Genomic DNA, 115,343 nt, shown 5'->3' with positions numbered 1-115,343 from the left:
CCCCGTCTCTTTCCACTGGAACCATATAGTTTAAAAATTCTTTTGCCTCCCCTGTTTTATTGCGCATTTTGAACTGCACACTGGGCCCTGCATTTTTGAATTTTTTAGTCGGGTCTTCTGATGGATTAATATTAAACAAACGAAAATCAGAGGTTTCTAGAATCCAAGGATTGCTATATAAGTTCATTTCCAACTCATCACCCACTTTAATTTCTATCTTTCTTGTTGCCTTAGCCGCACCCATCAATGGCCAGGCTAACAACTCTAGCTCAGAACCGCCATCAGAAAAACTCGCTTGATAGATAGAATAACCGTCGTAGATTAACGGGTGATTAACGGAAATAGTTTGCTCTAACGGTTGCTCCAAGCGTTTATCGTGTACAACTAAATCACTTTCGAAGGATTTTGGTTGACCACTATCATAATGCTCAATTCTAAAATCTTTTACTTCAACCGAAAACGGTAACTCTTGTACGAGGTAGCCGTCTTTATAATTAAGAAACAAAACATCGGTTTGACGACCCTCTGGAATCGAAACACTGCCGCGAAAAGACTGGTTATTAACCCCTAGGCGACTAATTTCAGGCACATCACTAGCGGCAATATTTCTTGTCTCTGGCGCAATTTGCCCCAGCATTTCTCTCGCCTTTAAAATGGCATTTCCATCAATCAAACCACCGATGCAGATCAACACGATCGCCATATGAGTAAGGATATAGCCTAGCCGACTACCGCCTCCCTTCATGCCCGAAATCAAGGTATAGCCATCGCCGTCTTTTAATCTTGCGCTATAGCCATTGTGCGAAAATATCTTTTTCCCCACATGCTGAATATCTTCCATTGATTGCGTAAGCGCCCAACGGTGCGTATTGGAATAATTCTCCAATGTTTTGAGCTGGATATTTTGCCGATATTCACGCATCTCACGCAACATATTCGGCGCATTTCTATAAATACACGTACTGGTTGAAAGAACTAAGAAAAACAAGATAAACAAAAACCAACTCGACGAGTAAACGTCATACAAACCAATTTGATTGAATACCTCGAACCAAAAAGGGCCAAACTTTATGATGTAGTCGGTATAGGGCTGATTTTGTTGTAACACTGTGCCTATGATGGCGGCGATAGATAGGCCCACCAATAGCGTTATCGCCAAGTTCATCGAACCAAGAAACTTCAACAACAATGCCGATGTTCTAGGGGGAAGCGTCTCTGTGGGTGTCACTGATTGATTATTCATAAAAAGTTTAATGAGCTTTGTAACTCACATTAACCTAAAACAAAAAAGGGCAACAAAGTTGCCCTTTTTTGAAGAATACGTTGACCTAGTGTAATCCTGAAATATATGACGAAACCGCCTCAATTTCTTTGTTACTCATGCGTCCAGCAATATCGCGCATCATCGCTTGGTGATCATTATCACGCGTTTCTGCTTTGAAATCTTTCAGTGCTTTAGATAAATAAGCCGCATGTTGACCGCCGATACGAGGGAACCGCGCAGGCGCACTACCGGCACCATTAGGCCCATGACAAGCGATACAAGCAGGCAAGCCATTACCAACTTTTCCAGCACGGTAGATTTTTTCACCCAATTTGATTTTATCGGCACTCGCCGCTTCAACGGTTGAAGGAACACTCGCAAAGAAAGCGGCTATGTTCTCAATATCAACATCATTCAAACCCGCCGCCATCGGCGCCATGGTTGCGTCGGTACGTTTTTTGTTTTGAAAGTCATGCAGCTCCTTTTCAATATAAAACGCATGCTGGCCGGCTAGTTTTGGCCATACTGGGTTTGAGCTATTACCATTTTGCCCATGACAACCTGCACACATCGCAGCTTTTGCTCTGCCAGCTTCAACATCACCTACAGCAAAAGCATCCATTGATACTAATGCAGTAAAAAAACAAATCACAAATATATTTAATTTCATCATTCCTTCCAACTAAACTGATTTTTATTTAATACCGGCATAATACGCAGCAAGGTTTGCCACGTCATCATCAGATAGCGCACTAGTCATCGCTTGCATCGTTGGGTCTTTACGTAACCCTGAACGAAAGTCGTTTATCTGCTTTGCCAAGTATTGTTCCTTTTGCCCCGCTAAGTTAGGGTAAAGCCCCATTGGGCTAATGCCTGCAGCACCATGACACGCGGCACATTGCGCCGCTTTTGCTTTACCAGCTACTGCATCGCCTGCCCATGATTGAGCAGAAGCTAATAAGGCCAACACTACTACCGCCAATGAAATTTTATTCACCCTTATTTCCTCGCTATATTTCGCTTAACGCTAAATTCAGCTGCTGATTTTACAATAATTCCACTTCAAGTTTAGTCTTTTTCTAGCACATTTGTTGTTATACACACTGCATTTCCTCACTCCGGTACAATAAAGCACTTTTCTAGCCAAACTTTCAATATGAACCCCCTTTATCACCGCGCCGAATACCTGCTTAATGCTCCCAATCTAAAAACCACCCCTGAAGGCATCGAATACGAAGTCGCCTTCGCCGGTAGGTCAAATGCGGGCAAGTCAAGCGCCATCAACACACTGACCAATCAAAAAAGCCTCGCTAGAACCAGCAAAACGCCCGGCAGAACTCAACAGCTTGTTTATTTCAAACTTGATGAGCAGCGCTGCTTAGTGGATTTGCCCGGCTATGGCTACGCTAAAGTGCCACCGAGCGTTCAACAAAAATGGCAAAAAGAGCTTGAACGTTACTTGGAAAAAAGAAAGGCGCTCAATGGACTGGTTTTACTGGTCGATATTCGTCGCTCGCTAGGTGAATTCGATATACAAATGATCGATTATGCCGCTCATTTAAATTTAGATGTTTTTGTGGCGCTAACAAAAGCCGACAAACTCAATCGCAATGGCGCTAAAAACACCTTATTTGCTGTTCAAAAACTACTTAAAGATTCGACCGCCAACGTTCAAGTGGAGCTATTTTCCTCTCTTAAAAAGGAAGGCATAGAGCAGATACATAATTGGTTAGATGAACACCTAAATGTGGCAGAAATTATAAGCAAAAAAAAGCCCTAGAGCCAAAAACAGCCTAGGGCTTCAGAATTCGGTTATAGCTAACCGAAAGAACTTGCTCAAGGGGAGGGGGAGATATGAGCAAGCATATCTAACTAGATACGGCTGTTTGACTAAATCTTTCTCAAAAAGTTCACTTTTTATTTTTTACTGCTTTTAGCTCAACAAAACCTTTATTTCTATCCACCCACTTTACTACCACGTAAAAGCACTTGTTTTCCCAACGCTATGTTTTATCTAGTGGGCCTCATCCCAGTTCTTCCCAGTACCCACGTCGACAACTAGCGGCACATCCAGCGCAGCCGCCTCGCTCATTTTTTGCCGAATAATATCGCTAGCCCGCTCCAAATAACTGTTTTCAACTTCAAACACCAATTCATCGTGCACCTGCATCACCATCCGTACCGGCGGCTGATCCACTTGCAACCAATCATCAACCAACAACATGGCTAATTTAATAATATCTGCCGCGGTACCTTGCATCGGCGCATTAATCGCCGTTCTTTCAGCATATTGCCTACGTTGACCATTTTTCGCATTAATGTCGGGTAAATATAAGCGCCGACCAAATAAGGTTTCAACATAACCTTGCTCACGCGCCAACTCCCTCGTCTCATCCATATAGCTTTTTACGCCTGGGTAGCGATCAAAATATAAATTGATATAACCCTGTGCAGCACCACGGTCAATATCTAGCTGCTTAGCCAAACCGAACGCCGACATGCCATAGATCAAACCAAAGTTGATCGCCTTGGCAGAGCGGCGCTGGTGCGTTTCGACTTGATCGAGCGGCACGCCAAATACTTCCGATGCGGTGGCCTTGTGAACATCCAAGCCTTCTTTAAAAGCTTGCAACAGCCCGGCATCTTGTGACAAATGCGCCATAATTCGCAATTCAATTTGCGAATAATCGGCCGCCAATACGGTATAACCCTGATCAGCGATAAAGGCTTGGCGAATTCGTCGTCCCTCCTCACTGCGCACAGGAATATTTTGCAAGTTTGGATCAGACGAAGACAAGCGGCCCGTCGCGGCAACGGCTTGGTGATACGACGTATGTACACGACCCGTTACCGGGTTAATTTGCTTGGGCAACTTGTCGGTATAGGTCGAGCGTAACTTACTGAGACTACGGTGCTCAAGAATCAACCGCGGCAATGGAAAGTCCAACGCCAAATCCTGCAATACACTTTCAGCGGTTGATGGCTGACCTTTCGGTGTCTTTTTTAGAACCGGCAAGCCTAATTTGTCGTACAAAATTTCTTGTATTTGCTTTGGCGAACCCAAATTAAACGGTTGACCAGCAACATCGTGCGCCTGCGTTTCGAGTATTTTGGTCTTCGATGCTAACTCAGCACTTTGCTGAAGCAACATCTGCTCATCCACCAACACACCGCTTTGCTCCATTCTTGCCAACACCGGCACTAACGGCATTTCTATCGTCTGATAAACCTTTTCTAGCGCCTCAGTTTTTTCTAACTTAGAGAAAAGCTGCTGGTGCAAACGTAATGTAATGTCTGCATCTTCAGCGGCATAGGGAGCTGCTATTTCAACCGGCACTTGATCAAAGCAAATTTGCTTTGCACCTTTACCCGCCACGTCTTCGTAATGAATGGTCTGCTGGCCTAAATATTTCTCTGCTAGCGCATCCATATTGTGTCGCGTTGCCGTGCTATTTAAAACGTATGACTGAAGCATCGTATCGTGCTGAATCCCAGCCAAGCGAATATCGTGATTTGCCAGCACGTTCGCATCATATTTAAGATTTTGACCGACTTTATGCGTGGTTTCAGATTCCAGCAGCGGTTTCAATTGATCTAAAACCCATTGCCTAGAGAGCTGTTCTGGCGCGCCCGGATAGGTATGCGCTAACGGCACGTATGCCGCGTGCCCCGCTTCAACGGCAAAGGAAACACCCACAATCAGTGCTTTGGTGTAATCCAAGTCGGTCGTTTCCGTATCAAAGGCAAACAAAGGTGCGTTAGACAACTTCTCTAACCAACCGTTAAAACTCGCCTCATCAAGAACCGTATCGACCTTTAATTCCACTGCTGGCGGCAGCGGGTCGTCATCTGCTTCTTGCGGCATCGTGTTAGCCGCCGTGGCTGTGACAGTTCCTGCGCCCAGTTGCTTCAACCACGAATTAAACTCAAAATGACTCACCATGTCGCGCAAAACCTCTGCATTAACGTCGACTCGAAGCAAGTCAGTTGGCGCTTCATTTAATGGCACATCGCATTTAATCGTCACCAACTGCTTTGACAAGGGAATAGCATCAAGATGCTCGCGCAGGCTTTCACCAACCTTGCCCTTCACCTCGTCAGCACAGGCTATTAATTCATCCAGTGAGCCGTATTTATTCAACCATTTTGCTGCCGTTTTAGGCCCCACCTTTGGCACGCCCGGAATATTGTCAGAGGTATCGCCCATTAACGCTAAATAATCAATGATTTGCTCAGGAAGCACGCCAAATTTTTCTTTTACACCCTCAATATCTAGCCACTGATTATTCATCGTATTAATCAATGAAATATTATCTGTCACCATTTGCGCGATGTCTTTATCGCCGGTAGAAATAACCACCTTAAGTCCTGCTGCTTCAGCTTGCTTGGCGAGCGTGCCAATCACGTCATCCGCCTCAACACCAGACTCCATCACAAGCGGCAAGCCCATCGCTTTTATCAATTCATGCAAAGGCTTTATTTGCTCTCGCAACTCTTCTGGCATGGACGCTCTATTCGCCTTGTATTCTGGGTACATATCGTTACGAAATGTCTTGCCCGGCGCGTCGAATATCACGCCTAAATAAGCCTCTGGATAAGTGGCCACCAGCTTTTTCAGCATATTCGTGACACCCAAAATAGCATTGGTGTATTCGCCTTTTGAATTGGTCAGCAGCGGCAATGCGTGGTACGCACGAAACAAGTAAGAAGAGCCATCAACTAGCACCAGCGTTTTTTCAGTCATCAAAAGTATCCAATAATTTTTATATTGCCGATTATACTGTCTGTATAAAGCCGAATTAGCCAAAAGTAATTTTCTTTTGGTTCAATGAGACTTATGCCTTGTGGCTATAAGTCATCATGTTATGAAAAACGAGGGCGTCAGATGAATAAGCAAAAACGTGAAGCGTGGAAAATATTTCAGATTATTGCCGAGTTTGTAGATGGTTTCGAACAACTCTCACACATCAGGCCTGCTGTGAGCGTCTATGGCTCCGCCCGACTTAAAGACGACCATCCCGACTATCAACGCGCCGAAGCTATATCTCTGGCATTATCGAATGCCGGATTTTCCGTCATCAGTGGCGGCGGCCCCGGCATCATGGAAGCAGCCAATAAAGGCGCATTCAAAGGCTCCTCTTCGAGTATCGGCTTAAATATTCAATTACCGCATGAGCAACAAGCTAACCCCTATCAAGACGTCAGCCTAAACTTTAGGCACTTTTTTGCGCGCAAAGTCATGTTCGTTAAATATGCCACCGCCTACATCGTATTACCCGGCGGCTTTGGCACATTAGACGAGCTAGCTGAAATTCTGACCCTAATTCAAACGGGTAAATCACGAAAAATCCCCATCATTCTGGTCAACAAGGACTTTTGGAGTGGTTTAATTGATTGGTTTTCAACGACCTTGCTAGACGCTGGAACCATCAAAACGGAAGATCTTGAGCTCTTTCAAATTTGCGAAACACCGGATGAAGTTTTAACCGCTATTTTTGACTTCTACGAACAACGGGGGTTTGCACCTTCTGCCGAAGAAGAGGAAGTATTGCTTGAACTCTAACGCCAGCCATAACAACCACGCCAAATTGTGCAAAACTCAACAGATAGTGGCATAATTAGGACGTAACCTGCACTCTAGCTCAAAGGAAAAAACATGCGCCGCCTATTACCCGTTATTCTAACTTTACTTTTTATGTATACATCGAATTCTGCGGCAGAAGACATTAAACCAGCCATTGTCCCTGAGCCCCCTGAGCTACCTTCTCAAATCGTTAGCGGTGAAAACATGTCACCCGACATTACGATTACCCGCAAAAAAACAAAAACCATTACCGAATATAGCGTTAACGGTAATGTCTACATGATTAAAATTTCACCAAAAAATGCACCCGCTTACTACATGGTCGACACCGATGGTGATGGCAATTTAGAAACACGTCGATCAGAACTTGAGAAGGGCATGAACATCCCTCAATGGTTACTGTTTAGCTGGTAAGTATCGTACGGCTTTCAGTTAATGTCTGTTTATACGCTTGTTGGGCGCACCCAACTGGTTGCTCATTTAAAGAGCTACTCATTAGGTGAACTGGTTGATTTTCAAGGTATCAGCTCGGGCATTGAAAACACCAATTATTTTGTCACCACCACCTCCGGTGAATACGTATTAACGCTTTTTGAAGAGTTAAAAGCAGAAGAACTACCCTACTTCTTAACCGTTATGGCCTTTGTGTCCGCCAATGGCGTACCAAGCGCCCAACCGATTCGCAATAATGACGGCGCTTACCTATCAACCTTAAATGGCAAACCTGCCGCTCTTGTAGAAAAACTAGCCGGTAGTGACGTTGAATCACCGAACCCAACGCAGTGCGCTGTCATCGGCCAAGCGATGGCAAAGCTCCACCTAGCCAGCTTAAAACTCGACATTCATCGTGACAATAGTCGCGGCGCGAATTGGCGTCAGCAAGCCGCCGAACTGTTAATACCTCTGATTAACGCCGACTGCGCTGAGCTTATCCGCGACGAACTGGCGTTTCAGGCTCAATACAATGCGTTAGATTTACCTAAAAGCGTCATCCATGCCGACTTATTCCGCGATAACGCCTTGTTTTCTGGCGATAAATTATCTGGCATTATTGATTTTTATTATGCTTGCAACGACTATTTTACTTACGATATCGCCGTTGCCGTGAATGACTGGTGCGCCACGTCTGACGGTCAATTAGACGAAGAACGCTTCGAGGCTTTTATCTCGGCCTATAGAGCCGTTCGACCACTGACTGAAAGCGAAATTACCCATTGGCCGATCGTCATACGCGCCGCTGCCTTTCGCTTTTGGTTATCAAGGTTACGCGATGTGCACTTCCCAAAAGAAGGTGAAATGACGCACCTTAAGGACCCCGATGCCATGAAGCGTATTTTAATGGCCCGACGTGAACTCCCCGACAATTACCGCTTAGAGTAAAACTCCTCCAGCACTGTCTCGGCTTCATTCTTGCCTATGAGTCGCGAATAAATCAATCACCTTACAACACCGTTTATTGCTCTGTTTCTAACCCCTGAGACTAGAATTTTCCGAATCGGCATAGCTTCTCGCAACAAGCCGTTTGCAACACACTCTTTTTTGTATTCAACAATACTAAGCGGCAAGCCTGTATTCGTTTAACAACACGTTGTAATATATCGCGGTCTTTCTAAAAACCAAGTCACATGCTCAAGAAGTTAATTGGCCTTATAGATGCCACTAACCAAGCTATTTCAACCCTCGTGTCTTGGTTGGTCGCGCTTATGGTGGTCACGATGTTTTGTATTGTTGTGTTGCGTTACGGCTTTAATATCGGCAACATCGCCGTGCAGGAGTCGATCACTTACATGCATGGCCTTGTTTTTATGCTGGCCATTGCACACACCCTTAAAACAAACGGACACGTTCGCGTGGATATTTTGTACCAACGTTGGGGCGCTAAAGGCCAAGCCATTGTTAATTTAATCGGCTCGATCTTTTTGTTACTCCCCGTTTGCATCTTCATTTTTTATATCAGTTGGGATTATGTCTCTGCTTCTTGGTCTTACTATGAAGGCTCAAGAGAAGCCGGCGGCATTGATGGTGTTTTTTTACTTAAATCACTCATTCCGCTAATGGCCATTTTGCTGTTTTTCCAAGGCCTCTCCGAAGCGCTGAAATCTATTAACGTACTTAGCGGGCAGCAGCATGGACGGTAGTATCGCTTTATGGATGTTTGGCGCGGTATTCATCGTTTTATTGATGGGCTACCCTGTCGCCATTAGCTTAGCGGGCACCGCCTTAGCGTTTGCCTTTGCTGGCGACTATTTTGGCACCTTCGACTCGGCCTTTTTAGAGGCCCTGCCCAATCGACTTTTTGGCATTATAGAAAACGACACCTTGGTCGCCGTGCCACTGTTTGTCTTCATGGGTGTGATGCTAGAAAAATCTAAAGTGGCCGAAAGTTTGCTTGAAAACATGTCTAAACTGTTTGGCACCCTGCCCGGTGGCTTAGGTTTTTCAGTCGTTTTGGTGGGCATGTTAATGGCCGCCAGCACCGGTATCGTCGGCGCAACCGTCGTCACCATGGGCCTATTGTCGTTACCCACCATGTTGAAACGTCAGTATGACCCTGCACTTGCTTGCGGCACCATTTGCGCCTCTGGCACGCTTGGACAAATTATCCCCCCCTCTATCGTTCTAGTACTGCTCGGCGATGTAATTTCATCGGCCTATCAACAAGCTCAGCTGGACATGGGAATCTTTTCGCCAGAAACGGTATCCGTTGGCGACTTGTTTGCAGGCGCTCTTATTCCGGGCATCATTCTCGTTCTCCTTTATTTGATTTATCTAGCAGGTATTGCCTTTTTTAAACCATCCGCCTGCCCTGCGCTACCCGTTGAAGAGGCCAGTAACTCACTCTATATAGATGTAGCCAAGGGCTTGCTACCACCCCTTATTTTAATTATCGCCGTACTGGGTTCCATCATTGGCGGCATCGCCACCCCAACAGAGGCGGCATCGGTCGGCGCGATGGGTGCTACCTTACTTGCTTTCCTAAAAAAACAGTTCAGCCTTCAGCAATTAAAAACCGTCGCGCAAGACACCACGCATGTCACCAGCATGGTATTTTTTATCCTCATCGGCGCGTCGCTGTTTTCCTTGGTTTTTAGAGGCTTTGGCGGTGATGAACTAATTGAAGAATTATTATCTGACCTACCCGGCGGTGTCTTCGGTGCCATGTTGGTGGTCATGTTGGTGATGTTTTTATTGGGTTTTGTCTTAGACTTTATAGAAATCACCTTTGTTGTCGTGCCGATCGTTGCACCCATTCTATTAGCCATGGGTATCAGCCCTGTCTGGCTTGGCATTATGATCGCGCTAAACCTACAAACCTCGTTCCTTACCCCGCCCTTTGGTTTTGCCTTGTTTTATTTGCGGGGCGTTGCGCCAGCCTCTATTAAAACCAGCCAAATATATAAAGGCGTTATACCCTTTATTTTGATCCAGCTCTGCTTATTGGGCATGCTAGCCATGTGGCCTAAGCTTGCAACTTGGCTACCAACGGTGATATACGGTAATTGATTTTAATCACCAAAAAACAAATCTTCTGTGTAATAACTTTGTTTTCAAACGGGTCAGTAATAGACTAACTCGACATAATAAAAAGGACCCAAGATGTCATCTTTAGCACAAGAAGTAAGCAGCAGTCCAAAAGTGACCAAAACGATTTTGCTTAACAGCGGCACTGTGGAGCAAAAAAGGGAAGAAATTCGTGACTATTTACACAAAACCTTTCAACTAGAAGAGCAGCTATACGAAGTACTCAGCAGTGAAGAAGCCTTCTATTTAAGGCCCGAATCACTGCGTCACCCACTGGTTTTTTATTATGGCCACACCTCTGCTTTCTTTGTTAACAAGCTAACACTCGCCTCACTCGTTCATAAACGCGTTAACCCCCGTTTTGAATCTATTTTTGCCATCGGTGTGGATGAAATGTCTTGGGATGACTTGAATGAGTCCAATTACGACTGGCCAAGCATTAGCGAAGTGCGTGAGTACAGACAGGCCGTACTTAACATCGTAGATTCACTTATTAGCACTATGCCACTTGACCTTCCTGTTACTTGGGAAAGCCCGTTTTGGCCTATTTTGATGGGCATTGAGCACCAGCGCATTCATATCGAAACCTCATCAGCGATTATTCGCCAAATGCCATTGCAGCACTTGCAACAGCACAGCACTTGGGACGTTTGCCCTCACGTCGGGGACGCACCCAGCAACCAGCTATTGGACGTTGCCAGCGGACAAATTAAATTAGGCAAAGACAAAGATCACTCAACCTATGGCTGGGATAATGAATACGGCAAAAAAATTGTCGACATCAACGATTTCTCCGCCAGTAAATACCTCGTCTCAAACGGCGAGTTTCTAAGCTTTATTAAAGACAACGGCTATCAGCAAAAGAAATTCTGGACCGACGAAGGTTGGAATTGGGTTCAATATAAAAAACCTGAGCACCCGTTGTTTTGGTCAAAAAAAGACGACCGATACGTTCTGCGCACCTTATTAGACGAACAAGACATGCCTTGGAACTGGCCAGCGGAAGTGAATTACTTGGAAGCCAAAGCGTTTTGTAATTGGCTAAGCGACAAAAAAGGAAAAACCATTCGCCTACCGAGTGAAGAGCAATGGCAATACTTACACCAACTTCACGACATTCCAGATCAACCGGAGTGGGATCGCGCACCCGGCAATATTAATCTTGAACATTGGGCATCCGCCTGCCCTGTTGATCACTTTGCTTTTGGCGAATTTCACGATCTAATCGGCAATGCCTGGCAGTGGACAGAAACACCCATCAGCGGCTTCGATGGTTTTGAAGTTCACCCGCTGTACGACGATTTCTCAACACCCACCTTTGACACGCAACACAACCTAATTAAAGGCGGCTGCTGGATTTCAACCGGCAATGAAGCAACCAAACACGCACGTTACGCCTTTAGACGTCACTTTTATCAACACGCAGGCTTTCGCTATGTTGAATCAAATCAAACCTTGGAAAAACCAACTGCTATGTACGAAACCGATACCGCCGTCTCACAATATTGCCACTTTCACTATGGCCCAACCTACTTCGATGTAGAAGATCTATCGGCGCATTGCGTCAGGCTTTGCATGGAAAAACTACAAGACAAAGCAACCGTACGCGCGCTCGATTTAGGCTGCGCAGTGGGTCGTGCATCGTTTGAACTCGCACAACATTTTGATGCCGTCACCGGTATCGACTTTTCTGCACGCTTTATCCGCATCGCACATCAAATGCAGCAAAAAGGAAACATTCATTACGAACTGATTGAAGAAGGTGAAATTGTTTCATTTCACGAGCAACAGCTCGCCAGCATGGGGCTTAATAAAAACCAACAAAACATCGAATTTATTCAAGGCGATGCAACCAACTTAAAACCCCAATTTACCGATTACGATTTAGTATTAGCAATCAACCTCATTGACCGATTGCGCACACCGGCCGTTTTCCTTGATGATATCCGCCATCGCATTAACGTAGGCGGCGTACTCGCCATCGCATCACCCTACACATGGCTTGAAGAATTCACACCAAAAGAAAACTGGCTTGGCGGTATTCGAAAAGACGGTGAGCCATTTTCAACATTAGATGGGCTAAAAGAGCACTTAGGTACGCACTTCAAACTCATTAATGACCCAACCGACGTACCCTTTGTAATTCGTGATACTAAACGCAAATTCCAACACAGCTTTAGCCAACTCAGTATGTGGGAGCGTATTTCTTAACCATGACTAATGGCTCAAATACACCCGTCACCGTATCAATTGCTCGAAAAGTACGCCTAGGAGCCGAGCAACAATATGAAGACTGGCTGCGCCGCATTTCACACGTTGCGGTTAAATTTCCAGGCCACCAAGGGGTTCACGTACTCAAACCATCCAGTCAAACGGCTGGCGAGTACGTGTTAATCGTTGGCTTTGACTCGTATGAGCACCAACGTATTTGGGAAGAATCGACAGAGCGCAAACGCTTCCTCGATGAATTAGATAACGCCGACTTAGTCGAAGGCGGCGCAAAAATAAAAAAGGTATCCGGCTTAGAGTTTTGGTTCAACCTACCCGAAATGCCAGCACACGCCGTGCCCAATCGCCACAAAATGGCATTGGTGCTTATGGTAGTTGTCTTCAGCTTATTATTTGGCATAAACCTAACGCTGGGGTATTGGCTAAACGCCCTACCCTTAGCCTTAAAACTCGGCGTTATGGTCATAGGGCAAGTATTGCTAATGACTTACCTAGTCATGCCAGCAGTCACACGCGCGCTTAAATCATGGTTATACCGCTAATATGCCATATGCATTTATTCGCAACACGAAACTATATTTATAAACACACCCTATCAAGCAAACAGCAAGGAACGCTTTATGTTGAACATCACAAGCCCCATCATTAACAGCAATTTATACTGCTTAGCGCTCACACCCGCTTATACACGCTAGGCAACTAATTAAATCAAGATGAAATTGTCTGGTTTTGACTTTATTGTCGTATTAACAGGAATTATCTGCCCACTATATATAGAAATTAAAGGGAATTATGTTTCCTGTTAATAACAAGTTATAAGTAAAGGATAGAAATGGACAGTTGGCTAAATGGTATAAACTGCAAGGAACTTCAATTTATAGCTACTCCTTTATCAATTCTTGATAGTGGGTCTGAAGAAGATTCTGAAATGGCTGCTAGCTTTTTATATAAAGATGGCCGTAGCCGACCAATGATGTCGGCTAATAAGAATAAAAAAATGATAGATTTTATTAAAAAAGAATTAGACGGCAGACCCCCAAAGTCTTATTGGGAACATGTTAAAAAAGAAATTTATCAACTTGTCTGCTCCAGTGATAAGAAATATGAAGCGCTAAGGAAGCAATTAAAGGCTGCAAAAGAAAAAGGAACAAAATCAATTGTCATAATAATTGCCAGTTATTTTGGTGCACAATTAGGTGTCGAGGCAGGTGCTATAGCTGGGTTTTGCGCTATAGCAATCAATTCGATAGTTAAGTTGGGCAAAGAAACTTATTGTAGTATTAATAAAGGTATTTACTTATAACAAAAATATCAAGGCGACGCGCTAAAAGACGCGCGCGTCTTATATAAAACGTTAGGCATCACAGGGACAGGTCATGGAGCAATTTAGAAAAATTGAGTACGAAAAAGAGGCGGTGGCTTATAGGGCAATAGTTGTTGCTCTTGCAATGGTCATATCTTTAGTTCCGTTGTTAGCTGTCTTTGGAGTTTTAAAGCCGGAGTATGAAAGCTCAGGTATATGGTTCCAGCGCTGCGGGTCAGTAGTGGTACTACTTGGCTCATTAGCTGAATACTTTTCTTTTAAAATGCACAATGTTTTTTCACCTGAACACATAGCAAATGAGCCAATATTTAATATCAAATTAAAATACCGTCTGCAAGCTAAACGCCTCATGGCTATATCAGCCTTATTCATCGCATTGGGCACTGTAATATGGGGGTACGGTGATTTATTTTTCAAAAATGCATAACAAAAAAATCAAGTTCGCCAGCAAAAATACGCTGGCTGGGACGCGGAAAAAGACCCGCTCCCCTTATTTAAAACGTTAGATGAAATCAAGGATCACCATGCTACCAAGACATGCCGCGGGCTCTTTTGAGCTGAAAGAAGGAACCGGCCCCATAACAGGGATGCAATCTTGTGGTGAGTTCCTTGAAATGTATAAAGTTGATAAGACCTTTCGCGTAAAATCACCTGAAAGCATAGACCCCGAAGAAACCAACCCAAACGCTATGTGGATAACCTCACCAACTGACAAGGATCAAGGGGTCAGCCAGCTTGATTTTCCGATAGCTATTTTTCAGGTAAAGATCTTGGTTATGCAACAACAATTTTTTGCCGCTTAGCAAAGCGTTAAACATACTGCTACGTAAGCGGTCTACCCTTTGGGCTTTTCAAAAATAAACAACTGATTGGGTTCTGACACAATATAAAGCCGACCATCATCTGCCATCGTTACACCTTCGGGCTGCCTGATAGAGTAAAAAATACCAAACGGGTCATATTCAAAAGACTTGCTTGAAAGCACGTAGCCCTTTGGTGATAACTCAAGCAGTAAGCGCGACTCTTCGCTGAGAAAAAGTGTATTACCGTTTGCTAAACTGTGTAAGCCTGCAACGTCGCCTAATTGCTTGCGCTGTATTGAGTTGTTTAAAAATGGGGTTAAATATTTGCCATCGTGTTGTTGCTGATCAAAGTGATAAAGCTGTTCTGGCTCATCTTCTTTAGCAATCAAAATACCTGCTTTTTTACTCCACGCTATCCCTTCTAAGCCTTTATTCTTCTCACCCTGCAAAGGCAGTTTATAGCCCTCACAATGCTCACGTTTAATTTCGTTGGTGTGTTTATTAATGTCAATAAAAACCACCTGCCGCTTACGCTCTTCTACTATCGCAAACCGATTACCACCTATATGGGTAATGCCTTCTGTATCGTCAAATCCTAATAAGGGGATCACCCTTTTTACTTTCCCTTCAAGAGACATTTCAACAATTTGTTCCGGTGCATTAGTGACCGCAAACAAGCTCTGAGTTAATGCATTAAAAGTCACTCCTGAAAGGTCATCAGTTATTTCTGCCACATCAATTCGAGACTGCAACTGATAAGCCTCTAGCTCAAGCGACCCCTGCGAACTTGGCCAACGACTTTGAGCCGCAATTGACACTGAAACAAAAAACACAACAACAAAACCTGCAGCTAAAGCCCACTTTTTCTTCAACACTAGTAATCTCCACTAAAAATATTTTGTGGAGATCATAATTTTTCAATGTAACAGTCTTGTGACAATAAGGTGATTGTTTTTTTACATTTCCAACAGATCAAGAGATCAAGGGGGTCGCCAGCTTGATTTTCAGCACTGTGGTATCTTTTAGCCACTAAAAACCGCCTCAAGCACGACGCATTATGAACGTTAGGGAAAATTAAAATTGATCGTAATATCCGCCAATAGCAAAGATATAAATATAGTCTTTATCGTACTTATAAATAACGCGGTCTTTCTGGCTTATACGGCGAGTCCATAAACCAGAGAGCTTATGTTTTAATTGTTCAGGTTTTCCCGTACCCACGCGCGGGTCATCACGAAGAATTTCTTTTAATACACGGCAAAGTGCTTTGTGCATTTTCTTATCTTTTTGCCTAAGCTCCTCGTAAGCGGCCTATGTATTACTTCAAAATACCAGTGATCTCATCAACTTCCTCAGCCGCAGGTTTATATCCTTTGTTCTTTTTATTAGTGGCTACAGATGCAGCAATTTGTTTCATCAAATCTGTGTTTTGCAATACATATAAGATTTCTTGTTCACGCTCCCAATCATCTGCGCTCAAAACCACAAAGTCATCGCCAGTTCGGCGAGTAACTTTCAGCGGCAAATGCTTTGTAAGCACTCGTTCTACAAAGTTTTTCATGTTTTCTCTAAATTTATTTACACTAATGCTATCCATCACTGCCACCTTTTTAACTTACGGGTATGCCGTACATAATGGTAATGCCCCCTAACAAGTCAATAAATAGCGAGCACTAAAAACGTGGCGCGTTATTTCAAACGTTATAGCGGCAGGCGAAACTATTAAAGGCTTTGCATTAGGAGCGTACAGGGAGTATTGTTTTTTAGACGACAATCGGAAGGTGAGGGTCAGTTGATGGTTACTTCAGCGTTTAGGTTTAACACCGCCATACTGTTGCTCGGTGCATTCTTTTTTGGTCCGGCCACGGTGCAGGCAAAAACCACCGGTAAGATGGACGTTAAGCCTGGAATGTATAAACTCAAATCGGGCAGTAAATTGCCCACAAAGGGCCCTGTCGTCCGGATCTATACCGCGGGTGCCAGCACCAAATACACTCATGTTGGCGATACCCATAAAACCCGACCCGTACTGGTTAAATATACCGCTTCATGTTCCAACAAGGGCAAGCTGACCGGCGGCAATGTTTCTATCGGCGATGCAACGGTGAGTATAAATAGCGGTGGTGGTTTCAGTAGTAAATCCGTGTGGGTTAACGTGCCTTACAACGCTATCGCCAAGATTAAACCGGCGAAACACTGTAATAAGCATGCCAAAACCCTGAGTTTGCAGCACAGCAAACCACTGGAGAAGATTGTTCAAAAGGGCTTTGTCATGAAGATACCCAATGTGCTGGAGGCCAAGGGTGTTGCATTTTGCACGGCGGCAGGCTTAGGTAAGGGTGATGTTGCAGGCGACACCACCGGCGGCTTAGGTATTTTCCTAGATTGCGCCGCCAACCCTAAGGCGCGCGCGCCACGAGGCACGACCAGTACCAGCAAATCAAAGCCAAAAGTCCCGAGCAAGACAACTCAGGTATTCAAGTCCGCCAAACTGGTAGCTAAAACACCTAATTATGTCGGTAAATGTCCGGTCGGCATGAAATATACAGGCAGCATTAGCGCTAGTGGGAAAGGCAAGGTTGAGTACCAGATCATGGGTGATGGCGGTTACAAAACACCGATGAAAACAATGCAATTTGGCAAGGCTGGCAGCAAGGACTTCCAATGGACGCGAATGGTCAGGCAAGTTGACGCAAGCAAAACACTCGCCATGCCAGGTAGGAAACCCGATACTGATCAGATTAAGGGCTGGATGCAACTGAAGGTGATTTACAAGGTCAGAAACAATATCGGTTCAGCGAAAAAGTCTTGGAAATCTAAACGACAGGATTTCAATATTAAGTGTGGCACTGCCACGCCCGCGAGAGTGCATACCTTGCCCACGCAGCCTGCAAAACCGGCAGTTATCCAATAATAACTTGCGCGTTAGGGCAACGCCGCGATAGTTAAGAGACTGACCTGTGCGAACAGGCGAGCTGAGCATTCAGCTAGGATCGATAAGCGATAGGAGCGTAGTTATATGATGGCCGATAGTCAGCTAGCAAAGCAGATTTTGGAGACCGCGCTGGGGGTGGCGGAATCGGATTCTTGGGAAAGTATGCACTTATATAGCATCGCCCAAGAGCTGGATGTCAGCCTTGAGCAAATACGCCGATATTACCCGCAAAAAGACGACATTGTCGAAGCATGGTTTGATGTTGCCGACAATGCCGTTTTAGCCCTCAAGCCTGAGCACGATTTTTTCGAACAGAGCGCAGCTGATCGTTTGCAGCAAATGATCATGACTTGGTTCGATGCCTTGGCAGCGCACAAGCGAATCACGGGCGAAATGTTGTTATATAAATTGGAATTCGGCCACATCCATTTGCAGGTACTGGGCATTATGCGGATCAGCCGCACCGTACAATGGTTTCGGGAAGCGGCTCGGATCGACACAACTGGGCTAAGGCGCATTTTGGAAGAAACGGCGACGACGGCGATCTATCTGGCAACGTTTGGCCACTGGCTGCGTGATGACTCGCCTGACGTTCAAAAAACCCGCGATTTCTTAAAGCAGGCGTTATTGAAGCCCAAAAACTGCGCCGCTAAGGTTGGCCTTAGCTGATACGCGTTGACGATTCTTCTTTACTGCCTTGCTGGTGACCATTGGACACCCTGACCCATAGTCTAATAGGTGCCGTTAGCGCGAGAGCGATCACTGGAAGTCGCTCGCACTGCTATATTTTGGTTACTGCTCTGGCGGCGGCCTTCCCCGATATTGACTATCTGCTGTTTTTGCTCAACCCGTATCAGCTTATAACCGAATGGCACCGCGGCCCAACTCATTCACTACTGTTGTTGCCGCTATGGGCGCTGTTATTGAGTATGCTGCTTTACCTACCGATGCGCAGGCAGGTACCCTTCCTCACCTTATTGCTACTGTGTTCATTAGGCCTGCTAAGCCACATCGGCAGCGACTGGTTGACGATTTTTGGCATCCAACTATTGGCACCGCTATCAGACCAACGTTATGCCCTCGGTCTGACATTTGACATGGATCCTTGGATAAGCCTCATCGTCTTATTTGCGTTGTGGAGCAGTTTCAAACAACGAAGAATGGCTGTTATTAGCGTATTGCTCTTCACCGGCTACCTGAGTTTCTTATACTACGGGCAACAAACTGCTTTACAGGCGATTGAAACCAGAATCAAACAGGAAAACATCAGCGTCCACAAAGTTCATGCACTACCCCAGCCGCTGGTTCCATGGCATTGGAGGCTGATCATCGACCGTCACGAATATTATGAAATAGCTCATCTGAGCTTGCAGGCGAAAGCCAGTGAATTGCTGCGGCCTTTCACGATCGGAGTGATTAGCAAAAGCCAATCAACACTTGAGGCTCACGCCGAAGGCACCGGCCAAAATAATGTTAAAGCCGCTTTGGGTTATCACCGAAATCAATCCAACCTAGTCTGGCGTAGATTGTATAAATTCGGCGCAAACAAAAAGCAGGCCGAGCAGCTAAAAGAGATTTGGCAACACCCGGATCTGGTTGCACTCCGACAATTTGCCACCCTACCATCGCTCTACCGTGTCGACAAAAGCGCGGAGTCAAGCTGTGTATGGTTTACCGACTTACGCTACATTTTCCCCATCATTAAACCGCTGTTCCGCTACGGTATGTGTCGATATGCAGCGGATAAACAATGGCGTGCATACCGGTTACAGCGCGGCAGCCATAATGATCGAGAACCAATCAAGCCGTCGCAGCCATTACTCAATTATTTGGGGAATTCATACAGCGAATAAAATCTTCGTTAACAACAAGTTGTGCGTAAAAAATGCACGTCTCTTATATAAAACCTTGGGGGGAATTTTTATCAAGTTCCCTTGCAATCCGAATAATTCACATTCTATACTCTAAAGTCTTTAGATAGAAAAGTGGAAAGCAAAGTATAAGAGTTAAGAAATCTACCTAAGAACGTTGTTCATTTCATTACACGACATCAAAAAGATGATCGCTTGGTGCTGTAAAGAAAAATGGTTGTTCAGGTCAATATAAACATTGCCCTCGTACAAGAAAAAATAATGTTTAAAACATAGGATGGATAGAAAAATGAATGATACAGACACACAAAAAGCCATTGATATCTTAAATAAGATAATGGAAATCGAATTGGCCGGCGTTGTACGCTATACACATTACTCCCTAATGGTCTATGGCTATGGCAGGATTCCTATCGTTAATTGGATGAAAGGTAACGCCGAAGAAGGGCTAACCCATGCGCATAAGGCCGGGGAATTAGTGACCCTATTGGGTGGTCACCCATCTCTCGGCATTGGCAAGTTACTTGAAACTCAACAGCATGATATTGGCGGCATTCTTCGGGAAAGTTTAGAGCATGAAAAGACTGCACTGGAAGCCTATTATCAATTATTGAAACTCACAGATGGCCGTGAGTCGGTGCTTTTGGAAGAATATGCTAGAGAAATGATCGTCGCAGAAGAGCTGCACCTTGACGAAGTAAACAAAATGTTAAGGCAGCCCGGCGATGTTAAGGCGTTCAAACCTTAGCTGGCTGCTTATTCATGAGTAGCAATAAGTAGGGTGTCATCCCGCGCTAGATAGAAATTTAGACGGTTCAATCGCTATCTAAACTGGCAGAATAAAAGCACTTAACAAAAACATGCGCATGGCTTCATCAATGCTTGAGTTTGGCGTAGGGCAAGGGCGCAAATTGAGAAAATGGCCCGCATTAAAATGCAACGAGGCGTTATGGTATGCCGATACATCAGGAAGTAAATTTTAAATGTAGCGCAAAGCGTATTTTCGATGCGCTTACTAAAGTCAACGATTTTGCAGAGCTAACAGGCGCGCCTACAGAAATAGATGCTAACGCTGGAGGTCAGTTTTCCTGCTTTGGCGGCATGATTACGGGAATGACTATTGAGGTCGTTCCAAATAAAAGATTAGTGCAGGCGTGGAAAGTAGCCGACTGGGAAGAAGGCGTTTATTCCATTGTTAGGTTTGATTTAGTAGAAATAAATAAATCAGAATCTATGCTTGTTTTTGACCATACGGGCTTTCCGGAAGAACACAAAGAAGACCTCGCTCGGGGTTGGTACCAGTGGTATTGGGAACCGATGAAAACCTATTTAGAGAAATAATTACCTAATAAAAAGCTCAAGCAGGATGCGTTAGTGGCCGCCCGCCTCATGTAGGCACTACTCACCTAACGGAAAACAATATGAATAAACATGAAAAAATAAGTTACGTTGAATTCCCGGCAAAAAACTTACAAGCTACAAAAGAGTTCTTTACCCAAGTCTTTGGATGGTCATTTCAAGATTTTGGAGCAGAATATACAGCCTTTTCAAACCAAGGCATTGATGGTGGCTTCTTTAAGTCTGAGCTATCATCTTCGACAAATAATGGTGCTGCGCTAATTGTGTTTTATAGCAACAACCTTGAACTAACTCTTGAGAAGATAACACGTGCTGATGGTCATATTATAAAACCAATTTTTCCATTTCCAGGCGGCCGTCGATTTCACTTTACAGAGCCAAGTGGTAATGAGTTTGCTGTCTGGTCAGATAAAATTGACCTAACAAAAACTCCCAGTTAGCTCGCTACTCCTCACTGGAGTCATTTTCCGCTGTTCAGAAATGCTAACAGCTTAGAACCGCGAGCCCTCCGACACCCTCTCTAACCACTCTTGTACTAACTATGCTTTTATGTTAGGTTTCTAGGACTAAGTTTCATTAGTTAGCGGTATTCTTGCACGGGTTAAGCGTCGGTGTTTAACGGCGGTAACCACAGCTGGGGCACAGAAATGAAGCAATCAAGGCAGACTAGTTTTAGCTGGGCTTGCACCCAAATACTTTTTTTGGTGGTTCTAGCGCTCGCGTCTCAGACAACAAGCGGTCTTACGCTATCGCTACCTGACCAGCACCCAGGCCAAATCGGATTGAATAAGGGCGGGCCAATGGCAAAAGCGGGCCCGATGCTTTTAAGGGCTCACTCAGAATACAGCGCCCACAAAAAGAGCGCAAACGTAACGTTATTTAAATCCAACAATCCGTTCCTCCAAATTAGACGCGGAAAAATCCTCATCGATGCCGTTGCAGCCAGTGATGGCGACCTCCTCTTAAGGGACCTAAACAGGCTGGGCCTGCAAAAAGGGGCTCGCTATGGGCGTATTGTTTCAGGTCGCCTACCACTAGCAGTTACCGACAAAGCAGCCGCATTGAAGAGCCTGCAATTTATATCTGCTTCCATTCCAATGAGCAATACGGGTGATGTGACCAGCGAAGGAGATATTGCCCAGCGTTCTGATATCGCACGATCCGGCGGTATTGATGGCACCGGCATTCTGGTAGGCGTTCTATCCGATAGCTATGACCAGCAGACATCGGGGATTACGGCCACCGACGATATAGCTAGTGGCGACCTACCTACAGGAAGCATAATCCTTGATGACAGCGCAGAGTGTACTAATGGAATTGAATCGCAGCCGTGCACCGATGAAGGCCGCGCCATGATGCAAATCATCCATGATGTCGCCCCCGGCGCAGATCTCGCCTTCCATACGGCCTTTGGCGGCATTGCGACTTTTGCCAGCGGCATAGAAGATCTTGCGGATGCCGGCGCTGATGTCATCGTCGATGACGTATTTTATCTGGGCGAGCCCATGTTCCAAGACGGTGCTATCGCCAAGGCCGTGGATAACGTTGCTGCTGACGGCGTCGTTTATTTTTCTGCGGCAGGCAATATGGCTCGTGATAGCTATCAGCATGACTATGACGGAAGCGGAGAGATCCTCTACATTAATATTCTCGGCATGGATTTTTGGGCAGGAGAAATGCATGATTTTGACCCATCCCCTGGAAGCACGGATACGCAACAACGCATCGACATCCCAGCGGGACAGTGCTTCATTCTGGTTCTGCAATGGGATTCACCCTTTGGTTCTGCAGCACTGGGTACCGGTACACAGAACGATCTTGATGTCTGGCTGGTTAATGCCGCTAGCACCGAAATTATTACCTACGATGCACACGAAAACATCCCTATAGGTGAACCGGTTGAAGCCATTCAATTTTGTAATGACGGGCTTTTATATCCTATACAACCTTATGTCCAACTCATCATCGCGCATTGGGATGGCCCAGCAGTGGGCCTGATGAAACATGTTGTTTTCGGCAATGCAACGCTCGAGTACCCCACCGATAGTGGAACGATTTATGGCCATGCCAATGCGGCTGGGGCTGAAGCGGTAGGTGCGGCCTATTACAAGGACACGCCAGAGTTTGGCGTCACTCCGCCGCTCATTGAAAGCTTTTCATCGGCTGGCGGCGTGCCAATTCTGCTCGACGGGAATGGCAACTTCTTGCCTACGCCAGACATACGCGTGAAACCAGGGATTGTCGCGCCAGACGGTGTTAATACGACCTTCTTCTATCCGAACAGTGACCGAGATGAAAATGGCCAACCGGACTTTTCAGGCACCTCTGCCGCTGCTCCACATGCTGCGGGGGTTGCTGCTTTGATGCTCGACTCCATACCCGCCGCCTCACCAACTGATATCTACACGGCGTTGCGATCAACGGCGATTGATATGGGCTCCTCTGGATTTGACTATGAATCAGGCTACGGATTAATTCAAGCAGATGCCGCTGTTGCTGTCCTGTCCGCCAGCGGTAACGCTGCACCAACCGCCGGATTTATTGTGCTATCGGTAACAGAGCTGAGTGTCGATTTCTCTGATACCAGCACCGACTCAGATGGTTCTGTTAGCGAATGGGATTGGGATTTTGGTGATGGGGCCTCTTCGAACGCGCAGAATCCATCTCACTCCTATGCCACTTCAGGGACCTATTCGGTCACACTCACAGTGACAGACAATGACGGAGACATGGGAGCCATCACTCAGGATGTAACGGTGAGTATTGCGGCATCCAATGCAGATCCCATCGCCTCATTTAGTTATTCTTGTGACGGAAAGGAGTGCGTCTTTAGCGACCTCAGTTCAGATCCTGACGCTGGAGATAGTATAGCGACATGGGGCTGGGACTTTGGGGATACAACAGGCACCTCATCTGGATCGAGCCCGACGCATACATACCCAAGTCAGGGAAACTATACGGTAACGCTTGAGGTAACCGATAATAACAGCGGTACCGGAACCGTAAGCACAACATTCCGCATTAAGAATCGGGGGGAAACCTCAGGAACCGCCGGCGGGGGAAGTGACCCTAGCGATCCCGGTGGGACCGTAGAGGCAGAAAAAGGCAAGAAGAAGTGCAACGATGGGATAGACAACGATAATGACGGTGATACCGATAGCGCAGATTCAGACTGTAAGTAAGAGACTGACTTTATATTTTGCACGCCGAGATCACTTGAGTACCGACCCAAACACAGTGTTTAACCTAGCCCGTGGTGGCAACTCTACTAGTGGCTTTTTCAGTCTTTGCTGAATATCCGTTTTGGCCATAAGTGGTCGTTCAAATTGAATGCTTGTGCTATGTTCATTGCATGACTCAACCAACATATAATGCGAACTTATGTTTCTTATAGCTGCCAAGAAAGGGGAATGCTCTGGTCATGTGCAGCAAAACTAGAAAATCAGCCATTATTGGTTGGAAAGCATCTAAAAAGAACCTTTAATGGATTTATTTAGTCAATTGGAAGAACCAATAACCCTGCTAGCTAACGGCGGCATGGTTCATTATTACGGCACACTGTTACCCCACTCCAAGGCAGATAACTATTTAACCTACTTGTTAAACGATATTGCTTGGAAAAACGATGAAGTCGTTATCTTTGGAAAACGTATTGTCACTAAGCGGAAAGTTGCTTGGTATGCCGACAACCCTGTTGAGTATACGTATTCAAACACCACCAAAAGCGCATTACCTTGGAGCAAGGAATTATTAGCATTAAAAGCCTTGGTTGAAGAGACGACCGGCGATACCTTTAACGCCTGTTTGTTAAATTTGTATCAAGATGGTAACGAAGGTATGGGCTGGCATAGCGACGCTGAAAAGGAGCTAAAAAAGAACGGGGCGATTGCCTCTCTGAGTTTTGGTGCTGAGCGGAAATTCGTTTTAAAACATAAAAAAACCAAGGAAAAAGTGTCGGTTGTTTTACAGCAAGCCAGTTTGCTTGTAATGAAAAACGAAACTCAAAGCAATTGGGCGCATTGCTTGCCCACAACAAAAAAAGTTGCTGAACCAAGAGTCAATTTAACCTTTAGAACTATTGTTGATAATTGAAACGGCTTTGCCAAAGGGGCTTTAAAGTAAATGCCTATTTTATTTACAGCGCTTGAAATCCCAGAGTCCATCCAAGCGTCTATATTAGACCTTCGTCCAAAAAACCTTGGTATCAATAAACCGGCTACTCTGCATATAACTTTGCACTATATTGGCATGGTGAATAATGTTCAGTCTGATTTGATACAGGCCAGCCTTTTAAACGTTAAAGCTAAACCTTATTCGCAAAAAATAAGGGGTGTTGGTGCTTTTCATCAAACTAGAGCCCCACATATTTTATGGGCGGGTGTCCATAAGTGTGAAGGACTTCTCAATCTACATGTATCAGTCGGTCAATATTTACAAGAGGTTGGGGTGACATTGGAAAATCGTCAGTATAATCCTCATATAACTGTCGCAAGAATAAAAAAGACTAACAAAGCTCTCGTTGGGTCTTATCTCAATAATCACCATGACTTTAGTGCTCATTTTGACGTAACAGGTTTCTCCTTATTTTCGTCAGAACGGACTAAATTAGGTGCTATTTATACAAAATTACATTCATATGATTTTTAGTTCATATCAATGAGCCTACTGTTTTAGTCGACGCCAATTATTAACGTAACAAAAGGTAAAAACCGGAGTTTTCCCGCTGGGAAAGTCCGCTTATCTCGATATTGTTTTTTCAAACACATCTAAAGGGAAATAAAATATAAATGAAGGAAATACACCCAAGTACATTAATTGATTTAATCGACAGCCAAAGATACGGGGTCGAGTACCAACCTATTATAGGCGTATCAAATAATGAGACTTATGCATACGAGGCCTTATCAAGGTTCTATGATGAATCAAAGCAAGCCATCGCGCCAGATACCGTTTATGCGGCACTACATGACAGCCCGTTGAGCCTATTTCAAGTTGAATACCAACAAAAATGCATTCAACTTTCATCGGCTCCCAATAATGAAAGGATTTTTATTAACCTTGATCAAGACTCCTATTTTGCCAGCGGCATTGCGACCGATGACAATCCATTTCTGCAATTATTTAACAGCCATTTAAAAAACGATATTACGGTTGAGCTTATCGAGAACTCGCATATTAACGATGCGAAAATGAGCCTAGAAATGATTAAAGTGATGCTATCTAATAATATTAAAAGCGCTATTGATGATGTTTTTGCTCCACTATCGATGCTTTCACTTGAGGTTATTCAGTTTGTTGATTATATAAAACTCGATAAATGCGTGGTTCAACGTAAAAATGATAAGCAATTCATAAAACTTGTTGAGTTACTCATTGAGCACGCTCGGTTCTCAGATAAAGAAGTGATTTTAGAGGGCATAGAAAACAAAGAAGACTTGGCGTTCGCCTCCACATTAGGGGTTGATTATGTGCAAGGCTTTTTATTCAAAGACAGGTTTATCACGTATTCCAATTAAATTAATTGGACATAAAAAATCGCTCAAGGACGGCGCGCAAAGATCTTGCGCGCCTTTTTATAAACCTTAAATTGACAGCCCCCGCGCCCGCATAAACGCGTATTCAGACACTTCCGACCACGGCATAACTTGTTGTTGGTAGCTGGAATACGATGCATACACTTTGCTTGAGAACGCTTCTTTTTCTGCAATTTCTTGAACAACTTTATTGGACAATGCGTGTAACTTTTTCAACACATCATCAGGCAATGGTTTTAGTAGTACGCCGTGTTTGCTCACCAAGGTATTAAGCGCTTGATTGTTTTTCGCAGTAAATTCAGAAACCATGTCCATATTAGCGGCCTTGCAGGCGTGTTTAACAATCGCTTGTAAGTCTGCTGGCAAGCTAGCAAAAGCATCCTTATTGATAAATGTTTCTAAAATAGAACCGGGTTCGTGCCAGCCTGGGTAATAGTAATTTTTAGCCGCCTTATACAAACCAAATGCCAAATCATTGTAGGGGCCAACCCACTCGGTTGCATCAATAGCGCCTGATTGCAGCGAGGTGAATATTTCTCCCCCGGGCAAACTAACGGGGGTGCCACCGGCGCGTTTTAGCACCTCGCCACCCAAGCCAGGAATGCGCATTTTTAACCCTTTAAGGTCATCGACAGAATTAATATCTTTGCGAAACCAACCCGCCATTTGCACGCCTGAATTCCCAATTGCGGTGGGTATCAAATTAAATCGGTCGTAGAGTTCGTCCCATAGCGCCATGCCACCGCCATGATACAACCAGCCATTCACTTCTTGTGCGGTCATACCAAAGGGAATCGCCGCGAAGAACTGCGTCGCCTCACTTTTGCCTTTCCAATAATACGCTGCACCGTGGCCCATTTGTGCCGTCCCGCGCGACACCGCGTCGAATGCTTCAAAAGCCGGGACTAATTCGTTTGCGCCATATACTTTGATACGAATCCGCCCACCGCTCATTTGCTCGATCGTTTTTGCTACGTAATTTGCATTGGTGCCAAGTACCGGAAAGTTTTTTGGCCATGTAGTGACCATTTTCCATTTAAATTCTGGCTTAGCGGCAAACGCTTCCCCACCCACCGCTAGCGTTGTGGCAGCTAATACACCCGTACCTAACGATTTCAGTACATCACGACGTTTCATTTCTTCACTCTCCTACAAGTATCTAGCACCAGCTCGCTGCTGCTTTTGGTTTACTGAGCAACTCTAAGACATTCGCTTCAATAACACGATATCCCACGTTACCATAAATCATTTGACGGCCTTCGTTAAACACAAGGGTTGGGCTACCCATCACACGGTACTTTTCTCTCAATTGCACATCGTTATCCAACGCGGCAAACGCTGCGCCAGTATCTATTTCTGCTTGAATTTTATCTATTGGCAAGCCCAGCCTTGCTGCAATATCCATCTGTGCTGATTGTGTTGATATATCAATCAAATTTTTGAAAAAATCTTGTCGCATAGTCCAGATCACTGTCTCAACAATAGAACCGCCAGTTTCTAATAGCGGCAGCCCTCCCTTCATTTCGACCAGCTGAACCGCTTTAAGAAACAGGTGGCATGATGCCGAACTAGTGGGTGTATTTTTAAGCCATATATCCTCATGCACTTCAATGTGATCAAATTTAGATGCCTCGCCGCAAACCAATTTGTTATAGGCCTCGATGCCGCCTCTATGGTTCCAGTTTTGCTCCATTTTGGATTTCACCGAACCGAAAACCTGAACAAAATGATATTGCAAATTAATGCTATCGCCAAATTTCGATTTCAATGTGTCCATACGTATTTGCGTTAAATAAGCCCATATACATAGCACATCTGAAAAGTGCATAATTGAAACGCTTTTAGATTCTGACATTTAAGCCCCTTTTTACATTATTGTCATTTCAAAAACTCTTATATTACCGGCTCTACACGATAGTGAGAAGTGTTAAACAATAGACATTAGGCCATGTATACTGGCTCATTAAAATCACCCGAAAGACGCTGATATGCCATCCATTGAAAACCGTATTGAAAAAGCACTCTACGCCGCTAGGTGGCTACTCGCACCGATATACTTAGGATTAAGCCTCGCGCTTATTTTACTCTCCATCAAGTTTTTCCAAGAAGCACTCCATTTCTTTCCGATTATATTATCCACCACCGAGTCTGACATGGTGCTTGTCATCCTCTCGCTAGTGGATATGTCGTTGGTCGGCGGGCTCATCATTATGGTGATGCTCAGCGGCTATGAAAACTTCGTGTCCCGAATTGATATAGACGAAGGCGAAGAAAAACTCTCGTGGTTGGGTAAGCTGGACTCCGGCTCACTAAAGCAAAAAGTTGCTGCCTCTATCGTGGCAATTTCGTCCATTCACTTATTACAAAAATTTATGAATGCTGAACACATCGCAAACGATAAATTGATGTGGTTCGTTATTCTCCACATCACTTTCGTTCTATCCGCCATTGGAATGGCATGGGTTGATAAAATGAACCAACACTAAAAGGAATTGACATGAAATATAAGCAACTGGGTAGAAGTGATCTTAACGTTAGCCTAATTGGCCTAGGCACCATGACATGGGGTCGCCAAAATACGCAAGATGAAGGCTTCGAGCAAATGGACTACGCCCTCGACCACGGCATTAACTTTTTTGATACCGCCGAAATGTACGCTGTGCCGCCGAACGCGGAGACCTATGGTAAAACAGAAACGATTATCGGCAATTGGTTCGAGTCTCGTAAAAACCGCGACAAAGTTATTCTTGCATCAAAAATTGCAGGCCCTGGCATGGCCTGGGTTAGAAATGGCGAAAACGTCATCGACCGTAAAAATATTTTGTTGGCCGTTGAAGACAGCTTAACGCGTTTAAAAACCGATTATATTGACCTGTACCAATTACATTGGCCAAACCGTGGCTCTTACCACTTTGGACAAATTTGGGACTACGCACCAGACTTTGATAAGCAAGCTGTTGAAGCTAATTTTATTGAAGTACTTGAAACACTGGCAGAGCTCATTAGCGCTGGAAAAATTCGTCACGTTGGTCTCTCAAATGAAACTGCCTGGGGAACCAGCAAGTGGCTCGAGTTGTCTGAAAAACACAACCTGCCACGCATGGCCACTATTCAAAACGAATATTCTTTAATGGCTCGCCATTTTGAACCCGACCTTAGCGAAATTGCGTTACACGAAGACTGTGGTTTACTTGCTTGGTCACCGTTAACACGCGGCCTAATCAGCGGAAAATACCTAAACGGTGCCATGCCAAAAGGTACCCGACTCGCTATTGATAGCCGCAAAGAACACCGTGCAAACCCACAAACTGATGCCACTATTGAAGCCTATATGGCCTTAGCTAAAGAACATAACCTTGATGTGTGCCAAATGGCACTGGCTTTTGTTAATCAGCAGCCCTTCGTGACCTCCAATTTGATTGGCGCAACGACTATGCAGCAACTAAAAAGCAATATCGACTCAATTAATTTAACCTTATCGCAAGATGTTCTTGAAGGAATTCAAGCTGTTCGAAGACGTTACCCTATGCCATTTTAGGTGTAACTAACCAGCATATAAACATCACCCCATATTACGCACCCGCCTTGTTTTGCGGGTGCGTGACAACAAAGTGTTGAAGGACAAGTTTAAGTTTAGCCGTTTGCACAGCATCCCCTTTCGCTTGCGCATTATTAAGGTCATCCAGAATAATTTTCTTAATGGCTGGAACGCCATCATCAGCTTCAAGCAAATAGTGCCCTAACTCCACAGCTATAATTCTAGGGATGTTCTCATGTTCAGCTATAGCATCTATTTCTTCACCTGTTAGGTCACTTAAATCAGCACAATCTTCATATGTAAGCATGACTTCCTCCGCACAATTATTAATCTTATTAACCTATTAATATAGACAAATAACTCTGCTCTTTTACGCCATAAACCTACTAACAAACTGGTGTTTATCTATAATATTTTGACCTAAATCAGATATTCCACTCAAACTCCACCTGCTTAATCATTATGCTGGCATCTCTCAGTGCTAATTCATCAAATATGCCTAAGTATTTATAAACCGATTGATTTATTTTAGTTACGTCATGCACTGCTTTCGTAACAATTAGTTGCCTCTAGCGTTAAGCAACAAAACATCCTCATTGCTAACAATAAAACTCAGGTTATTGTTATTTTATCGCTTGAACTTTCACATGTTGACATGTGTTGTTGCAGCAATCGCTGACCTGACATTCTCGGGTACTTATTGTGGCTTACTGAACATCTGAGAGCTTGATGATTTTCAGCTAATAACGACGCTGATGTGAAAACCAAGATTAACCCAAGCCACTTTTCTGCTACCCAGCCTGGCGCATACCTCCCACTATAGTTTTTCAAGCTTGGCGTACGCCAACATCAACCATTTACTGCCTTCTGATGAAAAGTTGACTTGCAAGCGCGCTTGCGCACCACTGCCCTCGTGGTTGAGCACGACCCCTTCCCCGAATTTAGCGTGCATCACACGTTGTCCCATTTTATAACCGCCGTCTGATTGCTCAGTTTTACTGGCTTTATAACTCGGTGCGACGGGTCTTGACACGCGCGCACCTAAACGCACTTCTTGCATCAAATCTGAGGGAACCTCACGAATAAAACGTGATGGCATCGGATAATTTTCTTGCCCGTGTAAGCGACGCGACTCAGCGTATGTTAGGTACAACTGCTCCATCGCACGCGTGATGCCCACATACGCTAGGCGGCGTTCTTCTTCTAATTTAGTAACATCATCTACTGAACGCTGACTCGGAAATAGACCTTCTTCCATGCCTGTCATAAAGACCAACGGAAATTCTAAGCCTTTCGCTGAATGCAAGGTCATCAACTGCACACAGTCCTCAAACTTATCACCTTGAGCATCGCCCGCTTCTAACGCCGCATGTGCTAAAAATGAGTCCAGCTCGCTCAACTCAACGTCACCATCAGCCTCGTAAGAGAATTGCCTAGCGGCATTACTGAGTTCTTCTAAGTTTTCTACGCGAGCTTCACCTTTTTCGCCCTTCTCTTTTTTATGGTGTTCAATCAAGCCGGAGCGGCTAATCACTTGCTCAACTTTTTCATGCAGGCTCATTGTCTGCATTTCCACAACAAGCTGGCGGATAAGGCTTAAAAAACCAGTTAGCGCATTGAGTGCACGACCACTAAGCTCTGTCCCTTCACACAATTTGCTAGCCGCCTGCCATAGGCTGATACTTTGTGCGCGTGCTTGTTCACGAATAATATCTAACGTCCGCGTACCTAAGCCACGTGTTGGCGTATTCACAATGCGTTCAAATGCCGCGTCATTTTCATGGTGTGTTGCCAACTGCATATACGCCAGCGCATTTTTGATTTCCATTCGCTCGAAGAAACGATGCCCACCGTATACCCGATACGGTATACCGGCTGCCATTAAGTATTCTTCAAATAACCGCGATTGTGCGTTAGAGCGATATAAAATAGCCGATTCTGCTCGCGTATGGCCGTTGCTGACCCAGTCTTTAATTCTATCGACAACAAAACGCGCCTCATCTTGATCGTTATAACCCGCGTACAAAGAAATCAACTCGCCGTCTTCGCCATCCGTCCACAGCTCTTTGCCCATTCGGCCTTCGTTGTTAACAATAAGCGCGTTAGCTGCCTTCAGAATAGTACTGGTTGAGCGGTAGTTTTGCTCTAATCGAACAACTTTATGCTCAGCATAGTCTTTCTGAAAGCGGTGGATATTTTCAATTTTCGCACCGCGCCAGCCGTAAATAGACTGATCATCGTCTCCTACCACATAGAGGTTTTCTGACTCTTGCGTCAGCAGGCGTAACCAAGCATATTGAATGGTGTTGGTGTCTTGAAATTCATCCACCAGTACGTGTTTAAAACGTTCTTGATAGTGCTGCCGTACCTCGTCGTTATCACGTAATAACTCATGTGCGCGCAGTAATAATTCTGCAAAATCGACCAAACCAGATCGTTTGCATTGCGCTTCATATTCAGCATAAATCTCTAGCATTTTTTGTTCAAAATGATCGCTCGACGGGGCAATATGCGCCGCCCGACGGCCTTCATCTTTTTGTGCATTAATAAACCACTGCACCTGACGCGGCGGCCAGCGCGAGTCGTCGACACTCATTGACTTGAGCAAGCGCTTAATCATGCGGAACTGATCATCAGAATCGAGCACCTGAAATGCATCGGGCAACCCCAGCTCTTGCGCGTGCATTCTCAATAAACGATGGGCAATACCATGGAATGTACCAATCCACATGCCACCAACGGGCGTTTTCAACATTGATTGAACCCGCTCGCGCATTTCGCCCGCGGCCTTATTGGTAAAGGTGACCGCCAAGATCCCAAAAGGCGAAACGCCTTCAACTTGCATCAACCACGCAATACGATGCACCAGTACCCGCGTTTTACCACTGCCCGCCCCCGCTAAAATTAGCGCTGCCTTTTCTGGCCCACTAACAGCATCACGCTGAGCATCATTTAAACCGTCTAATATATGTGTAATATCCATCCGAGTAGTTTATACCGACGACGCATAAGTTTCACCCTTCGGGCACACTGCATTTAAAGCAAATGCTGCCTCTTGCGCCGCCTTCAGTTGACATCCATAAGCAAACACCATTAGATGCACCATATGAATGACATTACTCACAAAGAAGGGACGACAATTGAGCATTATGAGAATAATGCCGAGGCATTTTGGGCGGGTACAAAAGACCACGATGTTTCACAAAATATTGATGCTTTTTTGGCCGCACTGCCAACAAACAAAGCTCTCGATATCCTCGATGTAGGCTGCGGACCTGGTCGAGACTTGCTGCGCTTTAAATCATTAGGGCACAAGCCAATCGGCTTGGACGGCTCTGCCACCTTTTGCCGAATGGCCACTGAACACAGCGGCTGCCCGACTCTCAATCAAACGTTCGTCAATATGGATTTGCCCGATGCCAGTTTTGATGGCGTATTTGCCAATGCATCGCTGTTTCACGTTCCCAGCAGTGAGCTTTTAAATGTATTGCGCAAACTACACGCTTGCTTACGCGTCGGCGGCATCTTATTTACCTCCAACCCACGCGGTAGTACCGAGGGCTGGCAAGGTCAGCGTTATGGCCATTACCTTGAGCTTGATTCCACTAAAGTATTTTTAGAACAAGCAGGGTTTGAATTGCTTGAGCATTACTATCGGCCGAAAGGCAAACCAATAGCACAACAACCTTGGCTCGCCATCGTCTCTCGCCGCCGCTAGCTTTTAATTCGACGTACTTGGCAATGCTTAACTCGTGCATGGTCGATACGATTCTTACGGAACGATCGTTCCTTTGGTTTTTTTCTTAGTCTAATTGCAGCAGTGCCTGAGAAATAACCTGTTTTAAGGCATCGAGGCTTAGCCCCGCCTTGGCCATGGTTTGGATACCGTAGTAAGTTGCCACTAAATTACTCGCTATTGCTTGAGCACTCGTATCCTTAGGCACATCACCCTTTCGCTGCCCAATCTCTATCACTTCTACAAACATCTCTTGCAATTGTTGCATGCCGTTCGTTACATGATCTAATACTGGCTGGTCGGCGCTTGAAAACTCCACTGCACAGTTACCAAACAGACAGCCGCCTTGCCCTCCAATAACACTGGCTATCGCTCGAGCAAACACTTGCGCGAGCAAAGCTTTCGAAGGCAAACCTGAGTCAGGCTCAATAACGTTGTATATTGCAGCCGTCTTATCGAAAGAGGCTAATGTCGCTAAAAAAAGCTCGTGCTTACTGCCAAATGTTGCATAAAAACTGCTACGGCTTAACCCCATCGCCTTCATTAAGTCCGCCAACGAGCTTGCATGATAGCCTTGCTTACGAAAAAGGGTTAGCGCTTGTTCCAGCGCTTTTTCCCCGTCAAACTGCCTAGCTCTAGCCATTCATAATCCCTTACTATCCTTTTGACGCCTTCACAGAAAGTGAAGCCCTTCATTGTAAAACAAACCTCGAGCTTCGCTAAATTACTTTGGCTGGTTGCTTTTATACAAGCCCGTATTAAATGGCTGCTTTAAAAGCCCCACAAAGTTATCCCAAGGTGTTTCGTCAAACTTATCGCCTAAACCAAACCTTATGTTTTGCGGGTCATCCCTTAAACGAAAGCTCCCAAAAATACGGTCCCATACAGACAACAAACTCGAATAGTTAGAATCCGTTTCTCTTTTAATATGCGAGTGATGCAGCCAGTGAATTCGTGGCGTGACAATAAAAAATCGCAGCAATTTATCCAACCTTGCCGGAACCATGATATTGCTGTGGTGAAATAAAATAACCGGTAACAATATCAACTCATACACCAGCAAATGCTCAATGCTTAAACCTATTAGCGGCAATATCAATAATCGAATCGCGCTGGAATAGATGATTTCTACGGTATGAAATCGAACGGCAGAACTCGCATCCATTGCCGCATCGGAATGATGAACCGCGTGGAAACGCCAAAGAAAGGGGATAACGTGGTTAATTCTATGCCACCAATATTGCCAGCAATCAAATAGCACTAAACCAATAATCATTTCTATCCACGGGTTTATTGCTAACACGCTTAGTAAGCCCAGTTGATTTTCGCTTGCCCACACCGTGATTACAAAAACTAAGTTTCCAAAAATAAACCCCGCTAACAGAGCATTTATTATGCCCACAGTGAAGTTGGTCATATCGTGTTTTAGCCGCTTATTCCTAAAATGAAACATTGGGTATAGCGCCTCTAGTGACCACAATACGCCAAAGATCGAACCCACAAGAATCGGTTTAAATAAAGGGTCTATTTCAAACATACGTCATAGTAACGTATATACAGCAAACTATTCCTTGTTTGCATGGAGCTTAATATTGGCGAGCTTACATAATAAGGTACGCTCAACAGCGTGCCCCCGTTAAAACACGACTTGAGAAGGGCCGTTAAGGCACATGAAACAAATCATTATCCGTAAAATACGTTTACCCTCTTCTCTAATGAAAGTAGTTAACACGAATTTGCCCATAAAATATTAGAAAACAAAATATTGATTTAAACAAAACTTGGTCTATACTTTTTTATGTAGCTCTATATTGATATTTCACACAATACGAGGGGAGTCGTCGCTATGGATGTTTTTCTATCTCGGTTATCCGATCTAACCACACAAACTCAACTTGAAAGGACAGCCCTTTCACTTCTCTCGAAAAAAACTCGCATACCCTTTACCCAGTCGCCGGAACTATACAGCTGCAAAATTATGCAAATTCAAGATCAGCACGGCGGCACCGAATACCACGGACTATTGAATATAAAGCCTGACAGCGCTGCAAAGTGGTTTATCAAACACAGCCGCTCTAAGAAAATTCACCACAAACAACTACTAGCTCATCAATACATAAGAAGGGATTCTAGTTGGCACCCTAACTATTCTATTGAAGCCGACCACCGACGGCCATCGTTAAAACTCAGGTATATCACCAGAAAACCACCCTCCTTAGTCACAGATGGTGTGGATTCGTTTCGAAGAGAATACTCAATCTAAATCAGCGGCTGAGATTTTCAATAAGCCGCTAATAAACTGTTGTATAAAAATCTTTATGTAAGATTTAGTTATTGCCCTAGGTCTTAAAGACAAGGACTCAAATGAAAGTCCTTTTTTCTTAACGTCTTTAATTCAGCAAGGAGCTCTACAATGAATACATACAAAACAGCAGGTATCGCTTTAGCAATGGCAGCAGCCGGAATGATGGCTACAACAACGGCCATGGCGAGTCCCGATTCCAGCAAAAGTGCGTCTAAAACAGTTCACTGCTATGGTGTTAATAAATGCGGTGGTCACAACGATTGCAAAACCGCTAAAAATGCTTGCATGGGTAAAGCATCCTGCAAAGGCACCGGCTATGTAAAAGTGTCAGAAAAAGCCTGTGACGACATTGGCGGCACTGTCGGCGAATAAAACTCATGTCATTAAGCCATGGCTTCGCCTCATACAGTGACGCCATGGTTTTATCTTTTTCAACTTAACTAACTGGTAAAACGATGATCGCCAATGCTAATCGCCCCTTTTTAGGGTTTGGTTTAGGCTTACGCACGGAGCATTATCAACACGTGATAGAGCATAAGCCTCAGGTAGACTGGTTCGAGATTCTTTCAGAAAACTACATGGTGCCGGGGGGCAAGCCGCTTGCAAATTTAGACAAAATTCGCGCCGATTACCCGATGGTGATGCACGGCGTCTCAATGTCGATTGGTAGCACCGATCCACTCAATAAAGGCTATTTAAGCGATTTAAAAAAACTGATTGAACGCATTGAGCCCTGTTGGTACTCCGATCATTTGTGTTGGACGCAATTTGCCCATACAAACAGCCACGACTTGCTGCCTCTCCCTTATAACGAAACAACTATTGAGCACCTTGCCAGCCGCATTAGCCAAGTCCAAGACTTTATTGGCCGACCCATGCTTATTGAAAACCTATCGAGCTATGTGACCTATAACGAATCGGTGATGAGCGAATGGCAGTTCTTGAATGAAATAGCCAAGCGCTCTGGCTGTTATATTTTGCTCGATATTAATAATATTTTTGTTAGCGCACATAACCACCATTTCAACCCTCAAGACTATATCAACGGCATTGATAAGGAACGTGTTATGCAATTTCACCTAGCCGGCCACAGCACTCAGGAAGGCATGCTTATCGACACTCACGACCACGAGGTATGCGATCCCGTTTGGCAGCTCTACGAATACGCGCTTAAGCGCTTTGGAGCCGTTAGCACGATGATAGAACGCGACGATAATATCCCCGCCTTCAGTGAATTAAGAGAGGAGCTTCGTATCGCTGAAAAAATAGCCACGAAAACCTTAAACTCCCGTGAATTACTTCTTAACCAACGAGCTATTTTAAAGGGTGTGACCTAATGTCCGAATTGCGCAATTTACAACAGGCTTTTATGGGGCATTTATTAGGCAAGACAACCGACATCGCCAAGCACATCCAATCAACAGCCAATTTATCTGCCAAAAAGCGCCTAGATATTTATGCTTACGCCTATAAAGAACGGTTAAAAGAAGCCATAACGACCGATTATGAAAAACTGCACGATTATTTAGGGGACGAACAATTTGAGCAGTTACTTGAACGTTACATTGAACATTACCCGTCACAACAGACAAATTTACGCTATTACAGCACGCAAATGGCAAACTTACTGCGCGACGAGGAGCCTTACCGGCAACACCCGATACTGACAGAAATCGCCGGTATAGAAGCCGCTTTTGCCGACAGCTTTGATGCGCAAGACAGCGAGCTAGTCTCTATCGATGCCTTAACATCTTTGCCCTCAGAGGCATGGGAAACACTCAGCTTTACGTTTCACCCCTCGGTACAAGCCCTAACGTTTAAGCTCAATAGCTTTGCTGTTTGGAAAGCACTGGCGAATGATATGCCACCACCTAAAACTGAACATCTCAGCACGCCCGACGTCTGGCTGCTATGGCGAGACAGCACATTAATTAGCCGTTATCGGCCTGTAAAAATTGCTGAGGCTAGTGCCTTGGAACTCGTCCTCGCTGGGCGGACTTTTGCTGACATGTGTGAACAATTATTAAATGATTTCAGCGAAGAAGAAGTACCCTCACAAGCAATCGCTTATTTGACATCGTGGGTCAACGAGGGCCTTATTGCTTCGCTCAATACCTAATAGCTCGTTTAACTAAACTTTCTTGTATATTTGCGCACCTTTGTTTTTAAACTCGTCGGCTTTTTCTGACAGGCCTTTAGTAACAACGTCCTGTTCATTCATGCCTTCTTTAGCTGCATAATCTCGCACATCTTGGCTAATTTTCATTGAACAAAAATGTGGCCCACACATTGAACAAAAGTGAGCCACTTTAGCTGAGTCTTTTGGTAATGTTTCATCGTGATATTCACGTGCGCGGTCTGGGTCTAGTCCTAAATTGAACTGATCTTCCCAGCGAAACTCAAAACGTGCTTTTGACAATGCATTATCACGAATTTGCGCACCCGGATGACCTTTGGCTAAATCCGCGGCATGCGCTGCGATTTTATACGTAATTATGCCAACCCGTACGTCTTCCTTATTCGGTAAGCCCAAATGTTCTTTTGGAGTCACGTAACAAAGCATCGCACAACCATACCAGCCAATCATCGCCGCACCGATACCGGAGGTGATGTGGTCATAACCCGGTGCAATATCTGTGGTCAGTGGGCCAAGCGTATAGAACGGCGCTTCGTCACAGCACTCTAGCTGTTTATCCATGTTCTCTTTAATCATTTGCATCGGCACGTGGCCAGGGCCTTCGATCATGGTTTGCACATCGTGCTTCCAAGCAATTTTGGTCAATTCACCAAGCGTTTCTAATTCGCCAAATTGCGCTTCGTCATTCGCATCGGCCAATGAACCCGGACGCAAACCATCACCCAACGAGAAGGATACATCGTAGGCCTTCATAATCTCGCAAATATCTTCAAAGTGTGTGTAGAGAAAGTTTTCTTTATGGTGCGCTAAACACCACTTCGCCATAATTGAACCGCCACGAGAAACAATGCCCGTCACACGCTTAGCGGTCATCGGTACATAACGCAAAAGAACACCGGCATGAATCGTAAAGTAATCCACCCCTTGCTCTGCTTGTTCAATCAAGGTATCGCGGAAAATTTCCCACGTTAAGTCTTCAGCCTTGCCGTTTACTTTTTCTAGTGCTTGATAAATTGGCACCGTACCAATGGGTACCGGTGAATTCCGTAAAATCCACTCACGTGTTTCGTGAATATTTTTACCCGTCGATAAATCCATAATGGTATCGGCACCCCAACGGATACCCCAAACCATTTTGTCTACTTCTTCTTCAATTGACGAAGTAACGGCTGAATTACCTAAATTACCGTTAATTTTAACTAAGAAGTTACGCCCAATAATCATTGGCTCAACTTCTGGATGGTTGATATTTGCAGGAATAATCGCTCTGCCACGGGCAATTTCTTCACGCACAAATTCTGCGGTAATTTCTTCTGGAATGCTGGCACCGAATGATTCACCGGGGTGCTGCTGCGCATTAATCTCAGATCGCTTCATGTTTTCACGTATCGCGATATATTCCATTTCAGGCGTGATGATGCCTTTTTTCGCGTAGTGCATTTGACTAACATTTTCGCCCGCTTTTGCTCGTCTTGGCGATTGAATATGTTCAAACCTTAAACTGGCCAACTCAAGTGCATTTTGCCGCTGTTGCCCAAAGCTAGATGTTGGCCCGTCTAATAGCTCGGTATCATTCCTGTCTAAAATCCATGGCGTCCGCACGTTGGCCAAGCCTTTACGTAAATCAATGACCGCATCAGGGTCGGTATAAGCACCCGAACAATCATAGACGTACACGTCTGGGTTCTTTTCTGCGCCAAAGCTTGTAGGGGTATCGGACAAGGAGATTCTGCGCATCGGTACGTTTATATCGTCGCGAGAGCCTTTGATGTAAACCTTTTCAGAGTTGGGCAATGGCTCAATAGCGGCCGCTTGCATGGCTTCGGTTTTCTTCTGAAACTCTTCTGGGATTGCACTCATAATAACCTCGTGTTGATGCGCGTAATTGACTATTGAATAGTCGGCATCTTATCACACACTGTTATAATTAATTCTGAATAACAACCAGGCTTTTCTAAATGAAAAATATTTCAGCAGCTGAATTAAATGCGCTTCTTGAGGACTCGAAAACACCCCCTTTTCTCTTGGACGTAAGAGAACCCCACGAATTTGAATATTGTCATATTAACAATAGCCATTTGATCCCCATGCAAAGCATTCCAAGCCGCTTAGAGGAACTGCCTGAAGACACCCCTATTATCACCATCTGCCATCACGGTATGCGAAGCCAACAAGTCGCACAATTCTTAATGCAAAATGGCTTTAAAGATATTACTAACCTCAGCGGCGGCGTTCATGCGTGGGCTGCCAGCGTTGATAATGAGATGCCAACTTACTAAGTGGAGACTCTCCCCGACATATTAAGTGAGCATTTAGACGTTTTATCCATTGGCTTGAATCCCTCCCTTCCGTCGGTGGACGCTGGGTTTTACTTTGCTAACCCTCGCAATCGCTTTTGGACGGCACTTAATGACTGTGGCTTTTTTGACAGCGAATTAAAACCCAGCCTTGAGAGTTGCCATCGTTTACACAGCCAATATCGCATTGGTTTCAGCGACCTTGTTAAACGTCCGACAGCAGGTTGCAAAGACCTAAAAGCCGCCGACTATCGCGCTGGTAGCGCACGCTTGCAGAACCTTATCGACAGCATACGACCTCGCATGGTTTGGTTTCACGGTAAATTAACCTGCCAAAAACACCTGCAATACAGCGCCGATAAAAGCCGACCTAGTCAATGGGGTTTGCAAAGCTGGAGCATTAATAGTTGCCCCGTTTACGTAACGCCCAACCCAAGCCCTGCAAATGCTGCTTTTTCATTATCCGTTATCACCGATAGTTACAAAGACTTGTTTCAGCAATTAGCAAAACAACCGCCGTGTTAACCGTTATTCAACGCGTCTCACACGCTAACGTTACTGTCGACAACATTATTATTGGGGAGATTAAACAAGGCATCATGGCCTTGCTGGCGATCGAAAAAGGCGACGGCGAAACAGAGGTAAAACAGTTAATTGATCGGATATTAAATTATCGAATATTTGCCGACTCCGATGACAAAATGAACTTGAACATTCGACAGGTAGGCGGCGGCTTATTACTCATTCCACAGTTCACCTTAGCCGCCGACACCAAAAAGGGCGCTCGCCCAAGCTTCACCCCAGCCGCAGCACCGAGTATATCTAAGCCTTTATTTGAATTCGCCGTGCAGTACGCAAAGCAACAATATGACAAGGTATCCTGTGGTGAGTTTGGCGCGGATATGCAGGTTTCTTTATGCAATGACGGCCCCGTTACATTCACACTAAAAACGAACAAATGTAAGCTTTAAGCTCACCTATTTGTCAGCTACATGCTAAAGTCATTGCATAAAATTAAGCCTTCAAGCAGCCATGAATCCATCTAAAAAATTATTACTAAGTGCCATTCTTTGTCTATACCCACTACTAAATTTCGCTCAACCTGTCGATTTAGTCAGCGCTTACAAACTAGCGCTAGAAAACGATGCAGACCTTCATGCCGCCTATAACCAGTTACTCGCATCAAAAGAAGCAAACCCGCAAGCATTAGCTGATTTACTGCCAAGTATTAATCTATCAGCCATATCGAATGACGTGCGCCAAGAAAGTGAAAGCAGTTTTTCCGGTGGCGGTAAAAGTACCAGCCAGTTTCGTGATGAAAGCTTTTCTGTCTCGCTGAAGCAGCCGTTATTCAATTGGGCTCACTTTACTCGTTACAAACAGGCTAATGAACGCGTTTCTAAAGCCGAGGTGGCGTACCAGCACGCCGAACAAGCACTTATTCTCCGGTTAACCGAGCGTTACTTAGACACGCTACGGGCTGAAGTAAACTTAAACTTAGCAAACGATGACGTTAACGCCTTTACACGCCAGCTTGAGCAGGCAACAGTACGTTTTGACGTCGGCCTTATCGCTATCACCGATGTCCACGATGCCCAAGCTCGATACGACTTATCGGTTGCAACCCAAATTGCCGCACAAGACCTCCTGTATTCAGCAAAAGAGGCGTTACGCGAAATCATTCAAACGGACGAATTAACGCTCGCCCCCTTGGCAGCCTCTTTTCCCTTGTCGACACCTGAACCAAATAACATTAATACTTGGGAAACATCTGCCGCTGAAAACAACCTCTCCCTTGAAATGGCAAGATATGATATCGACATTGCTAAAAAAGAAATTAACATTAACCGCTCTGCACACTACCCTACCATTGATATAGTCGCCTCTCACCGATACAGCGAAACTGGCGGCGGAAGCTTTGGCACAGGGTTTAGAAACGAATCAGACAGGCTCGGGCTAGAATTAAATATGGCGTTATTTGCTGGCGGCAAAACACTGTCTTTAACAAGACAAGCGGCCTTTAAGCATAAGCAATCAATCGATGTTTTACAGTCATTACAGCGCACAACGTTAAGAGAAACACGCGACGCATTTAGAGGCGTAACAACAAACTTGCAGAGAATTCACGCCTTAGAGCAAGCCATTATTTCAAATAAGAGTTCGCTAGACGCTAACGAGGTAGGCTTGGAGGTTGGCACCCGCACTATCGTGGACGTGCTTGATGCTCAGAGCAATTTATCGCGGGCAAAGTTTCAACTAATCGCCGCAAAAAGAAATTACATTCTTAGTATTCTAACGCTGAAAAATACCGCCGGATCACTGTCTGCAAGCGACCTTGAAACAGTCAATCAATGGCTTCAACATTAGTACTCATCGACTCACTTAACCACCTCTTCAGGCCAAAACCAGCAGTCTAAACCTCGCTCGTTTTGAACCTAGCAGCATTAATCACGCCGATTATTTGCTATCAAGCAAGCTGATATCTTCAGCTGCCCATTTTTTAATGGCTAAAATAACAAAAAAACCCAGTAACACAAAACCACTCGCCATATACAAAGACGCATCATAATTACCGGTCGAACCCGCTAAGTAGCCCGCTATCGTCGGTGCAATAATTTGTGGCACCCCATAACTCATTGTTAGCATGCCCATCAGCTTAGCCGGCTTCGTCGGGTAAAATCTACCGGCCATCGTTAAAACAATGCTAACGATTCCAACAAAGGTAAAGCCGTATAAGCCCGCGCTAAGCAGGGCGAACAACAACGTATCACTTAAGGCAGGCAACACAATCCCTAGCGAGTGGATTAAATATGCCAGTAATAATGCGTTTAAGATCCCCGTTTTTCTAGACACCAAGTCCCAGATAATGCAGGCAGGGGTAGCGCAAAGGCCTAAGATAAGAAACGTCATTTCGCCTTGCCCTTGCAATGCTGGCTGGCTCTCGACGATGGCAACAATATAGGTGGCGCTGATAACAAAACCAAATCCCGCACAAAAATACACCACCAACATTAACCTTAGAAAGAGCTTACTCGGTGGCTTATCATCAAGCACCTGTCCCGCCTTCGTTACACCGCTTGGGTCAGGCGGAGGTAGCCAGCGCCATGCCGGAATGGCAAGCCCAGCACCAACAACCGCGAGCAACATCCACTGTTCCGACCAGCTTAATTGATTCGTCCATTCAAGCAGTAGCGCCACCAAAACAATGCCTAAGCCTATGCCACTAAAGTGAACACCCATTTCACTTCGATGATGGTGCCTGATCAACCAGTTCAACATGAGGCCCGCACCGATCAATAAGCCTGCAGCGGAGCTAAACCCCGCAACAAAGCGTGAAACAGCCCACAGCCAAGGGTTATCAGATAAGCCCATCATTAGCGTTGTTATAATGGCGAGAATTAATCCCGTTCGATAGATTCGATCCTTGATGAGCAAGTTGCCGACCAGTGTCGCTGTTAAAGCGCCTAGCATATAACCGGCATAATTTATTGTCGCCAACCAGCCTGCCAACACCTTTGTTAGCCCGACTTGCTCGAACATCGCCGGTATCATTGGGGTGTAGGAAAAACGGGCTATACTCATTGTTAGTATTAAACAAAAAACACCCGAAGCGAGCACTTTTAGGCGGCTATTATCGTGCGCCATCTAGAGTACTTATAATGCGCTCTGCCACTTTATTCACCGCGCCTTTATTTTGTTCTACGAACTCGCGGCCCGCACTTCCCATCTGGTCTCGTTTCTCTGAGTGCTCTAGCAAACCAATCACCCTTGACGCCAACGCCGCTGCATCGTCTACTTGAAATGCCGCTTGCATTGATAGCAATCGCTCACTGATTTCTGTGAAATTATGCACGAATGGGCCAAAAATAACGGGCACCGATAGCGCCGCGGCTTCAAGCATATTATGCCCACCCGTGGGCACCAAACTACCACCAATAAAGGCAACGTCGACCGTTGCATAATACAACTTCAATTCCCCTAACGTATCCAGCAAAAACACATCGCTATTCACTCGCGCAGATTTTTGCTCACTTCGGCGCGTTATCGTCCAGCCCCTTTTTTCACATAACTTTGCAACCGTATTAAAGCGTTCGGGATGTCTAGGCACTAACACCAATAGCGTATTAGGCAGTTGCTTTTTTACCTGAGAAAAAGCCTCTAATACTTTTTCATCCTCGCCCTCGTGTGTACTCGCAGCAATCCAACTCGGTCGCTGTTGAAACCAGTCTCGTCGAATCACTTCTGCGTGCTCAAGCAAATGAGCAGGCATCTCTATATCAAACTTAATATTGCCCGGCACTGTAATGCTGTTTGTATCTAGCCCCAAGCGGGTAAAGCGTTCTGACGAGGCGTCGGTTTGCGCACAAACGTGCGTAATATCGGCCAATGTTTGCGTCATAAACGAGCCCAAACGAGCGTATCCTTTTGCAGATTTCTCAGAAAGCCGCGCGTTAACTATAATTGTCGGCACGCCATTTCGCTTGGCCTGATGGAGCATATTCGGCCAAATTTCCGTTTCTAAGATAATCGCTATTAACGGTTTAAAGCAGCGATAAAAACGCCGCATCGCATCTGGCATATCGTAGGGTAAATATACGTGGTGTACGCGATGACCTAAAAATGCCTTCACCCGCGCAGAACCGGTCGGTGTTGTTGTGGTCACCAAAATGGGCTTTTCTGGAAACCTTTTCGCAATCGCATCAATTAGTGGGAAGGCTGCTTCTGCCTCACCGACTGAAACCGTATGGAACCAAATGACGCCTTTCGGCTGAGCTTTTCCATACCAACCAAAACGCTCACCCCAACGACTTAAATACGCTGGCGCTTTGCGCCCACGCATCAGCAATCGCAGAATAAAAAATGGCGATAAGAAATACAGTAAGGCCGAGTACGCCAGTCGCATCGGACTAACTAGCGTTTAACCATTCCATATAACACTTCACACCTTCGTCCACGGTTTTAAAGGCATGGTCACAGCCCGCAGCGCGAAGTGCCGTTAAGTCTGCTTCTGTAAAACTCTGGTAATGCCCAACTAAATGCTCTGGAAATGGAATATAGCTTAAATGCCCCTTTTGGTGATAATCAAGAACACCGTTCGCCACGTCATTAAAGGGCTGGCTTTTACCCGTGCCACAGTTAAATATGCCGGACACTCTTGGGTTATCTAAAAACCATAAATTCACGTCAACCACGTCACCCACATAAACAAAATCGCGCACTTGCTCACCATCACCATAGCCATCACAACCCGCAAAGAGCTTTATTTCACCAGCATCGAGCAGCTGGTTGTTCAAGTGAAATGCCACACTCGCCATGCTACCTTTGTGCTGTTCACGCGGCCCATAGACATTAAAATAACGCAGCCCGACCACTTGGCTCTTTACCTCTTGATGGTTTTTTGCTTCTTGCGCGCGCACATATTGATCAAACAGGAATTTTGAATAGCCGTAAACATTCAGCGGCTCTTCGTTCGCCAAATCTTCCTTAAAAACGCTTCCCCCGCCATACACTGATGCGCTTGATGCGTAGATAAAAGGCACCCTTTTTTCTTGGCAAAAGTGGAAAATAGTTTTCGAATACTCATAATTATTTTCCATCATAAACTGGCCATCCCACTCGGTCGTGGAAGAGCAAGCCCCTTCATGAAAAATGGCCTCGATCGTTACATCATCAAAATCACCACCTAGCACGCTATCTAAAAAATCGTCCTTATCCATATAATCGGCAATACGCCCATCAACGATGTTTTTAAATTTCGTTCCGTCCTCAAGGTCATCGACCACCAAAATATTGTCGATTCCTCTGTCATTTAAACCTTGCACAATATTGCTGCCAATAAAGCCCGCACCGCCTGTTACGATTATCATTTTCGTTTACCTTTTATCGCTACTATCGCGTATATTTTTAATCAAATTGGTTGTTGAACAGCCATCCACATAGTCAAGCACGTAGGTTGAACCGCCCGCCTTCGCAACGCAATCATGCCCTTCAATGTCTTCAATGCATTTATAGTCGCCACCTTTCACCAATATATCAGGCAGGATTCGACAAATATGCTCGCGCGGCGAGTCTTCTGCAAAGGCGCAAACCCAATCCACACAGGCCAGTGCCGATAGCATTTCTGCCCGGGTTTCTAAATTATTGATCGGCCGTTCTGGGCCTTTAAGCCTACTCACGGACGCGTCATCGTTCACAAGAATAACAAGCCTGTCGCCGAGGTTTTTTGCTTGCTGCAAATAGCGTACGTGGCCTGGGTGCAAAATATCAAAGCAACCATTTGTTAAGACAATTTTTTCGCCATTAACCCGCGCCGTGCTAATCGCCGTCGCCAAATCATCCGCGCTGACAAACCCACGCGGCATCTCCTCTAGCGTATGCAACGTCGCTTTCAACTCTTGCTGAGTTATCGTTGCTGTGCCCAGTTTTGCCACAACTAAACCGGCGGCTTGATTCGCCAATACCGTCGCTTCGGTAAAACTTGAACCGGCCGCCAAACATGCTGCTAAGGTTGAAATGACGGTATCACCCGCACCGGTCACATCAAACACTTCTTGTGCCTGAGTTGGTAAGTGAATGGGTTCCTGTTCTGGCTGAAGCAAGGTCATGCCTTTTTCACCACGGGTCACTAAAAGCGCCTCTAGTTGCAGTTCTTCTAATAAAGCGGAGCCACGGCTAACAACATCGTCATCACTATGGCACTCACCCACAACTGCTTGAAACTCGCTCCAATTTGGCGTGATCAGTGTCGCTCCCTGATACTTCTTAAAATCCATTCCTTTCGGGTCGACCAGTACTTTTTTACCCGCCAATTTAGCGACTGAAATAAGCTGCTGCACCGACGCCAGTGTGCCTTTGTCATAATCAGATAAGACCACCACTTCATGCGACGGTAACGCCTGCTTAAAATCTTGCAGTAGTTTCTCCACAGGGAGGTCATGAAAGCTGTCTTCAAAATCTAAACGAATTAATTGCTGATGTCGGCTAAGAACACGAAGTTTAGTGATCGTCGGCTGCCCCGTTAATTGCTCAAATCGACAATTCACATTGGCCTGTTCTAACTGGCTTTTTAACACACCAGCCGCCTCATCATTACCGGTATAACCCAAGACAGTAACGGTTGAATCTAGAGCGGCGATATTGAGTGCAACATTACCCGCCCCACCCGGACAATCCTCAGTGTCTTTTATGTGAACAACCGGCACCGGCGCTTCAGGTGAAATACGCGACGTATCCCCTTGCCAGTTTCTATCCAGTATCAAGTCGCCAACGACCAAGACGGATGCTCGGCTAAAATCGGGTAGTTTCATCTTTGAGTTCTTAATTAAATGATCTGTTGGCCATCATATCACGCAGCAAGCGAAGCAGAAAAAGCCTACCGTAAATTAGTAGATAATTTATAATCCATAAAAATAATGACGAGGACATGACGTTGAGCATTAAAATCTATCACAACCCACGTTGCAGTAAATCGCGCCAAACGCTAAAGTTGCTTGAAGAAAGGGGCGTACAAATGGACATTATTGAGTACCTAAAAGAGGCACCCAGTAAAACCGAACTTGAGTCCGTCTTAGAGCTACTCAATATGGAGCCTCGTGAGCTAATGCGCAAAGGTGAGACGGTTTACAAGGAGCTTGACCTGAAAAATGAGAGCCTAAGCAGCGCTCAACTCATTACTGCAATGCTAGAAAACCCTATTCTAATAGAACGCCCTATCGTGTTGGCCAACGGCAAAGCGGCCATTGGTCGTCCACCAGAAAGCGTTCTGGATATTCTATAAATGAGCGTAGAAGTTCTGGTTTTATTTTATAGTCGCCACGGCGCTACCGCCGACATGGCAAGCCTTATTGCACGCGGCATAGAAAAAGTGGACGGTGTGCAGGCCAAGATTCGTACTGTGCCAGCCATTTCCAGCGTTTGCGAAGCAACACAAGATGACATTCCTAGCAGCGGTGCCTTATACGCCAGCTTAGATGATCTTAAACACTGTGACGGTCTAGTATTGGGTAGCCCAACCCGCTTTGGCAATATGGCCGCCCCACTGAAATACTTTCTTGATGGCACCAGCAACCTTTGGTTATCGGGTGCGCTTATCGGCAAACCGGCCGCGGTTTTCACTTCAACTAGTAGCCTGCACGGTGGACAAGAAACAACGCTCACCTCCATGATGCTACCGTTACTTCACCACGGCATGTTATTAGCCGGCTTACCGTATTCCGAAACAGCATTATTAGAAACCGCATCTGGAGGCACGCCATACGGCGCTAGTCATTTAGCCGGCGTCGATAATGCTCGAAAACTAGACGAACACGAGTCAACGCTTTGCATTGCTCTAGGAAAACGAGTGGCAACACTCGCTAAAAAACTCGCTTAACTATGAAACTACCTGGCAAAAAAGCCGCCTATTGGCTGCAATTATTAAGCTATCTTGGCTTAATTGGTTTTATTACTGCTTGGATTACCGTATTGGTTCCACCGCAGTCCTTCCCCATTGCTCTAGTCCTCATTGTTTGCGTAGTGCCGCTATTGCTACCCTTGATGGGCGTGTTACATGGGCGAGAAAAACCGGTAAATTGGGCCGCTTACCTCAGTTTACTGTACTTTATACACGGCACGATGGAAGCCTTCGCCGGCTCATCAACAAGGCTCTTAGGCATTATTGAAATCATTATCAGCTTGACCGTGTTCTTTAGTGCGTCACTGTATATTCGTCACGTCAGCAAACATTGATGCACCCGCAACTTCCGCTACCCTTCAAGTTACATGAAGACTTTAATTTTGGGAATTTTATTGCGACCGAAAACCAACTTATCGTTGATTCATTAAAAAACACCAACGAGCTTTTTGTTTTTCTTTGGGGCGCGACAGGCACAGGCAAAACTCATTTATTGCAATCTACTTGCCAACACCAAACTCAACTTGGTGGCACCGCCAGCTACCTACCATCAAAGGAACTGCTCACTACCTCACCTCAAATTCTAGAGGGCATGGCAAACGTCGGCGTAGTCTGTATCGATGATATTGACAGCCTTTATGGAAAAACCGATTGGGAAGAGGCACTGTTCAACATCTTCAACCAAATCAAACAAGCTGGCGGGCGGTTAATCGTCAGCTCAACCGCCTCACCTCAGCAGGCTCAAATAATACTGAACGACTTAAAAAGCCGCCTTAACAGCGGACTACCACTCAACCTCTTAACCTTGAGCGACGAAAGCACCTTGAAAGCGTTGCAAACACGTGCTCATAAGCTTGGTTTGGAGCTAAACAACGATACGGCAAATTATTTAATCACCCACTTTCCCCGTGATTTAGATACCTTATGGAGTCTGCTAAACCAATTAGACCAAGCTAGCCTTGCCGCTCAGCGAAAACTAACGATCCCCTTTTTGAAGGCAACTCTTTCAAGCCACATGTAAGCAACATGTGCGCGGTTAAGTTCGCGTTCAGCTTATGTAAATATGATACCGTCTTCATAATAAAAGGAGTTTTATATGCATCACCTACTAAAACGAACTATCTTCGTTACAGCTTTACTAAGCACACCGATTGTTAACGCTGGGTTTCTCGACTTTATTAAAGACATCGACGTAAACAAACTGGCGCTTCCAACGTCCACTCAATTACCTACAAACCTCAGCAGCACCGATGTTATTGCCGGACTTAAACAAGCACTTGAGAAAGGAACCAGTATTGCAGTTACAAACTTAAGTACTGACGGCGGCTTCTTAAATAGTGCCGATGTAAAAGTTCCCATCCCAAACAGCCTACAAGCCATTGCTTCTTCACTGAGGCTGCTTGGCCAAGGTAATTTGGTTGATAACTTCCAGACCACCCTCAACAGGGCAGCAGAACGAGCCGCGCCTGAAGCTGCAACTATCTTTTCCAACAGCATCCAACAAATGAGCATTGATGACGCTGCAAAAATCCTAAATGGCGCAGACGACGCAGCAACCGAATATTTTAAGCAGCATAACGCAGAGAAATTATTAGCAAAATTCCTGCCCATCGTAAAACAAGCAACCGATACATCCGGGGTTACATCAAGTTACAAATTATTAATTACCCACTCTGGCTCACTAGGTGACATGCTCGCCTCGCAATCACCTGATCTTGATACCTTCGTCGCACAAAAAGCAGTAGACGCCATGTTCATACGCATTGCAGAACAAGAAAAACTGATTCGTGAAAACCCAGCTGCGCGAACAACAGATTTATTAAAGAAGGTATTCACCCCTTAAACTTTACCTACATTAAAAAGAGATATTGAAATGGAAAATTTACTATCCGAAGACGCCCTCAAACAAATTCAAGAATTACTGACCGTTTATGGACTTAAAGTAATCGCTGCGCTCGCAATATTTATTATCGGTAAAATGGTAGCGAATATCGTTAGGTCCGGCATTACTAGGACAATGTCAAAGGGCAAATCTGACCCTATTCTAATTTCGTTTACCACGAATATAGTTTATGCCGCTCTACTCGCCTTCATTATCATTGCTGCTCTTGGCCAGCTGGGCATTCAAACCACTTCCTTCATCGCCATATTAGGTGCTGCAGGCCTTGCTATTGGCCTAGCACTTCAAGGCTCATTGTCCAATTTTGCGGCCGGCGTGTTAATGATCATCTTCCGCCCGTTCAAACAGGGCGATTTTATCGAAGGCGCTGGCGTTTCTGGCATCGTGGAAGAGGTTCACATATTTAATACCGTGCTACGTACTGGGGACAACAAAACCATCATCATCCCGAATGACGCCTTAATGGGCGGGAATATTGTTAATTATTCAAGCAAACCCACTCGCCGTATCGACCTAGTTATTGGCATCGGCTATGACGATGACATAAAAAAAGCCAAATCAATTTTAGATGAGCTCATGCAAAACGATGAGCGGATTCTAAAAGACCCTGCGCCCACTATTGGCTTGCTTGAACTAGCGGATAGTAGTGTGAATTTTGCCGTACGCCCGTGGGTCAACTCTGCCGATTACTGGGGTGTACACTTCGACTTGCTTGAAAGCATCAAACTGCGATTTGATGACGAAGGTATTAGCATCCCATACCCACAACAAGACATTCACTTGCACAGCGCAACTTGTGACAAACAATAGCAACCGAGCGATATTATTGCGGGCTTGATTTACTAGGCCCGTTTCGTTCTATTATTTGACACTCCTTTAACGTCAAGAATATATTGCTTTTTATTCCTAACAGCACTATCTTAAACGGTCAATTTTTTAACGCGCTTAGCGCATAACTTAACCACAAAAGGCTCAACTATCATGGCACATGAATTACCTGTTCTACCTTATGCAATTGACGCATTAGCACCACATATTTCTCAAGAAACTCTTGAATTTCATCACGGCAAACATCACGCAACATACGTCACTAAACTTAACGGCCTTATCCCTGGAACAGAGTTCGAAAACTCAAGCCTTGAAGATATCGTTAAAAACTCTTCTGGCCCTGTTTTCAACAATGCTGCGCAAATCTGGAACCACACGTTTTACTGGAATTGCTTAACACCTAACAGCACAGAAGCAACTGGCGATTTACTAGCCGCTATTAACGAAGCTTATGGCTCTGTTGACGCATTCAAAGCTGAATTCACAGACAAATCAATCAATTTATTTGGCGCTGGCTGGTGCTGGTTAGTTAAAAATGCTGACGGCAAACTTGAAATTGTTCAAACTAGCAATGCAGGTACGCCATTAACATCGGGACAAACTCCTTTACTAACTTGCGATGTTTGGGAACACGCTTATTACATCGATTGCCGCAACGCTCGTCCTGCTTACATGGACAAGTTTTGGGCTTTAGTGAACTGGGACTTTGTTGCACAAAACCTATAGTCACTGCTTATTACGATAAAAAAGGCGCCTTTCTAGGCGCCTTTTTTTATGTATTCGTATACAACTCGCTCTCTTTATATTGCTTATTAGCATGCCGCAGTAGTACCAATAAAACTGCCGCGACCGGTAACGCCAATAAAACACCCGTAAAACCAAACAATTGTCCGCCAGCCATCACCGAAAAAATAACAGCGACTGGGTGCAGCCCGATCTTATCGCCAACCAATATCGGCGTTAACACAACGCTTTCTAACATTTGGGCCACGCCAAACACTATTAGTATTGGCAATAAGCCACTGGCATCATGGAGCTGAAAAATAGATGCGGCGCAGGCCAAAACGACGCCGATAATTAGGCCTAAATACGGTACAAAGCTGACCAGCCCAATCAACAAACCAATCAACAAGGCGAACTCCAAACCCGCCAAAGAAAGCCCCGCATAATAAATAATCGCCAAACTTATCATCACCAGAACTTGTCCTTTAAAAAAGGCTCCTAAAACAGAATCAACTTCCTGCGTAATTGCCGTTAGCTTTCCTTCCATTCGACGAGGAAACGTATCATGTGTTTTTGCAACCATGGCATTCCAATCTCGCAGAAAATAAAACGTAACGACGGGGACCAATACAATATTAGCCAAGCCAGACAAAAGCGCCATCCCCGATGAGCTGATAGAGCCGAACACACTCGCTAAAACACTGCCGGCCCCACCGATATTTTCTTGTAATGTTTGCTGTAACTTATCACTATCAACTTGGCCAAACACACTTAAGCGCAGTTGCAACCAAGGCAAGGCTATTTCTTTAGCCCAACCAATAATGGCCGGTACTTTTTCTATTAACGCTGAGACTTGCTGCTCTATTAGCGGCAGCAGAATGATGACAACCGTCGTTAAGCTCGTAAAGATAATGGCAAAAACTAACGTCACCGCCAGAGTCCGGTGCCATTTATTTTTCTCTAGCCAATCCACAACTGGATTACCCAAGTAAGCCAAGAGCGCTGCACTTAAAAACGGCATCAAAATAGGCGACAGCAGGTAAATAACGCCTACCAAGGCAATAAAAATCAAACCGTATTTATTATTCTCGTTACCCATGCTAACCCTTAACTTTAATGTCCCAAGCCTTCAAACCCCAAACCCAAATATATTCTAAACCACTAATAGCGGTCGTTGCCGCAACCGAATACAGCACGAACTCTATCCAGTTTGCCGGTATATTAATAATGCCTTGGCTTGATATTAACATCACCAAATAAATGATTTGAAACGTGGTATTTAATTTACTGGAAAACGGTGGTGAGCCATGAAACTCTTCAAACATAAAATGGTATGCCAATGCGCCAAACGCAACAATTAAGTCACGCACCAAAATCAACACGAACAACCAAACAGGCACTAACCCAGTAAACACACAAACTAGAAAACAAGAGACGAGTAATAGCTTGTCAGCCAAAGGGTCAAGAAAAGACCCCAGCAGACTAGTCCAACCAAAGCGCTTAGCTAAAAAACCATCCAACGCATCTGATAGACCCGCAACAATAAATAGCACCAGCGCCATCTTATAGTTCTCACCTAGCAACAAATAAACAATTGGCACCACCAGAATTATCCTAATGCCACTAATCAAATTAGGTATATCCTTCCTGGTCATTTAGTTGGCTCGATAATAGAGCGTCGGCTCAGGCGGCTGACTAGGATTTACGTACATATCGAGCTGAACAGGCGTTACGCCCCTTGGGAAAAATTCTGGTATCAGCACTTCATTCAACGCAATAATATCTTTCAACACCGTTACATCACCCGATATCGTTAGTTCCAATGTAACCTTATTATCATTCAGCTGATTCCAAGCCAGTTTTTTCACCATATCAAGTGATGATAAATAACTCGTTACCTGAACAAATTGGGTTAAATCTTTCACACCGCTCACGTCCATCCTCAGCTGGCGGTCCAACATCGTTACGCCATAAGGCGCATAAATATCCGCCAAACTCTCGGATACTTGCGCAAAAGTCTGCTGCAAAATAATGGCCACATCGTTTGACTGTTCAAGCCCCACTTTTTGCCCTTCTTCGCTCATCAATGTCCAGTTAAGTCGCCAAGCCCCCTTGCTTTTTAAAAGCCGGCCAAACATCACTTGCTTAACGCTATAGCGTTGCGAAGCACGCCGTAACTGATCAGGAAAACCAGCCCACACATCGTTAAAACTTAAGGCCCTTTGGTCTGCCAAATCAAGCAAGGGCAAGGTCACCGCCAAACCTGCCTCCAATGCTTGTTGCTTAACCAGTTCAGCTACTTCTCCATCCAATTCAGTACTAGCAATATAACGCTGCTCAGCATCATCTACCGCAAGCCATAACAGTATATCCGGCCTATTGCCGCCCCAAACCGGCACGTCAAACTGTTGCAAGGTACGGTCTAAAGCGGCTTTTTGGAAACGAATAATCAGCCAATAGCCCGGCTCATCGTCTCTTTGTTTATATTGAAATTGTTCGACATATGAGCCTACATTAGACAATGCTGCCTGTAACGCGACATTACTCAGCGCACTGCGTCGGCCAGATACCTTTTGCACGACTTTATTCAATGCCAATCCAATCGCCGCACTACGCGTCGATTGCGTCTGGTCATCTACAGCCACTGACGCAGTGTATAAGCCTTCTAGCTGTACTGCATATAGCGGCAGCGATAATAGAAGCAACAAAAATCCAATCAAAAAACGTATCGTCACACTTGAACAACCTTTATTAACATAAGCCATAGCATAATATAGTTAGCCCTATTACTGCCAACAATTAACTCAACTGATATAATCCTCTTTTTTACAACCTAATAGAATTGATTTTGAGCGACTCGAAAAACGGCTTAAGCTATAAAGACGCTGGCGTAGATATTGATGCTGGCGCGCAACTCGTAGAACGGATTAAACCCATTGCAAAGCGAACTCAACGACCGGGTGTCATGTCTGGGCTTGGTGGCTTTGGTTCTTTATTTGAACTGCCTCTCGATCGCTATAAAAAACCTGTGCTTGTATCGGGCACTGATGGCGTTGGCACCAAGCTAAAATTAGCTATGATGCTCAACAAGCACGACACCATTGGCATTGATTTAGTGGCCATGTGCGTGAATGACATCATCGTCACCGGCGCAGAACCGCTGTTCTTTTTAGATTATTATGCAACTGGCAAACTGAACCTGGATGTCGCTAGCGATGTTATTTCCGGCATCGGTAAAGGCTGCGAATTAGCCGGTGCTGCCTTAGTTGGCGGTGAGACAGCCGAAATGCCTGGCATGTATGAAGGCGAAGATTACGACTTAGCTGGCTTCAGTGTTGGCATTGCAGAGAAAGACAACATTATCGACGGCTCAAGCGTTGCTGTTGGCGACGTCTTAATCGGACTCGCTTCATCTGGCGCACATTCGAACGGTTACTCTCTCATTCGGAAAGTCATTGAGCTTCAAGACAGCCTCGATCAAACCTTGGATAACAAACCATTAGCAGAGGTTTTACTCGAGCCTACTCGCATTTATGTGAAGTCGCTGCTTGAGTTGATCAGCAAACAGCCTATCCATGCACTGGCCCATATTACCGGCGGCGGCATCACCGAGAACCTACCTCGCGTATTACCAGACAACACCGTTGCCAATGTGACCTTAGGTAGCTGGCCAACGCTTGCCCTATTTGATTGGTTACAAGAAGAAGGCAATATTAGCGATGAGGAAATGCTTAAAACCTTTAACTGCGGCATCGGCATGGTGGTTTGTGTCGCAAAAGAAAATGTAGAGGCCGTCATGGCACAGCTAACCGAAAGCGGCGAGTCCGCGTATATCATCGGCGACATTGCTGAAGCGGATGGCGAGCCTAAGGTTCAATACCTATAACCCGTCATGCACTCCGATTACCGCATTATCGTCTTACTATCGGGTTCAGGAACCACTCTACAATCGATCATAGATACTGGCTTGCCCGCCACTATCAGTGCCGTCATTAGCAATAAAGCAGGCGTCATGGGCTTAGGCCGCGCTGAAGAAGCGGCCATTCCAACCCATGTCCTAGACCATACTGGCTACGCCTCACGCGAAGCTTTTGACCATGATTTACAAAAACTCATCGATCAATACGAGCCAGATTTGGTCGTTTTAGCTGGTTTTATGCGCATTCTTAGTGATAAGTTTGTCGATCATTATTATGGTAAGTTGATCAACATTCACCCTTCTCTACTGCCAAAATATAAAGGCATGCACACACACCAACGCGTGATGGATGATGGCGAACCTTTGCATGGCAGCAGTGTACATTTTGTTAATTCTGACCTAGACGGTGGCCCCGTTGTACTGCAAGCGCGCCTTCCCGTTTTACCCAGCGATAGCCCCGAGAGCCTTGAACTTCGCATTAAAACCAAAGAACACCTGATTTACCCAACAGCCATTAGCTGGCTCGCTGAGGGTCGGATCAAACTCAAAGACGATGACGTTTACATGGACGGTAAAAAAATGGCCGGCCCCGTAGTAATGGATTATATGTAAACCAGAAAAATGAATTTGTTGCTAAAAAAATTCGATCTTTGTCTTCTCTGCCTCTTCTTTGTTTTATCTTCCACTGGTGCTTTGGCGGTCAACCATTCAGTACCAATATTTAAGGCGGAATATAAACTCAGTCATAATAAAGTTGAAATTGGTCGAGTTTCGCTGTCTGTTACGCCCTTAGCGAATAATCAGTATCGGCTCAGCTCATCCACTCAAACCAGCGGCTTACTCGCCTTCGTTCGTGACGATGACGTACTTGAAACCAGCCTATTTGAACTAACCGAGGAACATATCAGGCCCTTATCTTATCAATATGCACAATCGCTGGGCGATGAGCAAAGAAATATAGGCTTACACTTTAACTGGCAAGAATTAACCTTAACTAATTCCTCAAAGGGACACGACTGGACCTTGCCTCTCACAAAAGGCGTGCTAGACAAGGCGCTAATGCAAGTCGCTTTAATGCTGGACTTAAACGACTCTGGGCAATCATTAAGCTATCAAATCGCAGACGGTGGAAGATTAAAAACATACACCTTCTCCCACCTAGGAAACGAAACAATCAAACTAGGGAAGACTTCTTATGACACCATTAAATTGGCCCGCAAAAAAGACGACAAACCACTAATAACTTATTATTGGTGCGCCAAAGACTTACATTACTTACCGGTACTTCTCCAACGCGAGAAAAAATACGGCACGTTTGAAATGCGCCTATTGACGGTCACATTTGAACATTAATCTAGCTGTAAACGATTAAGCCTTTGGCAGTGTGACGCCCGTTTGACCTTGATACTTACCGCCGCGGTCACCATACGAGGTCTCACAAATCTCATCTGCACCTAAAAATAAGATTTGCGCAACGCCTTCGTTAGCGTAAATTTTTGCCGGTAGCGGCGTCGTGTTTGAAAACTCCAACGTCACGTGCCCTTCCCATTCAGGCTCTAACGGGGTGACATTAACAATAATGCCGCAACGTGCATAGGTCGATTTTCCCAAACAAATAGTCAATACATCACGCGGAATTCGTAAGTACTCCACTGTTCTGGCCAAGGCAAAAGAGTTAGGCGGAATAATACAAACATCCGACTTAATATCTACAAAACTGTTTTCATCGAAGTTTTTAGGGTCAACGATCGCTGAGTTGATGTTCGTGAAAATTTTAAATTCATCAGAACAACGAATATCGTAACCATAACTCGACGTGCCGTAAGAAATCACTCGACCTTCATCCGAATTTCGAACTTGGTGTGATTCAAACGGCTCAATCATTTGTTTCTCTTGCGCCATACGACGAATCCAACTATCTGACTTAATACCCATTTCTAGACCCGATTAATTAATAACAATATTTGGAATTTTACTGCTAAAGTCTTTCGCCTTAACCGATAACGAAGCCGCTAGCTTTCTCGCCATCGTTCTATAAATGCCCGAAATTTGGCTCTCTGGGTCAGCAGCAACCGTCGGCTTACCACTGTCTGTGCTAGTGCGAATAGAAATATCTAACGGTAACGCACCTAAGAATTCCACACCGTATTCTTTTGCCATTGCCTCACCACCGCCTTGTCCAAAGATAGCCTCTTCGTGCTGACAGTTTGAGCAGATATGTAAACTCATATTCTCAATGATCCCAAGTACTGGGATATCCACCTTTTCAAACATTTTCAGCCCCTTCTTCGCATCAATCAAAGCGATATCTTGCGGCGTCGTAACAACCACCGAACCTGTCACGGGGACGGTCTGAGCTAAGGTCAAATGAATATCACCAGTACCCGGCGGCATATCAATGATCAAATAATCGAGATCATCCCAATTCGTATCATTCAACAACTGGCCTAAGGCTTGTGTCACCATAGGGCCACGCAAAATCATTGGGGTGTCTTCATCGACTAAAAAGCCGACCGACATAACCTGCAAGCCATGCCCTTCCATCGGTTGAATGGTTCTACCATCTGGTGAACTAGGGCGACCGGAAACACCTAGCATAGTGGGCTGGCTTGGCCCGTAAATGTCAGCATCAAGAATACCAACGCGCGCCCCTTCAGCAAGGAGCGCCAAGGCCAAGTTAACAGATGTCGTTGACTTACCTACGCCACCTTTGCCTGAGGCAACTGCAACCATATTTTTCACGCCAACCATCGGTTTAATACCTTTTTGAACAGCATGAGGCTTAATCAGCCAACTGATTGTTACATCGGCACTTTTAACACCTTCAAGTTGCTGCAAATGAGCACTGATATCGGCTTCTAATTGGTTTTTAATGCCCGCTGCTGGGTAACCAAGAACTACTTCCACTCTGAGCTCACCATTGACTAGCGTTAAGTTTTTTAACGCCTTATTAGGCAAAATACTGTTACCCGTTAGTGGGTCTATGAACTCTTTTAGATGCTGCTCTATGTCTGTTACTGACAACTCACTCATTTTTGCTCCAATTAGTCACGCAATAAAACGCTCCATTCTATACGTTTTTCAGCTATTTTGCAGACTTTAGACGCTGGCTAAAACAGCTGACTGGAATTAAGCGGTCATAAACTTTTTACCCCCTGACTGAAAAATGGTTAACACCCATGCAGTTAACTTTAGTAATATCAGCTTTCAAGATTGCACGTACTCAAACCTCACTTTAAGAATAAGGACATCATGGATATTATCAAAAAAAGCATTTTTACTGCACTCGCCGCCACTTTTCTAGTATCACTCAGCGCCTGCGCTCCAGAAGTTGGCAGCGAAGCTTGGTGTACCGATATGAAGGCAAAAGATAAAGCAGACTGGACTTCAAATCAAACGGCTGATTTCGCCAAGAATTGCATTTTTAAATAACTATTTAAGCCCAAGCTCATCAGTCTATGGTTGGTATAAAAACCGACCATCGACTTAAATTTCTGCACCCGAATGCCCCACTAACAACCCCGCTTTAACAACACGCCCTCCTATAACGATGATTTTATGGGACAATAGCGCCAAACAATTCAACCCTTAAACGTAAACTTAAATAACGACTCACCGTTTTGTGTTTAGGTATCCGTATTTATAGCCATAACTTATGTCAACAGAAATTAGAAAAATCCTTGTTACCAGCGCCTTGCCTTACGCCAACGGCCCCATTCATATTGGTCATTTAGTTGAATACATCCAAACCGATATTTGGGTGCGCTTCCAAAAGCAGCGCGGCCACAGCTGCCATTACGTTTGCGCTGATGATGCTCACGGCACGCCCATTATGCTTAGAGCACAACAAGAAGGCATCACACCGGAGCAACTGATTGCCGACACATGGACGCAACATAACGCTGATTTTGCTGACTTTAACGTATCATTCGATAACTTTTACAGCACCCATTCAGATGAAACGCGCCAATACGCCGAGCTCATCTACAACCGTCTTCATGAACAAGGGCACATTGATAGCCGCACCATCACGCAGGCGTATGACCCCGTTAAAAACATGTTTTTGCCGGATCGATTCATTAAAGGTGAATGCCCAAAATGTGGCGCCGCCGATCAATACGGCGATAATTGCGAAGTTTGTAGCGCAACCTATTCGCCTACAGACCTAATCAATGCAGTATCGGCTGTTTCTGGCGAAAAACCTATCGATAAAGACTCCGAGCATTACTTTTTCAAACTGGCTGACTTTGAAGCCATGCTGAAAGAGTGGACCCATTCTGGCCACTTACAAGAACAAGTTGCGAACAAATTAAACGAATGGTTTGAAAGCGGGCTACAAGATTGGGATATCTCTCGTGATGCGCCCTACTTTGGTTTTGAAATACCTAATGCACCGGGCAAATTCTTCTATGTTTGGCTGGATGCGCCCGTCGGCTATATGGGCAGCTTCAAAAATTTATGCGATAAAACTGACTTAGACTTTGATGAATATTGGGGCAAAGACAGCAATACTGAGCTGTATCACTTCATCGGCAAGGATATTGTTTATTTCCATGCGCTATTTTGGCCGGCCATGTTAACCGGCGCTGGCTTTAGAACACCGACGGCCATTTTTTCACACGGGTTTTTAACCGTTAATGGCGAAAAAATGTCTAAGTCACGCGGCACATTTATCAAGGCTCGCACCTATTTAGATCACCTAAACCCTGAGTATTTGCGTTATTACTTTGCCGCTAAACTCTCTAGCCGCGTAGAAGATATCGACCTGAGCTTTGAAGACTTCAGCCAACGTGTGAATACCGACTTGGTCAACAAAGTCGTTAATATTGCCAGTCGCTGTAGCGGCTTTATCAAAAAACGATTTGACGGAAAACTCTCTGCACAGTGCGCCGAACCCGAGCTATTCCAAACATTCGTTGATGCTAGCGACAATATCGCCGAGCACTACGAAACACGCGAATACGGCAAGGCCATGCGCGCCATCTCAGCACTGGCTGACAAAGCTAATCAATATATTGATGACAAACAACCGTGGGTCGTTGCTAAACAGGACGGCGCAGATGAACAGTTGCATGCTATTTGTAGCGTAGGCATTAACCTTTTCTATGTGATCGCCAGCTACTTAAAACCGGTTGTTCCGGAGATGGTGGGTAAAGCAGAGACATTCCTCAATGTAGCTAGCCTTAGCTGGCCAGAGCAGTTATCGCCGCTAACCGATCACAGCATCAATAAATTCAAACCCTTAATGACTCGCGTTGACCCAGACAAGTTAGCCGCCTTAATTGAAGCGTCTAAAGAAAGTTTAGAAAAAACACCCGCGCCCAAAAAAGCTAAAAAAATCGCTAAAGAAACAACCGAGAAAAGCGACATGATTGAATTTGATGACTTTGCTAAAATCGACCTCCGTGTGGCTCTGATTGAAAAAGCTGAGCACGTTGAAGAAGCGGATAAACTATTGCGCCTAACGCTTAGCCTTGGCGACGAAAAACGGCAAGTACTCGCGGGTATAAAGTCCGCCTATTCGCCAGAAGATCTTGAAGGCAGGCTCACCGTGATGGTTGCCAACCTCAAGCCCCGAAAAATGCGTTTTGGCGTATCCGAAGGCATGGTACTAGCCGCCGGACCAGGCGGTGGCGATATTTGGTTATTGTCGCCCGATGACGGCGCAACAGCAGGTATGCGGATTAAGTAATAATAGGCCCGCCTTTATCGGATATTGAGCATTTTATAGAAAAAGCCTATAATTCCTTTATTGAATAAAGAGTTAACTTTATATTCTTAATCGATATATGAGATTGGCGTGAACTTATATCACCTAAGCTATTAAGGCTATACTAGCCAAAAAACATCAGTGACCCTATGTCTGAATACCTACTCATCTTAGTTAGCACCATACTGGTTAACAACTTTGTATTGGTGAAATTTCTCGGCTTGTGCCCTTTTATGGGCGTTTCAAACAAGCTAGAAACCGCTATGGGCATGGGTTTAGCAACAACCTTCGTATTAACACTTGCATCCGTTTGCAGCTATTTAGCCAACCAATATTTACTGGAACCGCTGGGCTTAGAATACCTACGCACAATCACCTTTATTGTTGTGATAGCGGTGGTGGTGCAAATGACCGAAGCGATCGTACATAAAACCAGTCCTTTGCTCTATCAAGTATTGGGCATTTACCTACCGCTAATTACCACTAATTGCGCGGTGCTCGGTGTTGCGCTATTGAGCGTGCAAGAAGACCATGGCTTTATAGAGTCTGCTTTGTATGGTTTCGGTGCTGCCATCGGCTTCTCATTAGTATTGGTTCTTTTTTCCACTATACGCGAGCGCATTACCGTATCCGATGTCCCCGAACCCTTTAGGGGCAATGCTATTGCACTAATTACCGCGGGCCTAATGTCGGTTGCTTTTATGGGCTTTTCTGGCTTGGTGAAATTCTAACGATGTCTTTTTTCATTCTTATTGCGCTGTTCGCAGGCCTCGGCATTTTGCTGGGTTACGCCGCCATTCGTTTTAAAGTAGAAGGCAATCCCATTGTTGACCAAATTGACGCCGTGCTACCGCAAACTCAGTGCGGGCAATGTAATTTCCCCGGTTGCCGACCCTACGCTCAGGCCATCGCTGATGGCGAAGCGGATATTAATCAATGTCCTCCTGGCGGCGAAGCAGGCATTGCAGCATTGGCAGATCTACTCGGCGTTGAAGCAAAGCCGCTTAACGAAGAAAATGGCGTTGAACAAGCCACCTTAGTTGCGGTTATCGATGAAGACATCTGCATTGGTTGTAAATTATGCATTCAAGCCTGCCCCGTGGACGCCATTTTAGGCGCGCCAAAACATATGCACACCGTGATTGAGGCGGAATGCACCGGTTGTGAATTATGCCTGTCACCGTGCCCGGTCGAATGCATTAGCATGGAACCGCTGGCAAAAACACTGGCACTTTGGCAATGGGACAAGCCCGAAAAAGCCCAACAAAAGGCAACATCATGAAACTTTGGCGCTTTAATGGCGGACTACCTTCGTTGGCAGAGCACAAAAACGAATCCGTCAATCTACCTATCGAATCCGCACCTGTGCCCGCTACCCTCGTTTACCCGTTACGCCAACACATCGGCAACGCGGCTACTCCACTGGTTGAAGTTGGCGACAAAGTGCTGCGTGGTCAAAAAATTGCCGACGCTCAAGGTCTCATTAGCGCACCGATTCATGCCGGAAGCTCCGGTATTGTTAGCGACATTTCCGACCAGCTTATTCCACACCCTTCTGGCTTTTCTGCGCCTTGTATTAGCATTAAAACAGACGGCCTTGATGAAGAAGTAGCCGCTGAACCTTGCGCCGATTTTCGACAATTATCAGTCGCCGATTTAATTGCCATTATCCGCGACTCCGGTATCGTTGGCTTAGGCGGTGCGGCCTTTCCGACCGCGATTAAACTCGACAACCAAAGTAAGACCCGTCACATTGAAACCCTCATCCTAAACGGCGCTGAATGCGAGCCGTATATTTCTTGTGACGACCGTTTATTAAAAGAGCGCGCCGATCGCGTTATCGAAGGTGTTGAGATACTGCTGCATATGTTGGGTGCAAAAAAAGCCATTATCGCTATTGAAGACAATGTTCCCGATACCTTCAAATCGATTCAAACGGCCGTTGCAAACAATAACAACCCCATTATTAGCGCTGCACAAATTCCAACCATTTACCCAACTGGCGGCGAAAAACAACTGATTAAAACCTTAACTGGAAAAGAAGTTCCCAGCGGCGAGATACCTGCCGACATCGGCATTGTTTCAATCAATGTGGGCACTGTTCACGCCATTCAGCAAGCGGTTATTGCGGGCAAGGTACTGACCTCAAGAATCATTACCGTGACCGGTGAAGGCGTTAAGACACCACACAACCTTGAAGTACGTGTTGGCACCCCGATCAGCACACTTATCGAGGTCTGCCACGGCTATACCGAACACGCTGAACGGTTAATTATGGGCGGCCCAATGATGGGTTTTGCCTTATTAAACGATGAAATACCCGTGGTTAAAGCCACTAACTGTATTCTAGTGGCCAGTAAACACGAAGCCATTACCGATAAACAAGCCATGCCTTGCATCCGTTGCGGTCTATGTGCCAGCGCTTGTCCGACAACGTTGCTTCCGCAGCAACTCTATTGGTATAGTCGCTCGGAACAATTAGAGAAAGCCGAAAGTATTAACCTATTTGATTGCATTGAATGCGGTTGTTGTGATGTTGTGTGCCCGAGTCACATTCCATTAACCCAACATTTTCGATACGCAAAAAGCGCTCTAAAAGTACAAAACCATGAAAAGCATTTGTCCGATATTGCGCGTGAGCGTTTTGAAGCACGCGATGCCCGACTAGCACGTGACAAGGCAGAACGCGCCGAAAGATCACGCAAAAAGAAGGCCGCTTTAAAAAACAAACCTGCTAAGGATGAAATTGATGCGGCTATCAGTCGATCTAAAGCAAAAAAACAAACCGTCACCGAGAAAAAGAGCTAAACCGTGCATTTTTTAACCTCAAACGCGCCCTTTATTGCCCCGCAAAATAGCATTCAAAAAATGATGCTATGGGTACTTGCTGCATTAGCACCGGGCATATTCACCATGGTTTGGCAGTTCGGCTATGGCGTACTATTCAATATCATTATTTGCGTTTCAACAGCCGTTGCCGCTGAAGCATGTATGCTCTACCTTCGCGGTCGCCCTATTTTACCGTTTGTTAGTGACTTAAGCGCCGTCGTTACTGCTGTATTACTCGCCTTAGCTTTACCCACCTTAGCACCGTGGTGGATCCCCTTTATTGGCGCATTTATTGCCATCGTTATTGCTAAACACTTGTACGGCGGCTTGGGCTACAACCCGTTCAACCCCGCAATGGTCGCCTTTGCCGTGTTGATGGTGTCGTTCCCGAAAAGCATGACCGTATGGATGCTACCTCATTCATTACTGCCAAGCGGCAGCAGCTTTTCTGACCTCTTTGTTATCATTTTCGGTACGCATTCAAACAACGAGCTGGTTGACGCGATAACCGCGGCCACGCCTCTAGATGAAATGAAAACGCTGCTCGGCTTAAACCAAACAACGGCGGAAATTAAAACCTCCTCAATCTTTGGTTCAATCGCTGGAGAAGGTTGGCAATGGGTGTCTATTGCTTATTTACTTGGCGGTATCTTTTTATTATTTAAAAAAATCATTAGCTGGCACATCCCCGCCGGATTATTATCTGGTTTGCTTGTCATAAGCCTGTTTTTTTACCTGCTTGACCCGGGCCTCACGCCATCACCAGCCTTCCATTTACTCAGTGGCGGCGCAATATTGGGTGCGTTTTTTATCGCCACCGACCCTGTCACAGCAGCAACGACATTAAAAGGTCGTTTTATTTACGGCGCACTGATTGGCGTTTTAACTTACATTATTCGCACATGGGGTGGCTACCCTGAAGGTATCGCCTTTGCCGTTATATTGATCAATATGGCCGTGCCTTTAATCGACCACTACACGCGGCCTCGCGTTTACGGGCACAACTAACATGGCTAATAACAAGACATTAATCATCAAATCTGGCTGGGTGCTGGGCCTATTTTCGCTCATCGGCATCGGCTTAGTGTCTTTTACACATTCGGTTACTCACGAAAAAATTGCGGAAAATGAGCGGCTGTTTGTTTTAAAGAATTTACGCGAACTCATCCCAGATGAGCTATACGACAATGATTTATTAGAAAAGCCCTTAAAGATTTCCGATAGTAGCGCATTTGGTAGCGAACATGAGGTAACCGTTTATCGAGCCTTCAAGGGTAAACAATTGATTGCAATAGTCGCTGCTCCAACCGCACCCGACGGATACAATGGCTCTATTAAACTTCTGGTAGCCATTCAGGAAAATGGCGAACTAATCGGCGTTCGCGCAGTCTCACACCATGAAACGCCAGGCTTAGGGGACGCTATAGACACCAATAAAAGTGACTGGGTTTACTCATTCAATGGCCTCTCGTTACAAAACCCAGACATTAAAAATTGGCGGGTAAAACGAGATGGTGGCGAGTTCGACCAATTTACTGGGGCCACCATAACGCCACGCGCCATCGTCAAAATGGTGTTAAAAACCTTACAATACTACCAAGCAAATCATGATGCGCTAGTGAATACCGATGGATAGCTATAAACAAATTTTAAAAAATGGCCTTTGGGATAACAACCAAGCATTTGTTGCCTTGCTTGGGCTCTGCCCCTTATTAGCCGTAAGCAACACGGTTATTAACGGCTTAGGGCTTGGCATCGCCACCACATTAACCCTTATTTTATCCAATGCCATTGTCTCTTTGGTTCGCCAACAAGTTGGTAGCGAAATACGACTGCCGGTTTTTGTGTTGATAATTGCATCGATTGTGACGGCAATTGAGCTGATTATGAACGCATTCTTCTACGAACTATATTTAATACTCGGTATTTTTATTCCCCTCATCGTCACCAACTGCTCCATTATTGGTCGCGCCGAAGCCTTCGCCTCGAAAAACCCACTGGGCGCCTCCTGTGTTGACGGACTGGCTATGGGGCTTGGTTTTACTTGCGCCCTCGTTATCTTAGGTGCGGCGCGCGAGATGCTGGGTTCTGGCACCCTATTTTCAAACGCTCATCTAATGTTTGGCGAAGCCGCCAGAGACATGACGATTTACGTCATTGACGATTATGAAGGTTTCTTGCTCGCTATTTTACCACCGGGCGCTTTCATTGGTTTGGGCCTACTCATCGCATTAAAGAACGTCATTGATAAACGATTAGCAAAGCCAGCGAGCCAACCAGTCACTTTATCAATGGAGCCTAAAAAGGTTTAATAGCGCGCCATGAGCAGTACCACTTATTCATGGGGGACTCTTGTTTATAAGCCCAAATCGGCGCTTTTGTTTATCCTCATCTCCCTTATTGTGCACGCTGCTCTAGCAGCTTTTGCCTACAAAACCGGTATCTTTGCAACGGAAGATATCGACAGCATGCCTGCAAAAAGAGTCAGTGTCTTGCTAACTGAACCCACACCGGTTACTCCACCGCCTATTCAACCGATCAAACCTAAGCCAAAAGTAATAAAAAAGCGCAAAGTCGTCACTCAGGCGCCATCGCCCAAGAAAATTAGCGTAAAACCAGTAAAAAAAGTAATTAAGCCTGTACCGCCTAAAATTATTCCAAAAAAAGCAGCCTCGCCATTACCTGTGCCTGTTAGTAAACCCGCCACCTTTACCTCACCGCAGCCTACCTACCAACCAAAACCAAAATACCCCTCAATCGCTAGGCGCAGGGGAACAGAAGGAATCGTTATTTTCGAAATTTCAGTTGCTAATGATGGACACGTTAATCAAGCCATTATCATTCAAAGCTCTGGCTCGTCGGCTTTAGATCGGTCTGCTTTAAAAACCATCAAAACATGGCAGTTTCCCGCCAGCCGTTTTAATTCGTTATCTACCTTTAAGCAAAAAATAGAGTTTCGCCTTAACGCCTACTAAATACTTTCCCATGCAGTCCAAACCGGCTCACACTCTTTAGGAAAAGCCGACATAGAACCGATATCACTCCACTGGCTCAGCTGATGAAAGTCGGAACCACACGAAGCTAATAAGCCTTTATCTATACTAAGACCCGCCAAAAAACGAGTTTCGTCTTGTGTTTGCTTACCAGAAACAACTTCCATAGCACGCCCACCTGCTTCAATAAAATCGTCTAATAGCAGCGATAACTTGGTTCTCGTCATTTTATATTTCAATGGGTGCGCCAACACTGCAACGCCGCCAGCCTCAACAATCCACTGAATTATTTGCGGCAAATCAGCCCAGCATTGCTTCACATCACCGATTTTTCCATTACCCAAATACTTTTTGAAGGCCGCCGACATATCTTTAACCAGCCCCAGATCAACAAGGTGTTGCGCAAAGTGCGGCCGCCCGACATTACAGTGGTTAGCAATTTCTTCAACTTGTTGGAAATTAATCGGCAGCCTAGCTTTCGTTAAACGCTTTGCTATTAACACGGCCCGATCACTCCGCGCCCTTTCTTGCTGAGCAACGCCTTCAATAATTGATTCGCTGTCCAAATTTAAATTCAGTCCCACGATATGGACGTTAATCCCACGCCATTGTGTAGACAGTTCGATACCAGGAATAATAGTCATTCCATCACACTTAATATCCGCCAACTGTTGATAAGCAGCTACTGTGTCATGGTCTGTAATAGCCAGCACATCCACACCATTGGCTTGCGCTCTTGCAACAAGTTCATTTGGCGTTAGCTTGCCGTCAGAAACAAGCGTATGTGTATGTAAATCAATCTTCCTCATACCGCTTAGTTTACACTCAGCGCCCCGCTTGAATGGTAAAATCGACGCTTATTCAAAACTGATCTATTGATTATGCAAATTACTAAAGATACCGTTGTACGATTTCACTACACACTAAAAAACGACGAAGACCAAGTTGTTGAAAGCTCCGCAGGGCAAGACGCAACCGCTTACTTACAAGGTCACGGCGGAATGATTCGTGGCGTGCAACTCGCCCTAGAAGGAAAACAAGCCGGCGACAAATTCAACGTTACTGTCCAACCGCAAGATGGTTACGGAGAACGTGTAGACGACTCTATCCAAAGTGTTCCGGTTAAGCATTTAGCCGGTTCAAAAAAATGGCGCCCTGGGATGATCGCTACGGTACATACCGAGAAAGGTCAGCGTCAGGTGAGTATCGTTAAAATCGGTAAGTTCATGGCCAAAGTGGATACTAACCATCCGCTTGCCGGTCAAACACTGCATTTTGATATCGATATCGTGGATGTTCGTGAAGCAACGCAAGAAGAAATTTCACACGGCCATGCACACGGCGCAGGCGGCCACCACCATTAATAGAGGTTATTAATGCCTGCCTTACCTGTTCTGTACTCATTCCGTCGCTGTCCGTACGCCATGCGCGCTCGGCTTGCCATCAGGTACAGCGGCGTACCGGTGCAGTTGCGTGAGGTAGTGTTACGTAACAAGCCCGCTCAAATGCTCGCTATATCGCCGAAAGCCACCGTGCCTGTGTTGCAATTAGCCAATGCAGATGTGATAGATGAAAGCTGGGACATCGTACATTGGGCAACATTGCAGCAAGACCCTGATCACATCAGGGGCAATGCTCAACGCGTTCAAGAGGCGAACCTATTGATTGAGGAGAATGATAATAACTTTAAAAAACATTTGGATCATTACAAATACGCCGACCGCTTCCCCGAATTCCCAGCTGAACATTACCGAACACAGGCCGAAGCTTTTCTAAGGTTATTAGAACAGCGTTTAGCAAAACACGAATTTCTGATCGATCAACAACCATCACTCGCCGACCTCGGTATTTTCCCTTTTATTCGCCAATTCGCTCACGTTGATATTGAGTGGTTTCGTCAAACGCCTTACAGCAATTTACACCGTTGGTTTGACCATTACCTAACCTCTGAATTATTCGACAGCATTATGCATAAATACGCGCCTTGGGCTGAAGGGCAAGAGAGCATTCAGTTTTAAACTCTTTCATTCGTCCTGCCGCTGGCATAAGATTGAACATATCAATGGAGATGAGTATGAACCACTTTATTAGCCGTTTTCTCATGTTGCTATCAATCAGCGTCGCACTTATCGGATGTGCTGGCATCACATACCACGCCGAACCGCCACAAATCAGCATCAAAAACCTTCAACTGATTGACGCACAATTGCTTGAGCAGCGATATGAATTAACCCTGCGCATTCAAAACACTAACGACTTCCCGCTTTTTATTAAAGGCCTTAGCTATACGCTAAACATCAATGGCTCAGCGTTTGCACACGGCGTTAGCAAACAGTCGGTCGATGTTATGCCTTATGAAGAACAGTTTTTAAGCGTCTCATTGGTTAGCAATACACTTGGCCTTATCAAGCAGCTACAAACACTATCCAATAACAAGCCGCTGCACTTTCGTTTGCAAGGCCACCTCAGCCACGGCACCCTTGCTAACCCCATTTCGTTATACAACCTACCCTTTGAAAAAGAAGGCACTTTGGACTTTGCAAGCTTACTCAGTAAGTGAACCAATGCGGCAACTATCGGCTCTAAGCAAATAAGCCTTACACAGGAGATTCCCATGAAAACGCTATCTATTTTGATACTCAGCACCATTTTAATGGCTTGCGCAGGGCCTAACCCATATGGCGCATCGAATCAGCGCTACTCAACCAGCGAAGCCAATCAGTCGTTACAAGTTAACAGCGGCATTATTATTGACCTTCAGGCGGTAACCATTGATTCAGAAGGCAATATCGTGGGCAAAGTTGCAGGCGGGTTAATTGGCGGCATTGCCGGCAGTAGCGTCGGCGGCGGTCGTGGTCGCTCTGCTGCCGCAGTTGCAGGCGCGGTGGTTGGCGGCATTATCGGCAATAAAGCCGAAGCACTATACAACCGAGCTAATGGCGTGCAAATAACAGTACAAATGAATAATGGCCAAATTCAGTCCGTTGTACAAGAAGTTAACCCCAACATATTATTTAGCAAAGGCGATCACGTCACCTTAATTAAAAGCGCAGCGGGAAAACTACGCGTTATTCAATAACCTAAGCATTAAAGCAGCTGAGATAGCAAAACACTTGGGTCGTTATAGTCATAGCTCAATACGCGCTTCTCATTAGACGTTTCCAGCACCAAGCTTGGGAAACTCCTAACCCCCATGCTTCTAGCAAACTTAATCTCAGCCAATAATTGCTGTTGTGTCGACACGCTGTTTAACGCATCGGCAAACGCTAGACTATCCAAGCCTATATCCTGCGCGCATTCAATCAGCACGTCATCATCGGCTGGGTTTTTAGCCTTCAAATAATAGGCTTGCTGAATCGCTAACAACATTCGCCTTTCCGATTCGCTATCTAACATTCTCGCCGCAATGATCGCGCGAGATGACGGGTAGGTCGATCGCCTTGGCGAACACAGCGTCCAAAAATCATGGTTAAACTGCGTGCTGGGAACCTTTTCTTCAATACGGTACCAGCCTGAACTGATTCGCTGTTGTAAATCTATATCCATCGGCTCATCACTATCAGGCGCTAAACCGCCTAACACATAGCGCACCTCAATATCACTCGCTAAAGACGCCTGCACCTTTGCCCAAACCTTATTAAACGCCCAACACCAGCTGCACATCGGGTCGTGCACGTAATACAGTACTTTATCCATATTGTTTTACCCAACCAGCAATAATTTGTTGTAACTCGCGCAAGCCATCTGTTAATGCCGCTGGGCCTGGTTGTAAAATATTCACTGACTTTATTTCAAACAGCTGATGGTGCTTTACCGCCGGAATATCAGACCAGCCATCCCGTTGCGCAACACGTTCTGGTCTAAATTTCTTGCCGCACCACGAGCCGATAATAATATCCGGTTGTCGAGCAACCACCCGTTGCGGATCGTCAATAATTCTATTCTTGCCGCCCGCCTCTTTCGATAGTTCAGGAAAACAATCAACACCACCTGCTATTTCGCCTAATTCAGACACCCACTTAATACCAGAAATAAGCGGATCATCCCATTCTTCAAAGTAAATCAGCGGCTTTTTTACATACCCTTTAGCCTGCTCCATGCTGTCATCTATATTCTTTTGATATTGCCTAACCAACACCGCCGCCTTTTCCGGTTCACCAATCAGCGCACCTAGCGTGTGTAGCATGTCGAAAATCTCAACAATCGAACGCTGGTTAAAGACGTGTACTTGTAAGCCTGCCCGCACCAACTCAGCGGTAATATCTGCCTGCATATCAGAAAATGCCAATACCAAATCAGGCTTTAGTGCCAAAATTTTATCTATTTTTGCCGAGATAAAAGCCGATACTTTGGGCTTTTCCTTACGCGCAATAGCAGGACGCACAGTAAAGCCAGAAATACCGACAATGCGATCTTGTTCACCCATTAAATAAAGTGCCTCGGTTGTTTCCTCTGTTAAACAAACAATCCGCTGTGCACCGTAACTATTTTTAATCATTCTCTAACTCACTTAGCCGTTCTAATGGGCTTATTACTTTATCCAAATTTTGTTGCAATACATGTGTGTAGATTTCTGTTGTTTTCACATCGTTATGTCCTAAGAGCTTTTGCACTACGCGTATATTTGTACCAGACTCAAGCAAGTGCGTCGCAAAAGAATGCCTAAATGTATGCGAAGTGACTCGTTTATTAATATTTGATTTCTTTTTAGCGCCGCTAATTGCTTTCCTTAATGTCGAATCATCTAAATGATGTCGCCGAATAATTCCACTGCGAGGGTCTTTGGATAAACTTTTCGATGGAAAAACGTATTGCCAACCCCACGTTAGCGCCGCATTAGGGTATTTACGCGCTAGCGCATTGGGTAAAAACACACCTGGCACATCATTCTCCCTATCCTTATCAAACTGTTTACGTGTTTCATCCAAATGCGCTTGTAAAAACGGTTCAACTGTTTGCGCCAATAAAGCTGTTCTATCTTTTCCGCCCTTTCCATCCCTAATTAATAAGTACCCATTTTCAAAATCTATATCTTGCACGCGTATTCTTAATACCTCCATTACACGTAACCCACCTCCGTACATCAACTGTGCCAATAAATTATGAACACCCTTCATATTGCCTAACATCTTCATCACTTCACCTTGGCTTAACACCACTGGTAAGCGCACCGCTTTTTTAGATCGTATTGGCGCTAGATCATCTGCTACTGACAAACCCAAAACTTGCTTGTAAAGAAACACAATGGCATTAAGTGCCAAGTTCTGGGTGGACGCGGCATAATTCTTGTTCACAGCCATATGTGATAAAAAAGCCTCTATGTGACTTTTACTTAACCCCTTAGGATGCTGCTTATTATGAAAACGTATAAATGTAAGAATCCAATGGATATAGGACTCTTCTGTTCGCGAAGCATAATGATGGTATCGAAGCACCTCTTTAACCTGATCCATTAAACGAACTGACTGTGGCACGAACCGTACCTTTGGTTTAGACTTTCCTTGAAAAGGCATGAAACAATTCCCTGTTTGCTCTTTATTATGATATTAACAGGAATTTTGTTCCTGCTATATAAGGGAATTAAAGGGAATTATGATTCCTGTTAATAACAAGTTAGCATTTCAAGGAGTTCTAGTGAACAAGTTAATTTTATTTATCGCAGTAATCTTTCTTCAAGCATGCGCTAGTGTAGGCATGGTTCCTCATGATGTTTCAGCAGTTGATTTCGACTCAGCGGAAGGTAAAACTGGATGGTCAAAATATGAGCATGTTGAGACTTTTCATGGATACAATAAAAATCAAATTTATGAGGCAGCAAAAGTTGGTCTAGGTAACGCTGGGTTCTCTCTAAGAAAAGCCGATAAATCGAAGGGTATGGTAATTGGTGAGCATGGAATAACTCTTCATGACTGGAATGTCATAGCAGGTGTTTATTTCAAAGAATATGGTAGTGCTACAAAGGTAAAAGTTATTGTTGAAGGCTCTAAAGATATTGGGTTTAGCGGAGATGTTACATCTGACGGATGGACAGGTAAAATACTTAAAGGAATTCGTGAGTACCTAAATGATACTTACCAAACAATTCTTAAAATTGATAAATCTGACATCAAATAATGCTAACAAAAAAATCAAGTTCGCCAGCAAAAACACGCTGGCTGGGACGCGCAAAGAAACGCGCGCCCCTTATTTAAGACGTTAGAGCACAAAGGAGAGTTCAGTGAAGGAAGTTATTGAAGCGGTCAATAATCGAATAAAGACCCCATATTTTGGTTACTCCATCCTCGCATTTTTAGCGCTTAACTGGAGAGGTTTCTTTTACCTTGTATTCTCAAATGGAAATCCAACTGAAAAGTTAGCATTGTTTGATGCGCAGACTGATCTCTATACATTATTAATTTACCCTTTAGCTATCGGAGCGTTGGTTGCAGCCACAGCTCATTGGTTAAGGTATTTATTTGGCCTAATAGAAAGAAAGCCTAAAGAACTTGTTGAAAACCTCCAACTTGAAGCAGAGCACAAAAAAACGATAAAACAGACTCAACTAGAGCAGTCTAGATCAGATTTATTTGCTGTTAAAGAAAAGGAACTTATTGAAAGAGCGAAAAGAGACGAAGAAGTAGCGGATATTGAAGACTCAGAAACAAAAGATAAGTTGATTAATCAACTTAATACAATAAGAAATGAACGCGATCAATTATCTCAAGAGCTACAGAAACAACAAGAGCCAGAATTCTCTCTTTCAAAAGAGGCAAAAGAAATATTAATGGCTGCTTCCAAAGATAAGAACGGGACTATCATGAAAAGAAGAACTCTTAATGATAGGTCTATTCAAGTTGGTGGAAATTCTTTTGGTATGAAAGATCAAAAAACATATGTCAGGTATGAAGCAGGATTAGAAGAATTGAAAAACAAAGGGTTTATTCAAGACCTTGGCCATAAAGGGCATACTTTTGAACTAACCCACAAGGGCTGGGAAGTGTTAACTGCGCTCTAACAAGTGGGTCAAATGCGACGCGGAAAAAGACCCGCGCGCTTTACCCTAAACGTTAGAGCTCACTAGAAATGAATCCAAACAAGCTATTTTGTCGAACTATAGATGATATTAAAAATGTCATCGACACCCCAGATGATTATGAAATTTTAAGATCATCAGCTTTACTTCGTCAGTTGTTAATTGATGGAAACCGCTTAACTGATGTAGTGAATAAAGAAATACGTCAAAAAATTGTATTTCGTATAGTTGATCATTGGGAAACCGAGTACACCAAGCTTGTACTTTCTCATAAGCCTAGTTTTTATGCAGTATTAGACGGGCTAACCCCTGATGTTATGCCGAATAAAATTCAAATAGTAGAGCTATCACGTGATAAGTTCTTTTCACATAAAGTAATTCTTACTGATGGAAAACTCATTAGCATTCGAGATATTATTGACCACTGCTCTAATGTGCTAGGAGGGGTTCATCTTGGAGACCCGCGCAGCAAATCCCAAGAGGCTCTTTCAAACCTACATTCAATCAAAGTTGGTGGTGCAACAGTTAGCCTTAGGCAACTTTTACCCATATTACAAGTTGTGTATAAAGCACTTTTACCATTAAGAGAGGCTTTGCGTGAAAAGCTCTAACAAAAATATCAAGGCGACGCGCTAAAAGACGCGCGCGTCTTATATAAAACGTTAGGTTTCAAAATGGATAATGAAAACTGGGCAACAGCGCGTCAATCATCGTTTCGAGAAAAAGAGAAATTATTGATTTCTCGTAAAACTCTAGATGTTTCTGAGCGAGCTAATGAAATTGCAGAAGAAGCCCTGTCAATCTCTCGTAAAGCAACTTTAAGCTCAGAGCGAGCGACTAGAATAGCTATTATTGCTGTAATACTTAGTATTATCTCTATGGCTGTAAAAATATTCATTCCATAGCCTCATTTGATGTAAAAAACCTAACAAGGTTGTAAACCAGACCGCTAAAGTCGTCACTGGTTTTAAGTTGGTCAATTTCGTTCTGCATTTGCATCGTTTCCTATATTTTCGTAATCAATCGCGGCGGGTTACACTAAGCGTTAGCATTTCAAGGAGTTCTAGTGAACAAGTTAATTTTATTTATCGCAGTAATCTTTCTTCAAGCATGCGCTAGTGTAGGCATGGTTCCTCATGATGTTTCAGCAGTTGATTTCGACTCAGCGGAAGGTAAAACTGGATGGTCAAAATATGAGCATGTTGAGACTTTTCATGGATACAATAAAAATCAAATTTATGAGGCAGCAAAAGTTGGTCTAGGTAACGCTGGGTTCTCTCTAAGAAAAGCCGATAAATCGAAGGGTATGGTAATTGGTGAGCATGGAATAACTCTTCATGACTGGAATGTCATAGCAGGTGTTTATTTCAAAGAATATGGTAGTGCTACAAAGGTAAAAGTTATTGTTGAAGGCTCTAAAGATATTGGGTTTAGCGGAGATGTTACATCTGACGGATGGACAGGTAAAATACTTAAAGGAATTCGTGAGTACCTAAATGATACTTACCAAACAATTCTTAAAATTGATAAATCTGACATCAAATAATGCTAACAAAAAAATCAAGTTCGCCAGCAAAAACACGCTGGCTGGGACGCGCAAAGAAACGCGCGCCCCTTATTTAAGACGTTAGGACGTTAGGACGTTAGGATATTAAAATATGGACGTTAAAAACTACGCTGTTTCATGGAAAAGATTTGTAGCAGGCATCATTGATATCATTATCGCGATGACTATCTCATATATTTTTGTAATCATACTGCTATCCCTGTTAGTGATTAGTGCAGGTGTAACGGATCCATCAACCTTAGATAAGGTTGGTTATATAGGGTACATCATTGATATTTTATATTTTTCATTAATGGAAAGCTCTTCTAAGCAAGGTACTATAGGAAAAATACTGTTTCGAATAAAAGTAACAGACTTAAACGGAAGCCAGATAGGTCTATCGCATGCAATAACTCGTAATGTAGCTAAAATCATCTCAGCTATGCTCTTGTTTATTGGTTTCATCATGATTCCATTTACAGAGAGAAGACAAGGCCTTCATGACTTAATCGCAAAATGTTTAGTTCTTGATAAAGCATCATCCTAACATGGCGTTCAAGTCGTTCGCTTTGCTCACTTGGGACGCCGCAAAAAGTGCGGCTCCCCTTAACTAGGTCGTTAGCGGCTTAAGTGTTTTGGTGTTTTGGTGTTTCCATAGAATTAACCTATAACTTCGGCATTAAAATACTGAGTGCCTAGGTTTGTATTTTGTAGTGAAAAAATGCTGACGGCCTTTTCAAAAAAAGGCCTCTATACATTCCAAAGTGCATTATTCATATTCTCAGAGGCTGCTTTCAGCTCCAACAAGCCCTTTCTAGCAGTCTCTAAATCACCATTTTGATATTGAAGAAGCAAGCTATCAGTAATAGCATGTACTGCCTCATGAGCTTGGCTAAGTCGATCTATATCTTCGGGTTCAAACAGCTGCTCGTCCCTTGCTAGTTTTATCCACGTGCCACAAGGACAATGTGCTGTGTTCATAATGGGCCAATGCTCAACATCCGTTGGTGTAGACTGAATATTACGTATAAACCGATCTTTCCAATGCGCTGCCACTAAGTCGAATAAGGTTAATCTTTTTAGCTTTGCGCTCCGGTGTTTATTCCCATAATCCAGCCATTGCTTATTGGGTGTATATCGCTCAAGCCATTCAGGAAAGTCAGCCGCCTGCATGGGTTTAGCTATGCCGTAACCTTGCGCTTCTTCACAACCCATTATCAATAAGATTAAGCCATGATCGGTGGTTTCCACCCCCTCTGCAATCACTTTACGGTTGAACGAGTAAGCTAGGCCGATAACACCATTAGTAATAGCGTAGTCACTGGGGTCATCTAAAAGGTCTCTTACAAAGCTTTGGTCTATCTTTATGGTGTCTGCAGGCAAGCCCCTTAAGTGCGTCAAAGAGGAGTACCCCGTTCCAAAGTCATCAAGTGCAAATTGAACACCTAAACCACCTTGGCAAGCGTCCATAATACGGCTAATCGCAGTTAGATCACCTAAAGCAGAGCTTTCCAGTATTTCTAGTTGTAGGTATTCTGGGGCAACAGAATGGTGCTCAGCCAACACTTTTTCTAATTTAGAGTGAAACTCATCTGACTGTAAGTGATGGGAGGCGATGTTGACACTTACCTCAAGTTGAATGCCTTTATGTTGCCATTGTTCAAGTTGCGATAAGGCTTCATTTATAACCCAATCACCTACCTTAATTTCCAGCTCTGCCCCTTGAATAATGGGTAAGAACTCTAATGGCGGGATGACCCCCTTTCCAGGCTGTATCCAACGAATTAATGCCTCAACACCAAACACCTCACCCGTGACCATGTTTACCTTGGGCTGGTAGTAAAGCTGGAACTCTTTATTTATTAACGCCGCTTCAATCTCATCAAGCCGGTGGTGTTTTCTTATCGTATGTTGATCATGCTCTATATCAAACAAGTGATAGCGATTTTTACCGGCCAATTTGCCTTGATACATAGCTTGGTCTGCGTGGCGCAATAAAGTATCAATATCACCGCCATCCTGTGGGTATAACGTAACACCGCTCGATGCGGTAATAAAATGAGTTTGCCCATCAATTAAATAAGGCTTCGATAACGCGTGGTGGACCCGTTGTAAGGTTTGCTCACATTGTTCAATAGACTCAATATCACTTAGCAATAAAGCAAATTCATCGCCGCCTTGGCGAGAAACCGTATCTTCTTCTCGAATATTCGAGCTAATCCGCTTAGCGACTTCAATTAATAGCCGGTCACCCACCTCGTGCCCGTAACTATCGTTTACTGGTTTAAAATCATCTAAATCAAGAAAGCAGACGGCCAGTTGATTTTCTGTACGGTTACTATGAGCGATCGCTTGAGCAAACCGGTCAGTAAATAAAGCTCGGTTAGGCAACCCTGTCAATACGTCGTAATGTGCCATCAAGCTCAATTGTTCTTGTTGACGCTTACTATCAGTAATATCGGTGAACACGCCAACATAATGCGTTACGTTATCATCTACATCTTTAAGTGCTGAGACACTCAATAGTTCCGCGTACAATTCATTGTCTTTTTTGCGATTCCAGATTTCACCTTGCCAATGGTCCTGCTCTTGAACCTGCTGCCATATAGATTGATAAAACTCAGGACTATGTTTGTCGGAATTTAATAGGCTAGGGCTTTGCCCCATAACGTCTTCGCGACTGTAACCTGTAATCATACAAAACGCAGGGTTAACATCAACAATCAACATATTAGCATCGGTAATGATAATGCCTTCATGCGTTTCACTAAACACCCGAGATGAAAGTAGAAGCTTCTGGTTGTACTCCTCTCTTACTAATTCCATGCTGACCCGGGCCGACAAACTCCCTAAAAGATTTAGGGTATGAGCACTGTCCAACATTGGCTTATCATCAATCAGGGCAATGATGCCCAATACACGCCCCGTTTCATCCTTTAGCGGGACTCCTAAATAACTCTCAGCCTGCATATCTACAAGCTTAGGAATACCGGGAAAGCGCTGCTGAAGATCATTCGGATAGAAACTAAAACCATCACTTATGACGCTTTGGCAAGGCGTACCCTTTAGGCTATAAGAAAAATTGTCAACAACCCTGTCACCAGACCAGACCGCTCTCGTAACAGCTTGACTAGGGTCTTTAGGATTAGCTTGGGCAATAAGAGCATAACGGCTACCTTGTGAGGTGGCCAACTCCCGAACGATCAGTTCAAATATATTGTCACTGTCTCCACTCTCTGCCAGTACCCGTAAAACATCCTTACTTTTTTCTAACTCCAGCTCTATTTCTTTCTTCTGCGTTATATCTTCGGTCATGCATAAATGACGCGGGCTGCTTGAATCGCCAACCTTCATTGGAGCGATTGTCATATTAACCCAGCGAGTACGCTGATCTGGTTGAATATAGCGCTTTTGCATTGTGAAACCTGATGTTTCTCCCGCATTCATTCGAGCCATATTGTCTAAGTCGGGTTGTATATCGTCTGGATGAGTAATCTCCATCCAGTCTAACCTACACAGCTGCTCTATTGAGCGTCCTACAATTTTTGCGTAAGCAGGGTTTGCATCATATATATCTCCCGTTAGTGAGTCGATTACAGCAACACCTAAAGGTGCTTGTGAAAATGCCGTGTTGAACCTTTCATTAGCTGAAGCCGCCCTTCTTAATCCCTTTATAAATACAAGAAAAAATAAAAATAAACCGCTAGCTACTCCCACAAAGAAGAACCGCTTCTGAAAGATATTGTCTGGCACATAAGCCCAACTTCCCTGTGGCTTCGCTACTAATTGCCAATCACCTTCTGGTAACTGAATAAATGTCTCAGCATTAGGCTCAGTGAACAACTCTGGAGAACCAAAAAACACCTCTCCCCATTTACCCAAACCATCTTTGCCTCTGATAGCAATCTCTATAGGTAAGTCTAAATCCAGCAAGCCACTTTTCTCATAAAGAGAATCGACATCTATGACCGCAGAAACCAGCCCCCAAAAAACCTTATTACCTTTTTTATCTCTCCTAAAGACAGGGAGCCTAGAAATCAAACCCTCCCCACCTTGTACCAACTTAACAGGTCCAGCGAGAATTAATTTATTCAGCTCTTTAGCCTTGAGTATGGCTTCTAGTTGATGTGGGAGACTCCTATAATCTAAGTTAAAGGCCTCCTCGTTACCTTCCAACGGGTACATATACTTTATAACGAGGTCTGGTGCTGCGCCTATATTCCGAAGTTGCGAATGCTCACCAATAAGCCCTTTGGCAGCAATCGAAAAACTTTCCTGGCTAATAGAGGGATTGATAGAAAACACGGCTGGAAGTCCCTTAACCACCTGAATGTTCTTATAAAGATTAAACGTAAGTTGACCAGCAACCCGATCCAACTCCTGCTGTACTTGGAGTTGTGAAGAAGCCATATGGCGTTCAAGCATATTTTGATCTACATACGCAACGGCTGAAATAAAAAACCCAGCAAAAACTACGATCAGGCCATAAAATCTAGTGTTTGTATTTATCATATAAATTATCGCCCTGTGACAACCTATGCCGAGTTCACGTCCTTGTGTTCAATATAGATACCCGTAAAGCTTATCATCATTTGAGCTCCTTCAGCGGTCTTGATTAATCAACGCCGACAAAAAATTTCTATCAATATAAAGCCGACAAACTGCTTAGCTAATAGACCATAAAATTAAAACCTAACTTTAGCAGTATAGTTGTTTTTTACTATCTCGCTATTTCTACAGTCGAATGGGCTTATCAATATTGTTTTAAATAACCTAGCTCTTCACGCGTGACTCTCGTCACCCCAAGGTGCATTAAAACACCTTCCACCATTGCAAAACCTAAGCTCATAAACTAGTCTTATTAGTTCCCATTAACATTAAGCTGAAGGAACGAGCTTATGCCCATAAATTGTTTAGTAGTTGATGACTCTAAATCAATATTAAACGTTATGTCAGCATTACTGACTGGCCTTGGAGTATCTTCTTGTCAATGTGTAGGTTCTGGCTCTGAAGCTTTAGAGCTTATAAAAAAGCAAGGGGCCTCATACCAACTAATATTTGTCGACCTAAACATGCCCGAAATGGATGGCATGGAACTTATACGGCTGCTTAGCAAAGAGGGATTTTTAGGCGGTGTCGTTATCCTTTCTCAACTCGACACTAAAATCATTCAACTGGCATCGGATGTTTTACTTGAAAGGCGAACACACCTTATAGGCTGCATTAGCAAACCAATTACTGAAGAAAAGCTGTCAGTCATTCTTAAAAAACTACGGTCGATGAATCATAAGGTTCGTCCCGACGACCCAGATTTTTTGACTGTTGCGCAAATAGATGCCGCTATTAGTGACAATCGCATCATTCCCTACTACCAACCTAAAGTTGATAACCAAACAGGGGAAGTAGATGGCTTAGAAATCTTAGTCCGAATATCACTACCCGACGAACTTGATGCCGTACTAGCGGGGCGCTTTATTGATACCGCTGAAAAAAACAATCTAATTGAACCCCTAACCCTAAGCACCTTGCGTCAAGTCATGAAAGATTTACCAATGATCTTAGAAGAATTTGGCGAGGATTGTCGATTGTCGCTAAATATCTCGGCTCTTATGCTGAATAACGAAAAATTACCGTTAAAGTTAGTTAGGTTATTAGAAAATAATGGCTTCAGTTCAAAGAATTTCAATATAGAAGTGACTGAAAGTTATGCGGTTGAAAATATAGACCAAATGGAAACGCTTAACCGTTTGCGGATACATGGCTTCGGGTTAGCGCTTGATGATTATGGGACGGGCTACACCAATATCCAGCAACTTAAATCGTTACCTTATACAGAAATCAAAATTGATCGAAGCCTCATTTACAATATTTGTAACGACAAACTGTCTCAAGTTGTTGCCCAAGCCCTGTTTGATATTTTTGAAGAATTGAATGTATCGATTGTGACTGAAGGCGTCGAATTAGCCACTGATCTTGATTACCTCAACGCATTAAACGTCCCAATAAAATTGCAGGGCTTTATAATTTCAAGGCCTAAAGAGGTTAACAGCATTTGTAGATGGCATCGAAACTGGAAAAAGAATTTGCCGCAACAGTTCAGTCAATAAATATATAACCTAGCTACCATGCAGTAAATTCAGTTAGCAATTATCAAAAGCTAGGTTCACCAAGGTCCATACTCAGGCTTTTAGTTATTGGTTCGCCTAGCTGAGACTTTCTTGGAATTAAAATATATACCCCTATCGCCTTCGCACTATCGTCCCAAAATAGCACTTCTACCTTAGAATTAAATAACGAGTTGAGTTTCCGAACACGCTACAAAAATAAATTCCCACAAAAAAGCCCCATTACCGTAAAGGCTATAGGGCTTTTTTAATTGCTTTGCATGCACGAACTTGAACCGTCGCCCAAGGAGTTATTACCCCCCTCTAATGCCTAATTTTATTACGTGGCAATGGTTTCCGCATATCGGCGATTCCCGTTATTTCTTATTTTCCTCTTGCCTTACCGCTTTTACAGACAAGGATTCAGCTTCAACAGCATGTTTGCCCAATAAGCGAGGGCGTTCGATTAAAAAATAAAGCAGCAGACCAATAGCGACCGCGAAAACAGTGGATTTAGGATCTGGCATAGCTAGCGTAACTGCAACGATGCCAGCCACGCCTCGTTCAACAGAGTTTTTCAGCTGCTCCATGCCCACCATAATACAAATGTAAGCGGTGAGGATTAAGGTTAAAGATAAAGCGATCGGCAGCACTGGCTTAAACAAGGTGACTAACGGCAAAATGAACAGTGCGACTAGGCCAGCCAACCAAAAGGTGCCGCCACCACTGTAAATAGATTCCATCGACTTTCGACCCATTGCATACCGTTCTGCAACGGTTGCGTGAGCCGCCGTCCATAGTGGACCTGCAAGCCCTGGCCAAGGCGCGAAAAAGGCGTGAATTGCATTACGAATGGCCGTGACAAGATGAACGCGGTCAACATTAGTCTCAATCTTTTCATCTTTACGTAAATGGTCAATACGATCAACCAAGGTAAAACCAATGACTATGTCGCCAAAGGCAATAACGTAAGCGATGACGGCTGTGGGTATCGCGGTAAGAAAGATTTCCCAACCAGGAAAGCCCACACTAAAAGCTAAATACTCTGTCATTAACGTAAAATCTGGCTGAGTGATGCCCCACTCAATAACCGGTAACGGGTATTCACCTACGACCCAACCGATGATCATGGCTAAAACCATCCCTGGAACCATACCAAAGCTGGCAATCTTACGGGCTAAAGAACTGGTTTTTGTAACGTTCTTAAAAGACAACGAGAACAACACATAGGCCGAAATAATAGCACCCACAATCAAGGAAATAGGCGTTGCATCAATCCGCCCCCCTACTTTTAGCTCGCCCATCAGGGCAGCGATACCGGCGCCAATGATAACCCCAGCTTTAAGTGAATTAGGAATGATATCGACAAGTTTTGAGCCGAGCCGTGTCACACCGAGTACAAAAAAGATAATGGCCACTTCAAGCTGCAAAGCAAATAAGGCTCGAATGGCTTCAGGGCCGGGCTCATAGCCTTTCAAATATAGCAGCACCACTGGGAGGGCGGGCGTTATCCAACCAGGCATTAAGGGTACGCCTAATAATGCGGGTAGCGTATAAAGCACTCCTGCAATAAAGGTAAAGGCGAGGGCTGCCTCATAAGGCATGCCTAGGTAAGTTTCTAGTAGGGGTATCATGGCCAAGCCCACCACAAACATAATAACCCCTTGAATCATTTCGGCTGTTTCCCAGCGGTAATGAATAAAAGGTAACCTTATTTTAAAAGGCCCAAGCGGCCAATAGGGTTGTTCTTCACCGTACTCTCGGTTTAACAGCTGCATTATAAATAGTCCTCAATTAGTGTGGGCGTGTTGAAACAACTTGAATAAACAAGATGAGAAGCGGCAGTACCGTAATCAACGTGAGCGCTCATGGCAGAGCATAGCAAAGTCACACGAAAATCACATAAAAAAGCCCCATTACCGTAAGGGCAATGAGGCTAATTTTACATGGTGGGCCTGCACGGACTTGAACCGCGGACAAAGGGATTATGAGTCCCCTGCTCTAACCAACTGAGCTACAGGCCCTTTAGGTTTATTCTGTGGTGTCTATAAAACTACGTAGATGTTCTGTACGTGAGGGGTGACGTAATTTGCGCAGTGCTTTCGCTTCTATTTGGCGAATACGCTCACGTGTTACATCAAACTGCTTACCTACTTCTTCAAGCGTATGATCGGTATTCATATTGATACCAAAACGCATTCTGATGACTTTCGCTTCACGAGCGGTTAAGCCAGCAAGCACATCTTGTGTTGATTCTCTTAGGCTCTCTATTGTAGCTGAATCCACTGGAGAAACTGCATTTGCATCTTCAATAAAGTCTCCTAAGCTGGAGTCCTCATCATCACCAATCGGCGTACCCATTGAAATCGGTTCTTTCGCTATTTTAAGCACCTTGCGAACCTTATCTTCTGGCATTTCCATTTCTATTGCTAACTCTTCTGGCAATGCTTCACGGCCTTTTTCTTGAAGAATTTGACGTGAAATACGGTTCAGCTTATTGATCGTTTCAATCATATGAACCGGTATACGAATGGTTCTTGCTTGGTCGGCAATTGAACGGGTAATCGCTTGGCGAATCCACCACGTCGCATAGGTAGAAAACTTATAACCACGGCGATATTCAAACTTATCCACCGCTTTCATTAAACCGATATTGCCTTCTTGAATAAGATCTAAGAACTGCAAGCCGCGATTCGTGTATTTTTTAGCAATAGAGATCACCAAACGTAAGTTTGCTTCGACCATTTCTTTTTTAGCACGGCGCATTTTTGCCTCGCCAATGGATAAGCGACGGTTAATGTCTTTGATTTCCGTGGTGACTAGCTTGCTTTCATTTTCAACATTCAAAAGCCTTACTTGCGCTTTTTGAATTTCGTGGAAATTTTCTTTTATGACGGCGACGAAGGGCGCATCTGTCTTTAAGTGCTCTTCAAGCCACGTTAAATCGCTTTCATTTTTTACGAAACCGGCAATGAATAGTTTGCGTGGCATTTTTGCCTGTTTAACACAAATATCAATAATGGTTTTTTCTTGTGCCCTAACTAAATCAATGCACTCTCTCATAACACCCGTCAACAACGTGAAGAAACGCGGTGTGAATTTGAGCGCCATGAACAATAAAGCTAGCTCATCAAATTCTTTTTGGGTTTTATCTGAGACGTAACCCTCTTTAGCGATAACTTTATTGCACTTTTTGTACTTAACAACAATCTCATCAATACGAACTTTTACGTCGGCAACAGTTAGCGGTGGGATCTCTGGCGCATTTTCATCTTTTGCTGCCGCAGGTTGCGTATAGTCATAATCATCTTCAAGATCAACAAAATCGGGAAGGTAGTCGGATAAACGCAGTTCTTCGTTTTTAATTTTATCAAATACGTCAAAAAAGGCCGTAACAACTGCTGGGTAGCGAATGATCGCCGACAACATATCATTCTGACCTTCTTCAATGCGTTTTGCGATATCCAGCTCGCCTTGACGCGTTAACAAACCAACCGTGCCCATTTCACGCATATACATACGCACTGGGTCAGTGGTTCTTCCGAGTTCTTTATCAACTGTTGCTAAAGCAACCGCAGCCACTTCAGCCGCTGCAGACTCATCAATGTTCTGACTTGCCGCACCATCAGATACCGTGTCTGTTTCAGGGGCAACTTCATGCACGCCAATGCCCATATCGGAAATCATACTGATGATTTCTTCAATACGTTCTGGCTCGACGTCTTGAGGCAAGTGATCGTTTACATCTGCGTACGTTAAATAGCCTTGCTCGTGGCCTTTACTAATAAGGGCTTTGATTTTAGAGGCTTGTTCTTGCTGCTGTTCTTTATCCATTGTGTTCCCGTGAACTCACTACACATCTTTATTTGACTGAACTCAGTATTTTAGCAGAAATTCTTAATTTATCTACGGATGATCGTCTATTTCATTAATTCTCTAAGTTCTTTTCTCTCGCCATCACTCAAGTTCTGTGATTTTGCCAACAACTCTTCATAACGAATACTTTTTGCTTGCTCTTTGAGTCGCTCAATCGCCCCTGAAAACTCAAGCTCAACCGACTCGCCCACAATAAGCCTTTCTTCTGCGTACAAGCTATTGATAGTTTTTTCATTCTCACTGCCACGGAAACGCTCCAACAACATAGCCGGAGACATCGTATGCTGACTCCTTAAAGCCGACAATATTTCATTCAGCAACGCCATTCCAGGCACATTCAATTGAAGCCAAGACTCCGCCGGGTTTATTTTTGCCGCTAATTCAGGCTCGTGCAAAATAAAGGTGATTAAATGCCGCATGGCAGAAACCGGCGCCGCACCTAATTTTCGCGCCGATTGTCCGCGCCCAAACTTTGGTTTAGATGATATCCCGACATCGGCACCACTGACCTGTACTGATCTCGCCAGTTGCTTTTTCATTAACTCGGCGAAGGTACCCGCTGGCAGCATATCCAGTAACGGTTTCGCTTGCTCCATAAAACTAGCTCGCCCTTCTATTGTCGTCAATGGGTTTGATGCTGAGAGGTAGTCAAAAAAATAACTCGATAAAGGCACCGCTTTATCAAGCAATTGCTCAAAGTATTCCGCACCCTTTTCACGGATCAAACTGTCCGGGTCATCCCCCTCATCGAGCAGCAGCACTTTAATTTGCCGACCACTACGCAAGGCAGGCAGGGCATTTGTTACCGCACGCCAAGCCGCCTTTTGACCTGCCGTATCGCCATCCATACAAATAACCAACTCCGATACGGAGCGAAATAACAAGTCAACGTGCTCACGTGTGATCGCCGTGCCGAGTGCCGCAACGGTATTTGTAATACCCTGTTGATAGAGTGAAATAACGTCCAAATAGCCTTCCACCACGACAATGCGCTGTATTTTACTGGACGACTTCAGCGCCTCATACAAGCCATAAACTTCTCGCCCTTTGTGATACAAGGGTGTTTCAGGTGAATTTAAATATTTTGGCTCGCCACTATCGAGCACACGCCCACCAAAACCTATCGTCTGACCACGCTTATTTCGTATAGGAAAGATAATCCGCTCTCGAAAGCGATCGTAGGTCTTATTGTTTTCATTGGTGACCACCAAGCCTAACTCTTTAAGCTCGCCCAGTGACGGCTCACCTTGACCAAGGGATGACAGTAAATTGTCCCAACCCGGCGGCGCAAAACCCAATTGAAAGGTTTTTGCCACATCGCCCGTCAAGCCTCTGTTTTTTAAATAGGTTGTCGCCATACTCGCGGCGCTATGCTGACGTAATTGCTGTCGATAAAACTCACTGACTTTGTCATTCATCTGCAGCAGTGGCGTCAAGTCTCGCTTTGGCTTACTCTGCTCAAACCCTTGCTCTTGAACAACCTCAACGCCCGCACGACTCGCCAATTCCTCAATCGCCTCGACAAAATCTAGGTGACTAAAATCCATTAAAAAACTAATCGCGGAGCCACTGACGCCACAACCAAAGCAATGGAAAAACTGCTTATCTTGACTAACGGTAAAGCTTGGGGTTTTTTCGTTGTGAAAAGGGCAGCAGGCGGAATAGTTTGCACCCTTTTTCTTTAATGGCAGCAAGCTATCAATAACATCGACGATATCAGTCCGCGCTAATAAGTCATCAATAAAATGTCGGGGGATTCGACCAGCCATTGCTTAGGGTGTTTTCCTTACTCTACGTTTCAGGTTGAAGCATAGGCTAGATTAGCAAGCTTTCGCTTTCTTGGGAACGATAGACGAACTTAAAATCCACGCGCTACTGCTTGCTAACGGGACTTAAACGGTTGCGACTGTCTTTGGCTGATTAAACAGCGCCAAATTATGAGAGTTTGGCTTTGATTTTTCCACTGGCGGCGCCAACATCTGCACGGCCCTGTAGTTGCGGACGGAGAATGCCCATCACCTTACCCATATCTTTCATACCTTGCGCACCCGATTCGCTAATCGCTTGATCAATCAACGCTTCAATTTCTGATTCGCTGAGCTGCTGGGGCAAGTAATCTTGAATAACGAGCGTTTCTTCCCGCTCAATGGTGGACAAATCGTCGCGACCTGCTTTATCAAAAGCTTCTATCGAGTCGCGACGTTGTTTAATCATTTTATCTAACAGCTGGAGAACTTGCGTATCATCCAGCTCTATCCGCTCGTCCACTTCTCTTTGCTTAATAGCAGCAAGAATTAAACGAATAACCTTAAGCTTTTCTTTTTCTTTCGCTTTCATTGCTAACTTCATATCCTCACGGATACGAAGCGATAAAGCGTTTACTGATTCACTCATGTTATTTAGCGGGTAAAAAGTAGCTGTTAGCTACGGCCGCGACGGAGGTTGTTTAACGCACGACGTGTACGAGACAAACCTTTCAAATGACGCTTTACCGCTGCTGCGGCTTTACGCTTACGCTCTGCAGTTGGTTTTTCATAAAACTCACGTTTACGTGATTCAGCCAAAACGCCGGCTCTTTCACATGTACGTTTAAAACGACGTAAAGCAAAGTCAAATGGTTCGTTATCTTTAACGCGAACTGAAGGCATCTATTTCTCTCTTCTTAAAATTATTTAAAGGTACAAAAGGATGGCGGATTATACACGCCCTCCACTGACATGCCAATACTTATAAGCAATGCAATAACAACTCGTCACTTTACACACCACCAGCAAATTAGACCAGCGGCAGTGTTCGCGCAGAACTGCTGTCCTATGCGTATAATAATCGATTTAAAAACCAACGCGCTACGTTCATCATTAATGACAGCTAAATCTCACCTTGTTCTTGGCATTGAAACCTCCTGCGATGAGACCGGCGTTGCGCTTTATGGCAGCAATGGCCTAGTAGCAGACACCTTATATAGCCAAGTCGAAATGCACGCAGAATATGGTGGCGTGGTACCTGAGCTTGCATCACGCGATCATGTGCGCAAACTTATTCCGCTGATTAAACAATGTTTTGCCGAAGCCGGTACCAATCCGAAAAACCTTTCGGGTATTGCCTACACCGCAGGGCCCGGACTTGTTGGCGCTCTCTTCGCCGGCGTTAGCGTGGCGCGAAGCTTAGCCTATGCTTGGGACATCCCTTCCATCGGTGTTCATCATATGGAAGGGCACTTATTAGCGCCGATGCTAGAAAGCAAGCCACCAACGTTCCCTTTTGTCGCGCTACTGGTTTCCGGTGGGCACACTCAGCTCATCAAAGTAAGCCAAGTCGGCGCATATGAATTATTGGGCGAGTCGTTAGATGACGCCGCTGGCGAAGCCTTCGATAAAACCGCCAAACTGCTCAAGCTGGGCTACCCTGGCGGACCGGCACTAGCCGCCTGCGCCGAACAAGGTGACCCGTCGCGATTTACCTTTCCACGCCCGATGACCAATAGACCCGGCCTTGATTTTAGCTTTAGCGGCCTCAAAACGTTCGCCTTGACCACTAGCCAACAACACACATTAGACCAACAAACGCGCGCAGACATTGCCCGAGCATTCGAAGATGCCGTTGCCGACACCTTGGCCATAAAATGCAAACGTGCCTTGATACAGACAGGCCTGTCAACGTTAGTGGTTGCCGGTGGCGTTAGCGCAAATAAACGCTTACGCACGACCTTAAACAATATGGCAAATGGCTTGAATGCCGAGGTATTTTATCCACGCCATGATTTTTGCACCGACAACGGCGCCATGATCGCCTACGCTGGTTATCAACGTTTATTGGCTGGCGAACACGACCCGCTCAATATTCAAGCGCGCCCACGCTGGCCGTTAGCCGAACTCAATATTCCTCAATCAATTTAGAATAACAACCCTATGGATATTATTTTTTTACGCAACTTACGCATTGAAACGATCATTGGTATTTTTGATTGGGAGCGAACCGTAAAGCAGCCTGTGTTTTTTGATCTTGAAATGGCCACAGATATTAAAAAGGCCGCTGCTAGCGATCATATTGATGACACGCTGGACTATAAATCGCTATCAAAAGCGGTAATTGATTTCGTTGAAAAAAGTAACTTTCAACTGGTTGAGACGCTGGCTGAAAGAGTGGCCGAACTAATTATTAATGACTTCAATGTGCCGTGGTTAAGACTTACCTTAAATAAAAAAGGCGCGCTGCGCCATGCCGACGATGTGGGTATTATTATTGAACGCGGAAACAAGCCTTAAATGACCACCGTTTACCTTAGTATTGGCAGCAATATTGAACGCGAAAAGCACCTTCGCGCGGGTATTAATGCCTTAAAGAAGCAATTTGGCAGCCTTATACTATCTAGCGTTTACGAGTCTGACGCGGTTGGTTTTGATGGCGAGCCATTTCTAAACTTAATTGCCGCCTTTGAAACGGAACTGGCTCCCGCACAAGTGGATGCTATGTTGGATAGCATCGAAAAAGATAATGGCCGCACCCCTGAACAGAAAAAATTTAACCCCCGAACGCTTGATTTAGACTTGGTGTTATACGGCGATCATATTAGCCAAGACCCCAACCTTGAAATCCCTCGCGATGAAATAACCCGTTACGCCTTCGTTCTAGAACCCCTAGCCGAAATTGCTGGCGACCTGCATCATCCCGTTTCAAACGTTTCTTACAATCAATTATGGCGCGACTTCGATAAATCAAATATTGCACAAAAACGCATTCATTTCGTGTGGGACTAAAGCAGGCTCTTGCCGCCATCCACCGCTATGACTTGGCCTGTAATATAGTTCGCGTTTTTTGCCAAAAACAAAGCCGTTTCAGCAATATCACTTGGGGAACCTTGCCGCTGTAACGGGATTCGATTAACAATCGCCTCACTCTCTTCTATTGACTGATTTTCTGGCCACAAAATCACGCCCGGCGACACAGCGTTAACCCTAACATCTGGCGCCAGTTCTTTTGCTAATGACTTCGTTAGGGCATACAAGCCTGCTTTCGCCGTACTGTATATCGGGTAATTTGTTAACGCACGCTTGGCATAAATATCCACAATATTCACGATACAGCCCTGTACTTCTTTTAATGCACTAAACGCCGCTTGACTGACAAAAAAAGGGGCTTTTAAATTACTGCCGATTAAGTCATTCCACTCACCCTCATTCGCAGAGGCTACCGGTGTTTGGTAAAAAGTTGAGGCATTATTTATCAAAACATCCAAGCGACCAGCCTTCGCTACCGCCTCATTAACCATTCGCTGAATTTGCTCAACCGACTGAAGGTCTGCCTTAACGCTCCAGGCGGAATTTTCTCGCTGAACATTGAGTAACGCGGCAAGCTCTTCTGCTTCCTTGTTTGAGCTATGGTAGTGAATCACAACACCGTAACCTTCTTCGTGGAAGGTCTTCGCCATTTGCGCGCCAATACGTCGCGCCGCGCCAGTAATCAATACTATTTTCTGAATATTGGACACCCTATCTCCAAATTAAACTAGACTCTCAACAACAACATACTACTGAATGCCGCATGCAAAACCGACTTTTTTTACTGTTATTTTTAACCTTTATGCTGGCCGCTTGCGCGCAAGTTCCTGATAAAAAAGGACACCATTATGAATACTTTAACTTTAGTGCTATGGCGAAAACAGATATCGACATGGTGGCCGACACGCACGTAAAACAAACGCTTGAACAGCTGAAGCTATTAGCTGTAAAGCTCTACAAACGCAATCCTCGCGAATGGAAAAAAACCAAGCTAACGTCAAGGCAAGCCGCCGTCTCACGTATTTTCCAGCAGCCTTTCCCATCAGTGAACGGCAAGCGTAGCGTAGCGTCCATTCGACTCGCCTTTGATGAACGATACAAAGGCGACCGGGTATTTGCTTACATCGCTGGACTGGCAAGCATGCTGACTATTTCATATAACGGCAAAAGTGATTTCTATTTATTCGACAGCTTGGACGCGCAAAAGATTTATAACGGCGCACGCAATATAGAAGTCGCGTCCTGGTTATTACAAACTAAAAGAAAACGCAACGGCCAGTATTTTTTATTGAGCTCAGGCCAAGGTAGCACTTTCACTAACCGCAGTTACGATAGGTTGTTTGGCAAACTCATTGGGCAGCAAGACACGCTAGCTCAAATAGTAGCGACAAAAAATCATCGCGCGATAAAAAACGTTTTCCAATCAGCGGCCCAGCTTATCTTTTTACCTGTTTAAGCTTCTTAACGGTAATGCCTTCAGGGTATAAAATAACACCCTCTTGACTGACTTCAAATGTAACGACGATTCGGTCACTCATCGTCATCTTACTGACTCGGCTGGTCACGCCTTTTTGACTTAGGTATTTTATAATTTTTTGCTTCTTCAACAAAATAGCGGCGCTCATAAGCGTTAACATCGGATCCTGCCAAACGATTAAATCTTTTGTCGGCGCAATGGGCTTTTTCTTTTCGTACTCTATGTGAATACTCGGTACATTTTTTATCTTACAACGCGTATCACCTTCACACATCGCATCTACATTAGCCAACTCCATGTTTTTCTCGTGAAGCCACTGATCATGTGTTTTTTTGAACTTTAAGTAATGGTCTTTAAACGCAATGTCATGCGGCACTGTATAGCGCTTTTGTATTTTTTTGAAGGCATCATCTAACGCACTTAAATAGCGCGGCACGGGAAACAAAACCGACAACCTCTCGGTATCATCCCAGCCGATACGTTCAATCAAAGCAATCCAATTATCTGGATGCTCTATTAACTGCTCAATGATAACGCTTTGGTTTTTTAACACCATCCCAGCGTCTGCATACAGACCCACCACCTCAGCATCTTGACTCTGGATCGAAGCAACAAATTGATAATGCGCCCACTCCAAACCTTTCTTCTGTAACGCGATTAGCGCCGCCAGTTTTTTAGGCTCATTTTGTGCGGCCACTATTGGTTGATTAAAGCTGTCTAAAAACCGGCGGTTTTCATAAACCTCAGGGTTATATAGAAAATAGTAGCCACTGAGCAGTGACAAAGTCAGCGCGATAACACCGAAGCTCGTGGGCGATATAAATTTTTCTGATTTCATGCCTTTTCTTCTTTTTATAGTCAGTGATCAGCGTTACTGGCCACGCTCAATAATTACGTTATTCCCCAGCGCATCAACCTTAAAGTAAATCAGTGTTCCGTCTGTTAAAAATAATTTATTCGGGATGACCTCCGCACCTTGCTCCCGCATAAACCGCATTAAAGCCTGATCTTTTTGCCACGCAAAAACGCTGAATAAGGACACCTTAACACGCTCCTTTACAATATAGTCTTCCTGCGGCTTGCTTGGCTTAGAGCTGGCAAAGAGTCGACGTACATCATTTAACCGACCACGTCGGCAGGCATCGTTATCACAACCTTTCAGCATTGCTTGCTTTTTATTCGCCAATGCCTGCTCCCAACTCACTAATTTTATGTCGTATTCATTCTTAGCCTGACGAAACGCCTCTTTTTTCTGTTGAATATACGGACGTGAAATGTCAGCTAGTTGAGGATCAAACTCACTCACAATGTTGGGCAACGTAAATAGGCCATTGAGGTTTAGCTGATAACGCTCATCAAGTAAGCCCAACATGCTCTTTTTATGCGTTGATTCACTTAAGGCTATTTCCAACAAAATACTGTCTGAATTCAGCGGCATACCCAGATCAATAAATGCTTGAACTTGGCGAACATCATCATTTTTAATCGCTTCGATAAAACGGAAGTGTGCCCATTCGACATTCTCACTCTTAAGAAATGCTATTGCCTGCTGCTGCGTTGCTGTCAACAAACTGTCGTTAAATTCTACATAGCTGTTTTCATAACGATTACCTTCGAACCTCTCCGTATCATAGAAAAGCCCATAAATGAGTCCAACTCCTGTCAAAATTCCTGCAATTGTCAACAACACGTACAATACAGATGGTCTCAACTGTGCCATTTTAAATACCTTGTCGCTTTAAATCCTGTATCACTTGCAGACGTTTTTTGTATATCGCATCACCAATCTGCTTACCCACTAGGCCTCGTTCAACAAACTCTTTTGAGGTCACGGCATTTGCCGCAAGATAAGCCTGCTTAAGCCATGTCGCTTGTGGGTAGGCGTGGTCTTCAAAGCCTAGTCGCCCTTTCGAGTCCGCCTCACACGCTAGCAAAAACTGTTCTAACTTTTCTGTTTGACGAAAGGCGCCTAACGCTCCCAACAGTTTTAATAACGTGGCCGCTTTTAATTCAAACGCTCGGTGACAATGGCTGTGATACTCCATGACTTTTTCTGCCAGATCCACGTAGTCATTTGGCACACGTAGGCGTGTCGCTAACTGTCGCAAAGCAAGCAGCCCTTTTGTTTCATGCCCGTGATGGCTCGGCCAATGTTCAACTGCGGTAAGACCTTTACCCAAGTCATGCATGAGCGCAGCAAAGCGCACGACTGGGCTGTTTGACAATTTAGCGGATTGCCTCAAAACCATCATGGTATGAATACCGGTATCAATTTCAGGGTGGTGCTTTTCTGGTTGGGGCACACCGAATAATACATCTAGCTCCGGGAAAATAATGGCTAACCCGCCACACTGCCTTAACACATCAAAGAAAACATCCGGCGACCGCTCTCCAAGCGATCGGCAGGTTTCTTGCCAAACGCGCTCGGCCGTTAGTGCTGTTAGCTCGCCACTTTTAACCATTTCTTGCATCAAGGCCATGGTCTCTGGCGCGACTGTAAACCCTAGGTGCGCATAACGTGCCGCAAAACGCGCGACCCTCAATACCCGCAGAGGGTCCTCTGTAAAGTTAGGCGAAACATGGCGAAGTAGCTTTGCTTCCAAGTCGGCCTGCCCACCATATGGGTCAACCAGCTCACCTTTAATTTGAGCCATGGCATTTATGGTTAAATCACGCCGTTGCAAGTCTTGTTCTAAGGTAACCTCCGGTGAGGCGTAAATATCAAACCCTTTATAACCCACACCAGACTTACGTTCAGTCCTCGCTAACGCGTACTCGGCCTTAGTTTCAGGGTGGAGAAAAACCGGAAAGTCTTTGCCAACGGGTGTAAAGCCTTGCTCTATCATTTGCTCAACGGTTGCGCCCACCACAACGTAATCACGATCTTTAAAGGGGTAGCCTAATAGCTGGTCTCTAACCGCGCCACCCACGAGGTATATTTCCATCAGCGGATCCTCATATACGGTATAATTTCGACATATTTTATTAAATTTGGATACATCACATTGTTTGAAATCTTCTTATATTGCGCGGCCTTTGGCATCCTTTCAGGCGTTTTATCGGGCCTTTTAGGCATTGGCGGCGGCATCGTTATTGTGCCATTCGTTGCATGGCTCCTAACGAGTAATGGTATGCCAGCCGAATCAATCATGCAAACGGCCGTTGCCACTTCATTAGCAACCATTATTATTACCTCTATTTCAGCTGTACTGGCCCAACATCGACGTGGCGCCATTAATTGGAAAGTTGTTAAAACTCTCACCCCTGGCATTGCTATTGGTGCGTGGTTTGGCGCTGATCTAGCACACTTTTTAAGCAGTCAATTACTGGCGACTATATTTGGTTCTTTCTTACTCATAAATGGCCTGCGCATGGTCATGAGTTTAAAGCCTAAACCCCATCGTCAGCTTCCCGGCACTTTACCTTTAGGTATAGCTGGCTCAGTAATGGGCGCGCTATCAACCTTAGTTGGTATTGGTGGTGGAACAATAACGGTGCCTTATATGACGTGGCACAACGTGCCAATTAAAAACGCCATCGCTTTAGGTAGCGCATGCGGCTTACCGATTGCTTTATTTGGCGCGTTCAGTTTTGCCGTCATCGGTGCCCAAGCCGCTAATTTGCCTGACAGCAATATTGGCTATATCAATATCCCCGCCTTTTTGGGTATTAGCTGTACTAGCCTATTTGCCGCAACCTTGGGCGTTCATCTATCGCACACAGTGCCAACAGAGGCTCTTAAAAAAGTCTTTTCTGTTATCCTCATTATCGTTGGCACCAAAATGCTACTAGGTTAACCCTTAATGACTTCATAACAACGCGTAAACAGCATGAGCGTAGATATTAACTTAGTCAGAAGTTTAACTATGTTTGCATCAGCAAGTGAGCCCCTATTGTCTGCCGTTGCCTCGACCGCGATACTAAAAACAATTCCCAAAGGGCAGCAAATTGCTTATGAGGGCATGAGCAGTGAGTGGTTTTTCGTGGTTTTATCTGGCGATATCCGCGTTTACAAAATGCATGAGTCAGGCAAAGAAGTCACTCTCTTTAACATCACTAATGATGAAAGCTGCATCCTCACGGTTTTCTCCATTTTAAGTCAGGAGTATTACCCTGCATTTGCATCAACACAAAGCGAGCTAACTGCGCTAATGATTCCGGCGGCTTCGTTTAAAAAGTGGGTTGATGAACACAGCATTTTACGCGATCACATTTTTCTTTCGTTATCCGGCCGCCTCAAAGACATTCTTAACACCTTCGATGACGTTATTTTTCAGCGCATGGATAATCGAATCGCCAAGTTTATTTTGGATAAATGCCCAAGTAATGGAGACGCTTTAAACATAACCCACGAACAGCTCAGCCAAGAATTAGGCACCAACCGTGTGGTTGTTAGCCGTATTCTAGAAGCATTTGCTGCCGAAGCTAGCATTGCGCTTAGTCGCGGGCGCATCACCTTATGTGACAAATCTAAACTACTTAAAAAATAAATACTTGCTTTGTAACTATGATACAGACAGCCTCAACATATTCCGTTACTTTACATATCATTAACTGGCAAACTGGAGAAGGGTATGAATGCAAATGTAGGTGGTTTAGATAAGATTTTAAGAATTGTCGTCGGCCTTGGTGTCATCGGCTGGGGTGTTGCAACACAAAATTATTGGGGCGCTGTGGGTTTAGTGCCTTTAGCTACAGCACTTATTAACTGGTGCCCTGCTTATCTCCCATTCGGCATTAGCTCGGCCAAAAAAGCTGATTCATAGCAAAGAATTCACGAACAAATAAAAGCCACCCAAATTGGGTGGCTTTTATTTGTTCACTGCTCATTATCGCTTGGACGTTACTTTAAACAACAAAATACCCGCCAGCATCGACACCACCACGATGAGTGGCTCTTCAGGTCTAAAACCTACACTCGCAACAGCTGGGCCTGGACAATATCCGATTAAGCCCCAGCCCACACCGAATAATACCGACCCAAACAATAGTTTACGGTCTATTTTCAGCAAGGTCGGTAAATGGAAGTCTTCCTCAAACAGTGGCTTACCTTGGGCAAAAACAAAACGATAACCAATCGTTGTTGTTATCACCGCTCCGCCTAATACAAACATTAAGCTGGGATCCCAATTGCCCGTTATATCAAGAAAGTTAACCACTTTATTTGGGTCCACCATGCCTGATAACGTTATTCCAACACCGAAGACAATACCTGCTAATAACGCACTCAATACTTTATTCATCGTTACGCTCCTATCACTTGGTTGACGATGTAAACCGTGATAATACCGGCGACAAGAAACGCAGCCGTTGCCGTTATTGATCTCAAAGAGAGGCGTGATATCCCGCACACGCCATGACCACTGGTACAACCGCCACCCATCGCTGTTCCAAAACCTACGACAAGCCCTCCTACAACTAGCAATGCAGTCGTCATGTGTTCACGAGGCTCGATGTTAATTGGGAAAAAGTAAGCGTAGGCAAAAGCACCGCCAATAATCCCCAACACAAATGCTGTTCGCCACGCTTTTTCTGTAGCCGACGGGTTATTTAAAATGCCCGCAACAATGCCGCTGATGCCTGCAATGCGGCCATTTAAATACATTAAAATACTCGCGCTGACACCCAACAAGATGCCGCCCGCTAATGATGTATAGGGTGTGAAATTCTCCATCCTGCCTCTCTCCAAATAATTATATGCATATTATCTTAACTCATAAGGGTTCTGTTAACGATGAGTTTGGCGAATTCCATGTAAAATAACCCGATGGACAATAAAAGTGATCAGTGGCATGCGTTACATGCCGAAACGGCCGCCATTGAGTGGAAAGATTTAGAACGTTTCTTTGCACGAGGTAATTTGTTGCGTGTTGCAAACGACCTTGACCTCGTGGATGCGGCAGTTGAAATGGCTAATGACAATAAACCTGTCATTGAGCAATGGGTCGCTGAAAACCGTTTATCGGGTGTTTCGAATGACGAAGCCAAGCTATGGTCAGACGGAAATAGTGAGCTTTGGTCCGTCATTGTGTTACCTTGGATTTTAGTTCAGCAACGAAAATAGCACCGCCTTAACAGGCGAGGTGACCCTCATTTTGCAATAAAAAGGAGACACAGCGGTTCATAATAAGTTATGAATTTCTGGAATCAAGACACCCGATACGGCTTATTTCACCAAGCTGACAAGAGCGCAATAAAATATCGCGCTGATGTTTTGGTTGTTTTTGTACACGGCATCTTTGGTAACCCCAGTGACACTTGGAGCGACACGCCACAATGGCTAGCCGAACGGGTAGGCTCAAATGTCGATATTCTAAACTTTTCTTACCCCGCCGGTTTATGGCAAAAAGCGAGTATCCCCCGCGCCTCTAGCGACCTCAAAACCTGCCTAGAAACCGCTTACTCTCAGTATAATTTTCTTATTTTTATCACCCACAGCAGCGGCGGTTTAGTGCTGAAGCATATGCTGAATAACTCATTCGACGAAATATCAGCACAAATTGATAAGGGCACATTCTCCTTTGAAAGCAACGCCGCCCTCTGGCTTAAAACACGCCGTGTCGTCAACATTGCCGTACCCCACAACGGTGGCGACCCATCATTAACCAACATCGGCCAGCTTGCCTACGGATATGTCTACCTAATCGCCAAGCCCTTTTTAAAGCTCGTCAGGTTAATAACGCAAGGCGCGAGCGATGTGGGTAAAAATGAGATTATTGACACCTTACGTCACAACAACCCTTGGCTCACAAAGCTGCATGAACAAAGCGAACGCGCACTCAAGCTTTCAAAGCAGTACCAGCTGCCATACCCCGCGTCTTTTGACCTATTAGCCAGCGCCGACACTGCGGTAGCTCCCGCCTCCATCGCAAGCACACAACTCACCTTCCGAGGAAACCACGATAGCGTCAAAATACCTGACCATAAGAACGGCCCGATTATGGATGTACTGGTTTCTCAAGTATCCAGCTATTCCGCTAGCAACTACCCCTTGGTCAGCCACGCTGATGCCATTATTCGCAAACTAGACACCTTAAACCAACAGTTAAATACGCATCGACTCATTGGAGACTCGCCATCGCCCATTAAAAACATAGGTAGCCAACGGGTTATCTTCAGTAGCATATATGAGCGACTTAGCAGTCAAAACGGTCACTTTCCGCGTCAATTATTGCTGACAGGTCGTGAAGGCACCGGAAAGTCCACCGTCATGCGTGAGCTTATCAAGCAACTATCTTTAGACTATCTGGCAAACCCAAGTCCGCAACAGGTTATGCCCTTCTCAATACAACTACAAATGCTATCTGCCTCCGAGGTGAACAGCGAATTCAATTGGGACAGGCTTTGGAAATGGCATGAATCATGGTTTAACGAACTGCTCGTAAGCCGCACACCGGGCTTATCCAATATCAGCTCTAAGTTTGAGACACAAGCTGTCTGCCTTCTGTTTGATGGACTCGACGAGTTCTTAGCCTTACATAATGAAGTCAGTAGCGCACACATGTTGAGTTTATTTAAAGAAGCGCAAAAGCGCTATCAACATAATTCGAATTTTTCAATTTTAACGGTTTGTAGAAACAGTCTGCAGGGTATTGAAGGCTACGCCAGTTCGCAAAATGAAGTTTACGAAGTGTCGCGGCTGACCCTTAACGAAGCAAAGAACAGCTTTCCCATTTGCGCTAATTGGCTCAACTACATTCAAGATAAAGGCTTGATGGAGGTCGTTTTAACGCCGTTAATCTTATCGTCTTTAGACAGCATGCCCGGCATTGATGAGCGGCCTCTAAATGCCACACACATTATTGGTCAGTCTATCGACTCAATTCTAAGAAAGAGTAGTTTAGAAGGCGCTACATTAAGCGACGGAACCCGCATAAGCCGAGAACACCTACTGATAGCGCTGATGCTTATCGCTTGGGCATTCTTTAGAAAAGCCTTAGGCGAACTCAGCCTAAACACAATGCAAAACGAGGTTCAATCTATTGCCAGCGAGTGGGCAAATTATCTGCAAACAAATAACTTAGAAGAAGAGAACGCTCATTTAAAAGCAGGTTTAGCCCTACTCAATGAGGACGCCTTTGTTTCTGGGCTGGTTCAACGCACACTTTTCATTACCACTGGGCACAATAAGATTCGGTTCTCCAATCGTCAATGGCACGACTATCTCATCGCCTTATACTTCAAACAGTGCCTAAGTCTCGGTAATGTGGACGACTTTGGCGTCACCGCTTTTAACCCCGCCATCTACAAAATGGCGGGGGAATTAATGTGTGATGACATCATTACCGACACCATGGCACAGCGCACACTCACGCGTTGGCAAGCAACCGGAAACTCTTCAATCGTTACCGATATTTTAGCGTTCATTTCATGGACAACCGTTGCCATAGAACCTGCTGCCGTTCGCCTGTTTTTAACTGAGGCCGGTAATTACAGTGAAATTACGCGTATTGTTTTACTCGCTGGGTTTGGTTACAGAGGGCTTGAGAATTTACCGGGCGACCGCTCATCAAAAGATATTCGGAACGCACTCTTACCAATGCTTAACATTATGGCCAATTGTAAAACCTGCCCCATTGGTGACCGCATTGCTTCCAGTATTGCCTGGTGTTATTTAAGCGCTTACTCAAAAAAGTTTAAGCTACCGATGATTGAGCAAGCGTGGCCGGAGTTACGTTTCAATGAAGAAGGCCAAGAACTAGCGCTGACAGCCATGTGCAAAAAAGTGAACGGTCAATATCAACTTAACAAATACACTAAGTCCCTACAAATAGCCTTTTTATCTGCCGTTAAACAAGCTCAAACCAACCCTAAATTATTAATTCGCTCTATGCATTACCTATACTTTTTGGTCATGGCCAGAAAGTTCGGTGCGCACGTTTTAGAGTTAAACGAAGGTTTAGATACCCTGCTAGATGACAACTGCGAATTCGCCAAAATGGTTAACGAGCATAACTCCATTGCCGAATTAAAATTAATGTATCAGCATTTTCAGCGCCTACAGCACCAGAGCTCAAAAGACCCCGACACCCCAACTACGCCGTAAGCCCATTTAGCTCTGGTATGCCTTCCAAGCCTTTTCCAGCCGTTTTTCCGAAATAGGGTGCTTCGTTTTAATCTGCTGAGCAAAAAGCGATATCCTGAATTCTTCCAGCAGCCATCGAAATGGCTCCTTTTCAGGGTTCTCATCGGTTGAGGAAATAAACTGCCAAAACTTCTTCTCAAAGTGCTGCGCTTGTTTCGCCTTCTCTAAATCTTTATGTAACTGCCCAGCCGCTTTATCTAACCTAATATAAATCGCCTTTAAGTACCGCGTGTACAGCTCAAGCTGCTGCGCCGGAACGTGCCGAATAAAACCTTGGTAACACAAGCAATCTAGCTGTTTAGAGATATCGGCATAAAGGTTCTTCTCGCTACTCCAGCGATTCAATTCTGTTGTCACTTGCTGATATTGCAGCAGCAATTTTGCAATCGTTTCTGACAAGGCATACCCCTTGGCATACAACGATACGTCATTTTTTTTCGCCGCTTGATCAAACTCAGCCTCGGTTCGAATGTCTTGATCAGCGAAGAAACTAGCGATCAATTGATGCGCTAAATCATCAAAAACATCCTCACCTGTACTGCGCTTGCAGTAAGGGTGCGACGGTAACTTCTGGTAGCTAAACGCATGTGCTGTTGAAATGGCCGACTGACGACTTAGTTTTTTCAATTCTTTTGAAAACTTCAATCGAAACAAGCGTATTAGCCCCTCTTGGTGCGCTTTTTGAGCTTCTTCCGCCGAATCCATTAGCGTTAAACCCACGCTGTCTTTCTCATCCACCAGCGCTGGAAAACCTTTTAGCGCTTGCCCTTCATGTTGTATCGTTTGGTGTGTAGGGATATCGCTAAACTGCCAGTTTTTTGAGCCGGTTGACGACAGCGCGCCGCTCAATGCTGATTGAAACTGCTTTCCGGCCTTGTCTGCATACTGCCTTTTTAACGCATTAAAATCTTTTGATACCGCGATAACTTTCGACTTATCACCCAAAATATAAAAATTCATCCGCAAATGAGGCGATAGCTTCGCTAACTCAAAATCCGCTGCCGTTAAGCTCGAGCCCGATTTTTTATTAAGAAAATACGCCAGCTTATCCAGCAAGCGACCGCCGGAATATTCCATGCCGTCAACACACGCCGCTACAACATCGGGCACTGGCACAAATTGCTTACGTAAGTTCTTCGGCAGACCCTTTATTAATGCCTGTAGTTTTTCGGCGTATAAGCTCGGCACCAGCCATTCAAACGGATCAGCCGTTAGCTGATTAAGTTGCGCCAGAGGGATTTCAGCTGTCACCCCGTCTTCATCATGCCCGGGATCAAATCGGTAGCTCAACTTAACCGGTACGCCATTGATTAAGCGCATATCAGGAAACTTATCAGGGTCGTTGGCTGTTTTATTAGCGGCGGAAACATCGCCTTTTGTTAACTCCAGAGCGGCTTGGTTTTTATCGTTTTTTATCCACTTATTTAAATAGGCCAGACTACAAATATTTGGCGGTAATTTTTCGTCATAAAAGTCAAACAGCGCTTCTTCATCAATCAGCAAATCAACTCGCCGACCTTTTTGCTGCTCATACTCAATCGCTTCCAGTAATTGTTCGTTTTTTCTGAAAAATTTCGCGTGACACACCATCTCTCTATCAACCAAGCCACGGCGAATAAACATTTCTCGGGCTTGTTCGGGCTCCATTCGCGCCAGCGGCACCTTTCGGCCTTTACTCACGGTTAAACCAAACAATAACGACTGCTGATAAACCATCGCTTGGGCCGATTTTTTTGACCAATGCGGCTCATAGTGGTGATGCTTTATTAAATGCGCCGCCGCTTTCTCAACCCACTCGGGTTTAATGCTGGCAATTGTTCGGCCATAAACACGCGTGGTTTCTACCTGCTCTGCGGCCATTAACCAGGTCGGCCTTTTCTTAAACAAGGTTGATGCTGGGTGTATGTAAAATTTTAAATTCCGCGCACCTAAGTATTCGGCTTGCTCGTGTTTAAAACCAATTCGTGTCACCAGCCCCGTTAAGAGCGCTTGGTGTATTGCATCGTCATCGGCGTTGCTGCTGTTCAATGTTAGGTTTAGGTTTTTCCTTATTAAATCTAACAATTGTCGGCGAATATCTTCCCAATCTTTTATCCGCATATAAGCAAGAAAGTGCTCACGACAATACTTTCTAAATTGGTTATTCGACAGCGCCTTTTTCTGCGCTTGAATTTCTCGCCATAAGACTAAAAAAGATAAAAAGTCCGACGTTTCATTTTGAAACACTTTGTGCTTTTCATCCGCGTATTTAGCCTTGTCGCTCGGTCGTTCCCTTGGGTCTTGAATAGTCAGCGCAGACACGATGGTGAGCACTTCGTCCAAGCAGTTGAACTGCTCGGCCGCTAATAACATCCGCCCAAATTGTGGATCCAGCGGAAACTGCGTTAAGCGCCGACCAATTTGAGTAAGTTTTTCCACCTCATCCAGCGCGCCTAATTCGTGCAAACTACGAACACCGCTACGAATCATTTTATCGGCTGGTGGCTCTAAAAACGGGAAGTGACTAATTTCAGCCAACTTCAACGACTTCATTTGCAAAATAACCGACGCCAGATTCGTGCGTAAAATTTCTGGCTCGGTAAACTCTGGGCGTTGGTTAAAGTCGTCCTCGCTGAACAAACGAATACAAATACCTGCCGCTTCTCGTCCACAACGGCCACTGCGCTGGTTGGCACTGGCTTGCGAAATCGGCTCAATCGGTAATTGTTGAATTTTACTGCGTTGGCTAAAACGACTGATCCTTGCCAAGCCCGTGTCGATCACGCAACGAATACCCGGTACAGTAAGCGAGGTTTCCGCCACATTGGTCGCCAAAACGATACGCGGTTTTTTATGCGGCTTAAAAATTTCAGCTTGCTCTTTGCCACTAAGCCGTGAATACAGGGGAAGGATGTCATAACCCGCTGGGTGATGCTTTTTAAGAGCCTCCGCTGCCTCACGAATTTCTCGTTCGCCACTTAAAAACACCAACATATCGCCCGCCCTATTGCGATGCAGTTCTTCTGCCGCATTAACAATGGCTTGCACCCTATCTTGCTCGCTTTGATCCGAGTCGACACCAATAGGGCGATAGCGCATTTCAACCGGATAGGTACGCCCCGACACATTGATAATAGGCGCGCCATTAAAGTGCTTGGAAAAACGCTCAGGGTCAATGGTTGCCGAGGTGACAATTAGTTTTAAATCGGGGCGCTTAGGCAATAGCCACTTCATATAACCCAATAGGAAATCGATATTTAAACTGCGCTCGTGTGCCTCATCTAAAATCAACGTATCGTACTGGCTCAAAAATGGATCCGACTTGATCTCGGCCAACAAAATACCGTCCGTCATCAGCTTAACGAGCGTTTGCGTATTTTCTTTACCCTGAAACCGAATCTTATAGCCAACCGCATTGCCCAATTCTGTGTTCAGCTCGTCGGCTATTCGCTGCGCCACGGTAATAGCGGCTAAGCGCCTCGGTTGTGTATGGCCAATTTGGCCTTTAAAACCACGCCCCAGATCTAAACAAATTTTTGGCAATTGCGTGGTTTTACCTGACCCCGTTTCACCACAAAGAATAACCACTTGGTGCTGCTCTATTAACTCGGCAATCTCACGCCTTTTTTCGCTAATGGGCAAATCAGGAAAGCTAATTTTCGGGCACGCTAATCGGCGTTGCTCAGCTTGTTCAGATGATTTTTTTATTTTTTCAACAAGCACAGCCAATGCCGCCTTTTGTTCTGGCGACTTAGCCGCTTGTACTTTTTTTAACTGCGTACGAAACCGGTGTTGGTCCTTATTTAAACTGTTGGTAATTAACGAGCGAATATCGCTAATAGTTGATATGGCAGGCATTTTGGGAACAAGCAATCTCTAGGCAAAAATACATTATACCCAAAGCGCTCATGGGTATAAATTTCGTTTATGTCGGCAAATTCTAGTTGCTTAAAAAGCAGAAAAAGTTTGCAACAGCTAAGCACTAACCCGCTGTTAACAAACTCCCTCTAAAGAATTTGAATTATGCTTTATTGAGGCTTAAATACTAAGCTAAATGAAACCGGTACCGCCGTTGCAATAGAAGGGAGTTTAGCCACTTCCATTAACTTGTGGATACCCGCGTTTAAGCCAAAATCAAACGCATTCAGCATGATCGGTTTAATGCTATTAACCAATAAAGCCCCATTATTTAGACCGACAATTTGAACCTCAGTTTGCATAAGCTTAGACTTTCCGTGCAACTCAAGCGTTAGCTCTAACGTTTTAACAACAACATCACCCACACCAATCGACGCCAATTGAACCGCGCCTAAATTTACAGTAACAATGGCCGCAGGAAAAACACCCGTTTCCAGTAACATTGTTTTCATGCGCTCATCACGAATACCAATGTTCGTGTTAACACTGGCCAAGCTAATGCTCACTTGCGCCACCGCTTTATCACTAATGCCACCGCTTAATTGGCCAAACGAATGCACCTCGCCAATTTTACCTTTCTTAATCGACACAAAGTGAAGAGACGATTCAGCGCTCTCTAATTGATAAGCCGCCTGCGCAGCCAAGGTGAAAAATAACAATGAAATGACCAAAAAAAACTTATTTGTTCGCATAACGACGTCCCCTAACAAAATAGATAAGCCACGATAATATCAAGTTTTTATTGTCACCACATTAAGTTAGCGCCTAAAAACCCATTAAGAATATAAGGAGCTTAACAAACTGCTAATGAGCTGGTCGTTGCACACTTTCATACCGACTGTTACCGATGAGGTATAACGAGCATTGTTTACTGCGGCAGTTTATGCTTCCATTATCATCAAGGATGGCGCTTTGATTTTAATAAAAGGAATTAAAAATGATTAAGAGCATAGATTTAGGGAAAACAAACTTATCCGATTTGCATCAAGTTTTCAAACTTGATGATTGTGAGGAACTAGAGAGGAAAAAGGCTCGCTTATTTCCTACTGGGAACACGGAAGCTGAAGTGGCAACCACTTCAATCTTTTTAGCTTCTTTAAGTGCTGTCAAAGAATATCGAGAGGAACTTCTTACAACTCTCGGCGTAAATAAAATCAAAACGCGGAACGTTAACCTTCATGTTTATACCGAAATTGAAAATATTTCAAAGGAGGAAAGACCTGACGGGTTAATGGTAATAACCAGTGGAAAACATAACCCTATTATCGAATGGGCGGCGTTCGTAGAAGTAAAAGTATCCGATAAGAAATTAGAAGCTGAGCAAGTAGAGCGCTATATTAGTTTCGGAAGGGATATTGGTATACATAACATTATCACCATATCAAATGAAATGGTTACATCTCCAACCGATAGCCCCATCACAACAAGAAGAACAAAAACTAAACTCTTTCATTGGTCATGGACGTATTTGAAAGTAATTGCCTTACGGCTTGTAAAAGAGGATGCCGTAGCAGATGAAGACCATATATATATTCTCAAAGAGCTAAGACGGTATATGGATAACCATAAAAATATACGAAGCTTTGGCGATATGGGTAAAAACTGGAAAGATGCAGTTACTGCCATTCACGCTTACACACCTAATCAGAAAATAGATAGACCAACGTTAGACGTACTAATTTCTTCATACAAACAAGAAGAAAAAGACATTAGTTTGCAACTGATGGATAAAACTGGCGATCAAATAGCCTTGCAAGCAAAAGGAGATAGAGCGCCACTATTGGAAGAAATGCTTCAAGACAAGAAGCTGATTTCTACACCTTTTATTATTAACGATAATAAAGCCCATCAGTTTTTGATTGAAACAGACTTTATTCGGCGTGAAGTTAGATGCTTGACTAACATCAGCATCAGCACATCCAAAGGCAAGGCTCAAGCCCAAACATCCGCGTTATTAAAAATCCTGAAGGATGCCGGAGGAAGCGACTACATATACATTAAGGCTATTTATATCAGAAAAAAATCAGTCGCTACTGAAGTCACCTTGAAACAACTATTGGACGAAAAGTCTAATGATGAACCTTACTCTATATTAGACAAGGCGCTAGGCAGTGAGGTGAAAACGTTTGAAATAAAAACCAAAGATTTATTAGGCAGGGACTTCCAAAGCCCCAAGAAATTTATTGTAAAAATAGAAAGCGTTGCCTTTAGGTTTGTAGACCAAGTAATGAGAAGTCTGATAAAACAGTAATCAGCACTAAACAGCTGATATATAGCTTAATTTCTTGAGCTTAAAAGGTGCCTGCGATTGATCGATGTGCGTGCGCTCTATTATATTGTCGCGGGTAATAGTGGGCGCGTTTCACTTGTATAGAACGAGCCCCTTTATAGCAAAACGTTATGTTCTTATCGTGAACGGAGAGTTATGAGTAGTAATAATCGGGATGATTTCACCCCAAATGACAAGAGGATAATGGCGGAACGCGTTAGCTGGAAATGCTCATTCCCTGGATGCGGTAGAAATACAGTTGGCCCGAACTCTGATGATCCAACAAAAAAGATTAACAATGGTATTGCTGCACACATTCATGCAGCGGCTTCTGGAGGACCTAGATACAATCCTAAAATGACTTCTGATGAAAGGAAGCATATATCAAATGGAATTTGGATGTGCAGAGATCATGGAAACTTGATCGATGCTGATTACACTGAATATTCAGCAAGCACATTGCACGACTGGAAAGAGCAAGCTGAAAAAAGAGCCGCAGATAGCCTTAAATTACCCACACAAGAAAAGTCAAACAAGGACGCGACCCTAATTCAGCTTGGTAATGGAATTATTTACTATGCTCATTGGAGTGCGATTCATTCCCAAGAGTGGAGTTTTGAATTAATCGCTCCATTAATAGGGAACCCGGAATCACTGAGTCACTATGTTTTAGAATTTAGTTCTTTACCTGAAACTGAAACATACGTTGTTATTGAGTCTCAAGGGGATGCGAGAAAAGTCCTAGGTATAAAAATAGAAGTCTCTTCTGAAGGAAAATATCTTCTATTCATCAATGTAGATAGAAAACCCGTACCAACCAACCCTCATGATTTAGGCATGGATATGAGAATTGATGACACTGGAGATATTTCAATTCTCAATGGAGATTTAGCAATGGTTAAAGGGATAGATACAGCTAAACAAATGATCTCTATTTGCATGAGTACTATTAAAGGTGAAATGGATGATGCAAAAGAGCTAGGCTCTCTAGCAACACAGTATTACAACGAGTATAAAGATGATTCAGAAATATTTCGTAAGCTTATACTTTTAGAGCTTATCCGTTTATCGCTAATACCTATGGAGCGCAGAGACAAGGAAGAAAAAGTGCCTTCCCTACATTTTGTTAAACGATTTCTTAGCGTTCAAATATCCAGCACTGAATTAGCACATAGCCGATTCAAAGCACACATAAAGTTAGAATGGGGTAATGGGGAGCTTTGGGACGGTGAAATACCAATTTTTGTACTACAAACATAACAAGGGCATGTTGTCGGACCGAAATCAAGGGGTCAGATACTGTCTTAAAAAACAAGCCTAATTCGCCTGTTGTTGATGATTAATATCAAACGGTTTTCCTGATTTCAACACACCATAAGCCAGCACCAACAGTTTTCTCATTACAGCTACTAGAGCTACTTTCTTTGGTTTTCCCCTGGCTTGAAGCCGGTCGTATAAAGCCATCATTAAGGGGTTATATCTGACAGCCACTAAAGCGGGCATATAGAGTGACTTTCGTAAGCGTGCGCAGCCCATTTTGGATAACCTTGAACGATTAATGCTACTCCCTGATTGCTCTATGGATGGATTAAGCCCAGCATAACTGCTGATTTGTTTTGCGTTATTAAACAAAGACACATCGCCCATATAGGCCAGTATAGCCCAAGCCGTTTTATCACCCATTCCCTTGATACTGGTGAGTAATTGCACCTGTTCGAAAAATCAAGGGGTCAGCCAGCTTGATTTAATTTAACGCTAGCGTTTACGAAATGGAAAATGCCGGTTATCACTACCGAGCCGAGGTTTCTCGCGAGAAGGTATCGCAGGTAATGGCAAATCAGATTAAAAATATAGATTACGACAATTTCAAAAGCAGCGTGAGCGACAATAATCGGCACGATGCCTACATGGATGTCTGGTCGGTTATGTACGCTTATCAAACCACTGGGAGAGATTAAGGCATAGGTGATAAGCTGCCTTTGACTGATCGCTTACTCGACGAAGTACTCAGAACTTACTCAGAAGAGCGAGCCATTGAATCGGATGCTTATCAATCTGGTGGGTGTGGCCCATTATGGCCCCGTTTTGAACGTGCAGTATTAAACCAATCATGCGACGGTGAAGCCACACTACCCCGCTATGCTATTTAGGCCAATACAGTGAGGGACAATATTATCGAAGGACTGAAACTGGTTGATAATGGTGACACAGAACAGGCACATTATCACCTAACTAGGGTCGCCAATAGCCTTTCTGCATTTTCTAAAGTTCAGAACCATTTTGATCCGATGGACCAGGAATAAAAACAACGGGCAAGGCCATAAACTAGCGTAAGGGATTTAAAATCCCGCGACGTTAAGAGCCACGCCGGTTCGATTTCGGCCACAGGCACCATAAAACAAGGGCTCCCGAAAGGGGGCTTTTTTGTTGCCCAGCCATTTGGGACAAATATGGGACACTGAGTTTAAGATTCCACCCGTTTTGCAAAAACACATCATTTAAGATGAAGTTCAAAAGTAGCCCCTAGGTAGCCCCAACAAAAAAGCCCCAACGTTTAAAAACGTTGAGGCTTTGTTGTACATGGTGCCCAGAGACGGATTCGAACCATCGACACGAGGATTTTCAGTCCACTGCTCTACCGACTGAGCTATCTGGGCATCTAAGATGTGGTCGCGTATTAAACAGCGGCACGCACATTTAGTCAAGGAAGTTTTAGAATATGGTCTTATTTAACGGGTGGAACGTAGCCCTCTGGTGCTTGCGCATCGTCGCTGAATAAAAACTTCTCCATTTCCGCCTTAAGTAACGCACGCGCTTCTGGTTCAAACGGGGTTAAACGATTTTCATTAATGATCATCGTTTGCTGCGCCAACCACAGCTGCCAAGCTTCTTTTGAAATGTTTTTTATAATGCGTTCACCTAATTCACCAGGAAAAGGCGCTTTTTCCAACGCTTCTGCTTCGCGTTTTAATTTTTGACAATACATGCTTTCAACTCTATTTTTGTTAACTTGTTAGCTGCGAAATTAATTCGCTCACCGGCTTTGGTAGGCCTATTTTCACACGACTGTTTGTTTGATACCAGCTTGATTTAGCACCCTCTTCAACTTTCGAGCCCGTTATTGGCGGCGCGCAAATAATGGGCGTGTAATCTAAGTGGTAATGTGAAAATGTGTGGCGCTTTTCTGGCAGCTTTTCTGCCTCATTTATATTAATACCATTTGCATTGCTCCACGCAATCAGTTCCTCGTAGTTGATGAACTCTGGAAACGCCCACAGGCCGCCCCATAGACCAACTGGTGGTCTTTGGTTCAACAAAACACCTTGCTCACCTTTCGACACCAACCAGTAACGTTTCTTAACCGGCAAACTCGTGCGTTTTTTTGGTGTTGGCAGTTCTGAAACTAGGCCCTGTTCTAGCGCCAAGCAGTTTTTCATTAACGGGCAATCCTGACAATTGGGTTTTGATCGGGTACAAACCGTCGCCCCTAAATCCATCATCGCTTGGTTATACGATCCTGCTTTCCCTGTTGGCGTTAACTGCTCTGACAAGGCCCAAAGTTTTTTTAAGATGGCAGCGCTTCCTGACCAGCCCTGTATCGCAAAAAATCGGCATAGCACACGCTTTACATTGCCATCGAGAATTGGCTCGGCCTGAGCCATTGAGAGACTGGCTATCGCGCCAGCGGTTGACCTACCAATACCGGGCAGGTCAATGAGGCCTGCTATTTGCTGCGGAAACTGCCCATCATATTGCGTAACAACAACGCACGCCGTCTTATGAAGGTTTCTAGCCCGTGCGTAATAGCCCAGGCCTGACCAATAGTGCAGCACATCATCCAAGGGCGCTTTTGCCAACGCTTCAACATTAGGAAAGTGTTTAACAAAGCGTTCAAAATACGGTATGACGGTTGCAACTTGAGTTTGTTGCAACATGATTTCAGACAACCAAACCCGATACGGCGTGGGTGACTGTTGCCAAGGCAAGGTTTTCCTGCCGTGCAGTTCAAACCAATCTAGCACTAGCGCCTGAAAGTGCTTAGGCGCTAGCTGCAATTCCAAGCCTTTATTGACTAAAACAGGCTTCTTAATAAGTCACCCGCTTTGCCTTTTAGCTTTTCATTAATTTTCTCGTTAAGTTTTTCTTTTAACTCGGCCTTCTTCTCTTCGATTTTTTCTTTTTGCGTGGCCAGCACAAGCGCTTTCACATCAAGTTGGACACTGGGTTCGGCAAATGTTCCAGCCACATTCACCGGAATCAACAGGTTTTTAAGGTCTTTAGAATCTGCCGCTTCCGTCTCGCTAAGTGCTTTTGTGCGCTGAAGTGTTAACCGGTAGTCTAATGCCTCGCTAACCAAACTGGCGGTGCCCGCTCCTGTTATATTAATCAGCGGCGACGCAACTAACAGGTCTTTATTGTTGACCAAGCCATTCGTTATTTGTGCGCTTCCAGACATATCCGTGAATGGCGTTTTGCCCTCACCTTGCGTCGCTAAGGCTGACATATCACCCTTTAACACGGCTTCTGCTTGTTTCATTAATGCACCCACATCAACGCCGGTTACCGCTCCATCTTGAAAGCTAAAGTTAGCGGTGCCATTCAATGCCGATTTAAAAGCAGCGATGGTGTTTCCGCGCATGGTTAGGTCGGCGTTGATATTGGCGACGCCAGAAATGCTTGATTCACCCATCAAGTCCATCAGCAATGGCTCTATGTTAATGCCGCTTGCTTGCTCTTTAACACTGATTCGAGGTGTGTTTTGACGCGCATCAACCGTTGTTTTGCCGGAATAACTGCCGTTATAAAACTGCTTAACCGCTTGCTCTGTTTTTAACACCCCGTTTTTTGCAACCACTTTCAAGCTGACCTGTTGCGCCGTTAGCTTATTTACAACCAGCGACTGTACTTTAAATAGGCCATCAATATTCAATGAGCGGATCGTTTGCACGGGTATTAAAGCCGCTGCCGCAGGTGGCGGAACCGACTGACTACTGCTCGCTTGGCTTTCATTTTCCGTAGCTTTAGGTAGGTAACGGTCAACGTTGATAGTATCCACCGTGAGATCAAAGCCAATCGCAGGCTTTGTGAAATTATTAACCGATGCCTGACCCGACAATATGGAGTCATCAAACTTAATATTAATAGGGTTTAACGTTAAACTGCCTGCACCTGATAAATCGGCTATTACGTGGCTAGCTATCTCAATCTGCATTGCGCCATTGGGCACGGAGTCGCCCGCCGCATCAATCGCTAGCGTCATGTCTTGGAAATCAAATTTGTCCAAGCGGGTATTGATGACCAAATCACCATTAAGCTTTAAACGGACTGTCGCTTTCGGCTTACTGCTATCAACCGTGAACGCTAACTCTATACCCATTGGGCTTCCCAGCGATAATGCGTCCGTCGTTAAATCCAAATCAGCTAGGCTGTAGCTTTCGCCTTTGCTCGCATCATTCCAAGTAATATTGGCATCCACTATCTGTAACCCACCAATGGCAAGCGCACCTAGTCCGGCAGCCGATGATTTTTCGTCACTCGCTGTCGTCGTCGCTTTAGTATTATCAGCCGATGGTTGCGCTAAATCGTCCCAGTTGGTGACGCCCGCCTTATTCTTTGCGAGGTTCAAACTCATCCCCTTTAATACAACCGTGCTCACTTCAACTTGTTGGCTTAGCAAAGGCAATAACTTCACTTTCACATTCGCTTGTTTTATCTCAGCAAAGTACTGCGCACTAAAGCCCGCTGCATTGCTCAGACTAACATCATTAATACCCACCCCAACCCAAGGGAAAATGGAGAGAGACAAATCACCTTTAATCGTTAAATCGCGCCCTGTTTTGTCTTTAACAACGGCTTGTATTTCCTCTCGGTAATCATTTGGGTCAATAACCATCGGCGCAACAACCGCCGCGACAATAATTAACAATACCAACCCAGCAATAATTTTTAACAATTTACCCATCACTCACTCTCCTTATTTAACCTGCTCCTGATAGATGAAAATAGTATCAGGCTTTTATTAAAGAAAGATGAAATTTAATTCTTTTTATCCCGTCAATAATGCCTGCATTTCATCCAATTCCTGCTTCGACTCCGTTAACAACTGCAAGGTATTATCTGGCCCTAACTCGCCTAAGTTAAACCTATGAAAGGCTGGGATCTTACCTAACGTTTAACGCCGTTAAAATCTTTAGTCCGATATCGGGCATGCTCGGTAATATTGATTTATTTTTGCTGATACGATCATAAATTTCCTGATATACGTTCTCCATAACCTCTCCTATCTCTCTTCTATGGCCAATAAACCCTAGTGTTACCCTTTATTTGCCTATTTTTTAATAAAATAGCATGTAAAATCAGGCTTTTATGGGTATCATTCTCAACCTTTTTAATTTTTTATTGGTCTTTTTGAAAAGACTAAAACACAGGTCTTATCATGAACACAATCCAAACAGACGACACTCGAATTCTTGGCATGCAGGAAATCATATCTCCTGAACAGTTACATAACAATTTACCGATCACCGACGCTGCGGCAAAAACAACCTCCAACGCTAGACAGGCCATTCACCAAGTATTGCACGGGGAAGATGACCGTTTGTTAGTTGTCATTGGCCCTTGTTCGATTCACGATACAGAAGCCGCTTTGGATTATGCCTCACGTTTAAAGCCTTACATTGATAGTTTATCGGATGACCTAATCATCGTCATGCGTGTTTATTTTGAAAAGCCGCGTACTACAGTTGGCTGGAAAGGGCTCATCAACGACCCTGATCTCGATGAAAGCTTTGACATTAATAAGGGCGTTCATACGGCACGAGAATTATTATTGAAACTTAACTCTCAAGGCGTGTCAGCGGCGACAGAATATTTAGATTTAATTACCCCGCAATACGTTTCTGACCTTATTGCCTGGGGCGCGATTGGCGCAAGAACCACAGAAAGCCAAACTCACCGTGAATTATCGTCTGGCTTATCATGCCCTGTTGGCTTTAAAAACGGCACTGATGGCACGGTTAAAGTAGCGATTGACGCTATCGGCTCAGCCATACGTCCCCATCACTTTTTATCGGTTACTAAACAAGGTCAATCAGCGATCTTTAAAACGGCTGGCAACGAAGATTGCCACCTTATTTTACGCGGCGGCAAAACACCTAACTATGATGCTGCTAGTGTCGATTCGGCGGCGAATGAGCTGGGTAAAGCCGGTGTTAACCTGCACATGATGATCGACTTTAGCCACGCCAACAGTAGCAAGCAACACGAACGCCAAATGATCGTAAGTGCTGACGTTGCTGGGCAAATTGCCAGCGGTGATATGCGCATCAGCGGCGTCATGATTGAAAGTCACCTAGTGGCCGGTCGCCAAGACCAAATCGAAGGGCAAGAGCTGGTATACGGCCAAAGCATTACCGATGCTTGTATCGACTGGGATAGTAGCGTTCAATTGCTCGAAGAATTAGCCACTGCCGTTCGCGCTCGTCGTGAAGGTAACATTGATGCTGCGAACAATTAATAATTAGCGCTCACTTCATGAATATTCAAGTTAACGGTAAAAATCACTCTT

At 44.6% G+C, this 115,343-nt stretch carries 120 protein-coding genes, 2 tRNA genes and 1 pseudogene (2 of these 123 only partly in view); 76 read left to right on the top strand and 47 right to left on the bottom strand.

Annotated elements, in window-relative coordinates; translation table 11 throughout:
* The 3 genes from AB1Y31_12175 to AB1Y31_12165 all read right to left on the bottom strand — a co-directional run.
* Positions 1–1,243, bottom strand: the 5' portion of a protein-coding gene (locus tag AB1Y31_12175; protein MEW4983936.1) for a cytochrome c biogenesis protein ResB. The gene continues 749 nt to the left of window position 1, outside the view; the window shows 1,243 of its 1,992 coding nt (coding positions 1–1,243); the start codon lies at positions 1,241–1,243; its stop codon lies beyond the left edge, outside the window.
* A gap of 85 nt (positions 1,244–1,328) precedes the next feature.
* A complete protein-coding gene (locus tag AB1Y31_12170) occupies positions 1,329–1,937 on the bottom strand; it encodes a c-type cytochrome (GenBank protein ID MEW4983935.1) in 609 nt (202 codons plus the stop codon).
* Positions 1,938–1,958: 21 nt separating this feature from the next.
* Positions 1,959–2,261 (bottom strand): c-type cytochrome, encoded by a 303-nt coding sequence (locus tag AB1Y31_12165; protein MEW4983934.1) that lies wholly within the window; start codon positions 2,259–2,261, stop codon positions 1,959–1,961.
* Positions 2,262–2,420: 159 nt separating this feature from the next.
* Between AB1Y31_12165 and yihA the strand changes: the two genes are divergently transcribed.
* Positions 2,421–3,044 (top strand): ribosome biogenesis GTP-binding protein YihA/YsxC, encoded by a 624-nt coding sequence (gene yihA, locus AB1Y31_12160; GenBank protein ID MEW4983933.1) that lies wholly within the window; start codon positions 2,421–2,423, stop codon positions 3,042–3,044.
* Positions 3,045–3,278: 234 nt separating this feature from the next.
* Here yihA and polA read toward each other — a convergent pair whose 3' ends face one another.
* Complete coding sequence (gene polA, locus AB1Y31_12155) at positions 3,279–6,008, bottom strand: DNA polymerase I (protein ID MEW4983932.1); 2,730 nt, start codon at positions 6,006–6,008, stop codon at positions 3,279–3,281.
* A gap of 141 nt (positions 6,009–6,149) precedes the next feature.
* Between polA and AB1Y31_12150 the strand changes: the two genes are divergently transcribed.
* From AB1Y31_12150 to AB1Y31_12105, 10 genes are all read left to right on the top strand, one after another.
* Positions 6,150–6,827: a TIGR00730 family Rossman fold protein gene (locus tag AB1Y31_12150; GenBank protein ID MEW4983931.1), complete on the top strand. Its 678-nt coding sequence runs from the start codon at positions 6,150–6,152 to the stop codon at positions 6,825–6,827.
* Between the two features lie 93 nt (positions 6,828–6,920).
* On the top strand, positions 6,921–7,262 hold the full coding sequence (locus AB1Y31_12145; protein ID MEW4983930.1) for a DUF2782 domain-containing protein: 342 nt from the start codon (positions 6,921–6,923) through the stop codon (positions 7,260–7,262).
* Positions 7,263–7,283: 21 nt separating this feature from the next.
* The gene (locus AB1Y31_12140) at positions 7,284–8,228 is read left to right on the top strand and encodes a homoserine kinase (GenBank protein MEW4983929.1); all 945 of its coding nucleotides are present in this window, start codon (positions 7,284–7,286) and stop codon (positions 8,226–8,228) included.
* 245 nt (positions 8,229–8,473) lie between these two features.
* Complete coding sequence (locus AB1Y31_12135; protein MEW4983928.1) at positions 8,474–8,986, top strand: TRAP transporter small permease subunit; 513 nt, start codon at positions 8,474–8,476, stop codon at positions 8,984–8,986.
* The gene (locus tag AB1Y31_12130) at positions 8,976–10,352 is read left to right on the top strand and encodes a TRAP transporter large permease subunit (protein MEW4983927.1); all 1,377 of its coding nucleotides are present in this window, start codon (positions 8,976–8,978) and stop codon (positions 10,350–10,352) included. The genes AB1Y31_12135 and AB1Y31_12130 overlap by 11 nt, the downstream gene beginning before the upstream one ends.
* A 93-nt stretch (positions 10,353–10,445) precedes the next feature.
* On the top strand, positions 10,446–12,581 hold the full coding sequence (gene ovoA / locus AB1Y31_12125; GenBank protein MEW4983926.1) for a 5-histidylcysteine sulfoxide synthase: 2,136 nt from the start codon (positions 10,446–10,448) through the stop codon (positions 12,579–12,581).
* Between the two features lie 2 nt (positions 12,582–12,583).
* Positions 12,584–13,141, top strand: coding sequence for an antibiotic biosynthesis monooxygenase (locus tag AB1Y31_12120; GenBank protein MEW4983925.1), 558 nt, complete (start codon positions 12,584–12,586; stop codon positions 13,139–13,141).
* A 290-nt stretch (positions 13,142–13,431) separates the two neighbouring features.
* Complete coding sequence (locus AB1Y31_12115; protein ID MEW4983924.1) at positions 13,432–13,902, top strand: hypothetical protein; 471 nt, start codon at positions 13,432–13,434, stop codon at positions 13,900–13,902.
* Between the two features lie 73 nt (positions 13,903–13,975).
* Positions 13,976–14,350 (top strand): hypothetical protein, encoded by a 375-nt coding sequence (locus AB1Y31_12110; GenBank protein MEW4983923.1) that lies wholly within the window; start codon positions 13,976–13,978, stop codon positions 14,348–14,350.
* A 97-nt stretch (positions 14,351–14,447) separates the two neighbouring features.
* Complete coding sequence (locus AB1Y31_12105) at positions 14,448–14,726, top strand: hypothetical protein (GenBank protein ID MEW4983922.1); 279 nt, start codon at positions 14,448–14,450, stop codon at positions 14,724–14,726.
* Between the two features lie 32 nt (positions 14,727–14,758).
* Here the strand turns inward: AB1Y31_12105 and AB1Y31_12100 are convergent, their stop codons facing one another.
* The 3 genes and pseudogenes from AB1Y31_12100 to AB1Y31_12090 form a co-directional block, all read right to left on the bottom strand.
* Positions 14,759–15,601, bottom strand: coding sequence for an SdiA-regulated domain-containing protein (locus tag AB1Y31_12100; protein ID MEW4983921.1), 843 nt, complete (start codon positions 15,599–15,601; stop codon positions 14,759–14,761).
* A 199-nt stretch (positions 15,602–15,800) separates the two neighbouring features.
* Positions 15,801–16,019: pseudogene (locus tag AB1Y31_12095) on the bottom strand (Txe/YoeB family addiction module toxin).
* A gap of 25 nt (positions 16,020–16,044) precedes the next feature.
* Positions 16,045–16,323: a type II toxin-antitoxin system Phd/YefM family antitoxin gene (locus AB1Y31_12090; protein MEW4983920.1), complete on the bottom strand. Its 279-nt coding sequence runs from the start codon at positions 16,321–16,323 to the stop codon at positions 16,045–16,047.
* 195 nt (positions 16,324–16,518) lie between these two features.
* Between AB1Y31_12090 and AB1Y31_12085 the strand changes: the two genes are divergently transcribed.
* The 10 genes from AB1Y31_12085 (at position 16,519) to AB1Y31_12040 (ending at position 26,407) form a co-directional block, all read left to right on the top strand.
* On the top strand, positions 16,519–17,640 hold the full coding sequence (locus tag AB1Y31_12085; protein ID MEW4983919.1) for a hypothetical protein: 1,122 nt from the start codon (positions 16,519–16,521) through the stop codon (positions 17,638–17,640).
* A gap of 105 nt (positions 17,641–17,745) precedes the next feature.
* The gene (locus AB1Y31_12080; protein MEW4983918.1) at positions 17,746–18,330 is read left to right on the top strand and encodes a TetR/AcrR family transcriptional regulator; all 585 of its coding nucleotides are present in this window, start codon (positions 17,746–17,748) and stop codon (positions 18,328–18,330) included.
* A gap of 41 nt (positions 18,331–18,371) precedes the next feature.
* Positions 18,372–19,514: a metal-dependent hydrolase gene (locus tag AB1Y31_12075; GenBank protein ID MEW4983917.1), complete on the top strand. Its 1,143-nt coding sequence runs from the start codon at positions 18,372–18,374 to the stop codon at positions 19,512–19,514.
* A gap of 295 nt (positions 19,515–19,809) precedes the next feature.
* On the top strand, positions 19,810–20,280 hold the full coding sequence (locus AB1Y31_12070) for a ferritin-like domain-containing protein (protein MEW4983916.1): 471 nt from the start codon (positions 19,810–19,812) through the stop codon (positions 20,278–20,280).
* Positions 20,281–20,486: 206 nt separating this feature from the next.
* On the top strand, positions 20,487–20,873 hold the full coding sequence (locus AB1Y31_12065; GenBank protein MEW4983915.1) for an SRPBCC domain-containing protein: 387 nt from the start codon (positions 20,487–20,489) through the stop codon (positions 20,871–20,873).
* A gap of 80 nt (positions 20,874–20,953) precedes the next feature.
* Positions 20,954–21,331: a VOC family protein gene (locus AB1Y31_12060; protein ID MEW4983914.1), complete on the top strand. Its 378-nt coding sequence runs from the start codon at positions 20,954–20,956 to the stop codon at positions 21,329–21,331.
* 360 nt (positions 21,332–21,691) lie between these two features.
* Positions 21,692–24,073, top strand: coding sequence for a PKD domain-containing protein (locus tag AB1Y31_12055; GenBank protein ID MEW4983913.1), 2,382 nt, complete (start codon positions 21,692–21,694; stop codon positions 24,071–24,073).
* 301 nt (positions 24,074–24,374) lie between these two features.
* On the top strand, positions 24,375–24,983 hold the full coding sequence (locus AB1Y31_12050; GenBank protein MEW4983912.1) for an alpha-ketoglutarate-dependent dioxygenase AlkB: 609 nt from the start codon (positions 24,375–24,377) through the stop codon (positions 24,981–24,983).
* A 30-nt stretch (positions 24,984–25,013) separates the two neighbouring features.
* Complete coding sequence (thpR, locus tag AB1Y31_12045; GenBank protein MEW4983911.1) at positions 25,014–25,538, top strand: RNA 2',3'-cyclic phosphodiesterase; 525 nt, start codon at positions 25,014–25,016, stop codon at positions 25,536–25,538.
* A gap of 140 nt (positions 25,539–25,678) precedes the next feature.
* Positions 25,679–26,407, top strand: coding sequence for an EAL domain-containing protein (locus AB1Y31_12040; protein ID MEW4983910.1), 729 nt, complete (start codon positions 25,679–25,681; stop codon positions 26,405–26,407).
* A gap of 66 nt (positions 26,408–26,473) precedes the next feature.
* Here AB1Y31_12040 and AB1Y31_12035 read toward each other — a convergent pair whose 3' ends face one another.
* The gene (locus AB1Y31_12035; protein MEW4983909.1) at positions 26,474–27,562 is read right to left on the bottom strand and encodes a TRAP transporter substrate-binding protein; all 1,089 of its coding nucleotides are present in this window, start codon (positions 27,560–27,562) and stop codon (positions 26,474–26,476) included.
* A gap of 22 nt (positions 27,563–27,584) precedes the next feature.
* Complete coding sequence (locus AB1Y31_12030; protein ID MEW4983908.1) at positions 27,585–28,280, bottom strand: DsbA family protein; 696 nt, start codon at positions 28,278–28,280, stop codon at positions 27,585–27,587.
* 142 nt (positions 28,281–28,422) lie between these two features.
* Here AB1Y31_12030 and AB1Y31_12025 point away from each other — a divergent pair, with 142 nt between their 5' ends.
* Both AB1Y31_12025 and AB1Y31_12020 read left to right on the top strand, forming a co-directional pair.
* Positions 28,423–28,911, top strand: a complete 489-nt coding sequence (locus tag AB1Y31_12025; GenBank protein ID MEW4983907.1) for a TIGR00645 family protein — start codon at positions 28,423–28,425, stop codon at positions 28,909–28,911.
* A gap of 11 nt (positions 28,912–28,922) precedes the next feature.
* Positions 28,923–29,963 (top strand): aldo/keto reductase, encoded by a 1,041-nt coding sequence (locus AB1Y31_12020; GenBank protein MEW4983906.1) that lies wholly within the window; start codon positions 28,923–28,925, stop codon positions 29,961–29,963.
* 34 nt (positions 29,964–29,997) lie between these two features.
* On the opposite strand, the gene AB1Y31_12015 is transcribed toward AB1Y31_12020, so the two are convergent.
* Together AB1Y31_12015 and uvrD are read right to left on the bottom strand one after the other, a co-directional pair.
* Positions 29,998–30,270: a hypothetical protein gene (locus AB1Y31_12015; GenBank protein MEW4983905.1), complete on the bottom strand. Its 273-nt coding sequence runs from the start codon at positions 30,268–30,270 to the stop codon at positions 29,998–30,000.
* A 510-nt stretch (positions 30,271–30,780) separates the two neighbouring features.
* Positions 30,781–32,946, bottom strand: coding sequence for a DNA helicase II (uvrD, locus tag AB1Y31_12010; GenBank protein ID MEW4983904.1), 2,166 nt, complete (start codon positions 32,944–32,946; stop codon positions 30,781–30,783).
* 123 nt (positions 32,947–33,069) lie between these two features.
* On the opposite strand from uvrD, the gene AB1Y31_12005 reads away from it, so the two are divergent.
* Positions 33,070–33,681: a class I SAM-dependent methyltransferase gene (locus AB1Y31_12005; GenBank protein ID MEW4983903.1), complete on the top strand. Its 612-nt coding sequence runs from the start codon at positions 33,070–33,072 to the stop codon at positions 33,679–33,681.
* Between the two features lie 85 nt (positions 33,682–33,766).
* Here AB1Y31_12005 and AB1Y31_12000 read toward each other — a convergent pair whose 3' ends face one another.
* Positions 33,767–34,342, bottom strand: coding sequence for a TetR/AcrR family transcriptional regulator (locus AB1Y31_12000; GenBank protein ID MEW4983902.1), 576 nt, complete (start codon positions 34,340–34,342; stop codon positions 33,767–33,769).
* 81 nt (positions 34,343–34,423) lie between these two features.
* Entirely contained in the window at positions 34,424–35,236 is an 813-nt protein-coding gene (locus tag AB1Y31_11995) for a sterol desaturase family protein (protein ID MEW4983901.1), read from the bottom strand.
* A 441-nt stretch (positions 35,237–35,677) separates the two neighbouring features.
* On the opposite strand from AB1Y31_11995, the gene AB1Y31_11990 reads away from it, so the two are divergent.
* The 4 genes from AB1Y31_11990 (at position 35,678) to AB1Y31_11975 (ending at position 38,123) form a co-directional block, all read left to right on the top strand.
* Positions 35,678–35,962: a hypothetical protein gene (locus AB1Y31_11990; protein MEW4983900.1), complete on the top strand. Its 285-nt coding sequence runs from the start codon at positions 35,678–35,680 to the stop codon at positions 35,960–35,962.
* 150 nt (positions 35,963–36,112) lie between these two features.
* Complete coding sequence (locus AB1Y31_11985) at positions 36,113–36,376, top strand: hypothetical protein (GenBank protein ID MEW4983899.1); 264 nt, start codon at positions 36,113–36,115, stop codon at positions 36,374–36,376.
* An 83-nt stretch (positions 36,377–36,459) separates the two neighbouring features.
* Positions 36,460–37,341 carry a DUF692 domain-containing protein gene (locus AB1Y31_11980; protein ID MEW4983898.1) on the top strand — a complete coding sequence of 294 codons (882 nt, stop codon included), beginning with the start codon at positions 36,460–36,462 and terminating at the stop codon, positions 37,339–37,341.
* Positions 37,341–38,123: a DNA-binding domain-containing protein gene (locus AB1Y31_11975; GenBank protein MEW4983897.1), complete on the top strand. Its 783-nt coding sequence runs from the start codon at positions 37,341–37,343 to the stop codon at positions 38,121–38,123. Before AB1Y31_11980 ends, AB1Y31_11975 begins: the two co-directional genes overlap by 1 nt.
* Before the next feature lie 12 nt (positions 38,124–38,135).
* Here the strand turns inward: AB1Y31_11975 and thiC are convergent, their stop codons facing one another.
* Positions 38,136–39,959: a phosphomethylpyrimidine synthase ThiC gene (thiC, locus tag AB1Y31_11970; GenBank protein MEW4983896.1), complete on the bottom strand. Its 1,824-nt coding sequence runs from the start codon at positions 39,957–39,959 to the stop codon at positions 38,136–38,138.
* A 140-nt stretch (positions 39,960–40,099) separates the two neighbouring features.
* Between thiC and AB1Y31_11965 the strand changes: the two genes are divergently transcribed.
* From AB1Y31_11965 to AB1Y31_11950, 4 genes are all read left to right on the top strand, one after another.
* Positions 40,100–40,420, top strand: coding sequence for a rhodanese-like domain-containing protein (locus tag AB1Y31_11965; protein ID MEW4983895.1), 321 nt, complete (start codon positions 40,100–40,102; stop codon positions 40,418–40,420).
* Positions 40,421–40,963 (top strand): mismatch-specific DNA-glycosylase, encoded by a 543-nt coding sequence (locus AB1Y31_11960; protein MEW4983894.1) that lies wholly within the window; start codon positions 40,421–40,423, stop codon positions 40,961–40,963. It abuts the gene before it with no gap.
* Entirely contained in the window at positions 40,957–41,409 is a 453-nt protein-coding gene (gene dtd, locus AB1Y31_11955; GenBank protein MEW4983893.1) for a D-aminoacyl-tRNA deacylase, read from the top strand. The genes AB1Y31_11960 and dtd overlap by 7 nt, the downstream gene beginning before the upstream one ends.
* A gap of 61 nt (positions 41,410–41,470) precedes the next feature.
* Positions 41,471–42,805 (top strand): TolC family outer membrane protein, encoded by a 1,335-nt coding sequence (locus AB1Y31_11950; protein MEW4983892.1) that lies wholly within the window; start codon positions 41,471–41,473, stop codon positions 42,803–42,805.
* Between the two features lie 90 nt (positions 42,806–42,895).
* On the opposite strand, the gene AB1Y31_11945 is transcribed toward AB1Y31_11950, so the two are convergent.
* Genes AB1Y31_11945 through hldE form a run of 4 tightly spaced genes read right to left on the bottom strand, consistent with a single transcriptional unit; the run spans position 42,896 to position 47,745 of the window.
* Positions 42,896–44,083 (bottom strand): YbfB/YjiJ family MFS transporter, encoded by a 1,188-nt coding sequence (locus AB1Y31_11945; GenBank protein ID MEW4983891.1) that lies wholly within the window; start codon positions 44,081–44,083, stop codon positions 42,896–42,898.
* Positions 44,070–45,341: a lipid IV(A) 3-deoxy-D-manno-octulosonic acid transferase gene (waaA, locus tag AB1Y31_11940; GenBank protein ID MEW4983890.1), complete on the bottom strand. Its 1,272-nt coding sequence runs from the start codon at positions 45,339–45,341 to the stop codon at positions 44,070–44,072. The genes AB1Y31_11945 and waaA overlap by 14 nt, the downstream gene beginning before the upstream one ends.
* A 4-nt stretch (positions 45,342–45,345) precedes the next feature.
* Entirely contained in the window at positions 45,346–46,305 is a 960-nt protein-coding gene (gene rfaD / locus AB1Y31_11935) for an ADP-glyceromanno-heptose 6-epimerase (protein MEW4983889.1), read from the bottom strand.
* 6 nt (positions 46,306–46,311) lie between these two features.
* A complete protein-coding gene (gene hldE / locus AB1Y31_11930; GenBank protein MEW4983888.1) occupies positions 46,312–47,745 on the bottom strand; it encodes a bifunctional D-glycero-beta-D-manno-heptose-7-phosphate kinase/D-glycero-beta-D-manno-heptose 1-phosphate adenylyltransferase HldE in 1,434 nt (477 codons plus the stop codon).
* A 116-nt stretch (positions 47,746–47,861) separates the two neighbouring features.
* Between hldE and arsC the strand changes: the two genes are divergently transcribed.
* The 7 genes from arsC (at position 47,862) to AB1Y31_11895 (ending at position 52,284) form a co-directional block, all read left to right on the top strand.
* A complete protein-coding gene (gene arsC, locus AB1Y31_11925) occupies positions 47,862–48,215 on the top strand; it encodes an arsenate reductase (glutaredoxin) (protein MEW4983887.1) in 354 nt (117 codons plus the stop codon).
* On the top strand, positions 48,216–48,809 hold the full coding sequence (wrbA, locus tag AB1Y31_11920; protein MEW4983886.1) for an NAD(P)H:quinone oxidoreductase: 594 nt from the start codon (positions 48,216–48,218) through the stop codon (positions 48,807–48,809). It begins immediately after the preceding gene.
* 2 nt (positions 48,810–48,811) lie between these two features.
* Positions 48,812–49,165 (top strand): DUF2069 domain-containing protein, encoded by a 354-nt coding sequence (locus AB1Y31_11915; GenBank protein ID MEW4983885.1) that lies wholly within the window; start codon positions 48,812–48,814, stop codon positions 49,163–49,165.
* Positions 49,165–49,851, top strand: coding sequence for a DnaA regulatory inactivator Hda (gene hda, locus AB1Y31_11910; protein MEW4983884.1), 687 nt, complete (start codon positions 49,165–49,167; stop codon positions 49,849–49,851). The genes AB1Y31_11915 and hda overlap by 1 nt, the downstream gene beginning before the upstream one ends.
* Positions 49,852–49,926: 75 nt before the next feature.
* The gene (locus AB1Y31_11905) at positions 49,927–50,673 is read left to right on the top strand and encodes a DUF4197 domain-containing protein (GenBank protein MEW4983883.1); all 747 of its coding nucleotides are present in this window, start codon (positions 49,927–49,929) and stop codon (positions 50,671–50,673) included.
* Between the two features lie 30 nt (positions 50,674–50,703).
* Complete coding sequence (locus AB1Y31_11900; protein MEW4983882.1) at positions 50,704–51,540, top strand: mechanosensitive ion channel domain-containing protein; 837 nt, start codon at positions 50,704–50,706, stop codon at positions 51,538–51,540.
* Positions 51,541–51,711: 171 nt separating this feature from the next.
* Positions 51,712–52,284, top strand: a complete 573-nt coding sequence (locus AB1Y31_11895) for a Fe-Mn family superoxide dismutase (GenBank protein MEW4983881.1) — start codon at positions 51,712–51,714, stop codon at positions 52,282–52,284.
* Positions 52,285–52,330: 46 nt separating this feature from the next.
* Here the strand turns inward: AB1Y31_11895 and AB1Y31_11890 are convergent, their stop codons facing one another.
* The 3 genes from AB1Y31_11890 to AB1Y31_11880 are packed head-to-tail and all read right to left on the bottom strand — an operon-like array spanning position 52,331 to position 55,016.
* Positions 52,331–53,380: an AI-2E family transporter gene (locus AB1Y31_11890; GenBank protein MEW4983880.1), complete on the bottom strand. Its 1,050-nt coding sequence runs from the start codon at positions 53,378–53,380 to the stop codon at positions 52,331–52,333.
* Between the two features lies 1 nt (position 53,381).
* Positions 53,382–53,936 carry a CDP-alcohol phosphatidyltransferase family protein gene (locus tag AB1Y31_11885; protein MEW4983879.1) on the bottom strand — a complete coding sequence of 185 codons (555 nt, stop codon included), beginning with the start codon at positions 53,934–53,936 and terminating at the stop codon, positions 53,382–53,384.
* Positions 53,937–55,016 carry a DUF2066 domain-containing protein gene (locus AB1Y31_11880; protein ID MEW4983878.1) on the bottom strand — a complete coding sequence of 360 codons (1,080 nt, stop codon included), beginning with the start codon at positions 55,014–55,016 and terminating at the stop codon, positions 53,937–53,939.
* A gap of 113 nt (positions 55,017–55,129) precedes the next feature.
* Here AB1Y31_11880 and purM point away from each other — a divergent pair, with 113 nt between their 5' ends.
* The 3 genes from purM to AB1Y31_11865 are packed head-to-tail and all read left to right on the top strand — an operon-like array spanning position 55,130 to position 57,553.
* A complete protein-coding gene (gene purM / locus AB1Y31_11875) occupies positions 55,130–56,167 on the top strand; it encodes a phosphoribosylformylglycinamidine cyclo-ligase (GenBank protein MEW4983877.1) in 1,038 nt (345 codons plus the stop codon).
* A gap of 6 nt (positions 56,168–56,173) precedes the next feature.
* The gene (purN, locus tag AB1Y31_11870; protein MEW4983876.1) at positions 56,174–56,812 is read left to right on the top strand and encodes a phosphoribosylglycinamide formyltransferase; all 639 of its coding nucleotides are present in this window, start codon (positions 56,174–56,176) and stop codon (positions 56,810–56,812) included.
* 9 nt (positions 56,813–56,821) lie between these two features.
* On the top strand, positions 56,822–57,553 hold the full coding sequence (locus AB1Y31_11865) for a DUF3108 domain-containing protein (GenBank protein ID MEW4983875.1): 732 nt from the start codon (positions 56,822–56,824) through the stop codon (positions 57,551–57,553).
* Positions 57,554–57,568: 15 nt separating this feature from the next.
* Here the strand turns inward: AB1Y31_11865 and dcd are convergent, their stop codons facing one another.
* Complete coding sequence (dcd, locus tag AB1Y31_11860; protein ID MEW4983874.1) at positions 57,569–58,135, bottom strand: dCTP deaminase; 567 nt, start codon at positions 58,133–58,135, stop codon at positions 57,569–57,571.
* A 12-nt stretch (positions 58,136–58,147) separates the two neighbouring features.
* Positions 58,148–59,233, bottom strand: coding sequence for an iron-sulfur cluster carrier protein ApbC (apbC, locus tag AB1Y31_11855; GenBank protein MEW4983873.1), 1,086 nt, complete (start codon positions 59,231–59,233; stop codon positions 58,148–58,150).
* Positions 59,234–59,452: 219 nt separating this feature from the next.
* Here apbC and AB1Y31_11850 point away from each other — a divergent pair, with 219 nt between their 5' ends.
* The 9 genes from AB1Y31_11850 (at position 59,453) to AB1Y31_11810 (ending at position 67,714) form a co-directional block, all read left to right on the top strand.
* Positions 59,453–59,632 (top strand): DUF3012 domain-containing protein, encoded by a 180-nt coding sequence (locus tag AB1Y31_11850; protein MEW4983872.1) that lies wholly within the window; start codon positions 59,453–59,455, stop codon positions 59,630–59,632.
* A 223-nt stretch (positions 59,633–59,855) separates the two neighbouring features.
* A complete protein-coding gene (gene metG, locus AB1Y31_11845) occupies positions 59,856–61,892 on the top strand; it encodes a methionine--tRNA ligase (protein ID MEW4983871.1) in 2,037 nt (678 codons plus the stop codon).
* 167 nt (positions 61,893–62,059) lie between these two features.
* Complete coding sequence (gene rsxA, locus AB1Y31_11840) at positions 62,060–62,641, top strand: electron transport complex subunit RsxA (GenBank protein MEW4983870.1); 582 nt, start codon at positions 62,060–62,062, stop codon at positions 62,639–62,641.
* Between the two features lie 2 nt (positions 62,642–62,643).
* The gene (gene rsxB, locus AB1Y31_11835) at positions 62,644–63,192 is read left to right on the top strand and encodes an electron transport complex subunit RsxB (protein ID MEW4983869.1); all 549 of its coding nucleotides are present in this window, start codon (positions 62,644–62,646) and stop codon (positions 63,190–63,192) included.
* Entirely contained in the window at positions 63,189–64,718 is a 1,530-nt protein-coding gene (gene rsxC, locus AB1Y31_11830) for an electron transport complex subunit RsxC (GenBank protein ID MEW4983868.1), read from the top strand. The genes rsxB and rsxC overlap by 4 nt, the downstream gene beginning before the upstream one ends.
* Positions 64,719–64,721: 3 nt before the next feature.
* The gene (gene rsxD, locus AB1Y31_11825; GenBank protein ID MEW4983867.1) at positions 64,722–65,747 is read left to right on the top strand and encodes an electron transport complex subunit RsxD; all 1,026 of its coding nucleotides are present in this window, start codon (positions 64,722–64,724) and stop codon (positions 65,745–65,747) included.
* A gap of 1 nt (position 65,748) precedes the next feature.
* Positions 65,749–66,375, top strand: coding sequence for an electron transport complex subunit RsxG (gene rsxG / locus AB1Y31_11820; GenBank protein MEW4983866.1), 627 nt, complete (start codon positions 65,749–65,751; stop codon positions 66,373–66,375).
* Positions 66,368–67,051 (top strand): electron transport complex subunit E, encoded by a 684-nt coding sequence (locus AB1Y31_11815; protein MEW4983865.1) that lies wholly within the window; start codon positions 66,368–66,370, stop codon positions 67,049–67,051. Before rsxG ends, AB1Y31_11815 begins: the two co-directional genes overlap by 8 nt.
* A 9-nt stretch (positions 67,052–67,060) precedes the next feature.
* Positions 67,061–67,714, top strand: a complete 654-nt coding sequence (locus AB1Y31_11810; protein MEW4983864.1) for an energy transducer TonB — start codon at positions 67,061–67,063, stop codon at positions 67,712–67,714.
* Here the strand turns inward: AB1Y31_11810 and AB1Y31_11805 are convergent.
* Positions 67,711–68,541: a PHP domain-containing protein gene (locus tag AB1Y31_11805; GenBank protein ID MEW4983863.1), complete on the bottom strand. Its 831-nt coding sequence runs from the start codon at positions 68,539–68,541 to the stop codon at positions 67,711–67,713. The two genes, AB1Y31_11810 and AB1Y31_11805, sit on opposite strands and share 4 nt — an antisense overlap.
* A gap of 72 nt (positions 68,542–68,613) precedes the next feature.
* On the opposite strand from AB1Y31_11805, the gene AB1Y31_11800 reads away from it, so the two are divergent.
* From AB1Y31_11800 to AB1Y31_11785, 4 genes are read left to right on the top strand one after another with little or no spacing between them, the layout of a single operon-like run.
* Complete coding sequence (locus tag AB1Y31_11800) at positions 68,614–69,096, top strand: peptidylprolyl isomerase (GenBank protein MEW4983862.1); 483 nt, start codon at positions 68,614–68,616, stop codon at positions 69,094–69,096.
* A 12-nt stretch (positions 69,097–69,108) separates the two neighbouring features.
* Positions 69,109–69,750 (top strand): glutathione S-transferase, encoded by a 642-nt coding sequence (locus tag AB1Y31_11795; GenBank protein MEW4983861.1) that lies wholly within the window; start codon positions 69,109–69,111, stop codon positions 69,748–69,750.
* Positions 69,751–69,806: 56 nt separating this feature from the next.
* On the top strand, positions 69,807–70,292 hold the full coding sequence (locus AB1Y31_11790; protein MEW4983860.1) for an LEA type 2 family protein: 486 nt from the start codon (positions 69,807–69,809) through the stop codon (positions 70,290–70,292).
* A gap of 54 nt (positions 70,293–70,346) precedes the next feature.
* Positions 70,347–70,811 carry a glycine zipper 2TM domain-containing protein gene (locus AB1Y31_11785; GenBank protein MEW4983859.1) on the top strand — a complete coding sequence of 155 codons (465 nt, stop codon included), beginning with the start codon at positions 70,347–70,349 and terminating at the stop codon, positions 70,809–70,811.
* Positions 70,812–70,819: 8 nt separating this feature from the next.
* Here the strand turns inward: AB1Y31_11785 and AB1Y31_11780 are convergent, their stop codons facing one another.
* Genes AB1Y31_11780 through AB1Y31_11770 form a run of 3 tightly spaced genes read right to left on the bottom strand, consistent with a single transcriptional unit; the run spans position 70,820 to position 73,206 of the window.
* Complete coding sequence (locus AB1Y31_11780) at positions 70,820–71,428, bottom strand: DsbA family protein (GenBank protein MEW4983858.1); 609 nt, start codon at positions 71,426–71,428, stop codon at positions 70,820–70,822.
* Positions 71,421–72,230, bottom strand: coding sequence for a cobalamin-binding protein (locus tag AB1Y31_11775; GenBank protein MEW4983857.1), 810 nt, complete (start codon positions 72,228–72,230; stop codon positions 71,421–71,423). The genes AB1Y31_11780 and AB1Y31_11775 overlap by 8 nt, the downstream gene beginning before the upstream one ends.
* Positions 72,223–73,206, bottom strand: a complete 984-nt coding sequence (locus tag AB1Y31_11770; GenBank protein ID MEW4983856.1) for an integron integrase — start codon at positions 73,204–73,206, stop codon at positions 72,223–72,225. The genes AB1Y31_11775 and AB1Y31_11770 overlap by 8 nt, the downstream gene beginning before the upstream one ends.
* A gap of 160 nt (positions 73,207–73,366) precedes the next feature.
* Between AB1Y31_11770 and AB1Y31_11765 the strand changes: the two genes are divergently transcribed.
* From AB1Y31_11765 to AB1Y31_11740, 6 genes are all read left to right on the top strand, one after another.
* The gene (locus AB1Y31_11765; GenBank protein MEW4983855.1) at positions 73,367–73,846 is read left to right on the top strand and encodes a hypothetical protein; all 480 of its coding nucleotides are present in this window, start codon (positions 73,367–73,369) and stop codon (positions 73,844–73,846) included.
* A gap of 103 nt (positions 73,847–73,949) precedes the next feature.
* Complete coding sequence (locus AB1Y31_11760; protein ID MEW4983854.1) at positions 73,950–74,726, top strand: hypothetical protein; 777 nt, start codon at positions 73,950–73,952, stop codon at positions 74,724–74,726.
* 68 nt (positions 74,727–74,794) lie between these two features.
* Entirely contained in the window at positions 74,795–75,355 is a 561-nt protein-coding gene (locus tag AB1Y31_11755) for a hypothetical protein (GenBank protein MEW4983853.1), read from the top strand.
* Positions 75,356–75,418: 63 nt separating this feature from the next.
* Positions 75,419–75,649: a hypothetical protein gene (locus tag AB1Y31_11750; protein ID MEW4983852.1), complete on the top strand. Its 231-nt coding sequence runs from the start codon at positions 75,419–75,421 to the stop codon at positions 75,647–75,649.
* A gap of 161 nt (positions 75,650–75,810) precedes the next feature.
* The gene (locus AB1Y31_11745) at positions 75,811–76,290 is read left to right on the top strand and encodes a hypothetical protein (GenBank protein ID MEW4983851.1); all 480 of its coding nucleotides are present in this window, start codon (positions 75,811–75,813) and stop codon (positions 76,288–76,290) included.
* Between the two features lie 112 nt (positions 76,291–76,402).
* Positions 76,403–76,837, top strand: coding sequence for an RDD family protein (locus AB1Y31_11740; protein MEW4983850.1), 435 nt, complete (start codon positions 76,403–76,405; stop codon positions 76,835–76,837).
* A gap of 203 nt (positions 76,838–77,040) precedes the next feature.
* Here the strand turns inward: AB1Y31_11740 and AB1Y31_11735 are convergent, their stop codons facing one another.
* Positions 77,041–80,802: an EAL domain-containing protein gene (locus tag AB1Y31_11735; protein MEW4983849.1), complete on the bottom strand. Its 3,762-nt coding sequence runs from the start codon at positions 80,800–80,802 to the stop codon at positions 77,041–77,043.
* A gap of 386 nt (positions 80,803–81,188) precedes the next feature.
* Between AB1Y31_11735 and AB1Y31_11730 the strand changes: the two genes are divergently transcribed.
* A complete protein-coding gene (locus tag AB1Y31_11730; protein MEW4983848.1) occupies positions 81,189–82,397 on the top strand; it encodes an EAL domain-containing protein in 1,209 nt (402 codons plus the stop codon).
* Positions 82,398–82,771: 374 nt separating this feature from the next.
* On the opposite strand, the gene AB1Y31_11725 is transcribed toward AB1Y31_11730, so the two are convergent.
* The 6 genes from AB1Y31_11725 to rpsU form a co-directional block, all read right to left on the bottom strand.
* Positions 82,772–84,172: a xanthine/uracil/vitamin C permease gene (locus tag AB1Y31_11725; GenBank protein MEW4983847.1), complete on the bottom strand. Its 1,401-nt coding sequence runs from the start codon at positions 84,170–84,172 to the stop codon at positions 82,772–82,774.
* 169 nt (positions 84,173–84,341) lie between these two features.
* Positions 84,342–84,418, bottom strand: a tRNA-Ile gene (locus AB1Y31_11720).
* Between the two features lie 7 nt (positions 84,419–84,425).
* Positions 84,426–86,228: an RNA polymerase sigma factor RpoD gene (gene rpoD, locus AB1Y31_11715; protein MEW4983846.1), complete on the bottom strand. Its 1,803-nt coding sequence runs from the start codon at positions 86,226–86,228 to the stop codon at positions 84,426–84,428.
* Positions 86,229–86,314: 86 nt separating this feature from the next.
* The gene (dnaG, locus tag AB1Y31_11710; GenBank protein MEW4983845.1) at positions 86,315–88,039 is read right to left on the bottom strand and encodes a DNA primase; all 1,725 of its coding nucleotides are present in this window, start codon (positions 88,037–88,039) and stop codon (positions 86,315–86,317) included.
* A gap of 166 nt (positions 88,040–88,205) precedes the next feature.
* The gene (locus tag AB1Y31_11705; GenBank protein ID MEW4983844.1) at positions 88,206–88,664 is read right to left on the bottom strand and encodes a GatB/YqeY domain-containing protein; all 459 of its coding nucleotides are present in this window, start codon (positions 88,662–88,664) and stop codon (positions 88,206–88,208) included.
* 26 nt (positions 88,665–88,690) lie between these two features.
* Positions 88,691–88,918 (bottom strand): 30S ribosomal protein S21, encoded by a 228-nt coding sequence (gene rpsU / locus AB1Y31_11700; protein ID MEW4983843.1) that lies wholly within the window; start codon positions 88,916–88,918, stop codon positions 88,691–88,693.
* A 213-nt stretch (positions 88,919–89,131) separates the two neighbouring features.
* Between rpsU and tsaD the strand changes: the two genes are divergently transcribed.
* From tsaD to folK, 3 genes are read left to right on the top strand one after another with little or no spacing between them, the layout of a single operon-like run.
* Entirely contained in the window at positions 89,132–90,166 is a 1,035-nt protein-coding gene (gene tsaD, locus AB1Y31_11695; protein MEW4983842.1) for a tRNA (adenosine(37)-N6)-threonylcarbamoyltransferase complex transferase subunit TsaD, read from the top strand.
* Positions 90,167–90,178: 12 nt separating this feature from the next.
* Positions 90,179–90,535 (top strand): dihydroneopterin aldolase, encoded by a 357-nt coding sequence (gene folB, locus AB1Y31_11690; GenBank protein ID MEW4983841.1) that lies wholly within the window; start codon positions 90,179–90,181, stop codon positions 90,533–90,535.
* Positions 90,536–91,027 (top strand): 2-amino-4-hydroxy-6-hydroxymethyldihydropteridine diphosphokinase, encoded by a 492-nt coding sequence (folK, locus tag AB1Y31_11685; GenBank protein MEW4983840.1) that lies wholly within the window; start codon positions 90,536–90,538, stop codon positions 91,025–91,027.
* Here folK and AB1Y31_11680 read toward each other — a convergent pair.
* Complete coding sequence (locus AB1Y31_11680) at positions 91,024–91,758, bottom strand: pteridine reductase (GenBank protein MEW4983839.1); 735 nt, start codon at positions 91,756–91,758, stop codon at positions 91,024–91,026. The two genes, folK and AB1Y31_11680, sit on opposite strands and share 4 nt — an antisense overlap.
* 53 nt (positions 91,759–91,811) lie before the next feature.
* Between AB1Y31_11680 and AB1Y31_11675 the strand changes: the two genes are divergently transcribed.
* Positions 91,812–92,504 (top strand): hypothetical protein, encoded by a 693-nt coding sequence (locus tag AB1Y31_11675; GenBank protein MEW4983838.1) that lies wholly within the window; start codon positions 91,812–91,814, stop codon positions 92,502–92,504.
* Here the strand turns inward: AB1Y31_11675 and AB1Y31_11670 are convergent.
* From AB1Y31_11670 to AB1Y31_11660, 3 genes are read right to left on the bottom strand one after another with little or no spacing between them, the layout of a single operon-like run.
* On the bottom strand, positions 92,485–93,363 hold the full coding sequence (locus AB1Y31_11670) for a hypothetical protein (GenBank protein MEW4983837.1): 879 nt from the start codon (positions 93,361–93,363) through the stop codon (positions 92,485–92,487). The genes AB1Y31_11675 and AB1Y31_11670 overlap by 20 nt on opposite strands.
* A 33-nt stretch (positions 93,364–93,396) precedes the next feature.
* Complete coding sequence (locus AB1Y31_11665) at positions 93,397–94,245, bottom strand: hypothetical protein (protein MEW4983836.1); 849 nt, start codon at positions 94,243–94,245, stop codon at positions 93,397–93,399.
* Between the two features lies 1 nt (position 94,246).
* On the bottom strand, positions 94,247–95,470 hold the full coding sequence (locus tag AB1Y31_11660; GenBank protein ID MEW4983835.1) for a multifunctional CCA addition/repair protein: 1,224 nt from the start codon (positions 95,468–95,470) through the stop codon (positions 94,247–94,249).
* Between the two features lie 60 nt (positions 95,471–95,530).
* Between AB1Y31_11660 and AB1Y31_11655 the strand changes: the two genes are divergently transcribed.
* The 3 genes from AB1Y31_11655 to AB1Y31_11645 all read left to right on the top strand — a co-directional run bounded on the left by AB1Y31_11655 (position 95,531) and on the right by AB1Y31_11645 (position 97,291).
* Positions 95,531–96,322 carry a sulfite exporter TauE/SafE family protein gene (locus AB1Y31_11655; protein MEW4983834.1) on the top strand — a complete coding sequence of 264 codons (792 nt, stop codon included), beginning with the start codon at positions 95,531–95,533 and terminating at the stop codon, positions 96,320–96,322.
* A 33-nt stretch (positions 96,323–96,355) separates the two neighbouring features.
* Positions 96,356–97,015 (top strand): Crp/Fnr family transcriptional regulator, encoded by a 660-nt coding sequence (locus AB1Y31_11650; protein ID MEW4983833.1) that lies wholly within the window; start codon positions 96,356–96,358, stop codon positions 97,013–97,015.
* 84 nt (positions 97,016–97,099) lie between these two features.
* Positions 97,100–97,291: a DUF2892 domain-containing protein gene (locus tag AB1Y31_11645; protein ID MEW4983832.1), complete on the top strand. Its 192-nt coding sequence runs from the start codon at positions 97,100–97,102 to the stop codon at positions 97,289–97,291.
* 63 nt (positions 97,292–97,354) lie between these two features.
* On the opposite strand, the gene AB1Y31_11640 is transcribed toward AB1Y31_11645, so the two are convergent.
* Positions 97,355–97,768, bottom strand: a complete 414-nt coding sequence (locus tag AB1Y31_11640) for a YeeE/YedE family protein (protein MEW4983831.1) — start codon at positions 97,766–97,768, stop codon at positions 97,355–97,357.
* Between the two features lie 2 nt (positions 97,769–97,770).
* Positions 97,771–98,199 (bottom strand): YeeE/YedE thiosulfate transporter family protein, encoded by a 429-nt coding sequence (locus AB1Y31_11635; GenBank protein ID MEW4983830.1) that lies wholly within the window; start codon positions 98,197–98,199, stop codon positions 97,771–97,773.
* 93 nt (positions 98,200–98,292) lie between these two features.
* Between AB1Y31_11635 and AB1Y31_11630 the strand changes: the two genes are divergently transcribed.
* A complete protein-coding gene (locus tag AB1Y31_11630) occupies positions 98,293–98,589 on the top strand; it encodes a DUF2288 domain-containing protein (protein MEW4983829.1) in 297 nt (98 codons plus the stop codon).
* 69 nt (positions 98,590–98,658) lie between these two features.
* Positions 98,659–101,571 (top strand): hypothetical protein, encoded by a 2,913-nt coding sequence (locus tag AB1Y31_11625; GenBank protein MEW4983828.1) that lies wholly within the window; start codon positions 98,659–98,661, stop codon positions 101,569–101,571.
* A 6-nt stretch (positions 101,572–101,577) separates the two neighbouring features.
* On the opposite strand, the gene hrpA is transcribed toward AB1Y31_11625, so the two are convergent.
* Both hrpA and AB1Y31_11615 read right to left on the bottom strand, forming a co-directional pair.
* Complete coding sequence (hrpA, locus tag AB1Y31_11620; protein ID MEW4983827.1) at positions 101,578–105,447, bottom strand: ATP-dependent RNA helicase HrpA; 3,870 nt, start codon at positions 105,445–105,447, stop codon at positions 101,578–101,580.
* A gap of 170 nt (positions 105,448–105,617) precedes the next feature.
* A complete protein-coding gene (locus tag AB1Y31_11615; protein ID MEW4983826.1) occupies positions 105,618–106,199 on the bottom strand; it encodes a YceI family protein in 582 nt (193 codons plus the stop codon).
* A gap of 245 nt (positions 106,200–106,444) precedes the next feature.
* Here AB1Y31_11615 and AB1Y31_11610 point away from each other — a divergent pair, with 245 nt between their 5' ends.
* Both AB1Y31_11610 and AB1Y31_11605 read left to right on the top strand, forming a co-directional pair.
* A complete protein-coding gene (locus AB1Y31_11610; protein MEW4983825.1) occupies positions 106,445–107,758 on the top strand; it encodes a hypothetical protein in 1,314 nt (437 codons plus the stop codon).
* A gap of 174 nt (positions 107,759–107,932) precedes the next feature.
* Complete coding sequence (locus tag AB1Y31_11605; GenBank protein ID MEW4983824.1) at positions 107,933–109,036, top strand: hypothetical protein; 1,104 nt, start codon at positions 107,933–107,935, stop codon at positions 109,034–109,036.
* Positions 109,037–109,093: 57 nt separating this feature from the next.
* Here AB1Y31_11605 and AB1Y31_11600 read toward each other — a convergent pair whose 3' ends face one another.
* Complete coding sequence (locus AB1Y31_11600) at positions 109,094–109,486, bottom strand: transposase (protein MEW4983823.1); 393 nt, start codon at positions 109,484–109,486, stop codon at positions 109,094–109,096.
* A 59-nt stretch (positions 109,487–109,545) separates the two neighbouring features.
* Here AB1Y31_11600 and AB1Y31_11595 point away from each other — a divergent pair, with 59 nt between their 5' ends.
* Positions 109,546–109,734, top strand: a complete 189-nt coding sequence (locus AB1Y31_11595; protein ID MEW4983822.1) for a hypothetical protein — start codon at positions 109,546–109,548, stop codon at positions 109,732–109,734.
* A 623-nt stretch (positions 109,735–110,357) separates the two neighbouring features.
* Here the strand turns inward: AB1Y31_11595 and AB1Y31_11590 are convergent.
* The 4 genes from AB1Y31_11590 to AB1Y31_11575 form a co-directional block, all read right to left on the bottom strand.
* Positions 110,358–110,433: transfer RNA gene (locus AB1Y31_11590), tRNA-Phe, on the bottom strand.
* 68 nt (positions 110,434–110,501) lie between these two features.
* On the bottom strand, positions 110,502–110,762 hold the full coding sequence (locus tag AB1Y31_11585; protein ID MEW4983821.1) for an oxidative damage protection protein: 261 nt from the start codon (positions 110,760–110,762) through the stop codon (positions 110,502–110,504).
* A gap of 19 nt (positions 110,763–110,781) precedes the next feature.
* Positions 110,782–111,831 carry an A/G-specific adenine glycosylase gene (gene mutY / locus AB1Y31_11580; protein ID MEW4983820.1) on the bottom strand — a complete coding sequence of 350 codons (1,050 nt, stop codon included), beginning with the start codon at positions 111,829–111,831 and terminating at the stop codon, positions 110,782–110,784.
* 17 nt (positions 111,832–111,848) lie between these two features.
* Entirely contained in the window at positions 111,849–113,738 is a 1,890-nt protein-coding gene (locus AB1Y31_11575) for an AsmA family protein (protein ID MEW4983819.1), read from the bottom strand.
* Positions 113,739–114,212: 474 nt separating this feature from the next.
* On the opposite strand from AB1Y31_11575, the gene AB1Y31_11570 reads away from it, so the two are divergent.
* Entirely contained in the window at positions 114,213–115,292 is a 1,080-nt protein-coding gene (locus AB1Y31_11570) for a 3-deoxy-7-phosphoheptulonate synthase (GenBank protein MEW4983818.1), read from the top strand.
* Between the two features lie 17 nt (positions 115,293–115,309).
* Positions 115,310–115,343: the 5' end (the start) of a sulfur carrier protein ThiS gene (thiS, locus tag AB1Y31_11565; protein ID MEW4983817.1), read on the top strand. Its footprint extends 941 nt past the window's final position; only the first 34 of its 975 coding nucleotides appear in the window; it begins with the start codon at positions 115,310–115,312; its stop codon lies off the right edge, out of view.

Origin of the sequence: Cycloclasticus sp. (assembly GCA_040743155.1) — a bacterium.
In the GTDB taxonomy this organism is placed as follows: Bacteria; Pseudomonadota; Gammaproteobacteria; order Methylococcales; family Cycloclasticaceae; genus Cycloclasticus.
This window is presented reverse-complemented; position numbering and strand designations above follow the sequence as displayed.

Coding starts and splice junctions, on each gene's coding strand:
- AB1Y31_12170 (MEW4983935.1), bottom strand. CDS start 1,937: ATGATGAAATTAAATATATTTGTGATTTGTTTTTTTACTGCATTAGTA.
- yihA (MEW4983933.1), top strand. CDS start 2,421: ATGAACCCCCTTTATCACCGCGCCGAATACCTGCTTAATGCTCCCAAT.
- polA (MEW4983932.1), bottom strand. CDS start 6,008: ATGACTGAAAAAACGCTGGTGCTAGTTGATGGCTCTTCTTACTTGTTT.
- AB1Y31_12150 (MEW4983931.1), top strand. CDS start 6,150: ATGAATAAGCAAAAACGTGAAGCGTGGAAAATATTTCAGATTATTGCC.
- AB1Y31_12145 (MEW4983930.1), top strand. CDS start 6,921: ATGCGCCGCCTATTACCCGTTATTCTAACTTTACTTTTTATGTATACA.
- AB1Y31_12140 (MEW4983929.1), top strand. CDS start 7,284: ATGTCTGTTTATACGCTTGTTGGGCGCACCCAACTGGTTGCTCATTTA.
- AB1Y31_12135 (MEW4983928.1), top strand. CDS start 8,474: ATGCTCAAGAAGTTAATTGGCCTTATAGATGCCACTAACCAAGCTATT.
- AB1Y31_12130 (MEW4983927.1), top strand. CDS start 8,976: ATGGACGGTAGTATCGCTTTATGGATGTTTGGCGCGGTATTCATCGTT.
- ovoA (MEW4983926.1), top strand. CDS start 10,446: ATGTCATCTTTAGCACAAGAAGTAAGCAGCAGTCCAAAAGTGACCAAA.
- AB1Y31_12120 (MEW4983925.1), top strand. CDS start 12,584: ATGACTAATGGCTCAAATACACCCGTCACCGTATCAATTGCTCGAAAA.
- AB1Y31_12115 (MEW4983924.1), top strand. CDS start 13,432: ATGGACAGTTGGCTAAATGGTATAAACTGCAAGGAACTTCAATTTATA.
- AB1Y31_12110 (MEW4983923.1), top strand. CDS start 13,976: ATGGAGCAATTTAGAAAAATTGAGTACGAAAAAGAGGCGGTGGCTTAT.
- AB1Y31_12105 (MEW4983922.1), top strand. CDS start 14,448: ATGCTACCAAGACATGCCGCGGGCTCTTTTGAGCTGAAAGAAGGAACC.
- AB1Y31_12090 (MEW4983920.1), bottom strand. CDS start 16,323: ATGGATAGCATTAGTGTAAATAAATTTAGAGAAAACATGAAAAACTTT.
- AB1Y31_12080 (MEW4983918.1), top strand. CDS start 17,746: ATGATGGCCGATAGTCAGCTAGCAAAGCAGATTTTGGAGACCGCGCTG.
- AB1Y31_12070 (MEW4983916.1), top strand. CDS start 19,810: ATGGATAGAAAAATGAATGATACAGACACACAAAAAGCCATTGATATC.
- AB1Y31_12065 (MEW4983915.1), top strand. CDS start 20,487: ATGCCGATACATCAGGAAGTAAATTTTAAATGTAGCGCAAAGCGTATT.
- AB1Y31_12060 (MEW4983914.1), top strand. CDS start 20,954: ATGAATAAACATGAAAAAATAAGTTACGTTGAATTCCCGGCAAAAAAC.
- AB1Y31_12055 (MEW4983913.1), top strand. CDS start 21,692: ATGGCAAAAGCGGGCCCGATGCTTTTAAGGGCTCACTCAGAATACAGC.
- AB1Y31_12050 (MEW4983912.1), top strand. CDS start 24,375: ATGGATTTATTTAGTCAATTGGAAGAACCAATAACCCTGCTAGCTAAC.
- thpR (MEW4983911.1), top strand. CDS start 25,014: ATGCCTATTTTATTTACAGCGCTTGAAATCCCAGAGTCCATCCAAGCG.
- AB1Y31_12040 (MEW4983910.1), top strand. CDS start 25,679: ATGAAGGAAATACACCCAAGTACATTAATTGATTTAATCGACAGCCAA.
- AB1Y31_12035 (MEW4983909.1), bottom strand. CDS start 27,562: ATGAAACGTCGTGATGTACTGAAATCGTTAGGTACGGGTGTATTAGCT.
- AB1Y31_12030 (MEW4983908.1), bottom strand. CDS start 28,280: ATGTCAGAATCTAAAAGCGTTTCAATTATGCACTTTTCAGATGTGCTA.
- AB1Y31_12020 (MEW4983906.1), top strand. CDS start 28,923: ATGAAATATAAGCAACTGGGTAGAAGTGATCTTAACGTTAGCCTAATT.
- AB1Y31_12015 (MEW4983905.1), bottom strand. CDS start 30,270: ATGCTTACATATGAAGATTGTGCTGATTTAAGTGACCTAACAGGTGAA.
- uvrD (MEW4983904.1), bottom strand. CDS start 32,946: ATGGATATTACACATATATTAGACGGTTTAAATGATGCTCAGCGTGAT.
- AB1Y31_12005 (MEW4983903.1), top strand. CDS start 33,070: ATGAATGACATTACTCACAAAGAAGGGACGACAATTGAGCATTATGAG.
- AB1Y31_12000 (MEW4983902.1), bottom strand. CDS start 34,342: ATGGCTAGAGCTAGGCAGTTTGACGGGGAAAAAGCGCTGGAACAAGCG.
- AB1Y31_11995 (MEW4983901.1), bottom strand. CDS start 35,236: ATGTTTGAAATAGACCCTTTATTTAAACCGATTCTTGTGGGTTCGATC.
- AB1Y31_11990 (MEW4983900.1), top strand. CDS start 35,678: ATGCAAATTCAAGATCAGCACGGCGGCACCGAATACCACGGACTATTG.
- AB1Y31_11985 (MEW4983899.1), top strand. CDS start 36,113: ATGAATACATACAAAACAGCAGGTATCGCTTTAGCAATGGCAGCAGCC.
- AB1Y31_11980 (MEW4983898.1), top strand. CDS start 36,460: ATGATCGCCAATGCTAATCGCCCCTTTTTAGGGTTTGGTTTAGGCTTA.
- AB1Y31_11975 (MEW4983897.1), top strand. CDS start 37,341: ATGTCCGAATTGCGCAATTTACAACAGGCTTTTATGGGGCATTTATTA.
- thiC (MEW4983896.1), bottom strand. CDS start 39,959: ATGCAAGCGGCCGCTATTGAGCCATTGCCCAACTCTGAAAAGGTTTAC.
- AB1Y31_11965 (MEW4983895.1), top strand. CDS start 40,100: ATGAAAAATATTTCAGCAGCTGAATTAAATGCGCTTCTTGAGGACTCG.
- AB1Y31_11950 (MEW4983892.1), top strand. CDS start 41,471: ATGAATCCATCTAAAAAATTATTACTAAGTGCCATTCTTTGTCTATAC.
- AB1Y31_11945 (MEW4983891.1), bottom strand. CDS start 44,083: ATGGCGCACGATAATAGCCGCCTAAAAGTGCTCGCTTCGGGTGTTTTT.
- waaA (MEW4983890.1), bottom strand. CDS start 45,341: ATGCGACTGGCGTACTCGGCCTTACTGTATTTCTTATCGCCATTTTTT.
- rfaD (MEW4983889.1), bottom strand. CDS start 46,305: ATGATAATCGTAACAGGCGGTGCGGGCTTTATTGGCAGCAATATTGTG.
- hldE (MEW4983888.1), bottom strand. CDS start 47,745: ATGAAACTACCCGATTTTAGCCGAGCATCCGTCTTGGTCGTTGGCGAC.
- arsC (MEW4983887.1), top strand. CDS start 47,862: ATGACGTTGAGCATTAAAATCTATCACAACCCACGTTGCAGTAAATCG.
- wrbA (MEW4983886.1), top strand. CDS start 48,216: ATGAGCGTAGAAGTTCTGGTTTTATTTTATAGTCGCCACGGCGCTACC.
- AB1Y31_11915 (MEW4983885.1), top strand. CDS start 48,812: ATGAAACTACCTGGCAAAAAAGCCGCCTATTGGCTGCAATTATTAAGC.
- hda (MEW4983884.1), top strand. CDS start 49,165: ATGCACCCGCAACTTCCGCTACCCTTCAAGTTACATGAAGACTTTAAT.
- AB1Y31_11905 (MEW4983883.1), top strand. CDS start 49,927: ATGCATCACCTACTAAAACGAACTATCTTCGTTACAGCTTTACTAAGC.
- AB1Y31_11900 (MEW4983882.1), top strand. CDS start 50,704: ATGGAAAATTTACTATCCGAAGACGCCCTCAAACAAATTCAAGAATTA.
- AB1Y31_11895 (MEW4983881.1), top strand. CDS start 51,712: ATGGCACATGAATTACCTGTTCTACCTTATGCAATTGACGCATTAGCA.
- AB1Y31_11890 (MEW4983880.1), bottom strand. CDS start 53,380: ATGGGTAACGAGAATAATAAATACGGTTTGATTTTTATTGCCTTGGTA.
- AB1Y31_11885 (MEW4983879.1), bottom strand. CDS start 53,936: ATGACCAGGAAGGATATACCTAATTTGATTAGTGGCATTAGGATAATT.
- purN (MEW4983876.1), top strand. CDS start 56,174: ATGCACTCCGATTACCGCATTATCGTCTTACTATCGGGTTCAGGAACC.
- AB1Y31_11865 (MEW4983875.1), top strand. CDS start 56,822: ATGAATTTGTTGCTAAAAAAATTCGATCTTTGTCTTCTCTGCCTCTTC.
- dcd (MEW4983874.1), bottom strand. CDS start 58,135: ATGGGTATTAAGTCAGATAGTTGGATTCGTCGTATGGCGCAAGAGAAA.
- apbC (MEW4983873.1), bottom strand. CDS start 59,233: ATGAGTGAGTTGTCAGTAACAGACATAGAGCAGCATCTAAAAGAGTTC.
- AB1Y31_11850 (MEW4983872.1), top strand. CDS start 59,453: ATGGATATTATCAAAAAAAGCATTTTTACTGCACTCGCCGCCACTTTT.
- metG (MEW4983871.1), top strand. CDS start 59,856: ATGTCAACAGAAATTAGAAAAATCCTTGTTACCAGCGCCTTGCCTTAC.
- rsxA (MEW4983870.1), top strand. CDS start 62,060: ATGTCTGAATACCTACTCATCTTAGTTAGCACCATACTGGTTAACAAC.
- rsxB (MEW4983869.1), top strand. CDS start 62,644: ATGTCTTTTTTCATTCTTATTGCGCTGTTCGCAGGCCTCGGCATTTTG.
- rsxC (MEW4983868.1), top strand. CDS start 63,189: ATGAAACTTTGGCGCTTTAATGGCGGACTACCTTCGTTGGCAGAGCAC.
- rsxG (MEW4983866.1), top strand. CDS start 65,749: ATGGCTAATAACAAGACATTAATCATCAAATCTGGCTGGGTGCTGGGC.
- AB1Y31_11815 (MEW4983865.1), top strand. CDS start 66,368: ATGGATAGCTATAAACAAATTTTAAAAAATGGCCTTTGGGATAACAAC.
- AB1Y31_11810 (MEW4983864.1), top strand. CDS start 67,061: ATGAGCAGTACCACTTATTCATGGGGGACTCTTGTTTATAAGCCCAAA.
- AB1Y31_11805 (MEW4983863.1), bottom strand. CDS start 68,541: ATGAGGAAGATTGATTTACATACACATACGCTTGTTTCTGACGGCAAG.
- AB1Y31_11800 (MEW4983862.1), top strand. CDS start 68,614: ATGCAAATTACTAAAGATACCGTTGTACGATTTCACTACACACTAAAA.
- AB1Y31_11795 (MEW4983861.1), top strand. CDS start 69,109: ATGCCTGCCTTACCTGTTCTGTACTCATTCCGTCGCTGTCCGTACGCC.
- AB1Y31_11790 (MEW4983860.1), top strand. CDS start 69,807: ATGAACCACTTTATTAGCCGTTTTCTCATGTTGCTATCAATCAGCGTC.
- AB1Y31_11785 (MEW4983859.1), top strand. CDS start 70,347: ATGAAAACGCTATCTATTTTGATACTCAGCACCATTTTAATGGCTTGC.
- AB1Y31_11780 (MEW4983858.1), bottom strand. CDS start 71,428: ATGGATAAAGTACTGTATTACGTGCACGACCCGATGTGCAGCTGGTGT.
- AB1Y31_11775 (MEW4983857.1), bottom strand. CDS start 72,230: ATGATTAAAAATAGTTACGGTGCACAGCGGATTGTTTGTTTAACAGAG.
- AB1Y31_11755 (MEW4983853.1), top strand. CDS start 74,795: ATGAATCCAAACAAGCTATTTTGTCGAACTATAGATGATATTAAAAAT.
- AB1Y31_11750 (MEW4983852.1), top strand. CDS start 75,419: ATGGATAATGAAAACTGGGCAACAGCGCGTCAATCATCGTTTCGAGAA.
- AB1Y31_11740 (MEW4983850.1), top strand. CDS start 76,403: ATGGACGTTAAAAACTACGCTGTTTCATGGAAAAGATTTGTAGCAGGC.
- AB1Y31_11735 (MEW4983849.1), bottom strand. CDS start 80,802: ATGATAAATACAAACACTAGATTTTATGGCCTGATCGTAGTTTTTGCT.
- AB1Y31_11730 (MEW4983848.1), top strand. CDS start 81,189: ATGCCCATAAATTGTTTAGTAGTTGATGACTCTAAATCAATATTAAAC.
- AB1Y31_11725 (MEW4983847.1), bottom strand. CDS start 84,172: ATGCAGCTGTTAAACCGAGAGTACGGTGAAGAACAACCCTATTGGCCG.
- rpoD (MEW4983846.1), bottom strand. CDS start 86,228: ATGGATAAAGAACAGCAGCAAGAACAAGCCTCTAAAATCAAAGCCCTT.
- dnaG (MEW4983845.1), bottom strand. CDS start 88,039: ATGGCTGGTCGAATCCCCCGACATTTTATTGATGACTTATTAGCGCGG.
- AB1Y31_11705 (MEW4983844.1), bottom strand. CDS start 88,664: ATGAGTGAATCAGTAAACGCTTTATCGCTTCGTATCCGTGAGGATATG.
- rpsU (MEW4983843.1), bottom strand. CDS start 88,918: ATGCCTTCAGTTCGCGTTAAAGATAACGAACCATTTGACTTTGCTTTA.
- tsaD (MEW4983842.1), top strand. CDS start 89,132: ATGACAGCTAAATCTCACCTTGTTCTTGGCATTGAAACCTCCTGCGAT.
- folB (MEW4983841.1), top strand. CDS start 90,179: ATGGATATTATTTTTTTACGCAACTTACGCATTGAAACGATCATTGGT.
- folK (MEW4983840.1), top strand. CDS start 90,536: ATGACCACCGTTTACCTTAGTATTGGCAGCAATATTGAACGCGAAAAG.
- AB1Y31_11675 (MEW4983838.1), top strand. CDS start 91,812: ATGCAAAACCGACTTTTTTTACTGTTATTTTTAACCTTTATGCTGGCC.
- AB1Y31_11670 (MEW4983837.1), bottom strand. CDS start 93,363: ATGAAATCAGAAAAATTTATATCGCCCACGAGCTTCGGTGTTATCGCG.
- AB1Y31_11665 (MEW4983836.1), bottom strand. CDS start 94,245: ATGGCACAGTTGAGACCATCTGTATTGTACGTGTTGTTGACAATTGCA.
- AB1Y31_11660 (MEW4983835.1), bottom strand. CDS start 95,470: ATGGAAATATACCTCGTGGGTGGCGCGGTTAGAGACCAGCTATTAGGC.
- AB1Y31_11650 (MEW4983833.1), top strand. CDS start 96,356: ATGAGCGTAGATATTAACTTAGTCAGAAGTTTAACTATGTTTGCATCA.
- AB1Y31_11645 (MEW4983832.1), top strand. CDS start 97,100: ATGAATGCAAATGTAGGTGGTTTAGATAAGATTTTAAGAATTGTCGTC.
- AB1Y31_11640 (MEW4983831.1), bottom strand. CDS start 97,768: ATGAATAAAGTATTGAGTGCGTTATTAGCAGGTATTGTCTTCGGTGTT.
- AB1Y31_11635 (MEW4983830.1), bottom strand. CDS start 98,199: ATGGAGAATTTCACACCCTATACATCATTAGCGGGCGGCATCTTGTTG.
- AB1Y31_11630 (MEW4983829.1), top strand. CDS start 98,293: ATGGACAATAAAAGTGATCAGTGGCATGCGTTACATGCCGAAACGGCC.
- AB1Y31_11625 (MEW4983828.1), top strand. CDS start 98,659: ATGAATTTCTGGAATCAAGACACCCGATACGGCTTATTTCACCAAGCT.
- hrpA (MEW4983827.1), bottom strand. CDS start 105,447: ATGCCTGCCATATCAACTATTAGCGATATTCGCTCGTTAATTACCAAC.
- AB1Y31_11615 (MEW4983826.1), bottom strand. CDS start 106,199: ATGCGAACAAATAAGTTTTTTTTGGTCATTTCATTGTTATTTTTCACC.
- AB1Y31_11610 (MEW4983825.1), top strand. CDS start 106,445: ATGATTAAGAGCATAGATTTAGGGAAAACAAACTTATCCGATTTGCAT.
- AB1Y31_11605 (MEW4983824.1), top strand. CDS start 107,933: ATGAGTAGTAATAATCGGGATGATTTCACCCCAAATGACAAGAGGATA.
- AB1Y31_11595 (MEW4983822.1), top strand. CDS start 109,546: ATGGAAAATGCCGGTTATCACTACCGAGCCGAGGTTTCTCGCGAGAAG.
- AB1Y31_11585 (MEW4983821.1), bottom strand. CDS start 110,762: ATGTATTGTCAAAAATTAAAACGCGAAGCAGAAGCGTTGGAAAAAGCG.
- AB1Y31_11575 (MEW4983819.1), bottom strand. CDS start 113,738: ATGGGTAAATTGTTAAAAATTATTGCTGGGTTGGTATTGTTAATTATT.
- AB1Y31_11570 (MEW4983818.1), top strand. CDS start 114,213: ATGAACACAATCCAAACAGACGACACTCGAATTCTTGGCATGCAGGAA.